This window comes from Intestinimonas sp. UBA1698, assembly GCF_002320075.1.
In the GTDB taxonomy this organism is placed as follows: domain Bacteria; phylum Bacillota; class Clostridia; order Oscillospirales; family Oscillospiraceae; genus Intestinimonas; species Intestinimonas massiliensis.
Genome location: NZ_DCJO01000001.1, coordinates 1 through 93,909, shown reverse-complemented (window position 1 = coordinate 93,909; position 93,909 = coordinate 1). Strand labels below are relative to the sequence as shown.

Here is a 93,909-nt window from a genome sequence, read left to right as displayed (position 1 = left end):
TGCGGGCTGGCGGGGTCGTCCTCCACCTTTTCCCGCAGGCGGCGGATGGCCACGTCCACGGCCCGCACGTCGCCCACATAGCCCTCGTAATTCCACACGTTCTCCATCAGGGCCTCCCGGGAGAACACCTTCCCCGGGTTGGAGGCCAGGAATTTCAGCAGCTCGTACTCCCGCTGGGTCAGCTCCAGGGGCGCTCCGTCTTTGTAGGCCATGAGCAGTTCCGTATCAATGGCGATACGCCCCTGCTCCAGGCGGCTGGCCGCAGAGGGCCGGATCTGGGCCGGGTCCGTGAGCATCCCCACCCGGCGGATATTGGCCTTCACCCGGGCCAGCAGCTCCCGCATGGAAAAGGGCTTGGTGATATAGTCGTCGGCCCCCAGCTCCAGGCCCAGAACCTTGTCGGTCTCTTCCTCCCGGGCGGTGAGCATGATGATCGGGGTGGCCCGGCCGTGCTCCCGGACGGACCGGCACACATCAAAGCCGTTCATCTTAGGCAGCATCAGATCCAGCAGGATCAGGTCCGGGTCCTGCTCCAGCGCCAGTTGGAGCCCCGCCTCCCCGTCATAGGCCTCCAGCGTGGCATATCCCTCCCGCCCCAGATTAAAGCTGAGGATATCCACAATGTTCTTTTCATCCTCGACAATCAAGATCGTCTTTGCCATGACCGCTCCCTTCTTCCCGTTACAGATCCAGCAGAACCTTGGCCTTGAGGACGGCGGCCACCGTCTTGGCGTCCTGGATGGTCCCGTCCATGACCTCCTTCACCAGTTCCCCCAAGGGCACCCGGTCCCGCTCCAGGAACTCGTCCTCGTCTGGATGACACTCGCCCGGCTTCAGCCCTCGGGCCAGGTACATATGGAGCACCTCATCGGTAAAGCCCGGTGAGGAGAGCAGCGCCCCCATATAGGTCAGCGTGGCCGGGGTATAGCCCGTCTCCTCCTCCAGCTCCCGCAGCGCGCACACCCGGTGGTCCTCCCCCCGCTCCAGCTTGCCGGCGGGCAGCTCGGTGATGACCCGGCCGAAGGGGTAGCGGAACTGCCGCACCACCGTCACGGTACCGTCGTCGTGGAGAGGCAGGATGGCCACCCCGCCGGGATGGGACACCACTTCCCGGGTGGCCGGCCGGCCGTTGGGCAGCTCGATCCGGTCCAACCGCACGTCCACGATGACGCCCTTGAATTTTTCCTCGCTGAATACCGTCTTTTCATATAGCTCCATACTGCCAGCTCCTATTCACATCAGTGATTTTAGTATACCACAGTTGGGTCAGCCTGCCAATACCCGGCCGTGCCGGGTACTTTTCACCGTTTTCCCCAATCATTACAGCTATCCATGTCCCGGCGCACCCCTTATAATGGGGACAGTATCCGCCCCGCGGAGCGCAAGGAGGAACCTCACATGACCATCCAGCCCATCGGCGCCGCCAGCGTTGCGCTGTACCTCACCCCCGCCGACCTGAAAGAGCACGGCCTCACCCCCGAAAGCCTGACCCGGGAGCTGGCCCTCACCCTGACCCGGGACGCCTTTCTCCGTGCCGGCCTGCCGGCGGAGGGGCCCCTGGAGATCGAAGCCTATCCCGACGCCTGCGGGGTGCTGGTCTTTGCCCGCCGGAGCGAGCCGCCTCGGATCTGGCTTGCCTTTCCCGACCTGGAGGGGCTGCTGGCCGCCGCCCGCGCCCTCTGGGCCGTCTGCCCCGAGGAGGCCGCCCTGTTCTTCTGGGAGGGGCGCTACTGGCTGTCCCTCCCCGCCGGGGAGGAGCAGACCGCCTGCCGCCTGTCCGAGTTCGGCGCGGAGGCGGAGCAGGCTCCCTTCCTGGACGCCCGGCTGACCGAGCACGCCCGCCTCATCCTCCCCCGTCAGGCCCTGGCCACCCTCCACCGCTATTTTCCCGATTAAAATGCCCGTTTTGGTTTGATCCTCCCCCTTTTGGGGCATCGTTATTGTGCAAGTTTTGTCAAAAAATTTCGCTGTAACATTTGCGTAAAATTTCTTTTGATTTTGCATACTAGTGATGCTATAATATCATTGGATGATAGGGCCGACCGGCGGCGTTTTTCTGGGGCTCTCATCCATGATATGACGATTGGAACGGCTGGGCGGCACGCCCCAGCCGCAGTATACAGGGATCGGGGCCGGATCTGGATCGTCCGGCCCCCGATAGCGCGGGCGGTCTCACCGCCGCCCGGGCGGGAGGATAAAAGAGGGTGCGGACTTGACAAAATATGTGATTCGCGGCGGGAAACCGCTGCATGGTGCGATCGACATCAGCGGCGCCAAAAATGCCGCCGTGGCCATTATCCCGGCAGCTCTGCTGGTAAACGGCACCTGCCGGATCGAGAACATTCCCCAGATCAGCGATGTGACCTCGATTTTGAAAATCTTACAGGAGCTGGGCGCCGACGTCCGCACGGTGGACCGTACCACCGTGGATATCGACTGCACCCGCATCCACAATGAACAGGTGCGGCTGGACATGGCCCGGAAAATCCGGGCCTCCTACTACCTGATCGGGGCCCTGCTGGGCCGCTTCGGCGCGGCGGAGGTCCCGCTGCCCGGCGGCTGCCATCTGGGCGACCGGCCCATCGACCAGCACATCAAGGGCTTTGTGGCCATGGGGGCCGACGTGGAGGTCAAGGGGGGCTATGTCCACGCCTCCTCCGGCGGCCGGCGGCTGACCGGCGCCCAGATCTATCTGGACGTGGTGTCGGTGGGCGCCACCATGAACATCATGCTGGCCGCCACCCTGGCCGAGGGGCTCACCATCATCGAAAACGCCGCCAAGGAGCCCCACATCGTGGATCTGGCCAACTTCCTCAACTCCATGGGAGCCGACATCATGGGAGCCGGTACCGACGTCATCAAGGTCCGGGGCGTCCCCGGCCTGCGGGGGGGCTCCTACTCCATCATCCCCGACCAGATCGAGGCCGGCACCTATATGGCCGCCGTGGCCGCCGCCGGCGGCGAGGTCCGCATCAAAAACGTCATTCCCAAGCACCTGGACTGCATTACCGCCAAGCTGGTGGAGATGGGCGTGGAGGTGGAGGAGGAGGACGACGCGGTGCTGGTGCGCCGGACCGGGCCCCTCTACCGCGCCAACATCAAGACCCTGCCCTACCCCGGCTTCCCCACCGACATGCAGCCCCAGATCTCCGTGGTGCTCTGCCTGGCCCAGGGGACCAGCGTGGTCACCGAGGGCGTGTGGGACAACCGCTACCGCTATGTGGACGAGATCCGCCGCATGGGGGCCCAGATCCAGGTGGACGGCAAGGTGGCCGTCATCGAGGGTGTGGACAAGCTCACCGGCGCGCCCATGCAGGCCTGCGACCTGCGGGCCGGCGCGGCCATGGTCATCGCTGGACTGGCCGCTCAGGGCGTCACCGAGATCGACCACGTCTACTATATTGAGCGGGGCTATGAGGACATCGTCCGCAAGCTCTCCGGCGTGGGGGCCGACATCCGCGTGGTCATCACCCCCGACGCGGACAAGGCCCAGGCCGACGTGGGCTGAGTCCCACCGCATCACGACGATTTTAGGGCGGCGGCAGGTTGCCGCCGCCCTTCCTGTTTGATTTCGATACATAGGAGCGATGATCTTGCTGACACTCACCACCCTGGCCAGCGGCTCCTCCGGCAACTGCCTGCTGCTCTCCGCCGGAGAGACCCACCTGCTCGTGGACGCGGGCATCTCCTGCCGGCGTATCTGCCGGTCCCTCCGGGACCTGGGGGTGGACCCCTCCGCCCTGTCGGGGGTGCTGGTCACCCACGAGCATACCGACCACATCGCCGGTCTGGCCACCCTGACCAAGCAGTTCCGGCTGCCGGTCTACGCCAGCCCCGGCACCGGACGGCATCTGTGCTACCGCATCGCCGCCCTGGAGGATGTGCTCCACACCTGCGCCCCCGGCGGGGCCTTCACCGTGGGCGGTCTGGCGGTGGAGACCTTCCCCACCCTCCACGACGCGGCGGAACCCATGGGCTACGCCGTCTCGGACGGCAGCCGGAAGGCCGCCGTGGTCACCGACCTGGGGGTGGTCACCGAAGCGGTCCTCGCCGGCGTGGCCGGAGCGGATCTTCTGGTGGTGGAATCCAACCACGACGTGGACTGGGTCAAGTCCGGCCCCTACCCCTACTCCCTCAAGCGGCGCATCCTGGGTGACCACGGCCACCTGTCCAACGAGGCGGGGGCCGCCCTGGCCTGCACAGCCGTCCGGGCCGGCGCCCGCACCGTCATTCTGGCCCACCTGTCCGCCGAAAACAACACCCCCGCCCGCGCCCGGAACGCAGTGGCCCTAGCCCTCTCCGCCATGGGGGCAGACCCCGACCGGGACCTGCGGCTGAGCGTGGCCCCCCGGGCCGAGCCCGGGCTGTGCTGCACCGCATAGGAGGTCCGCCATGCTGAATATCACCCTTCTGTGCGTGGGAAAGCTGAAGGAGCCGTTTTATACCCAGGCCGCGGCAGAATACGCCAAGCGGCTGTCGGCCTACTGCAAGCTGTCCCTTGTGGAGCTCCCCGAGGAGCGGCTGCCCAAGGACCCATCCCAGGCCCAGATCGACGCCGCCCTGGCCCGGGAGGCCGACGCCATCCGGGCCAAGCTGCCCCCCCGGTGCGGCCTCGTCGCTCTGTGCGTGGAGGGGAGGATGCGCTCCAGCGAGGAGCTGGCCGGGCTGTTCACCGACTGGATGAACCGGGGCGAGAGCCACCTGGTGTTTCTCATTGGCGGCTCCTTCGGCCTCCATCCCTCCATCAAGGCGGAGGCCGGGCTGCGTCTGTCCATGTCCCCCATGACCTTCCCCCACCACCTGGCCCGGGTCATGCTGCTGGAGCAGGTCTACCGGGCCTTCAAGATCAACGAGGGCTCCAATTATCATAAATGAGGTGACGCTATGGACCGCAAAAATCTGTTTGTCCTGCTGATGCGCATCAGCGCGGCGGCCGGGGCCCTGCTGGGCCTGCTGACCGCCCTGTTCGACGTCAGCATCACCCCCGCCCTGCTGAGTCTGGCCGCCATGCTCCTGTTCCGCTTCCTGGCCATCCGCGCGCTGCGGCGGGAAGCCCGAGAGGCCGGTGAGTGAGATGGGCTACTGTGAACGCTGTGAGAGGGAATGCGACGGCCTGACCTGTCCCGTCTGCGGCGGTGCGCTGCTCCAGGAGGTGGACCCGGAGGCCATGCCCCCCGAGGAGGGCGGCTGGTCCTTCTCCATCCACCATCCGGACGAGGTCCCTTGGCCCCTAGGGCCCGACGGGGAACCGGAGGAGGCCGTCCGCCTGTCCAATCTGGCGGATTTCCCTTCGGTGCAGACCGTGGTGCAGGCCCGGTTCCAGGCGGCCGGCATCCCGGTGCTCACCCGCTACCCCGAGGGAGGCGGCCTGGGCAAGGTCTATCTGGGCTTTTCCGGGTATGGAGTAGACCTCTACGTCCCCAAAAGCCGGGAATCCGAGGCCCGGGCCCTGTTGCTGCACGACGAATAGCGGCGATTTCCGCCGCAGAATCATTCATATAAGGAGGAGATGTCATGTCCTACAAGGAGACTTACCTGAATTGGCTGAACAGCCCCGCCCTCAGCCAGGCCGAGAAGGCTGAGCTCCAGGCCATCGCCGGAGATGAAAAGGAGATCGAAAGCCGCTTTTTTGCCCCTCTGGAGTTCGGCACCGCCGGGCTGCGGGGCACCATGTGCGTGGGCCTGCACCAGATGAACGTCCACGTCATCCGCCACGCCACCCAGGCCTTTGCCGAGGTCATCCTGGCCGAGGGACCGGAGAGCGCCCGGAAGGGCGTGGCCATCTGCTTCGACTGCCGCCACCACTCCGACGAGTTTGCCCGGGAGGCCGCCCGCGTCATGGCGGGCAACGGCATCCCCGTTCGCATCTTCGAATCCCTGCGCCCCACCCCGGAGCTCTCCTTCGCCATCCGGGAATACGGCTGCATCGCCGGCATCAATGTCACCGCCAGCCACAATCCCAAGGAGTACAACGGCTATAAGGTCTACTGGGAGGACGGGGCCCAGCTTCCCCCCCGCCACGCCGACGCCATCGCCAAAAAGATGGCCGAGCTCGACCTGTTCGCCAGCCCGAAGCTGGCCGACTTTGAGCAGGCCATGGCCGAGGGCCGCATCACCCGGATGGGCGCCGAGACCGACGAGGCCTTTCTGGCCCACGTCATGGGGCAGGTCAACGACCAGAGCGCCGTGGAGCGGGTGGCCGACACCTTCAAGATGGTATACACTCCCTTCCACGGCACCGGCTACCGCCTCATCCCCGAGGTGCTGCGCCGCCTGGGCATGAAGCACGTGCTCTGCGTGCCCGAGCAGATGGTCATCGACGGGGACTTCCCCACTGTGGCCTCCCCCAACCCGGAGAATCCCGAGGGCTTCCATCTGGCGGTGGCGCTGGCCGACCGGGAGGGGGCCGATTTCATCCTGGGCTCCGACCCCGACGCCGACCGGGTGGGCCTGATGGTCCGCAACCGGGAGGGCCGGTTCGTCCCTCTGTCCGGCAACCAGACCGGCGTGCTGCTGCTGGACTACCTCATCACCGCCAAGAAGCGGGCGGGCACCCTGCCCGCCAACGCCGCCGCCCTCAAGACCATCGTCACCACCGAGATGGCCCGGAAGGTGGCCGAGGTGAACGGCGTCCAGATGTTCGACACCTTCACCGGCTTCAAGTTTATGGCCGAAAAGAAAAATGCCCTGGAACAAAGCGGCGAAGGCAAGGTTCTCTTCTCCTATGAGGAGTCCTACGGCTATATGATGGGCGACTACGTCCGGGACAAGGACGCCGTCACCGCCGCCCTGGTATGCACCGAGATGGCGGCCTGGTACTATGGCCAGGGCATGACTCTGTACGACGCCATGATGGGCCTCTATGAAAAGTACGGCTGGTACGGGGAAAAGACCCTCAATCTGGTGATGCCCGGCCTGGACGGTCTGAAAAAGATGGCCACGCTGATGCAGGATCTGCGCACCCGTCCCCTCACCGAGATCGCCGGGACGGCGGTGGTCCTCCGGAAGGACTACAGCGACGGCACCCAGACCGACGTGGCCGCCGGTACCGTGAAGGAGATGGAGCTCAAGGGCTCCAACGTGCTCAAGTACAAGCTCGCCGACGGCACCGACCTGGTGGTCCGCCCCTCCGGCACCGAGCCCAAGGTCAAGGTCTATATCCTGGCCCAGGGCGCAAGCAAGGCAGTCTGCGACGCGACGGTGGCCAAGTACGCCGCCTGGGCGGAGACCCTGAAGCGCTGACCTGGCCCGCTCCCCCGGCGAAGCTTTTCGCCGGGGGACATTTTCTTGAAAAAACCTCTTGACTTTAACAGCAAAAAGTGCTAAAGTCGTGAGCCAGAAGGAAGTGTTCTCATGCGTTCGTTCTCCGGTCATGTGTATTACGGCTCCTATTACCGTTACGATTTTTTCGGTAACGGCAATTTCTGTTGCCCATGACCGGACGTCCACGATAGGAGCATTCGTATCCTGCCGCGGCGGCCCAGTGGGCCGCCGCGGTTTCATTTTATCTGAGAAAGGATCTGTCACATTATGGTCGTCATTATGAAACGGGATTTTACCGCCGAACAGCTTCAGGAGGCCGTCCAGACCATGGAGGCCGGCGGGGTCCAGGTGATGGTGTCCAAGGGCGCCGAGACCACCATCCTGGGCGCCGAGGGCAACGCCGCCGGCATCGATCAGGAGAAGATCGCCCTGCTCCCCGGCGTGGAGCGGGTCATGCGGGTTACCGAGCCCTACAAGAAAGCCAACCGTAAGTACCACCCCGACGACACGGTCATCGACCTGGGCAACGGCGCCGCCATCGGCGGCGAAAAGCTGGCCGTCATCGCCGGGCCCTGCTCGGTAGAGTCCGAGGCCCAGATCGTGGAGGTGGCCGAGGCCGTGCAGAAGAGCGGAGCCGCCGCCCTGCGGGGCGGCGCCTTCAAGCCCCGCACCTCCCCCTACTCTTTTCAGGGCATGGGCAACGACGGCATCCGTCTGCTCCAGGAGGCCAAGGCCGTCACCGGCCTGCCCATCGTCACCGAGATCATGTCCACCGACAACATCGAGATGTTTGAGATGTGTGTGGACGTGATCCAGGTGGGGGCCCGGAACATGCAGAACTTCGACCTGCTCAAGCAGCTCGGCCACACCACCAAGCCCATCCTCCTCAAGCGGGGCCTGTCCTCCACCATTGAGGAGTGGCTCATGTCCGCCGAATACATCATGGCTGGCGGCAACCATCAGGTCATCCTGTGTGAGCGCGGCATCCGCACGTTTGAGACCTTTACCCGCAACACCCTGGACCTGTCCGCCGTGCTGGCGGTGAAGAAGCTGTCCCACCTGCCGGTGGTGGTGGACCCCTCCCACGCCTGCGGCCAGGCGTGGATGGTGGAGCGTATGAGCCTGGCGGCCGTGGCGGCCGGGGCCGACGGCCTTATCATCGAGGTCCACAACGACCCCAAAAACGCCCTGTGCGACGGGGCCCAGTCCATCACCCCCGCGGATTTCGGCGGCCTGATGAGCAAGCTGGCTGCGGTGGCGGCCTGCGTGGGCCGGAGCCTGTGAGATGAAAAGACAGATCGCCATCATCGGGCTGGGCCTCATCGGCGGGTCCATGGCCATGGCCCTGAGGGGCTTTGAGGACTATGAGCTGGTGGGGGTGGACCAGGACCCGGACACCTTGGCCTTCGCCGCCGCCCATGGGGTGGCTGACCGGCTGACCGACGACGCCCCGGCCGTGCTGTCCCAGGCCGACGTCGTCTACCTGTGTCTCCACCCCCGGGGCATCGTCCGCTTCCTGGAGGCCAACCGGGACCGCTTCAAGCCCGGGGCCCTGGTCACCGACGTGTGCGGCATCAAGACCGCCATCGTAGAGGGCGCGGCGGTACTGCCGGAGGCTGTGGACTTCATCGGCGGCCACCCCATGGCAGGCAGGGAGACCTCCGGCATCTTCCACGCCGACGGCGCTCTGTTCCGGGGGGCCCACTACATCATCACCCCCGGGCCCCGGAGCTGCCCATCCCATGTGGCCCTGCTGGAGCGCATCGCCAGGCACATCGGCTGCCGGGACGTGGTGAACACCACCACCCAAAAGCACGACGCCATCATCGCCTACACCAGTCAGGTCATGCACATCATGGCCGTGGCGGTATGCGACGACCCGGACCTGTTCGACTGTAAGGGCTTCGAGGGCGGCTCCTTCCGGGACTGCACCCGGGTGGCCGCCCTGGACGTCCCCCTCTGGACCGAGCTCTTTTCCATGAACGCCCCCGCCCTGTGCACCGTCATCCGCACCCTGGAGGACAACCTGCGCGCCTACCGGGAGGTCATCGAAAGCGGCGACACCCAGGCTCTGGCCGCCAAGCTGGCCTGGTCAGCCGACCGCAAACGGCACATGAATCTGGAATAAATCAGAGATTCTTAATCTTCCCTTCATTGACTTGGACCGGCGGGAGATGATATAGTGGTCTTACATCATTGAAATGGGAGTATCTGGATGGATAAAAAGCTTTTTCGAAGCCTTCTGCTGCTCATTACCTTCACCGTGCTGCTCATCCTGGTCATCGTCAAATTTGACGTGCTGTGGGGTGCTGTGGCCAGCGTGCTCACGGTGTGCCGCCCCCTGTTCATCGGCCTGGCCATCGCCTTTGTGCTCACCAAGCCCTGCGCCTTTTTCCGCTGCCACCTGGACCGTCTGCTGGCGGGGACCGCTCTGAAAAAGGCCGTTATCCCGCTGGCGGTGACTCTGTCCTACCTGCTGCTCTTCGGCGTGGTGGCAGCCGTCTTTTCCTTTGTGCTGCCCCAGCTTGTGGGCAGCATCGGGCGCTTTGCCTCCAATCTGGAGGGCTATGTGGGGCAGGCCCAGGTCTGGATCAACGACCTCACGGCCTGGCTCCACCTGGAGGAGCTGGACCTGTCCCGGCTGGACCAGGTGCTCCGGGACCTGTTTAACAGCGCCCTCGCCGCCCTGTCCAACGCCGTGCCGCAGCTCGTCAGTCTCACCAGCAATCTGGTGTCCATCGTGGTCACCGGCGTGCTGGCCCTAGTCTTTTCTATCTACATGCTCTCGGGGAAGGACCGCCTGTTGGCCCAGTGCCGCCGGGTGCTGCGGGCCTATACGCCGCCCAAGGTCTGCCGGATTGTGCTGGAGGTCACCGCCCTGACGGCGGGCACCTTCAGCAAATTCGTCACCGGCCAGATCACCGAGGCCTGTATCCTGGGCGGACTCACCTTCGCGGGCATGGTCCTCCTGCGGCTGGACTACCCCCTTCTGATCGCCGTGCTCATCGGCGTGTCCGCCCTGGTGCCCATTGTGGGCGCTTATGTGGGGGCCTTCACCTCCGCCCTGCTGCTGGCCATGATTGATCCCATGAAGGCCGTCATCTTTCTCCTTTTCCTGGTCTGTCTCCAGCAGTTCGAGGGCAACGTCATCTATCCCCGGGTGGTGGGCACCTCCCTGGGCCTGCCCGGGATCTGGGTGCTGGCCGCCGTCACCATCGGCGGCGGGCTGTTCTCCTTCCTGGGAATGCTCCTCAGCGTCCCGGTGGCCTCCATCCTCTACACCCTGCTGCGGCAGGACGTGCACAGACGGCTGGACGGCATGTGACCGAATGCTCGGGCGCCCGGCGCGGACTCTCTTCCGCGCCGGGCGCCCTTTCTCAAATTCTAAAGTTTTTCTGAATGCGGCAACTTTCTCTTGCCGCCGGGCGTCTAACCTTGTATACTGAGCATTGTTGACATAATTCTTGGGAGTGAACGCTGTGGCAAAGCGCATACAGAAGAAACGAAGGCCCTCCCGCCTGCGCCGGGCGGGCCGGACGCTCTACCGCACGGCGGTGGCCCTTTCGGCCCTGATCGTCGCGGGCTTCGTGGCGTGGCAGGTACTGGTGCGTCCTCCCGCGCAGAGCGCCGCCCCCCCATCCACGGCCCCCCTTCCCACTGCCTCCCAGCCCGCGGGAGAGAGCGCCGCCCCTCAGGAGCCCGCCGAGGAAACGGCTCCGCCGCCGGAGCGCCGGGCGTACACCTACACCTTCCTGCTGGCGGCCAGCGATCAGTCCAGCGGCAACGCCGACACCATCATGGTGGCCACTTACGACGTGCCCAACGCCAAGGTGGGGGTGGTCTCCATCCCCCGGGACACCCTGGTGGACCGGAAGACCCCCAAGATCAACGCGGCCTATCTGGGTAAGGACGGAGCCTCCACCCTGAAAAGCGTGGTGGCCGACCTGGTGGGCTTCCCCATCGACTACTACATCACGGTGGACATCTCGGCCTTCAAGGCTCTGGTCAACGCGGTGGACGGCGTGGACTTCTACATCCCCTGCGACATGGATTACGACGACCCCACCCAGGACCTCTCCATCCACTACCAGGAGGGGATGCGGCACCTGGACGGGGCCCAGGCGCTGGAGGTGGTGCGCTTCCGCCACAACAACGACGGCAGCGGCTACACCGACGTGGGCCGGTCCCAGACCCAGCAGAAGATGCTCGCCGCCATCGCCAAAAAGGTATTTTCCCTCTCCAGCGTGACCAAGTTTAACCGCTTTGTGGATATCTTCACCAGCTATGTCAAAACCGATCTGTCCGCCAGCGACATCGCCTATTTCGCCTCCAATGCCCTATCGGTGGATCTGGCCGCCGGGCTGTCCACCGGAACCCTGCCCGGGGACGGTACCGTCACCTACCGGGGAACCAGGTGGTGCTATCGCCTCTATCCCCAGGAGTGCCTGGATCTGCTCAATCAGACCGTCAACCCCTACACCACCGACCTGACCCTGGATCGGGTCCATTTCTTTCAGGGATGAAACACGCCCCGTGAGCCGCGGCTCACGGGGCGTGTTTGGTTTCCTTACCGCTGGAATACACCGGTGGAGAGATAGCGCTCCCCGGTGTCCGGCAGAACGGCCACGATGGTCTTGTCCCGGTTCTCCGGCCGGGCCGCCAGAAGGGCGGCGGCCCGGGCGGCTGCGCCGGAGGAGATGCCCACCAGCAGCCCTTCCCGGACGGCCAGGTCCCGGGCGGCTGCGCAGGCATCGTCCCCGGGGATGGGCAGGACCTCGTCCACCAGGTCCCGGTCCAGCACAGACGGGACGAAGTTGGCTCCGATGCCCTGGATCTTATGGGCTCCCGGCTTGCCGCCGGAGAGAACCGGGGACTCGGCGGGCTCCACCGCCACCACCCGGACAGCGGGGTTCTGCTCCTTCAGGTAGCGGCCCGCCCCGGTGAGCGTGCCGCCGGTACCCACCCCCGCCACATAGATGTCCACGGTGCCCTCGGTATCCCGCCAGATCTCCGGGCCCGTGGTCTCGTAGTGGGCCCGGGCGTTGGCCGGATTGTCAAACTGGGCGGGCATCCAGGCCCCGGGCAGGGTGGCCAGCAGCTCATTGGCCTTGTCGATGGCCCCCTGCATCCCCGCAGGGCCGGGGGTGAGCACCAGCTCCGCCCCCAGGGCGGACAGCAGGCTCCGCCGCTCCGCCGACATGGTCTCGGGCATGGTAAGGATGACCCGGTAGCCCCGCAGGGCGGCGATGTAGCTCAGGCCCACGCCGGTGTTGCCGCTGGTGGGCTCCACCAGGACGGAGCCGGGCCGCAGCAGGCCCCGCGCCTCGGCGTCCCGGATCATATAGAGGGCCGCCCGGTCCTTGGCCGAGGACAGGGGATTAAAGCACTCCAGCTTGGCCAGGATTCGGGCGCCGGGCGCATAACGCTCCAGGGCCAGAAGGGGCGTATTGCCGATCAGGTCGGTGAGGATGTGGGCGATCTGCATGGTATCTCCTCCAATTCCATCGGATGTTTTCCGGGAGAAAAGCCCGTCCAATCGGCGGACGGGCTTTTTCAACGCGGTTTTTTAGAACACGGGCACCACGGCGCCGGCGTAGGTCTCGTCGATGAAGTCCTTGACCTCCTGGCTGGTCAGGGCCGCGGCCAGGGCCTGGATGGCAGGGCTGTCCTCGTTGCCCTCCTTGACGGCAAGGACGTTGACGTAGGCGGTGGCAGCCTCGCCGTCGGCGGCCTCAATGGCCACGGCGTCGGCCACCTTCAGCCCGGCGTCAATGGCGTAGTTGCCATTGATCACGGCCATGTCCACGTCGGCCAGACGGACGGGAAGCTGGTTGGCTTCCAGCTCCACGATGTCCAGGTTCTTGGGGTTCTCAGCGATGTCGGCCTTGGTGGCGGTGATGCCGGCACCCTCCTTCAGGGTGATGAGCCCCTCCTGCTCCAGCAGCAGCAGCGCCCGGGCCTCGTTGGTGGTGTCGTTGGGCACCGCGATCTGGGCGCCGTCAGCCAGGTCGGCAATGGAAGCGGTCTTGCCGGCATAAAGGCCGAAGGGTTCGTAGTGGACATCGGCGGCGCTGACCAGATGGGTGCTGTCACTGACGTTAAACTCATTCATGTAGGTGACGTGCTGGAAGTAGTTGGCGTCCAGCTCGCCGCTCTCCACGGCCAGGTTGGGCTGGATATAGTCGTTGAACTCCACGATCTCCAGGGTGATGCCCTGCTCGGCCAGGAGACCCTTGACCACCTCCAGGATCTCGGCGTGGGGGGCGGGGGTGGCGCCCACCTTCAGGACAGTACCCTCCAGGGGGTTGGACGCAGCGGGCGCGGAGGGCTCCACGGGGGCGCTGGAGGCGGGCGCGCTGGCGGAGGGGGAGGGACTGGCGGTGTTCCCGCCGCCACAGCCGGCCAGAAGAGCGCAGGCCAGCGCGCCGGTCAGGAGCAGAGAGACAAACTTTTTCATGATACATTCTCCTTTTCCTTCAAACTGAAGTGATTTGAACTATGTGAGCCGCCGGAGCGGGATTCACCAAAAGAAAACGTCCTTGACGTGCCGAAAGACACATCAAGGACGAAAGCAAACGCTTCGTGGTACCACCTTGCTTCGCCCGGACCTCGCGGCCAGGGCCTTAGAGCGTACAGGACAGACCGATACGCCAGCGCGATCACGGGCGCTTCCCGTCGCAGCCTGTGCCTTTCGGCAGTCGGTGCGCAGCTCCAAGACCATGTTCAGCGCGGCCTTCCGTACCCCTTCCCACCAGCCGGGGCTCTCTGCAACGTATCTCCGTGCCTACTCTTCTCTTCCTTGCCTTTGTTGAGCGGTATTCGATTGTTTAATAGTTTAATCCAGGCACCACCCGCTCGTCAAGTGGGAATTTTGCTCACATAGTGCCTGGAATCTTGCGCTCCTTTTGTATATTCTGTCCAGTCTCTTTGCGCCGACGCCTCTTTCCGCCGGGGCCGATCCGGCGGTCGAACCGGACCGCCAGGCAAGTGCCGACGGACTGGAAGATCTGCACCAGGATGACCAGCACCACCACCGAGACCCAGAGGATGATGTTCATGCGGCGCTGGTAGCCCAGATTCAGCGCCATGGAGCCCAGTCCGCCGCCGCCGATGGCGCCGGCCATGGCGCCGTAGCTGAGGATGGTGATAAACGCAGTGGTAAAGCCGGAGATGAGGGAAGGGCGGCTTTCCGGGATCATCACCTTGGCGATGATTTGCAGAGGGGAACAGCCCATGGATTGAGCGGCCTCCACCACCCCCTTGTCCACCTCGCGGATGGACGCCTCCACCAGACGGGCCACGAAGGGGAAGGCGGCCACGATGAGGGGGATAATTGTAGCCACCGTGCCGATGCTGGTACCCAAAATCACCCGGGACAGGGGGATGACCAGCACCATCAGGATCAGAAAGGGCACCGAGCGCAGGATGTTGATGATCACGTTGAGGGCGCTCATGACGGGCCGAGGCAGGGGCCGCACGCCCCCCTCCTCCCCTGCCACCATCAGCACACCCAGGGGCAGGCCGATGACGTAGGCAAAAAAGGTGGCGATGACAGTGACGTAGCAGGTCTCCCAGATGGCGAACAGCAGGCCGTCCTTGCCCAAGGACAGCAGGCGGACCACCTCCGGATTTTGCAGCAGCTCACGCATGGTAGTCGCGCACCTCCTCCACCGTGACATCCTTCTGGGCCCTGAGATAGCTCAGAGCTCTGGCGGCCTCCGCCGCGTCCTGGGGCAAGCCCAGCAGCATGGAGCCAAAGGCCTTGCCGCTCACGTTGCGGGTGTCAGCCCCCAAAATGTTGACTTTAACCCCGCAGTCAATGGCCAGCGAGGCGATGAGCGGCTCATAGGAGGAACCGCCGTTGAAGGCGATGCGCACCACGTTGGCCGCGGGGAACTGGTCGATATGGGCCCCCTCGGGGTAAACCAGCCGCCGGCCCGCCTCGGTCTTGGGGTTGGAAAAGACCTCCTCCACCGTGCCGGTCTCCACCATACGGCCGTGCTCCAGGATGGCCACATGGGTGCAGATCTCTTCCACCACCGCCATCTCATGGGTGATGACGATGACGGTGATGCCCAGGCGCCGGTTGATGTCCTGGATGAGCCGGAGGATGGCCCGGGTGGTGGTGGGGTCCAGGGCGGAGGTGGCCTCGTCGCACAGCAGCACCTTGGGATCGGAGGCCAGGGCCCGGGCGATGGCGATGCGCTGCTTCTGCCCGCCCGAGAGCTGCACCGGATAGGCGTCCGCCTTGTCGGGCAGGCCCACGATGTCCAGCAGCTCCAGAGCCCGCTTGCGGGCCTGGGCCGCCGGGACGCCGGCGATCTCCATGGGGAAGCAGATGTTCTTCAGACAGGTGCGCTGCATCAGCAAATTAAATTGCTGAAAGATCATGCTGATGGAGCGCCGGGCCTGACGGAGCTGGGTGGGCGTCATCTGGCACATGTCCAGCGGGCCGGTCCCTCCGCCGTCCACTAGGCCGTCCACCAGGACCTGACCGGAGGTGGGCTTCTCCAGCAGATTGATGCACCGGACCAGGGTGGACTTGCCCGCGCCGGACATGCCCACGATCCCAAAAATGTCTCCGGTCCGGATGGTCAGGCTGATGTCCTCCAGGGCGTGGAGCTCTCCCTCGCCGGTATGGAAGGTTTTTGACAGGTGTTTGAGCTCGATCACGGAAACGATCTCCTTCTGGGACTGTTTTTCCAAACAATTCCCATTTTTTCTGGGCAAAGCCCGGAATTTCATGCATAGTTCATTCTATGACAAGAGGTCGCGCCTGTCAAGGAGAAAAGCCCGGAACACTCAGTGGCAGGAACAGCAGGAGCCGTGCTCTCCGTCCTCACAGGGCAGTCGGAGGGATTCCGGCACCGGCCTGCCCTGCCGCCGGTAGTAGTCGGCCAGCGCAGCCTTGATGGCCTCCTCCGCCAGCACCGAGCAGTGCATCTTATAGGCGGGCAGGCCGTCCAGCGCCTCGGCCACCGCGGCGTTGGTCAGGGTCATGGCCTCCTCGATGGGCTTGCCCTTGATGAGCTCGGTGGCCATGGAGGAGGTGGCGATGGCCGAGCCGCAGCCGAAGGTCTTGAACTTCACGTCGGTGATGACGCCGTCGTCAATCTTCAGGTACATCTTCATAATATCGCCGCACTTGGGGTTGCCCACCTGGCCCACCCCGTCGGCGTTCTCGATCTCCCCCACATTCCGGGGATGCTCAAAGTGATCCATTACCTTTTCTGTATAAAGCATGAGGAATTCTCCTTTCTGTATTCAAGCTCTCAGGCGGTCAGGTCCCAGGTGGGCCGCTGCGCGGCCTTGTCCCACACGGGGGACATCTCCCGCAGGTAGCTCACCACGGCGGGGACCTCCTTCAGCAGGTAGTCCACATCCGCCTCGGTGTTGTCCGCCCCCAGGCTCAGACGCAGGGAGCCGTGGGCCACCGCATGAGGCAGACCGATGGACAGCAGCACATGGGAGGGGTCCAGGGAGGCGGAGGAGCAGGCCGAACCGGAGGAGGCGCAGATGCCCTTGGCGTCCAGGTGGAGCAGCAGGGCCTCCCCCTCCACCCCTTCAAAGACAAAGGAGGCGGTGCCCGGCAGGCGGTTCACCGGGTCGCCAGTGAGACGGGAGCAGGGGATCTGGGTCAGGCCCTGGATCAGCCGGTCCCGCAGGGCAGTCAGCCGGGCGGACTCGTCCTCCAGCCGGGCCACGGACTCCTTCAGCGCAACGGCCATGCCCGCCGCTCCAGCCACGTTCTCCGTGCCCGACCGGCGGCCCTTCTCCTGGCCGCCGCCATGGATGAGGGGCGGCAGGCGCAGGGGCTTGCGCATATACAGGGCCCCGATGCCTCGGGGACCGCCGAACTTGTGGCCGGACAGGCTGAGCAGGTCGCAGCTCCAGGCCTCCACATCCACGGGGATGTGGCCCACCGCCTGCACCGCGTCAACGTGGAACAGCACCCCGGCGGCCCGGGCAATGGCTCCGATCTCGGCCACGGGCTCAATGGTGCCGATCTCATTGTTGGCAGCCATCACAGAGATCAGGATGGTATCGGGCCGGAGGGCGGCCTGCACCGCCGCCGGGTCCACCCGGCCCTGGGCGTCCACCGGCAGGTAGGTCACCTCATAGCCCTGCTTTTCCAGGTACTGGGCCGTGTGGAGGATGGCGTGGTGCTCGATGGCGGAGGTAATGATGTGCCTGCCCTTCTTCTGACGGAGCTCCGCCACCCCGCGCAGGGCCCAGTTGTCGGCCTCGGTGCCGCAGGAGGTGAAATAGAGCTCCTCCGGCCGGGCGTTCAGACAGGCGGCGATATCCGCCCGGGCGGCTTCCAAATCGGCCTTGGCCTGCTGACCAAAGGAGTAGAGACTGGAGGGATTGCCATAAGCCTCCTGCAGATGGGGCATCATAGCGGCCAGCGCTCCGGGGGAAAGCCGGGTGGTGGCGGCGTGATCGGCATAGAGAAAACGGGACATAGGATCGACTCCTTCCGAAAACTTTTTAATTCCCTTATTCATATCTGTTTACTAGGATTATAGGCCGGAATCGCTGGCTTGTCAAGGGCGTTTTTGAAACTCTGTATCAAAAATGGGCCCGGCATCCAAATGGCCGGGCCCATACACGGTTACGGATTGGCTTGGTCCTGGGTCTTTTGGTGATACTGCTCCACCAGGTCGCGCAGGGTGATGTGGTCCACCACGGAGGACACCGCTTCCTGGATCTGCCGCCAAACGTCCACGGTGACGCAATGGTCCACCCGGTCGCAGCAGTCGCTGCCGTCCACACAGCTCACCGGCGCCAGGCTCCCCTCCAGCGGGCGGAGAATCTCCCCCACCGTATAGCTGCCCGGGTCCCGGGTCAGCAGGTAACCCCCGCCCGCCCCCCGGACGCTCCGCACCAGACCGGCGCGAGAGAGTGAGGTCACAATCTGCTCCAGATATTTGTCCGAAATGCCCTGACGCTTGGCCACGTCCCGCAGCGAGACGGGCTGGCCGTCGTTCGACAGGGCCAGGTCCAGCATCAGCCGCAGGGCATACCGCCCTTTCGTGGAAATTTTCATGGCACGCCCTCCTTCTTTTCTCCTTATAATACCACCGAGAAGGTAGGATTTCAAGCAGGAAAAGCGGTTTTGCGGAAAATCCCAGCCTGGACTTATGGCTCGGTGCGAAAACGGTAGACGGTGCGCTGGCGGTAGGTCTCTCCCGCCCGCAGGACCGGCGATGGAAAGCTCGGTTGGTTGACTGCATCTGGAAAATACTGGGTTTCCAGGCATACGGCATGGCGGGGACCGTAAAGGGCACCACCTTTCCCCCTTCGCTCCCCCAGAAAACCGGCGGTATAGACCTGTACCCCGGGCAGGGTGGTCTCCAGCTCCAGCGCCACGCCGGTCTCCGGGCTGGAAAGGACGGCGGCGGGCCCCGTCGCCGGGCTGCGCAGCACAAAATTGTGGTCAAAGCCCCGGGTCCCGGCCAGAAAGGGGTGGTCCAGCCGGTCTCCCAGCCGGGCGGGGGAGCGCAGGTCCAGGGGGGTCCCCGCCACGGAGGCAAGCGCCCCGGTGGGGATATTGCCCGGCCCACAGGGGGTGTAACGGTCGGCCGCCAGCGTGAGGATCTGGCCGTCCACCGGCCCGCTGTCGTGGCCCGCAAGATTGAAGTAGGTGTGGTTGGTCAGGTTCACCACGGTGGTCTTGTCACTGACCGCCCGGTAGTCGATGGTCAGCGCGGCGTTTTCCAGGGTATAGGTCACCTCCACCCGGAGGTTTCCGGGGAAGCCTTCCTCTCCATCCGGGGACTCCAGGGAAAAAGCCACGCTGTTTCCCCGGCAGGCAAAGCGCCACAGCTTCTGATGGAAGCCTTCCGCGCCGCCGTGGAGGCTGTTCGTCCCCTCGTTGGCCGTCACCTGGTACTCCCGGCCGTCGATGGTGAACCGGGCCCCGCCGATGCGGTTGGCGCACCGGCCAATGGTGGCGCCCAAGCAGGCGTCCAGAGTCCGGTAGCAGTCCAGATCGTCATAACCCAGGCAGATGTCCGTGGGCTGCCCCGCCCGGTCCGGCACCCACAGGCTGCGGACCGCCGCGCCCAGGGGAAGAAGCTCCGCCGTGCACACCCCATCCGACAGGCGGATCACCGGCACATCCTGGCCGTTCACCGCCCCGAATGGCTTTACCTCATACATCCCTCAGCCCTCGTAGCCGTCCGGATGGCTCTGGTGCCAGGCCCAGGCGTCGGCGATGATCTGTTCCAGACCCCGGGTGGGCTTCCAGCCCAGCACCTGGGCGGCCTTGGCATTGGAGGCGATAAGCACCGACGGGTCCCCCGCCCGGCGGGGCTCGATTTTAGCGGGGATGGCCCGGCCGGTGACCTTTTGGGCCGTCTCCACGATCTCCTTCACCGAGAAACCGTCGCCGCTACCCAGGTTGAACACACCGCTCTCTCCGGTCCGTTCCAGGTGCTCCAGGGCCAGCAGGTGGGCCTCCACCAGGTCCCGGACATGGATGTAATCCCGGATGCAGGTGCCGTCGGGGGTGGGGTAGTCGTCGCCGAAGATGCCCACGTGGCTCCGCTTGCCCAGCGCAGCCTGGAGCACGATGGGGATGAGGTGGGTCTCGGGGTGGTGGTCCTCCCCGATGCCGGCGTCGGGGTTGGACCCGGCGGCGTTGAAGTAGCGCAGGGCGGCATAGTGGATGCCGTAGGCCCGGTCGCACCATTTGAGCATCCCCTCGATGGCCAGCTTGCTGGCCCCGTAGGGATTGGTGGGGTCGGTGCGGTCGGTCTCCTCAATGGGCTGCTTCTCCGGCTCGCCGTAGGTGGCGGCGGTGGAGGAAAAGACGATCTTGTCCACGCCGTGGTTCTTCATGGTCTGGAGCATGGTCTGGGCTCCCGCCACATTGTTGCCATAGTACTTGAGGGGATCGGTGACGCTCTCCCCCACCAGGGAATAGGCGGCGAAGTTGATGACCCCGTCGATGTCGAACTCGGTGAACACCCGGTCCAGGAAGGCGGCGTCCCGCACGTCCCCCACCCGGAGTCTGGCCCCCTTCACCGCCTGCCAGTGGCCGGTGCACAGGTTGTCCGCCACCACCACGTCATAGCCCTTCTCCACCAGCAGCGCCACCATGTGGCTGCCGATATAGCCGGCCCCGCCGGCCACCAGAATGGTTTTCATAAGCTGTCTCCTTTTCGCGTCATCTGACGCTGTCAATAAACCGCAGGAAGGCGTCGCGCCCCTGCTGCGTACACTTGTAGACCCCCGCGTGCTCCAGCACGGCGGCAAATACCTGTCCGATCTCCTGCTCCAGAATGCCCGTGACATTCTCCCAGGTGAAGGCGTACCGCGTTTGCAGCTCCTCCGCCCAGTCGGCGTGCTTGGCCAGGGCCTCGTCGGCCCGGAGGTCGCCGCCGCTCACCAGCACGTCGGCCAGCGCCGCCATCTCCCCCTTCAGCCGGGCGGGAAGCACCGCCAGCCCCATCACCTCGATGAGACCGATGTTCTCCTTCTTGATGTGGTGGAGCTCCGGGTGGGGGTGATAGACACCCAGGGGATACTCCGCTGTGGTGATGTTGTTGCGCAGCACCAGATCCAGCTCAAACTGTCCCTCCCGCATCCGGGCGATGGGGGTGATGGTGTTGTGGGGCTCGCCGTCCGTCTCTGCAAAAACAAAGGCGTCGGCGTCGGTGTAGCCCCGCCAGGCGGTCAGCACCCGGTCGGCCAGGTCCACCAGCCGCCCGTCGTCGGCGCAGCGCAGGCGGAGCACCGACATGGGCCACTTGACGATGCCCGCCTCCACATCGGCGTAGCCGGGGAAGGAGACGGCCCGCTCCACCGGGGCCTTCTCCATGGCGAAGGTATACCGCCCGCCCTGGAAGTGGTCGTGGCTGAGGATGGAGCCGCCCACGATGGGCAGGTCGGCGTTGGAGCCCACAAAGTAGTGGGGGAACCGCTTGACGAAGTCCAGCAGCTTCCGGAAGGCGGAGCGGTCGATCTTCATGGGGACATGGCGGCTGTTGAGGGCGATGCAGTGCTCGTTGTAGTAAACATAGGGGGAGTACTGCAAAAACCAGGGCTGGCCGTCGATGGTGATGGGGATGACGCGGTGGTTCTGCCGGGCGGGGTGGTCCATGCGTCCGGCGTAGCCCTCGTTCTCCCGGCAGAGCTGGCACTTGGGGTAGCCCCCTTGGGGGGCCGCCTTGGCGGCGGCGATGGCTCGGGGGTCCTTCTCCGGCTTGGACAGGTTGATGGTGATGTCCAGGTCGCCATAGGAGGTGGGTGTGACCCATTTCCGGTCCCGGGCGATGCGGTAGCGCCGGATATAGTCGGTGTCCTGGCTGAAGCGATAGTACCAGTCGGTGGCCTCCCGGGGCGAGCGGGCATACTTCTCCTCAAAGGTACGGATGACCTGGGAGGGGCGGGGGGTCAGGCGGCCCATCAGCTCGGCGTCGAACAGGTCCCGGCTGGTGACGCCGTCCTCAAGGATCCCCTGGGCCACGGCGTAGTCCAGCAGCTCCCCCAGGATGGCCTCCAGGGGGCGCGCCTCGACCGTCTCCGGCGCTTCAAAGGTCTTTTTGCCCAGAGCATCCAGCAGGCGGTTGACGGCCCAAACCCGGTCGGTCTCCTCGATGAGGCCGGTGCGGACGGCGTAATCGGCCAGAGCGGCCACAGCGTTGTCGATCATCTCTCCGTCCCCCCTTACGCCAGCCGCACACCGCCCGCCGGGCGGATGGACAGGACATGACAGCTCCCGGCGCCCAGCACGGCCTCCGTCCGGGTCTGGAACTCTGCCAACAGGTCCGCCGGCACAAAGGCCTGGACCGTGCCGCCGAAGCCGCCGCCGTGGACCCGGACGGCCCCTTTGCCGTTCAGGATGCGCTCGCACAGGGCGATGGCGAGCAGCAGCTCCTGATGGGTGGTCTGGCCGGTGGGGACCACGTTCTGGAGGTAGAGGGCGGAGGACCGGCCCGAGTCCCGCACCAGGGCCAGGAAGGCGTCGAAGTCACCGTCCTTCAGCGCCTGGGCCTGCGCCCCGGCCCGCCGGTTCTCGGCGTAGCAGTGGAAGGCCCGGAGGACCGCCCGGTCTCCCGCCGCCACACGCACCCGGGGCAGGTCGGCCAGGAAGGCCTCCTCGGGCACCTCCCGCAGGACCTCCTTGCCGAAGCAGCGGCACACCGCCCCCAACTCGGCGGTGATGGCGGCGTATTCCGCCGTCAGGTCGGCGTGGCCCGCCCCCGAGTCCAGGATGCACAGGGCGTGGCCGGTGGCGGCAAAGTCCAGGGGGATCTGCTCCACCTGAGGCCGGGCCGGGTCGGCAAAGTCGATGGCTACCACGCCCCCCACCGAGGAGGCGGTCTGGTCCATCAGGCCGCAGGGCTTGCCGAAGTAGACGTTTTCCGCGTACTGACCGATCTGGGCGATCTCCACGAGGGAGCACCGGCCGGGCCAGAACAGCCCGCTCAGCATGGCGCCCACCAGCACCTCAAAGGCAGCGGAGGAGCTCAGGCCGCTGCCGCCGGGCACATTGGAGACCACATAGGCGTCCAGGCCCGCCCCCTGCAGGGGACAGCCCAGGGCGGCCAGGCGGGCGGCCACGCCCCGGATCAGGGCCGCGGAGGTGTTGGCCTCCTCCGGCCGGGGGGACAGCTCCGCCAGGTCCACCACCAGGAGGGGATACCCCTCGGACTGGACCCGGATCATGCCGCTCTGGTTGGGGGCGGCGGCGGCCAGCACATCCAGGTCCACGGCGGCGGCCAGCACCCGGCCGTGCTGGTGGTCAGTGTGGTTGCCCCCCAGCTCGGTGCGGCCGGGGGCGCTGAACAGGGCCTCCGGCCGGCTGCCGAAGGTCTTGGCATAGCGGTCCAGCACCCCGGCGCAGCGGGCGCGGGCCGCCTCCAGGCGCGGCGCCCCATAGAGCCGGACCAGAGTCCCGTCCAGCTCCCCGGCGGTCAGCCGCGCTTCCAGCGTCCGATGTTCGTTCATTCGGATCTCCTCCTGTCTGTTTGTCTCTATCCTATCAAGTCTAGGCCGGAAATGCCATTCACTCCCGTCGCTTTTCCATGGATTTTAGTTGCATCCTTCCTCCACATCCTGTATGCTGTTGGTAAGAATGCAGCAGGGAGGGATGGCGGATATGGCGCAGGGCTTCAAGCACTCCTTCAAGGCGGCGGACCGGGCGGAGCTGCCGCTGGTGGTCTACAATTCCGGATTTCAAAAGTGTGCGCCGGGCTACGCCTGGGGTCCCGGCGTCCGGGACCACTATCTGATCCACTATGTGGTCTCCGGCCGGGGGACGCTGGAGCTGGAGGGCAGGACTTTCGTCCTGGGGCCGGGGGACGCCTTCCTCATCCGCCCCGACGTGCCGGCCCGCTACGCCGCGGCGGCCTCCGACCCCTGGGAGTATTACTGGGTGGGCTTTGCCGGGGTGAGCGCCGGGCTGTTCCTGGCCCAGACTGGCTTTGCCGGCGGGAGCTCCGTGTGCGCCCTGGCCGAGGGGGACCGCTTCCGGCGCTCCCTGTTGGAGATCTACAAGGCCCGTGGGAGCGGCTACCCCAGCGCCGTGCGCATGGCGGGCTATCTTCAGGCCGCCCTGGGCCTGCTGATGGAGGCCACGCCCCCCAGTGGGGAGGAGGCCCTGGCCCTCTACGCCCGGCATGGGGCGGAGTTCATCCACCAGAACTACTCCCGCGGCCTCACCATAGAAGAGGTGGCCCGTCAGGTGGGCGTGAGCCGGAGCTATCTCTACCGGGCCTTCCGGGCCGAGTTCGCCTGCTCCCCCAGCGACTACCTGGCCCGCTGCCGCATCCGGCGGGCCTGCCAGCTCCTGCGCCACAGCACCCTCAGCGTGGGCGCCGTGGCCAACTCGGTGGGATTCGAAGATCACTTCTATTTTTCCCGGACCTTCCGCCGGATCACCGGAGTCTCCCCCACGGCCTACCGGACCCCGCGCTCTTGAAAAAGGTCCCCCGGAAGCGCGCTTCCGGGGGACCTTTCCGCCCGTTTCAGGGACTCCGGAAGTCCGCAAGGTTGTCCTGGGTGACTGTGGCATAGGACAGCCAGACATATTTGCCGTCGGTCAGCTCCACCGCTCCTTCCGGCTTTTCGCCGCAGGCCAGAGCGCAGGCCAGCTCCACCAGGGCGCGGGCCTGCCCGGCGGCGTCGTTCTGGACGGTGCCCTTCAGGGCCCCCTCCTCCATCGCGTCCAGAGCCGGAGGGGTGGCGTCCACCCCCACGATAAAGGGCAGCTCCTCCGCCGTCAGCCCGGCGTCCAGGCAGGCGTCGATGGCTCCCAGGGCCATGTCGTCGTTGTTGGCAAAGACCGCTTCGATCTGTCCGCCGAACTCCTCCAGCCAGAGCTGCATCCGGGCGGCGGCCTGGCCACGCTGCCAGTTTGCCGTGTCATTGGCCAGCTTCTCCGTGGCCACTCCCGCCTGGGTCAGGGTCTTGACGCTGTACTCCGTGCGCAGCAGGGCGTCCTGGTGGCCGGGCTCCCCCTCCAGCATCACATATTGCAGCACGCCGTCCCCGCTGCGGTCCAGCCCGGCGGGGTCGGCCCTCCAGGCGTCCAGGACGATGCCGCCCTGGAGTTGCCCGGACTGGGCCCCGTCGGAGCCCACATAATAGGCCCCCTCCCACCGGGCCAGGTCCTCCTCCACTGGCTCCCGGTTGAAGAAGAGGACGGGCACCCCCGCGGCCTGGGCCTTGTCAATGATGACGGCCGCCGCCGTCCGGTCCACAATGTTGACGCACATCACGTCATAGCCCTGAGACAGGAAGCGGTCCACCTGCTCGTTCTGGGCCGACTGACTGCCCCGGCCGTCGGCCACGTTCAGATTGAGCTTGATGTCCCGGGCCTGCTCCTCCTCCCGGGCAAACTGCTCCAGATGCTGCACCACAGTGGAGATGAAGGTGTCGTCCTGCTGATAGAGGGCCACCCCGATGCGGACGGTGACGGGCCCCTCCCGGCTGGAGCCGGAGCAGCCCGCCAGCAGGAGCAGAGCCAGCAGGAGCAGGCCGGCGGTCCGCCGACGCCATACGCGGTATTCCATTCGGGCCTCCTTCCGTGTTTGGAAGCCACCTCACCGGGTGACCGGGAAGAGGAGCTTCTGGTTGTCCGGGTCATACATATTCTCCTGGCGGATGAGGGAAAAGTCCAGGGGGGCGATGGCAGCTTGATCCTGGCCGCGGGCGGACCGCACCGCCGCCTCCACCGCCAGGTAGCCGGCAGCAAACTCATTCTGGGCGGCGCTGAGGGTGATGCTGCTGCGCTCCAGATAGGAGGCGATGGTGCTGGTGGCCCCGGTACCGTAGACCAGCGGTGGCTTCTCCTGCCCCTGCGCCAGTTGGGCGGCCTGCTCCAGGGCGGAGGGCTCAAAGGCAACCACCGCGTCCGGCCGCCGGGCCTGGAGGGTGGCGTTCAGGGTCTCCGCCAGGCTGTGTCCGCCGGAGAGGGTGCACAGATACACCGACCGGCCCGCCTCCTCCAGCACCCGGGCGGCCTCGGTCAGCCGCCGGGATACCCCGGCGCTGCCCGGCGCACTGTCCACCAAAACGGCCTCGCCTCCCTCCGGCACGCCGTTGAGGGCGGCCAGCCCCAGCGCCTGGCCCAGCGCGGCGTTGTCCACCGAGATGCACGCCTTCGCCCCGCTGTCCGCCAGGTCCGACTCCATGGTAACCACCGCGGCGTGGGAGGCGGCCGCCTTTACGGCGTCCGCCAGGTCCGCGGGGTCCGCGGGAACCAGCACCACCGCATCGGCGCCGCCCTCCACCTCCCGGGCAAGCAGGCTGCGCTGCTCCTCCGCGCTGTTGGACTGGCTCAGGGTGAGAAAGCGCAGCTCGGCCCCCAGGTCGGCGGCGGCCTGCTCCATGCCCTGTCGGGCCGCCGACCAACCAGTGCTGTCCGCCTCCCGGATGATGACTGAGACCTCCAGCAGCTCGGTGTCCTGACGGCCGGGCTGGTCAAAGGCCACCAGGGAGAAGAGCACCCCCAGGCCCAGGGCCACCAGAATAGACATCTGCAGCATGGTCCTGTGCTTCATGCCTCTCCCTCCCTTCGCACGGCGGCCGCCTCCGGCCCCTCCAGAACCGGGAGGCGGATGCACACCGTGGTGCCCGCGTCGGGTTCGCTGTGGATGGCAAGGCCGTACTCCTCCCCGAAGGTGAGCCGGATGCGCTGGTGCACATTCCGCAGCCCGATGCCCGATCCCTTGGTGCCCGGCGCGGCGGCGTAGCTCTGGTCCAGCAGCCGCTCCACCGTCTCTTCGGGCATACCGGGGCCGTTGTCGGCCACCTCGATGACCACGTCCTCCCCGTCCCGGCGGGCCCGGACGGCAATCTCCCCGTCCCCGTCGGCATAGGCCATGCCGTGGTAGATGGCGTTTTCCAGGATGGGCTGGACAATGAGTTTGATGGTGTAAAGGCCCTCCACCCCGTCCTCTGCCGCAATGACGGCGGAGAACTTGTTCTTGTAGCGCATCTTCTGGATGGTCAGGTAGTGCCGGGCGTGCTCCAGCTCGTCGGCAATGGGGATGATGTTGCTGCCCCGACTCAGGGAGATACGGAAAAACCGGGCCAGGGAGGTCACCATGAGGATGGCCTCGTCGGTGCGGCCGTTCTCGGTCATCCACACCACCGAGTCCAGCGTGTTGTAGAGAAAGTGGGGGTTGATCTGAGACTGGAGCACATCCAGCTCACTGCGCCGCTTCTGGGCCTCCTGCTCAATGATGTCGTCCATCAGGTGGCGCATGGTGGACACCATGGAGCGGATGGAATGGCCCAGGTGCTCGATCTCATAGGGCCCGCTGACGTCGATATCCACCTCCTCCCGGCCGGCCTCCAGCTCCTTCACTGCCCGCTCCAGCGTCTTGATGGGCACGGAGATGCGCTCGGACAGGTGGAGGTTGACAAAGACCAGCAGGAAAATGGAGAAGAGCACCACAAAGAGGAAGAACAGCAGGAGCTGACCGTAGTTGTCCCAGATGTTGTCGGCGGGCACCACGCCCACCAGCTTCCAGCCGGTATAGCCCACGGTCTTGACCGTCACCTGGCGCTTGGCGCCGCCGAAGGTCTCGGCATGGCTGCCGTCCTCATACCATGCGGCCGTCCGGTTGTTCTCCTCCAGCAGTCCGGCATAGATGAGCTGCTGCCGGGGGTGGTAGATGATCTCCCCGTCCCCGTCGATGAGATAGAGGTAGCCGTCGGAGGAGGCCAGCTCCACGTCCTTGCAGATCTGCTCGATCCCGCTGAAGCTCATATCCACCAGCAGCACGCCCCCCTCGATGGAGCCCGCCCGGGTCAGCTCCACCTGCCGGCTGAGGGAGACCACCCAGCGGTAGCGGTAGTCCGGGTCCTCGAACAGATTCTGGACGTGGGGCGTGGAAAAGTGGAGGTTCTCGATCCGGTCCACCGCCGCGGCAAACCAGTCCTGCCGCTGGGGGGAGACGCTCTTTTTCAGCGTCGCCAGAGGCGTGGCCGACACCAGCTCGCCGCTCTGGGCGAACACGGCGATGGACACCAGGGAATCCCGGTTGTTCTCATAGAGCAGGGCCATCTGGGCGTCCAGGCTGTCGCTGTCCAGGTCGGCATTCTTGATGACCCGGTAATACATGGTGTCCGACACCCGCATCATGCCCCGCAGGTAGGCGTCCAGATTCAGATTCACCTGGGCCAGAACCCGCTGGCTGTTCTTGGCGAGCTGGGCGTTGTTGGAGGCGGAGAAGCGCAGGAACAGGGTCAGCCCCAGGAAGATCATGCCCGCCACGGCCACGGCGGTGAAGGAGAGGGACAGGATGACCTGGATACTGGATCTGCGGTAAAACTTGCCCCAGCGCTCCATGATGGAGCTCAGAAATCCGCCCACGGTCCACCTCCCTTCCGCGCCTCACCCCGCCCGAAACTTGGTGGGAGAGACGCCAAAATGCTTTTTGAACACATAGCTGAAATAGTTGGGGTCCAGATAGCCGGTCTGCTCGGCAATCCGGTAGGTCTTGTCCTCGGTACCCCGGAGGAGCTCGGCCGCCTTCTCCATGCGCACCACCGTCACATAGGCGATGAAGCTCATGCCCGTCTCCCGCTTGAACAGCGTGGAAAAATAGGCCGGGCTCAGGTGGAGGTGCTCACACAGCTTCTCCACCGACAGCTCGCTCTCGGCGTAATGCCCGGCGATAAAGGCTTTGGCCTTCTCCACCGTCCGCCAGGCCGAGTCGGTCCGCTGCCGGCCGATGAGCTCCCGGATGCGCAGGCAGCGCGCCAGGCACCAGGTCCCCAGCTCCTCTGGCGAGCTGAAGTCGGTGATCTGCACCGCACCGGTAAAGCCGGCGCCAAAGACGGCCTCCAGCTCCAGATCGGCCTCCCGGGTGAGCTTCAGCAGACAGGTGAGCAGCTCCAGGAAGAAGAGGTGGCACTGGGACAGGGCCAGCCCCGCCCGCCGGAGCTTGTCCGCCAGGCGGTCCACCGCGGCGCGGATATCCTCCTCGCCGCCCAGCTTCACCGCTCCGGTCAGCTCCCGCTCGTCGTTTTCGTCAAAGGCCAGGCGGGCCTCCGCACCGGGCTCCAAATCTCCGATGTAGATGGCCCGGCCCGTACCCACCAGCACCCGGTAATCCAGCGCGCTGCGGGCCCCCGCCGCCGACTGGGACAGCTCCCCCGGCGAGCCGCAGGGGGCGCCTACCCCCACGGTCAGGGTCAAATTCAGATAGCTCTTGGCCAGCTTGCAGGCCCGGTCCAGCTCCTCAATGAGATCGTAGATGGGGGCCTCGGCCTGGGGAAAGCTGGCCAGGATGGCGATGGCGTCGTTGTAGAGGAACACCTTGGCGCAGCAGGTCCCCGCGCCCAGGTTCTCGTCCAAAAGCTGCTGCACCGACAGGGAGAGCAGCTCCCGCTGGGCCTGGGGCACGTCGAAGTGGGTGAGGGCCGCCGCCCAGGAGCTCCCGCTCAGGTCCAGGTCCAGCCGGGCCGCCCGGTCGTAGACCTGCCCGGCAGGGATGCGTCCCTCCAGCAGGTGGGCATAAAACAGCTCCCGCAGGACAGGCAGGCTCTCCTCATAGCGGCTGCGCAGGATCTCCAGATCCTGGCGCTGGGCCCGCTCGGTATCCAACTGGTCCCGCAGCTTGCGCAGTACCTCGGACAGCTCGGGGGCGTTGATGGGCTTGAGGATATACTCCGACACGTTCATGCGGATGGCCTGCTTGGCATATTCAAAGTCGTCAAAGCCGGAGAACACCACGAACTTGGCGGCCGGCAGCCGCTGGGTCAGGATGCGGCACAGCTCCAGGCCGTCCATGAAGGGCATCTTGATATCGGTGAGCACCACGTCGGGCCGGAGCTGCTCGGCCAGCTCCAGCGCGTCCTGGCCGTTTTCCGCCTCCCCCACCAGGGAGAAGCCCAGTCCCGCCCAGTCCATTTTCCGGCTGATGCCCACCCGGATATCCTCCTCGTCGTCCACCAGGAGCACACGATAGGGGTCCATGGGAGATTCCTCCTCTTTCATCTTACATGTAGTATACCACAGGCCGGGAAAAGATACAAAGGGCGCGCGTCCGTCGGATGCGCGCCCTTTTGCAGGTCGGAAGGCTTATTTCTTGACCAGGTATTTGCGCATGTCCAGCGCGCAGGCAAACAGGATGATGCCGCCCTTGATGAGGTACTGTAGGTTGGGGTCCACCTTCATCATACTCAGGCCGATAAAAATCAGCCGCAGCATGAGCACGCCCACCATAACGCCGCGGATCTTGCCGATGCCGCCGACGAAGCTGACGCCGCCGATGACGCAGGCCGCAATGGCGTCCAGCTCGTAGTTGAAGCCGGTGTTTGCGGTGTTGGAGCCAATCCGGGCACCCTCGATGAAGCCGGTGAAGCCATACATGGCGCCGGCCAGGGCAAAGACCAGGATGGTGGTCAGGAATACGTTGACGCCGGAGACACGGGCGGCCTCCTCGTTGGCGCCCAGGGCGAACATGTTCTTGCCGAAGGTGGTCTTATTCCAGATGAACCACATGATGAGCGTCAGGATAACGGCGAAGAGCACATACCGGGGCACCGGGGTGTCGCCCACGCGGAAGAGCTCGCCCTTGACAAAGTCGGTATAGCTGGCGTCCAGATTGGAGATGGCCATGCCCTTGTTGTTGCCCATCTGCACGTAGAGCAGCAGCAGGGTGTAGACGATGAGCTGGGTGCCCAGGGTGACGATGAAGGGATGGAGCTTGAACTTGGCCACAAAGAAGCCGTTGAAGGCTCCGAAGGCCGCGCCGATGAGCATGGCCACAGGGATGACCACCCAGATGGGCAGGGTGCCGATCTCCGGCCACATCTTGTTGGCCAGGTTGGCGGCGCTCTGGAGCAGGGAGGCCGAGATGCAGGCGGTCAGGCCCACGATACGGCCGGCGGACAGGTCGGTGCCGGTGAGCACGATGCAGCCGCCGATCCCCAATGCGGCAGGCAGATAGGCCGCCGTCTGGGACAGAATGTTGATAATGGAGGCGGGTTTCAGAAAGTTCGGGTTTACGACGGCTATGTAGATCACGGCGATGATCATCAGGATGAGCAGGGCGTTGTTCAGCAGCAGGTTGCCCACCCGCTTGGCATCCCACGCCTGCCGCTCCAGGGCCTTGGATTCTTTACTCATTGCGGCTTCCTCCCTCTTAAACATATTTGGCAGCCAGGGTGAGGATTTCCTCCTGGCTGGTATTTTTAGCGTCAACCTCTCCGGCTAGCTGGCCGCCCGACATGACCAGGATGCGGTCGCAGACGCCCAGCAGCTCCGGCATCTCGGAGGACACCATGATAACCCCCTTGCCCTCGTTGGCCAGATCGATGATGAGCTGGTAGATCTCATACTTGGCGCCCACGTCGATGCCGCGGGTGGGTTCGTCCAGCAGCAGCACCTCCGGCTTGGTCAGCAGCCAGCGGCCGATGATGACCTTCTGCTGGTTGCCGCCGGACAGCGAGCGGATCTGGGTCTTCTGGCTGGGGGTTTTGATGTGCATGGCCTCGATGGCCCACTTGGTGTCTTCCTCCATTTTCTTGTCGCTGAGGCAGACGCCGCCCACCAGATAGTTTTTCAGGTTGGAAATGACCGTATTCTCCCGGATGTCCCGGATGCCGAAGATACCGGTGGCCCGGCGCTCCTCAGTGAGCAGGGCAAAGCCGTTTTTAATGGACTCCCGGGGGGTCCGGTTCCGGATGACCCGGCCATGGAGCTTGATGGTGCCGCCCGCCTTGGTCATGGCGCCGAACAGATTCTCCAGCACCTCGGTACGGCCGGAGCCGTCCAGGCCGGCGATGCCCAGAATCTCCCCCTTGCGGAGCTGGAAGGATGCGTCCTTTAGGCGGGTGTACTTACCCGCCAGGTGCTCCACCTCCAGGATGACTTCGCCGGGCACGTTGGTCTTGGGCGGGAAGCGGTTGGTGAGCTCCCGTCCCACCATCAGCTTGATGATCTCCTCCATGGTCAGCTCCTTGGCCGGCCGGGTGGCCACCCAGGTGCCGTCGCGCATGATGGTCACTTCATCGCTGATGCGGAGGATCTCCTCCATTTTGTGACTGATGTAGATGATGCCGCAGCCCTTGGCCTTGAGCATATTGATGATGCGGAACAGGTGCTCCACCTCCACCTCCGTCAGGGAGGAGGTGGGCTCGTCAAAGACAATGACCTTGGCGTCGTAGGAGACGGCCTTGGCGATCTCCACCATCTGCCGCTGCGACACGGGCATGGCAGACATGGTGGTGCTGGGGTTTACCTTGACCTCCAGCTCGTCAAAGATTTCCTTGGTGCGCTTGCGCATGACGGCCTCGCTGACCATGATGCCGCCCACCTTGGGGTAGCGACCCAGCCACAGGTTGTCCTGCACGCTGCGGGTCAGGGCCTGGTTGAGCTCCTGGTGCACCATGGCCACCCCGTTCTCCAGGGCCTCTTTGGAGCTCTTGAAGTTGACTTCCTTGCCATCCAGGACGATGGTGCCGCTGTCCTTGTTATAAATGCCGAACAGGCACTTCATCAGGGTGGACTTGCCTGCGCCGTTCTCTCCCATCAGGGCGTGCACCGTGCCGGGCCGGACCTTCAGGGATACATTGTCCAGAGCTTTGACGCCGGGAAATTCCTTGCTGATGCCTTTCATTTCCAGCAGTGCCGGCTGATCCATATGCTTCCTCCTCTCCATGGCGCTCCCCGGAGGAGCGCTGCTGTGTGGAGCCGCCGCGCCGGGCGCATCCCGTCCGGCAGGCGCCCGGCGCCGGGGCTCCACGGCGTAAGCGGGGCTGCCAGATGGCAGCCCCGCTCGTCCGTTGGTGTGTTCGGTTGGGGCGATGCGTACTGTTTTGTATCCGGGTCTGCCTTATTCGGCGGTGTACACGCCGTAGGGCACACGGATCTTGGCCACGCCCTCGTCCACGTTCAGGTCGCCGGTGTTGTCCATCAGGGCGGCGCCGTCCTTGATGTTGCCCACCAGGGTGGTAATGGTCTCGGCCATGCCGGCGGCGTCCTGCATGATGGTGCCGGTCATCTTGCCCTCGTCGATGGCCTGCTTGGCGGAGGCGATGGCATCCACGCCGAAGACGGGGATGGTCTTGCTGCTGCCGTCGCCCAGGTTGTAGCCGGCGGTCTGCAGGGAGGAGATGGCGCCCAGTGCCATGTCGTCGTTGTTGGCAATGATCAGCTCGACCATGTTGCCGTTGGCCTCAGAGTACTCGGCCAGGATGGTGTCCATGTAAGCCACGGCGGCGGCGGCGGACCAGGCGCCGTTCTGGTCAACCTGATACTTGGTATCCACGTCGCCGGCGTAGTAGGCCAGCGCGGGCTTGCCGGCCTCGGTCAGGACGGTGTCGGCATCCTCCACGCCGAACTGGGTACGGGCCTCGGCCTCGGCGTTGCCCTCCTGGCCCTTGAACATGACATAGGAGATGACGCCGTCGCCGTTCAGATCCACGGCCTCATAGTTCGCCAGCAGGTACTCGCCGATGAGCTTGCCCTGCATGTGGCCGGCCTCGGGGGCGTCGGTGCCCACGAAGGCGCACTTGTCATAGCTGTTCACCACGTCGTCGGAGACCTCGCGGTTGAAGAAGATGATGGGAATGCCGGCGTCCTTGGCGGCGTTCACAGCGTTCTGGGCGGCGTCCGGGGAGGACGTCTCCACGATGTTGACGATCAGCAGGTTGGCGCCATTGGCCAGCGCGGTGTTGATCTGGTCGGTCTGCTGGGACTGGTTGCCGGCGCCGTCAAAGTTGTCGTAGTTGACGCCCAGGGCGGTCAGCATCTCGTCCATATTGTTGCGGACGCTGGAGATGTACACGTCGGAGTAGTTGTAGTAGAACACGGCCACGTTCAGCTCACCGGCCTGAGCGGGCTGGCTCTCCGCAGGAGCAGAGGCGGAGGGGGAGGGAGAGGCGCTGCTGCCGGAGCCGCTGCCGGAGCAGCCGGCGAAGGCGGCAAACATGAGAACGGCTGCAAGAACAAGAGCAAGTTTCTTCTTCATCGTTTTTCCTCCTAAATGATACATATCGTTTTTTGCAGGGTTCCATCCGCTGGGGAACGTCTTTCCCCGGGACGCCTCTATTGTAATCGGCCGGGCGGGAAAAGACGATAGAAAATTCTTTGCTCTTCTAGGAAAAAACTTTGCTTCCATGACAACTACGGTGCATAAGTTTCTTCATTTTTGTCGTTTTTGCCTAATATTGGTGGAATGTAACGAAGGATTCCTCCGCGTGTTCCGCATAGCGCGCCCTCAGAGTGTACCCGTTCGTCCTACCCTGCTGCCGGGCGCGCGGGGAGTGAGGAGGGATGCTTCATGGCAAGCGGACAGACCGCGCATTACGGGCTCTCCCAGTGGGAGCCGGAGGACAGTTTTTTGCGGGAGGAGTTTAACGCGAACTTCTCCAAGATCGACACGGAGGTGTTCAGCAAGGCGGAAGCCGTGACCGGGACCTACACCGGGGACGGGGAGTCGGAGCGGATCATCGAATTGGGCTTCTCGCCCACGGCGGTGCTGCTGCTCCGCAATACCGGCGCCAGCAAGGACAGCAGCAACTATTACGGGGGCCTGGCCCTGCGGGACCACCCCGTCCTCCTGCCCACCGGGGCGACGGTGCTGGCCATCACCGGCAGCGGCTTTTCCGTCCACGTCGGCGGCTCGGCCAGCATCAGCAATTCCAACGGCAGCGGCTCTCTGTTCCACTACCTCGCCTTTCGCTGAGCCAGAGGCGCGCCGAGCAAAAGGCCCGGACCGGCGATGGCCGTCCCGGGCCTTTTTTGTCCCGGCTGGACGGGAAGCTGCCCCGCGTCTGTTCGGAATGACTTGAACGGGGGGCCGAAAATGCATGGTTGACTTTTCCTCTGCCTGCGGTATAATCAAAAGGGTCCCGTCTGAAAAGGCCGGGACCCTTTTTGGATATCTTCAAATTTGATATGCCGCATCATGTCCTCGGGTAGGAGCTGCCGTTCAGGCAGGCCCGGGGATGAGGGAATCCGGTGAAAGTCCGGAGCATTGCCCGTTGCCGTATGCGCTTGAGGCTGTCGTTCGTGACGTGAGTCGGTCATTGGGGAAACCTGAGAAGGCGGAACGACAGACGGGGAGGGTTTCCAGGGTCAGACCTCCGGATGGCGCGAGCCGGAAGACCTATGATGCTCGAAGCCGGAGGCGCGCCGCGCGCCGAGGGACAGGGGCCCACGCGAACAGACGGACGTGGTGAATCAAAGGATTCACCACGTCCGTTTTTTGATGACAGAAGGGGGAGCGATTGGATGAAACGATTCAGTCAGAGAGGGCTCAGCCTGCTGCTGGCCCTGGCGGCAGTCATCTGCCTGGCCAATCCGGTCTGGGCCGCCGGATCGGACGACGCTCTGGAGGCCGCCCTGGCGGACACCGCGCAGTATGTCTGCGCCGCCGTACCCGAGCCCCGGGTGGGCTCCATCGGCGGAGAGTGGGCGGTGCTGGGCCTGGCCCGCAGCGGCTATGCGGTGCCGGAGGGGTACTACCAGAGCTACTATGACGCGGTGGAGGCCTATGTTAAGGCCCGGAACGGCATCCTCCACGACAAGAAGTACACCGAATATGCCCGGGTCATCCTGGCCCTGACCGCCATCGGCCGGGATGCCCGGGATGTGGCGGGCTATGACCTGACGCTGCCCCTGGGCGACTACGACAAGACCGTCTGGCAGGGAATCAACGGTCCCATTTGGGCTCTGATCGCCCTGGATTCCGGGGACTACCCCATGCCGGAAAACCCCGCGGCGGAGACCCAGGCCACCCGCCAGATGTATCTCGACCACATCCTGGACCGCCAGCGCTCCGACGGCGGCTGGAGTCTGGCGGGGGAGGACGGCGCGGGCTCCGACCCGGATGTCACCGCCACGGCGCTCCAGGCCCTGGCCAAATACCAGGACCAGCCGGCCGTGGCCGCGGCCACCCGGGAGGCTCTGGCCTGTCTGTCCGGTCAGCAGGACGGGCAGGGCGGCTTTGCAAGCTGGAGCACCAGCAATTCGGAGAGCGTAGTGCAGGTGCTGGTGGCCCTGTGTGAGCTGGGGCTTCCTCTGGATGACGCCCGCTTTGTCAAAAACGGCTCTACTCTGCTGGACAATCTGCTGCTCTTCTACCGGAGGGGAGCCGGGTTTGTCCACACCGGCGCGGGCACGGGCTCCAGCCAGATGGCCACGGAGCAGGCGCTCTACGGTCTGGCCGCCGCCCAGCGGGCCCGGGAGGGCCGCAGCAGCCTCTACCGCATGGGTGACGCGGCCCCTGCGGCCGGAACGTCGGGCTCTGCGCCGGAGGGCGGCCCGGCGGGCAGGGACCCGGCGGTACGGCCCCAGCCGGTCACCGCCCCCGGCGTCACCTTCCCGGACCTCTCCGGTCATGCCGACCGGGCTGCCGTGGAGGCTCTGGCCGCCCGGGGCATCATCACCGGCGGCGACGACGGTCTGTTCCGCCCCGACGGTGCCATGACCCGGGCGGAGTTTGCCACCATCGTGGTGCGGGCCCTGGGCCTGGCTGCCGGCCCCCTCGGCGGGGAGACCGTCTTTTCCGACGTGGCTCCGGAGGCGTGGTATGCCCCCTACGTGGACGTCGCCTACCGCCGCGGCATCGTAAGCGGCGTGGGCGACGGCAAGTTCCGGCCTGACGGCACCCTCTCCCGGCAGGAGGCCGCCGTCATGGTGGCCCGGGCCGCCGGACTGTGCGGTCTGGATACGGCGCTGGACGCCGCCGCCGTGCGCAGCCTGCTGGCCTCCTTCTCCGACTATGTCACCACGGCGGCGTGGGCGCGGGAGAGCCTGGCCTTCTGTTATCAGGAGAACATTCTGGACCCGTCCGACCTGGCGATCCGCCCCGCGGAGGCCATCCGGCGCTGTGAGGTCGCCCGGATGCTCTTCCGGATGCTGGACCGGGCCGAACTGCTCGTATAGGAGGCACAGCATGTGGTGGAACCGATCTAAGCGGCAGATTCTGATCCTGGTGCTCCTGGCGGCGGTGCTGGCCGGCGCCTTCTGGCTGGGCGGCAACGCGCCGGGCAGCCGGGGCTGGGCACCGGAGGCCGTCCCCTCTCCGGCGGCGCCCTCTGCCAGCGCGGCACAGACGGAGGTCCTCCCAGCGCCGTCTGTCAGCCCCACTCCTGCCCCCTCAGCCGCTCCCGCCGTCACGCCGGAGCCGGCGGAACCCCCGGAAGCCCTCCCCGTGTCCCCGATGCCGGAGGAGATGCCCGCAGCACCTCTACCGATGCAGACACCCGCGCCCCTTACGCCGCCTCCCTCCGCCGGTGCGGGAGCCTCAGTCCTCCAGGGCATGGGGGGTACGGACCCGTCGCTCGCCGCCCCGGCGCCGGAGGGAAAGCCCCAGCCGGTGGACCCCCAGGACGCGGCTTTCTCCGACGTGGCCCACACCTGCACCCTCTCGGTCCGGTGCGACACCATTCTGGACCACCTGGATTGGCTGGACGCGGAGAAGGCCGAGCTGGTGCCGGAGGACGGCGTGATCTTTCCGGAGACCCAGGTCACCTTTTACGAGGGAGAGAGCGTCTTCAACCTGCTCCAGCGTGAGATGAAGCAGGCCAAGATCCACCTGGAGTTTGAAGAGACACCCCTTTATCACTCCGCCTACATCGAGGGCATCCACAACCTCTATGAATTTGACTGCGGCGAGGGGTCCGGCTGGACCTACCGGGTCAACGGCTGGTTCCCCAACTACGGCTGCTCCCGCTACCAGCTTCAGGAGGGGGATGTGGTGGAATGGCTCTACACCTGCGACCTGGGCGCCGACGTAGGTGCCCTCTCCTCCGTCGGAGGGGCGTAACATACCGGGCGGCGCGGCAGACCCCCGCGCCGCCTTTTTGAAATGGACTGATGCGTTTGCAATCCAGAGATGCCTTTTCCAGCTACCACCCGGCGGTGAACTTTCTTTATTTCGGCCTGGTGCTGTTCTTTACCATGTGCTTTCTGCATCCGGCCTGCCTGCTGCTCTCCCTGGCCGCCGCCCTGCGGTACGCCGTCTGCCTCAACGGGCGCCGGGCGGTGCGGCGCAGCCTGCGCTACCTTCTGCCTGCGGCGCTGCTGGCCGCCCTCATCAATCCGGCCTTCAACCACCAGGGGGCCACGATCCTGACCTACCTGCCCTCGGGCAACCCCCTGACGCTGGAGAGCATTGCCTACGGCCTGGCTGCCGCCGCCCTGCTCTCCGCCGTGGTCACCTGGTTTTCCTGCTATACGGCGGTGATGACTTCCGACAAGTTCGTCTATCTCTTCGGGCGGGTCATCCCCGCCCTCTCCCTGGTCCTCTCCATGGCCCTGCGGTTCGTGCCCAGGTTCCAGGTCCAGGCCCGGGCGGTGTCTCAGGCCCAGCGCTGCGTCGGGCGGGACGTGTCGGACGGCAGCCTCCTACAGCGCCTGCGCAATGGGGTGACCATCCTCTCCATCCTGCTCACCTGGTGCCTGGAAAACGCCCTCGAGACGGCGGACAGCATGAAGAGCCGGGGCTACGGTCTGCCGGGGCGGACCGCCTTTTCCATCTATCGTCTGGACGACCGGGACCAGGCCGCCCTCTGGTGGCTGGGGGCTCTGGGCGGCTATATCCTGTCCATGTGGGGGGCGGGCGGCTTTGCCTGCCGCTACTTTCCCACCTTCCGCCTGGCCCCCCGGGACGGCTGGAGCCTCTCCGGGCTGCTGGCGTTCGGGCTTTTGTGCCTGACGCCGGTCATCATAGATCGAAGGGAGGATCGCCAGTGGACACGTTTGCGATCCATGACCTGACCTTCTTTTACCCTGGGCAGGCGGTCCCCGCCCTGGACCGGCTGGACCTGACCGTCCGGTCGGGGGAATTTTGGGTGCTGTGCGGCCCTTCGGGCTGCGGCAAATCCACCCTGCTGCGCCAGCTCAAGACGGTGCTGGCCCCCCATGGCCACCGGCTGGGGGAGATCCGCTTTGAGGGCGTCCCCCTGGACGAGCTGGACCAGCGGGAGCAGGCGGCGCGCATTGGCTTCGTGCTCCAGTCCCCGGAGAACCAGCTCGTCACCGATAAGGTGTGGCATGAGCTGGCCTTCGGCCTGGAGAGCCTGGGCTACGACACCCCCACCATCCGCCGGCGGGTGGCCGAAATGGCCTCCTTTTTCGGTATCCAGACCTGGTTTTACAAAAACGTAGCCGAGCTGTCCGGCGGACAGAAGCAGCTTTTGAACCTGGCCTCGGTCATGGCCATGCAGCCCTCTGTGCTGATTCTCGACGAGCCCACCAGTCAGTTGGACCCCATCGCCGCGGCCGATTTCCTGGCCACTCTGGGCAAGATCAACCGAGAGCTGGGCACCACCATTCTCCTCACCGAGCACCGGCTGGAAGATGCCTTCCCCCTGGCCGGCCGCGTGGCGGTGCTGGACCGGGGCAAGCTCCTGTGCACCGGCACCCCCAGCCAGGTGGGCGCCGCCCTGAAGGACGCCGGCCACGCCATGTTCCAGGCCATGCCCGCACCCATGCGCATCTGGGCGGCGGTGGGGGATTCCTCCCCCTGCCCCGTCACCGTCCGGGAGGGACGGGACTGGCTGGGCCGTTTCGCCGCCGCTCACCCCCTGGGAGCGCTCCCGGAGGAGCAGCGGCACGCCTATCCGCCGGAGGCCGCCATCACCGCCCGGGACCTGTGGTTCAAGTATGAAAAGGACCTGCCCGACGTGGTGAAGGGCCTGTCCCTTACGGTGCGGAGGGGGGAATTCTTGGCCCTGCTGGGGGGGAACGGCACCGGCAAGACCACCAGCCTGAAGCTGCTCTCCGGCCTGCTGCAGCCCTGCCGCGGGGAGCTGGAGACGGTGGGCCGGCTGGGCGTACTGCCCCAGAACCCCCAGGCCCTGTTTGTGAAAAAGACGGTGCGTGAGGACCTTTTCGAGCTTCTGAAGGGCCGACCGCTGCCCAGGGCCGCGCAGGAGGAGCAGGTCGCCCGTGCGGTGACGCTGTGCCGTCTGGAGGAGCTGCTGGACCGGCACCCCTACGACCTCTCCGGCGGCGAGCAGCAGCGGGCCGCTCTGGCCAAGATCCTGCTGCTGGAGCCGGACGTCCTGCTGCTGGACGAGCCCACCAAGGGGCTGGACGCCGGGTTTAAGCAGACTCTGGCCGAGATCCTGCAGCGGCTCCTGCGCCGGGGGGTGCCCGTCCTTATGGTCAGCCACGACATTGAGTTCTGCGCCCGCTACGCCCACCGCTGCGCGCTGTTTTTTGATGGGACGATCGTCACAGAGGGCCCGCCCCGGGCATTTTTCTCCGGCAACAGCTTCTACACCACCGCCGCCAACCGGATGGCCCGGGCCCGCCTGCCGGGGGCGGTCACCGCCGAGGAGGTCATTGCCGCCTGCGGCGGCGCCCTGCCGCCGGAACCGGAGCTGCCGGAGGCGTCCCCGCCCCTTCCTCCCCCCGGCGTACACAGCGCCGACGACCGGCCCGGGCCCCTGCCCTGGTGGCGCCGGCTGATCGCCGCCGTATCCGCCGCCGCTGCACTGCTCCTGCTGTGCAATGCCGTGGGCGCGGCCGATCTGACCGCCCTGATCGGTGCGGCAGGGGCCTCCTCTGCCGGCATGACCCATCTCAAGCTGGACGCCCTTCTCCTGGCCGCTCTGCTGGTCTTTACCCTGGCGGTCAGCCGCCGGGCCCCACCCCCTGTGGTTCCCATCCAGGTCCCGCGGGAGCGGCGCAGGCTCCCCAAGCGCACTGTGGCGGCGGCGGTCATGATCCTGCTGCTGATCCCGGTGACCCTCTTCGTGGGGCTTTTTTATCTGGACAACAAGAAGTATTACTTCATCTCCCTGCTGATCCTGCTGGAGTGTATGGCGCCCTTCTTCCTTCTCTTCGAGGGGAGAAAGCCCCAAGCCCGGGAGCTGGTGGTCATCGCAGTGCTCTGCGCGGTGGCCGTGGCGGGCCGGGCGGCGTTATTCATGCTGCCCCAGTGCAAGCCGGTGATGGCCCTTACGATTCTGGCCGGCGTGGCTTTCGGGGGGGAGGCCGGCTTCCTGGTGGGAGCTATGACCATGCTGCTGTCCAACCTTCTCTTCGCCCAGGGGCCGTGGACTCCCTATCAGATGTTCGCCATGGGCATCATCGGCTTTCTGGCGGGCCTCCTGTTCCGCAGGGGGCTGCTCCGCCGCAGCCGGGTCTCGCTGGCCGTCTTCGGCGCGCTGTCGGCCATCGTGGTCTATGGCGGGATCATGAATCCGGTGTCCGCCCTGTTGTGGTCTCAGGCGCTCAATGGAGCGGTCCTGCTGACCTATTACCTCTCCGGCTTTCCCATGGACCTGATCCAGGCAATCGCCACCTTCCTGTTCCTCTGGTTTGCCGCCGAACCCATGCTGGAAAAGCTGGAGCGCATCAAGGTAAAGTACGGGCTGATGGAGTAGGGCCGGAAAAAGCGGCGGCTGCCGCTCCAAAGGGCCATAAAGCCCCAGGGTCCCCGGAAAGGCAATGCCTTTCCGGGGACCCTGGGGCTTGGCTTTTTCAGACCAGCAGACGGCTTTCCCGGATGTTGTCCAGGGCCAGCTTCATCTCCGCCTCGGTACGCACCAGGGCCAGGCGCACATAGCCCTCTCCCGAGGGGCCGAAGGCGCTGCCCGGCGTCACCAGCAGGCCGGTACGCTGGAGGAGCTGCTCACAAAAGTGCTGGGAATCCCCAAATCCCTCCGGGATCTTGGCCCACACAAACATGGTGGAGGAACACCGGGGGACGTTCCAGCCCAGGGCGGTCAGGCCGTCGCACAGGTAGTTGCGCCGCGCCTCATAGGCCCGCCGGGTGGTCTCCACACAGCTCTGATCTCCGGTAATGGCGGCGATGGCCGCCCGCTGGACGGGCAGGAACATGCCGTAGTCCATATTGGACTTTAGCTTGGCCAACTGCCCCACCATCTCGGCGTTACCCACGCAGAAGCCCACCCGGGCCCCGGCCAGAGCGTAGGTCTTGGAGAGGGAATTGAACTCCACGCCCACGTCGGCAGCCCCCTCAAAACGCAGGAAGCTGCCCCACTGCGCCCCGTCGTAGACTAGCTCACTGTAGGCGTTGTCGTGGAGGACGCCGATCCCGTACTCCCGGGCAAAGGCGATCAGGTCGCGGTAGAAGGCGTCGGGAGCCATGGCCGTAGTGGGGTTATTGGGGTAGGACACCACCATCAGCTTGGCCCGCTTGGCCACCTCCGTGGGGATATCCCGCAGGTCGATGACGAAGTCCTTCTCCGGCTTCATCGGCATATAGTGCAGCTCCGCCCCGGCCAGCTTGGGCCCGTCGGCAAAGACCGGGTAGCAGGGGTCGGGCACCAGCACCACGTCCCCCTCGTCGGCCAGGGTCAGCGCAATATGGGCCAGCCCCTCCTGGGAGCCCAGCAGCGAGGTGATCTGCGCCGCCGGGTCCAGCGTCACCCCGTAGCGCCGCTGATACCAGGCCGCCACCGCCTGATGCAGCTCATTCAGATCCTGAATGGCGTAGATGTAGTTTTTGGGGTCCATGGCTGCGTCGGCCAAGGCCCGCATCACGTGCTCCGCCGGCGCCAGATTGGGCGCGCCGATGCTCATATCCACTACCGTGCCGCCCGCCGCCAGTCGGGCGCTCTTCAGGTCCAGCAGCTTGGAAAAGATGCCGGTCTCGAAGCGCTCCATCCGTTTTGCAAATTCCATTGTCCCCTGCACTCCATATCTCAAAATTTTCCTCCATCTTAGCACTTTTTCCCTGCTTTTGCAATGGCAGTGGTACAAAAAGGCCCCCGCCGCAGCCTGGGGCGCGGTGGGGGCGCTTGTGCTCTGGAAGGCTTACACCAACTGGATGATGGCCATCTCAGCGGCGTCGCCGCGGCGGGGGCCGATCTTGACGATACGGGTGTAGCCGCCGTCACGGTCAGCATACTTGGGGCCGATCTCATCAAACAGCTTCTTGGCCACGTCCTCCTTGGTGATGAAGGCCAGAGCCTGACGGTAGGTGGCCAGGTTATTCTTCTTGGCCAGGGTAATCATCTTCTCGGTCATGGGGGCCACTTCCCTGGCACGGGTAACGGTGGTCTTGATCTGACCGTTCTCCAGCAGGTAGGTCACCATGGCGCGCAGCATCGCCTTCCGCTGATCGGTCGGCTTGCCCAGCTTGCGGTATCCGGACATTTGACTCAACTCCTATAGGCATTTCGCGCGGCGAAATCCATCGTAAATTCGTCCTGAGGGTCCTTCCCTCGGAAGAGCGCCGCCCGGACGGGCGGCATCGGACGGGCCGTGTCCGGGAGGGGACGTTACATGCCCCCGGACTGCTCTTCTGCGCTCCTGGGCGACGGAACCGCCGCCCGGAAGCCTCTGTCAGTTGTTCTCGTCGCTGGCCAGGGACAGGCCCATCATAGCCAGCTTGTTGATGACCTCTTCCAGGCTCTTCCGGCCCAGATTGCGCACCTTCATCATCTCGTCCTCGGTCTTGGAGATCAGGTCCTCCACCGTGTTGATGTTGGCCCGCTTGAGGCAGTTGAAGGACCGGACCGACAGATCCAGCTCTTCGATGGTCAGCTCCAGCACCTTGTCGCGCTGCGCCTCGGCCTTCTCCACCACGGTGGATTTGTTGCCCATGGTCTCGCTCAGGTCGGTGAACAGCATGAAGTGGTCGCACAGGATGCGGGCACCGAGGCTCACGGCGTCCCGGGCCGTGATGGTGCCGTTGGTCCACACCTCCAGCGTCAGCTTGTCAAAGTCGGTCAGGTCGCCCACGCGGGTGTTCTCCACCGTGTAGTTGACCTTCTTGACGGGGGTGTAGATGGAGTCCACCGGGATGAGCCCGATGATGGTCTGGGCGGGCTTGTTCCGGTCAGCGGGGACATAGCCCCGACCGTGGGACAGGGTGAGCTCCATGTTGAGGGTGGCGTCGGGACCCAGGGTGGCGATGTGGTGGGTGGGGTTGAGCACCTCCACCTCTCCGTCCGCCTTGATGTCGCCGGCCGTGACCTCACCCTCGCCGCTCATCTCGATATACACCGTCTTCACGCCCTCGGAGTGCAGCTTGGCGATGATGCCCTTCACGTTGAGGACGATCTCCGTCACGTCTTCCTTTACGCCAGGGATGGTGGAGAACTCATGCTGGATACCGGCGATCTTGATGGAGGTGACCGCGGTACCGGGCAGAGACGAGAGCAGGATGCGGCGCAGGGAGTTGCCCAGAGTCGTGCCATAGCCGCGCTCCAGGGGCTCGACCACGTACTTGCCGTAGGAGCCGTCACCGGGATTCTCCACGCATTCGATGCGCGGCTTTTCGATTTCTACCATGTGATAGTTACCCTCCTTGTTGCGGCGGCGGACGGGTGCATCCGCCGTATCGTCATTCACGGGGCCGCCGGGCCGGTTTTGGACGCCGGCCCGCAGGCGGCGGCCCCTCGCTTCCATGAGTCGAGGGTATTAAGGATTACTTGGAATACAACTCGACGATCAGATGCTCCTCGATGGGCAGGTCGATGTCCTCCCGGGCGGGGAAGGCCACCACCTTGGCCGTGAGCGTATTCTGGTCAAAATCGAGCCACTTGGGAGCGGGACGGGAGCCGTTGGCCTCCAGGGAGCCCTTGAACTTATCCAGACTGCGGCTGGAATCCTTCAGAGCGATGACTTCGCCGGGCTTCACCAGGTAGGAGGGGATATCCACCTTCTTGCCGTTGATGGTGAAGTGGCCGTGACGGACAAGCTGACGGGCCTCGGGCCGGCTCATGGCGAAGCCCAGGCGGTAAATCACGTTGTCCAGGCGGGTCTCCAGAATGGACAGCAGGTTCTCGCCGGTGACGCCTTTCTTGGCGTTGGCCATCTCATAGTACTTGCGGAACTGGCTCTCCAGCACGCCGTAGTAGCGGCGGGCCTTCTGCTTTTCACGAAGCTGCATGCCGTACTCGCTCATCTTCTTGTTCCTCGCGTTGCCATGCTGGCCGGGCGCAAAGGGGCGGCGCTCAACGGCGCACTTGTCGGTATAGCAGCGGTCGCCCTTCAGGAACAGCTTCTGGCCTTCCCGACGGCACTTGCGGCAGACCGCTCCGGTATCTCTTGCCATATTCTTACCTCCTCTAAATCAGACGCGGCGGCGCTTGGGCGGGCGGCAGCCATTGTGGGGGATGGGCGTCACGTCCTTGATGAGGGTGACTTCCAGGCCCACGGCCTGCAGCGCGCGGATCGCGGCCTCACGGCCGGAACCGGGGCCCTTCACGTACACTTCCACGCTCTTGAGTCCATGCTCCATCGCGGCCTTGGCGGCAGTCTCAGCAGCCGTCTGGGCGGCGAAGGGGGTGGATTTCCGGGAGCCGCGGAAGCCCAGGCCGCCGGAGGAGGCCCAGCTCAGGGCGTTGCCCTGGGTGTCGGTCACAGTGACCATGGTGTTATTGAAGGAAGAGCGGATATGCACGGCGCCCTTCTCGATATTCTTACGCTCGCGGCGCTTACGCACCACTTTTTTGCCCTTGGTATTCGCAGCCATTGTTCATATCCCTCCCTTACTTCTTCTTGTTGGCAACCGTGCGCTTCGGACCCTTGCGGGTACGGGCGTTGGTCTTGCTGCGCTGGCCGCGGACCGGCAGGCCCTTGCGGTGACGGATGCCGCGGTAGCAGCCAATCTCGGTCAGGCGCTTAATGTCCATCGCCACGTCGCGGCGCAGGTCGCCCTCCACGGTATAGCTGTTGGCGATGACCTCGCGCAGCTTCGCCTCGTCGGCGTCGGTCAGGTCTTTTACCCGGGTGTCGGGATTGATCCCGGCTTCCTTCAGGATTTTGTTGGCGCTGGTGCGCCCGATGCCGTAGATATAGGTGAGGCCGATCTCGACTCTCTTATCCTTCGGCAGGTCAATGCCGGCAATACGTGCCATATTTCTTCAGCGCCTCCTTTAACCTTGTCTCTGCTTGTGCTTGGGGTTTTCGCAAATGACCATGACTTTGCCCTTGCGCTTGATGATCTTGCACTTCTCGCACATGGGCTTCACGGACGGTCTAACTTTCATGTCATAAACCTCCTGAATGCCTTGATGGCCCCGGCGGTCAGCGGGCAAGGCCCTGTGCCGCCGGTCGTTTTTGGGTCGTCAGCGGTCTTATTTCGACCGCCAGGTGATCCGGCCCCGGGTCAGATCATACGGCGACATCTGCACCGTTACCTTGTCCCCAGGCAGAATTCGAATAAAATTCATGCGGAGTTTTCCAGAGATGTGGGCCAGGATGATGTGCCCGTTTCCGATGTCCACATGGAAGGTGGTGTTGGGCAGAGCCTCGGTGACGACACCTTCCAGCTCGATCATGTCGCTTTTTGCCAAGCCTAATTCCCTCCTTGGTCTCTACCTAACTCGTCCCGGAAGGCGCCCAGCGCCCTCCGCAGCTCCCGGTCGGACACCGGCTGGCCGCTCTTCAGCTTCTGGACGGCCGGATGCCCGGATGCGCCCAGCGGCGACACATGGCCGCACTTTTTGCGCTTGGGCGACGCCACTCTGCGCCGCTTTCCGTCGGCCAGCAGCAGGTGCTCCCCCTGCGCGCCGATCACGCAGAAGAGCCCCTGTTTGTCGTGCCCGGCCAGGGAGCGGACGATCTGCCCCACGTCATACATAAGGGCTGTCTCCGATGGGGGTGAGCAGCTCCGGCTCTCCCTCGGTGATGAGGATGGTGTTCTCGTAATGGGCGGCCAGCGAGCCGTCCACGGTGACGGTGGTCCACTTGTCCTTCAGGACCCGGACCGGCCAGTCGCCGGCATTCACCATGGGCTCCACCGCGATGACCATACCCGGCAGCAGCCTGGCCCCGTGTCCCGCGGGTCCGAAGTTGGGGACCTCCGGGGGCTCGTGGAGCTTGGCGCCCACGCCGTGGCCCACGAAGTCCCGCACCACGGAGTAGCCATGCTTTTCCACATACTGCTGCACCGCGTGGGAAATGTCGGAGACCCGATTGCCCTGCCGCGCCATTTTGAGCCCCTCAAAGAAGCTCTGGCGAGTGACCTGGATCAGGTCCATGGCCGCGTCGCTCACCTTGCCGCAGGGGAAGGTGGCGCAGCAGTCGCCGTGGAAGCCCTCCAGATAGGCGCCCACGTCCACGCTGACGATATCGCCCTCCATCAGCTTCCGGTGGTCCGGAATGCCGTGGATGACCACATCGTTGATGGAGATGCAGGCGGAGCCGGGATAGCCCCCATAATTCAGAAAGGAGGGCTCTGCCCCGTGGGAACGGATAAAGTCCCGGACGGCGTGGTCAATCTCCAGGGTGGTGACACCCGGTTCGACCATGGAGCCGGCCAGCGCACGGGCCTGAGCCGTCAGGGCGCCGGCCCGGCGCATCAGCTCGATCTCGCGGGGGGATTTTAAGGAAATCATGTTCAATGGGCGGCCTCCAGAGCCCTTTCGATGGCCTTCGTCGTCTCCTCAATGGTGCCCAGATCGCCGGGCACGGTGCGGAGCTTGCCGCGCTTCTCATAGAAGTGCTTCAAAGGCTCGGTCTCCTCGTGGTAGACCGTCAGCCGGGCGCGTACCGTCTCCGGCTTGTCGTCGTCGCGCTCGATGAGGGCGCCGCCGCAGGCATCACAGACGCCCTCGGCCTTGGGAGGCTTGGTTTCCACATGGAAGGGGGTACCACAGTGGGTGCAGACCCGGCGGCCGTCCATGCGCTTGACAATGGCCTCGTCGGAGACCTCCAGGGAGATGACAGCGTCAAAGAGGACGCCGGCCTCCTCCAGAGCCTCGGCCTGGGCGATGGTGCGGGGCACCCCGTCCAGGATAAAGCCATTGGCGCAGTCCGCCTCTTCCAGCCGCTCCCGGATGATTCCGATGATGACCGCATCGGGGACCAGCTTGCCCGCGTCCATGAAGGCCTTGGCCTTCCGGCCGATGGGCGTGCCCGCCTTGACGGCGGCCCGGAGGATGTTTCCGGTGGAGATGGTCGGGATGGCCAAATCCTTGGAGAGGATCTCGGCCTGGGTGCCTTTTCCGGCGCCTGGAGGTCCCAGCAGAATCAGTTTCATTCCCCCAGCACCTCCTTACTCCAAAAAGCCCTTGTAGTGGCGCATCAGCATCTGGGCCTCCATGGCCTTCACGGTCTCGAGAGCCACGCCCACGACGATGATGATGGAGGTGCCGCCGATGGCCAGGTTGCTGTAACCGAAGATATTACCGGTCACGATGGGCAGGATGGCGATGACGGACAGATACAACGCCCCGAACAGGGTGATCTTGTTGAGCACCTTTTGAATAAAGTCGGCGGTGGGCTTGCCCGGCCGGAAGCCGGGGATGAAGCCGCCGTTCTTCTTCAGGTTGTTGGCCACCTCGATGGGGTTGAACTGGATGGTGGAATAGAAGTAGCTGAAGCCCAGGATCAGCAGGAAGTAGATAATGATATAGGCCACGCCGCTGGTGTCAAACAGCTTCAGGAAGCCGCCCCAGAAGCCCTCGCTGTCCACGGTCTTACCGGCAAACATGCCGATGGTGGCCGGCAGCGCAGCGATGGACTGGGCGAAGATGATGGGCAGCACGCCGGACATGTTCACCTTCATGGGGATGTGGCTGGCCTGGCCGCCGTACATCTTCCGGCCCACCACGCGCTTGGCGTACTGGACGGGGATGCGGCGCTCGGCATTCTGGATGAAGACGATAAAGACGATCAGGGCCAGCATGCCGATGATGATGACAGGGATAAAGGCGGGGTGCAGCAGGCTCTTCTGATAGGCGGCGATTTGTTCCGCCGTCCAGTTCAGGCTGCTCATCTGCTCGGTGGTCAGAGGGTTGAGCCAGCGGGTGACGCCGGTATACATGCTCATGACCATGGACGGACCGCGGGAGACGATACCGGCGAACAGGATGATGGAGATGCCGTTGCCGATACCGAACTCGGTGATCTGCTCACCCAGCCACATGATAAAGGCGGAGCCGGCCACGAAGGACGCCACGATGACCACACCGGCCCAAACGCCGTTCATGTCGCCCAGGTCCAGCAGGCCGTTGGCCTTGATGAGGGTGTAGTAGCCGAAGCCCTGAAGCAGTGCAATACCCACGGTGGTGTAGCGGGTGATGGCCGCAATCTTCTTCCGGCCCTCCTCGCCGCCGTCCTTCTGGAGACGCTCCAGGGCGGGGATGGCGACGGTGAGGAGCTGGATGATGATGGAGCTGTTGATATAGGGCTGGATGGACAGTGCGAATACCGTTGCCGTACTGAAGCTGCCGCCGCTCATGGCGTTCATCAGGCCGAAAATGGTGCCGCTCATACTATCCAGATAGGTCCCCAGCGCCTGGGTGTCCACGAAGGGCACGGGCACGGCGGAACCCAGCCGGAAAATCAGCAGAGCAAAGACGGTGAAAAGGATCTTCTTGCGCAGCTCTTCAATTTTCCAGGCGTTTTTGATGGTCTGGATCACGTCAGACCACCTCCGCCTTTCCGCCGGCAGCCTCGATCTTCTCCTTGGCGGAGGCGGAGAACGCGGTGGCGCGGACCGTCAGCTTTTTGCTGACGCTGCCGTTGCCCAGGATTTTCACGCCATATTCGCACTTGGAAAGGATACCCTTTTCCAGCAGATCGCAAACATTGACGGTAGCGCCGTCCTCAAATTTATTCAGGGCAGAGACGTTGACGATCTCCAGGGGCTTGGCAAAGATGTTGTGGAAGCCCCGCTTGGGGATACGGCGGGCCAGAGGCATCTGGCCGCCTTCGAACCCGACGCGGACGCCGCCGCCGGAGCGGGCCTTCTGGCCCTTGTGGCCGCGGCCGGCCGTCTTGCCGTTGCCGGAACCGTGGCCCCGGCCCTTCCGGTAGTTGCTCTTCACAGAGCCCTCAGCCGGAGACAGATCATGCAGATTCATGGTGCGCACCTCCTCACTTTTCCTCGGTCACCTGCAGAAGGTAACCGATGTGGGCGATCTTGCCGCGCGTGGCCTCATTGTCGGGCTGCACGGTGGTGTCGCCGATCTTACGAAGCCCAAGAGCCTCGGCAGTCGCCTTATGCTTGGCGATGCGGCCGTTCAGGCTCTTGACCAGCTTAATGTTCAGCTTAGCCATGGTTCAAGCCCTCCTTAACCTACGATTTCTTCCACGCTCTTGCCGCGGATACGGGCGATCTCCTCGGGACCGCGGAGGGCCTTCAGGCCCTCGAAGGTCGCGGAGACCACGTTCTGCGGGTTGTTGGAGCGCAGGCACTTGGCGCGGATGTCCCGGATGCCGGCCGCTTCCATGACGGCGCGGACGGGGCCGCCGGCAATGATGCCGGTACCGGGGGCGGCGGGCTTCAGAAGCACGCGGCCAGCGCCGAACTCACCGATCACCTCGTGGGGGATGGTGGTGCCGGAGCGGGTAATGGTGCACATGTTCTTCTTGGCGTCCTCGATGCCCTTGCGGATGGCCTCGGGCACCTCGGCGGCCTTGCCGGTGCCGAAGCCAACCCGGCCCTTCTCGTCGCCCACTACCATCAGAGCGGCAAACTTCATCACGCGGCCGCCCTTGACGGTCTTGGACACGCGGTTCAGAGAAACGAGCTTCTCGGTGAACTCGCTGGGTTCTCTTTCAAATCTAGCCATGTTCGTTTTCTCCTCCCCTTAAAATTCCAGGCCGCCCTCGCGGGCGCCCTCAGCCAGAGCAGCGACCCGGCCGTGGTAGACATAGCCGCCGCGGTCGAACACCACGGTGGTGATGCCGGCGGCCTTGGCGCGCTCGGCCACCATCTGGCCCACCTGCTTGGCGGCGTCAGACTTGGTGCCGTCGCACGCGAAGCCCTTCTCCAGGGAAGAGGCGGAGACCAGGGTCTTGCCTGCCACATCGTCGATGATCTGGGCATAGATGTTGGTCTCGCTGCGGAACACGTTCAGACGGGGACGCTCGGGCGTGCCGGAAATTTTGGAACGCACGCGCTTATGGCGCTTAAGCCGCTGGGCGTTGGTATTCGGTCTCTTGATCATTTAGGCACACCTCCTTATTTCTTCTTGACGCCGGTCTTGCCTTCCTTGCGGCGGATGACCTCGTCAGTGTATTTGATACCCTTGCCCTTATAAGGCTCGGGGGGACGTTTCTCTCTGACCTCGGCGGCAAACTGGCCCACCTTCTGCTTGTCAGCGCCGGAGATGATGATCTTGTTGGGATTGGGCACGTCGATGGTGATGCCCTCGGGCTCTTCCATGGTGACCTGGTGAGAGAAGCCGATGTTCATGACCAGCTTCTTGCCGTCCTTGGCCACACGGTAGCCGACGCCGTTGACGTCCAGCTCCTTCTTAAAGCCCTCGGTCACGCCCACCACCATGTTGTGCAGCAGGGTGCGGGTCAGGCCGTGGAGGGAGCGGTTCTCCTTCAGGTCGTTGGGCCGGGTCACATGCAGCTCGCCGCCCTCCTGGGTGAGGGTCATGGCGGAGCTGAGCTTCTGGGTGAGGGTGCCCTTGGGGCCCTTCACGGTCACCAGATTGTCGTCGCCGATCTTGACTTCCACGCCGGCGGGGACAGAGATGGGCGTTCTTCCGATTCTAGACATTTCTCTCTCCCTCCCTTACCACACGAAGGCCAGGACTTCACCGCCGACATGGGCTGCACGGGCAGCCTTGTCGGTCATGACGCCCTTGGACGTGGACACGATAGCGATACCCAGACCACGCAGGACGCGGGGGAGCTCTTCGGCTCCGGCGTAGACCCGCAGGCCGGGCTTGGAAACACGGCGAAGGCCGGTGATGACCTTCTCCTTGCCGGGCAGGTACTTCAGGGTGATGCGGATGACGCCCTGCGTACCGTCGTCGATGAGCTGGAAGTTCTTGATATAGCCTTCCTCCAGCAAGATCTGCGCGATGGACTTTTTCATGTTGGACGCGGGAACGTCCACGGTGTCATGCTTCGCGTTGTTGGCGTTGCGGATGCGGGTGAGCATATCCGCAATGGGGTCCGTGATGTGCATGAGTGTTACCTCCTATCAGAGTTACGGGCCTTTGAAAGGGCCCGTTAAGGCGGCAAGGTATCGGAGTCTGCGGCTCCGACCTGTTAACCGTCCTGCCGTGGGATGTTCAAAAACACGGGGGAAGGCGGGCTGGTGTTACCAGCTCGCCTTTTTGACCCCGGGAATCTGACCTTTGTAAGCCAGCTCGCGGAAGCAGATACGGCAGATGCCGTAGTCCCGCAGGTAGGCGTGGGGGCGGCCGCAGATCTTGCACCGGTTGTAGCGCCGGGTGGAGAACTTGGGCTCAGCCTGCTGCTTGAGGATCATGGATTTCTTAGCCATTTTGGGTTCTCCTCCTTACTTCGTGGCGAAGGGCGCGCCGACCAGGGTCAGCAGCTCCTTGGCCTCTTCGTCGGTCCGGGCAGTGGTGGTGATCACGATGTCCATGCCCCGGATCTTGTCGATCTTGTCGTATTCGATCTCGGGGAAGATGAGCTGTTCCTTGATGCCCATGGCGTAGTTGCCGCGGCCGTCAAAGGCGTTGGGGTTGATGCCGCGGAAATCGCGGACACGGGGCAGGGCCACATTGAACAGGCGGTCCAGGAACTCCCACATGCGGTCGCCGCGGAGGGTGACCTTCGCGCCGATGTTCATGCCCTCGCGGAGCTTGAAGTTGGCAACGGACTTCTTGGCCTTGGTAATGATGGCCTTCTGGCCGGTGATGGTGGTCAGGTCGCTGACGACGGCCTCCAGCACCTTGGAGTTGTCCCGGGCCTCGCCGCAGCCGCAGTTGACCACGATCTTGTCCAGGCGGGGGATCTGCATGGGGCTCTTGTAGCCGAACTTCTGCATCAGAGCAGGAGCGACTTCATCCTGATACTTTTTCTTCAGGTTGGGCATTTTCTCAGACATGTTAGATCTCTCCTCCTCTCTCAGATTTCAGCGCCGCACTTCTTGCAGACGCGGACCTTCTTGCCGTCGGCCAGAGTCTTGTGGGCGGGCCGGGTGGGCTTGTCGCACTTGGGACACACCCGCATGACCTTGCAGGCGTAGATGGGGGCCTCGCGCTTGATGATGCCGCCCTCTTCGCCCTGCTTGCGGGGCTTCTGGTGGCGGGAGATGACGTTGACCTTCTCCACGATGACCTTGCCGTCCTTGGGCATGACCGTCAGGACCTTGCCCTTCTTGCCCTTGTCCTTGCCGGACAGGACGATCACGGTGTCATCCTTACGAATGCTCATATTCTTCATTGTTCTCTCCTACCCCCTTACAGCACTTCGGGAGCCAGGGACAGGATCTTCATGTAATCCTTGTCGCGCAGCTCGCGGGCCACGGGCCCAAAGATACGGGTCCCTCTGGGGTTCTTGTCGTCCTTGATGAGCACGGCGGCGTTGTCGTCGAAGCGGACATAGCTGCCGTCGGCGCGGCGGACGCCGCGGGCGGAGCGGACGATGACGGCCTTGACGACCTCGCCCTTCTTCACGGTGCCGCCGGGCTGGGCCTTGCGGACGGAAGCCACGACCACGTCGCCGATGTTGCCGAACTTACGCTTGGAACCACCCAGTACCCGGATGGTCTTAATCTCTTTGGCGCCGGTATTATCGGCCACCTTCAGGTAGGACTCCTGCTGAATCATAACGGCACCTCCTTACTTCGCTTTTTCGATGATCTCGACGACGCGCCACCGCTTGTCCTTGGACAGGGGGCGGGTCTCCATGACCCGCACGCGGTCGCCGATGCCACACTCGTTGTTCTCGTCATGGGCCTTCAGCTTGTAGGTGCTCTTGACGATCTTTTTATACAGGGGGTGGGCCACACGGTCGGCGATGGCCACCACCACGGTCTTATCCATCTTGTCCGAGACAACCAGGCCGACTCTGGTCTTGCGGGAAGAAGTTCTGTTTTCCATGTTCTATTTCCTCCTTCTTATCGGCCTGCGAGCTGCTGCTCACGGATCATGGTTTTGACTCGGGCAATGTCTTTCTTGACCTCCGCAATGCGGACGGGGTTGTCGAGCTGATTGGTGGCGTGCTGGAGCCGGAGCTGGAACAGGTCCTTCTTCAGTTCCACCAGCTTGCTGTCCAGCTCGGCGGCGGACATCTTGCGTACCTCAGTTGCCTTCATCATTATTCACCACCATTCTCGGTCTCGGCGGTCTCTTTCGCCACGATCTTGCACTTGACGGGCAGCTTGTGGGAAGCGAGACGCAGGGCCTCACGGGCGATCTCTTCAGAGACGCCCGCAATCTCGAACATGACGCGGCCGGGCTTGACCACAGCCACCCAATACTCGGGGGAGCCCTTACCGGAACCCATGCGGGTCTCGGCAGGCTTCTCGGTCACCGGCTTGTCAGGAAAGATCTTGATCCAGACCTTACCGCCACGCTTGGTGTAGCGGGTCATGGCGATACGGGCGGCCTCGATCTGGTTGGAGGTGATCCAGGCGGGCTCGGTGGCCTGCAGGCCAAACTCACCATAGGTAACGGTGTTACCGCGGGTGGCCTTACCCTTCATGCGGCCGCGGTGGACGCGGCGGTATTTGACTCTCTTAGGCAGCAGCATTAGTTGGCGCCTCCTTCCTTAGGAGTGGCGGGAGCGGCGGGACGGGGGGCCGCCGGCCGGTTGTTGTTGGGGCGGAAGCCCTGGCCGGCTGGACGCTGGCCACCGAAACCGCCCTGGGGACGCTGGCCGCCGAAGCCGCCCTGGCGCTGACCGCCGAAGCCGGGCTTCCGGTCGCCGAACTTCCGGTCGCCATCGCGGCGGCGGGGACGGTCGGGACGCTCCTTAAAGTTCTTGGTGTCCAAGGTGCGGGGGGTGGTCCGCAGGGCCTGGGAGAGGATCTCGCCCTTGTAGATCCACACCTTCACGCCGATGCGGCCGTAAGTGGTGGCAGCCTCGGCAAAGCCGTAGTCGATGTCGGCGCGGAGGGTCTGCAGGGGGATGGTGCCGTCGTGATAGTGCTCGGTGCGGGCAATCTCGGCGCCGCCCAGACGGCCGGACACCTGGGTCTTGATGCCGCGGGCGCCCATGCGCATGGCGCGGCCCATGGCGTTCTTCATGGCCCGGCGGAAGCCGATGCGCTTTTCCAGTTGCTGGGCGATGTTCTCGGCCACGAGCTGGGCGTTCATATCCGGGCTCTTGACCTCCACGATGTTGAGGGCCACGCTCTTGCCGATCATCTTCTCCACCTGCAGGCGGATGCGCTCGATCTCGGTGCCGCCCTTGCCGATGACCACGCCGGGACGGGCACAGTGCAGATAGATGCGCACCTTGGCGCTGTCCCGCTCGATCTCGATCTTCGGGATGCCGGCGGAATACAGGGTCTTCTTCAGGTAGCTGCGGATCTTGTTGTCCTCGACCAGCAGGTCGCCCACTTTTTCATTGCGGGCATACCAGCGGGAGTCCCAATCCTTGATAACGCCCACGCGCAGGCCGTGGGGATTGACTTTCTGTCCCATTGATTCTGCCTCCTCCCTTAGCGTTCTGCCACCACGATGGTGACGTGGGATGTTCTCTTGTTGATCCGATAGGCGCGGCCCTGAGCCCGGGGCATGATGCGCTTGATGATGGGGCCGGGGTTGGCGAAGGTCTCGGACACATAGAGCTTCTCGGGGTCCATGCCGTGGTTGTTCTCGGCATTGGCCGCGGCGCTCTTGAGGAGCTTGAGCAGAGGCTCGGAGGCGGCCTTGGGGGTGTTCATCAGGATCGCGGTGGCCTGAGCCACGCTCTTCCCACGGATGAGGTCGCACACGATGCCGACCTTGCGGGGAGAGATGCGGACATAATTCAGATGTGCTTTGGCTTCCATGTTTCTCTCTCCTCCTTACTTACCGGACTTGGCGCCCGCATGGCCGCGGAAGGTGCGGGTGGGGGCGAACTCGCCCAGCTTATGGCCCACCATATCCTCGGTGACGTAGACGGGCACATGCTTGCGGCCGTCGTGGACGGCGAAGGTGTGGCCGACGAAGGAGGGGAAAATGGTGGAGGCACGGCTCCAGGTCTTGAGGACCTTCTTCTCGCCGTTCTTGTTCATTTCATCGACCCGCTTGAGCAGCTCGGGGGCGCAAAACGGGCCTTTCTTGATGCTTCTAGACATGTTTTACTACCTCCTTACTTGCTGTTGCGATGCTTGACGATGAACTTCTCGGTACGGCTCTTCGTCTTGCGGGTCTTGTAGCCCAGGGCCGGCTTGCCCCAGGGAGTGACCGGGCCGGGACGGCCGACCGGGCTCTTGCCCTCGCCGCCGCCGTGGGGGTGGTCGTTGGGGTTCATGACGGAGCCGCGGACGGTGGGCCGCCAGCCCATGTGGCGCTTGCGGCCGGCCTTGCCGATCTGGACGTTGCCGTGGTCGGTGTTGCCCACCTGGCCGATGGTGGCCTTGCACTCCTCGCGGACATAGCGGACCTCGCCGGAAGGCAGACGGACCTGAGCCATGCCGTTCTCCTTGGCCATGAGCTGGCCGGCCACGCCGGCAGCCCGGACGAGCTGAGCCCCCTTGCCGGGGTAGAGCTCGATGCAGTGGATCATTTCGCCCACGGGGATGTTGGCGATGGGCAGGCAGTTGCCGGGCAGGATGTCGGCGTCGGGGCCGGTCATGATGATGTGGCCGGCCTTCAGCCCCACAGGAGCCAGGATATAGCGGCGCTCGCCGTCCTCGTACTCGATGAGAGCGATGTTGGCGGAGCGGTTGGGATCGTACTGGAGGTTGATGACGGTGGCCTTCCCCTCCTTGTCCCGCTTGAAGTCGATGATGCGGTACTTCTTCTTGTTTCCGCCGCCGCGGTGGCGGACAGTGATGCGGCCATAGCTGTTGCGGCCGGCATTCTTTTTCAGGTTCTCGGTCAGGCTGCGCTCGGGTTTCGCCTTCTTGTCAATGCCCTCGAAGGCGCTCACCGTCATGTGGCGGCGGGAGGGCGTCGTGGGCTTAAAAGTCTTAATAGCCATTCTTCGTTATCCTCCTTACACCATGCCTTCGAAGAACTCGATGGTCTTGGAATCCTCGGTCAGGGTGACCATGGCCTTCTTCCAGGAGGGACGGCGGCCGGCGGGGTAACGGCCGGTGCGCTTCTCCTTGCCCTGCATGTTCAGGGTGTTCACCTTGGCGACCTTCACGCCGAAGATCTCTTCGACCGCCTTGGCGATCTCGATCTTGTTGGCGTCCTTGGCCACCTCAAAGGTGTAGCGCTTGATGTCGCCCTGCGCCATGGACTTCTCGGTGATGATGGGGCGCTTGATGATATCGTAAGCAGTAGCGGCCATTACTGGAACACCTCCTCGATGACGGCCAGGGCAGCCTTGTCCACGATGAGCTGCTTAGCCTTCAGGATGTCATACACGTTGATGAGCCGAGCGGGGCTGGTCTCCACGCCGGGGATGTTCCGGGCGGACTTGACCACGTTCTCGTTGACCTCGTTGGTCACCATGAGGGCCTTGGAGGCGCCCACCGCGCTCAGGAAAGCGGCGACGTTCTTGGTCTTGACCTCAGGCAGGGTCATGTCGTCCACCACCAGCACGTTGCCCTCGGCAGCCTTGGCGGAGAGGACGGACTTCAACGCCAGGCGCTTCACCTTCTTGTTGAGGGTGTAGCGGTAAGAGCGGGGCTTGGGGGCGAACACGATACCACCGTGGGTCCACTGGGGGGCCCGGGTGGAGCCCTGACGGGCGCGGCCGGTGCCCTTCTGGCGGTAAGGCTTCTTGCCGCCGCCGGAGACCTCGGCGCGGGTGAGGGCGGACTGGGTGCCCTGCCGGCAGTTAGACAGGTGGTTCTTCACCACGTCGTGGACGACGCTCTCATTGGGCTCGATGCCGAAAATGGCGTCGGAGAGGTCGATCTCGCCGACCTGCTTGCCGGCCATGTTGTATACGTTTGCTTTAGGCATTTCGTCTCTCTCCTTTCCTTACTTTCGGGCCGAAGCCTTCTGGGGATTCCGTCCGGATGCCTTCTGCGGGTTGGCGCTGATGCCGGCGGCGCCCTTCTTCTCGATGATGGTCTTGGCGGTGTTGCGCACGAACACCAGGCCGCCCTTGGGTCCGGGGATGGCGCCGCGCACGGCGATGATGCCCAGCTCGCTGTCCACCTTCACCACGTCCAGGTTCATGACGGTGACCTGCTCGGCGCCCATGTGGCCGGCGCCGATCTTGCCTTTGAAGATCCGGCTGGGGTCGGTGCCGGAGCCCATGGAGCCCGCGTGACGGTGGACGGGGCCGGTACCGTGGGACTCCTTCAGGCGGTGGGCGCCGTGGCGCTTCACCACGCCGGCGTAGCCCTTACCCTTGCTGATGCCGGTGACGTCCACATGGTCGCCCTCTGCAAAGGTGTCCACCTTCACCTCGTCGCCCACGTTCAGGTCGGCGGCGTTCTTGAGCTGGAACTCCTTGAGGACCTTCTTGGCGGACACGCCCGCCTTCTTCAGATGGCCCAGTTCAGGCTTGGTGAGCTTCTTCTCCGCCACGTCCTCGTAACCGAGCTGCACGGCTTCGTAGCCGTCTTTCTCCGCGGTCTTCTTCTGCACCACGGTGCAGGGGCCCGCCTCGATGACGGTGACCGGGATCACGTGGCCGGCCTCGTCGAAGATCTGCGTCATGCCGACCTTCTTGCCGATGATGGCCTTTTCCATTTGACTTCCTCCTTAATAAAGGTTATTGGTCGGGCGAGTTGACCATTGGGGGGTCATTGCTCGGCCGACTTGACCCGCCTGCCTCAAAACGCGGCAGGCTGCGGGTACAACGAAAGGATGCGCGGGGCTTACAGCTTGATCTCGATCTCGACGCCGGCGGGGAGCTCCAGGGCCATCAGGGCCTCCACGGTCTTGGGGGAGGGCTTGATGACGTCGATGAGGCGCTTGTGCGTGCGGCGCTCGAACTGCTCACGGGAGTCCTTATACTTGTGTACGGCGCGCAGGATGGTGACGACTTCCTTCTTGGTGGGCAGGGGCACGGGGCCGGACACGGTGGCGCCGGTGCGCTTGGCGGTCTCCACGATCTTCTCGGCGGACTGGTCGATGAGCTGATGATCGTAGGCCTTGAGACGGATGCGGATCATTTCCTTGTGAGCTGCCATGGTTTGTTCCTCCTTAAAAACGTACAAAGTGATGCCGTTCCTCGCTTTGTACGGCGAGAAATCTTTTGAACACTCTCCCGTGCGTATCATTCCGTGGCATGAATAAAACCGGCGCACTCCAAAGCCGGCCGGTCCCATTCAAGCACAGCGATATACGCTGAGCGCCAAGGATTCCTCAGCCGCCCGATTCACGGACATACTCCGCGGAAGTTACCTCATTCCTGAGCAATCTCCCGCATCATCGCAGACTGCGCCCTAAATAGGCGCTTGATTATGATATAACAACCAGGCCCCAAAGTCAAGCACAAATTGAACAAAATTCGCTTGCCTTTTCTGTTTTCCGGCCAGCGCTACGCATACAGCCGCCCCGGCGACACAGGTTCCATGTCGCCGGGGCGGTCCGTTGGCTCATCTTAACGTTTTTGACCATCGCGGGAGCATCGCAGGAAACGCTTCGCCCGGCTCAGCTCCTTCGGGGACCTCTTTGAAAAGGCGCCGCTGTGTCCGGTCAGGCGGGGTCGGCTTCTTTGGCGCCAATCTGGATTGCAGCCTCAAAGGTCTCCACCGCGCCGTTCAGCGCCTCCACGGCGGCGGCCACGTCGGCCTCGCTCGTCGCGGTGTCCCGAGCCTCTTCCGCCGCGCGAATCGCAGTATCCAGCGCTTCCATCGCTGCGAAACTGACAAATTCGGCGCCGCTCTCTACTTCGGTCGCATCCAGGTCGCTGACGGCAATGCCGTTTTGGGCCTCGTTCGCCGAGGCAATGGCTTCGTCGATGGCAGCGGTGTCCGGTTTCGGAGGCGTCGCTTCCTTCGCACCCGTCTGGATTGCGGCCCTAAAGGTCTCCACCGCGCCGTTCAGCGCCTCCGCAGCAGCGGCCACATCGGCCTCGCTCGCGGCGCTGTTCTTGGCCGCTTCTGCTGCGCTGATGGCGGCATCCAGGGCATCCATGGCTTCGGCGCTGACAAACTGGACGCCGCTCTCTACTTCGGTCGCATCCAGATCGCTGATGATAACGTCATCCTTGGCGCGGCCCGCCGCGTCCAGGGCCTCGTCAATGGGAGCAACATCAGGGCCCATCTCCAGCACGGCAGGGCTCTCCCCAAACAGGGCGGCCTTGCTGTCGCGGTATTTCAGCATGTACGCCTTGTCGGTATCGCGGATCAGGCCGGCCTCTACCAGTTTCTCCAGTGCGGCCTCAAACCGTTCCGCATAGTCGGCATAGCCGTCGTAGGCAGCCTTCAGCTCTTCGGAGGTAAAGGGTACCATGGTGCCGGTGGTGGAGAACACACTGCCCAGAGGCTTCTCATAATAGTGCGCAACCGGCACGTCCAGTTGGGGAGAGCGCAGGCCTCCCGTCACTGTGCCGTCTTCGTTCTTGGTAATGTAGGGATCGTCCAGCACGGTGGGGGCAGTGCCCTCTGTCGCCCAAGCATCTAGCTGCAGCAGGAGGGCCTGGACAAACATATTGGAATTGTAGTCGCTGACTTCCTGATCCTGATTGAAGGTGGGGAACAGGTTGCGGGCAGGATATCCCATCTCGGTCAGGATGTCGTTGTACGGGAACACAGGCGCGGCGGGATCGGAGTGCGGGGCGCCGGCGATCTCGTACAGGGCAACCATGCCATCCTCATCCACGTTGCTCTCGCCGGGACGGAAGCCGGCATTGTAGTCCATCTGGGAGGTGACGTAGATCACGGGCACACCCAGATTCTTGCCCACATAGTAGCTTTCGGTGTTTTTGGCAACCGCGGTGGTATCGGACTGGTTGATCTTGTTGGCGGGGTAGGTGCCCACGACGTTCATAAAGCCGTCGTAGGGCAGATCTTCACCCTTCTCCTTCAGGAAGTCCATGAAGCGGAAGTATTCGTTCATCACGAAGCCGCTCTGGCTCTGGCCGTAAAGGTAGACGCCCTCCACGGACTTACCTGTGCCAAACATGTCGTTGGCATTTTCCTGAATGGCATAGCCCGTCTGGCTGAGGATGTCCCATACCAAACCGATGTCGGTGTAGGGGAGCTCGCCGGCGGTGACCCAGAACTTCTCGTAGGCCTCTTCGGCAGTCTGACCGTTGGCCTTGTCGATCTTATAACTGGTATACAGCCAGGAGTTGGGGCTCGCCCAGCTCAGGGCGTCGTAACGGTCGTCAAACCTCTGCAGCGCGGCGACGCACACGGGCTTGGAGGTAATGCCCACATAGGCGGCTCCCTCCTCCATGATCATACCGTAGGCCCTGCGCCACAGGGATTCGTTGTCGTACTTGTCGCTGGCGTTCAGAATGTCCACGTAGACCTTGCCGTTGAAGTCCTCGGGATTTTCGGGGGTCCGGACCAGGATGCGGTTGGTGTACGGCAGACCAGCCTCACGGACCATCAGGCGGTTGTCGGAGGCAATGTCGTACAGGTTGGCGGAGCCGGAGACAAAGTATTCTTTTTCGGTGTATCTTTCGGAGAGAACGTCACTTTCACCGCTCTTGTTCACGTACTGGATGGTGCCGTCGTCATTCAACTGGAGAGAGGGCACCCAGACGGGAGCCTTTTCATTCCATTCAGAATCCATCTGGCCCACGCTCCTGGCGGTGGAGTTAAAGATCTCGTCGCTGGACACGTTCTGCCACTCGATTTCCAGACTGTCGATGTCGGTCTGACCGCCCATGATCACATCGTCCTGCTGACCAAAGGCAGAGGTGCCTTCGCTCCAGGCGATGAGCTTGTCATAGTCGGCCTGCGTGATGTAGCGGCCCTCCAGCGCCGCGTCGGCGCTGGCCTTGAATTCCGCCACATAGTCGGCATACTTCTCGGCCTGGGTGGCACCTTCATAGCGCGCGTCCAACTGTTCCTGGGTGAAGTGGATCATGCTGCCCTCGGTGGAGTACGCGCTGTCATTGATACAGCCAAAATACGTGGCCAGGGGGGCGTCGATCTTGGGGCTGCGCAGCCCGCCCAGTGCGTTGCCGTACGCGTCGCGGGCAACCGCCTTGCCGTTGTCTGCGTCAGCCTGCAGCCAATGGTTGTCGGCCGAAGGAGCCGCGATGCCGTTGCGCGCCCAGTTGTCCAGGTTGACCAGGGCAGCCGTCACAAATTCATTCAGGTGCAGATCGCCCTCCACATGGTTGCCTTTGTAAGACTTGATGTCTCGGGAGGTGCCGTTGGCCTTGGCCTTGGCGATCTCAAAGTTGTTGGGGAGAATGGCCGCAGTCGGGTCGGCATGGGGCGCGCCGGCCGCTTCGTAGAGGCGGAACTTCCAGTCCTCCTCGCTCTTGTCCTCCTGCAGGGGGTAATAGTTGGACGACAGACGCATTTTGGCTTCGCCCTCACCCATGAGCACCAGGTAGGGCTCCTCGGTCTTCGGCCAGCCCACATTTTCCATTTTTACACCAGTGGACAGGGTCGTCGGAGTGGAGCCGACTGCGTTGAAATAGCCGTCATAGATGTCTTTTCCATCCAGGACATTGTTGATGTAGGGATAGAACGCCATCAAATAGGTCTGGAGATAGAAGCCGGACTGGCTCTGCCCCACCAGGTAGGTACGGCCGTTGTCCTTTATCTTTTGGCCCAACTCGGTGCCAAAGATGTCCTCGGGCCGTTCCTTCAGTACGGTGCCCAGTTGAGAGAGCATATCCCAAAACAGGCCGTTCTCGGCGGACTCCGGGTCGTTGTTGTCCACCAGCCAGTCAATAGCGGCGTACCGCTCAGGATCGAAGTCCTTCAGCGCCTGGGCGGTGGTGGTCTTGGATGTGATGCCGATGTAGATGTCGCCGTTGGCCATGAAGTGCTCGTAGCTGCGGCGGAAGATATCCTCCAGGTCATAGCCGGCGGAGGCATTCAGGATATCCACATAGATATTCCCGGAAAACTTTTCCGCATCTTCAGGGTAATGGATCAGCAGGCGGGTGGTATAATCCACGTCCGCAGTCTTGATGACCGGCACGTTGGTCCCCTTGTCAGACAAGCCATATACGTTGGCCTTGCCCGACATGAAGAACTCCATCTCGCCAAAGCCATACTGCTTGGCCAGTTGGTCGATGTCGCCCACGGAGCAGTACATGGAGCTGAAGGGATGGCTGCCCACCGCTTCGCCGTTCTTGTGGTTGGTCGTGCACTCATACGGGACGTTTACGAGCTGAAAGCCATCGGTTTCCGCAATCGCGGTGATGGACTTCTGAATCGCCGCAGCGTCCGGGCTGGTCTGGTCTGCGTCGCCGTCAGCCTTGTACCAGCCGTCGTCGGCGACGTATTCGCTCATTGTGACCTCAGTTTTTTCGCTCTCCTCACTGGCCTGGTAATAGAGTGTGCCGTCCTCGCCGCGGCTGTACTTGGAGAAGAAGTCGTTCCAGATGGCCTCGCTCTCTTCCTGAAGGTAGACATGCGGCGTATTCTTTACCTCGGTAAACTTGACCAGCGGCACGTTGTCGTTATTGGCAAAGGTGCGGGTGACAAAAGCGTCGTCGTACTGCTTGCTGGTGCTCATCTGAGCTTCGTTGGTGCCGTTCTGCTGGTTCCATCCCTGAAGCGCCTTGACGGTCGCGCCGCCTTCCACCAGGGTGGGATCCCCGGCGGAGTCGTACTCGCCCAGGAAGGACCAGGTGGGCAGCATGGTACCGGACTCAATCCCGTCCATCGGCGCCGACATATAGCCCACGGGGGCGATGGCGGCAAAACGGTCGGCAAACTTGGAGCCCATGGCCCAGGTCATCAGGCTGCCGTTGGAATGGCCGGTGGCGTAGACGCGGCTGGTGTCAATGCTGTATTCCTCCTCCAGCTTATCCAGCAGGGTGTCAAGGAACTTCAGATCCGTATCTTTGTCCACACCCGCGCCGGCCAGAGCGGAAAAGGGACCCGCAAGCCACATGGCGGTGGGGATGTTGCCCATCATACCAGCCGGTCGGACCAGGCCCTGGGCAAAGACCACGATAAAGCCGTTCTCCTCGGCCACGTCGTACCAGCGGGACTCCTCGGCGATGGCGTACATGGAGGCGGTATAGCCGTGCATCACCAGTACCAGGGGCACCTCGGCTTCGCCGGTATAGGTGGAGGGCACATAGGTCATCCAGCGGCGGATTTCGCCGTTCACTTCCTCCTCGTGAATGGTAAAGCCCGTCTCGGTAAAGTCCTGGGCCTTGGACACACGGCCGGGAAGCTGCATGGCCATAAAGCGCTTATAGGTCCCCAGGAACTGATTCCAGATGGTCTTGGGGGTCTGAGCCTCGGTGCTGACCCAAATCTCCGCATCGGAGCCCTCCCGGCCCGAAACATAGACCTCACCGGCATAAGGGTTAGCCGTGCCGGCCGCAGCTTGGGCGGCGGTCACATAGTAGTTTAGTACCGTTTTGTTTTCCGCGTCTGCAGCCGAGTTGATCAACCAGACAGGCGTATCCACCGTCTTGGCTGCGATGGCCAATTCCTCAACGCCCCTTCTGCTGTCGCCGGGGAAGGGCAGGACATACTGCTCGCCCAAGACAGCCAGGGAGTCGGCGGGGACCTCTGCGGCATCCACGGCGCAGATGGAGCTGAAATCGCTGGCCCAGCGCGCGCCAAAGAGCAGAGCGGCTGCGCCGCCCTCTTCGTAGCCCACCAGTGCGGTGTGGGACTTATCCATGGAGAAGGCGCCCTTCAGGTTTGTGCCCTTTTTACGCATGGTCTGGTAGAGCTGGTCCAGGAGGGCTGCATCGTCCCGACCGTCCGCACTGAGGGACAGGTTCCAGTTCTCTCCGTCCTGGGGCCCCAAAAAGGCCACGGCGATTTTGTTTTCATCCGCCACAGCCCGCCAGGCAAGGCCCGTTTTGGTACCGGAGAAACTCTTGGCGGTTGTGTTGTCCGGAGTCAACACGATGACGGCGGGCGCCCAGGGGTCCATCCCCCGGGGGAGATAGTAGGTAGCCACGCCGGACGTGTTCTCGTCCACCGTGATGGGGATATTGTGGAACAGGCCGACATTCACCCCGGCGTAGGGATTCTTGGGGTCGTACTCGTTGGTATGGCCCGTCTCCTTCACGCTGGAGCTGCCGCCGCTTCCGCCGCTGCTGCTGCCGCTGTTGCTGCTGTTGCTGCCGCTGCTGTCGCCGCTCTGGGACGGATACGCTTTTCCTTCCACTGTGGCAGTCAGCCCGTCAGCCAGACTGACATTTTCGGGCATAGTCTCAATCACAGCGCCGGACGCCTCAATTTCCACGGAGCCCGCCTTGCATTCGCCCAGCACGGAAACATTTTTGCCCGTGATTACAATCCGATCCACAGAGCAGTCCTTGGACAGCGTCACCACGGCGTTGTCGGCTTTTATATAAAGCGTAGCGAAAGAACTGCCGGTCGCGGTAAAACCGCCGCCCAGAACAAGGGTATCGCCTTGGACCGTCACGTTCCCGAGGGTTGCCGGTTTGCCGACGCCCTGACTCAGGTACAACCAGCCGCTTACCACGGCATTTGAAAATTCCACGCCGCCAGTGTTGACCAACGCGTTGCCCTTAACATCGCCGCTGGCATCATCCTGGACCAGCCGCGCCACGGCATTATCCAGCACCGTCACAGCTTCCGCGCGGGTCGCGTTGGCTTGCGGGTCAAAAAGCCCGTTGTCCTTACCGTTCATCAGGCCGGCATCCACCACAGCGCTCACCGCCTCAGCCGCCCAATCGGAAACCTTGCTTCCGTCGGTAAAGCGGGAGAGCGCCGCGCTTTTCTTTTGGTCCAGACAGAACGCGCGGGCAATGGTCACAGCCATGGCCTCACGGGTGATAAACGCATTGGGATGGATGTTCTTATTCTCATCGCCAATGGTCAGGCCAAGCGTCACCGCACGGGACAGGTCCTTTGCGTACCATGCAGTGGGATCAACATCAGGGAATCCACTGAGGTCTGCCGTTCCCTCGCCTCCCAACGCCCGGCCCAAAATGGCGAAAAACTCCACCCTGGTCAGCTGTTGATTTGGGGCAAAGTGCTGTGCATCCACCCCGTTGACAATTCCGAGTCGGTTCCAGCGGAGCACCTGGTCCTCCGCCCAGTGACCCTCCGTATCCAGGAAGGCCGCAGTGTCAGATGCTGCCGGATAAGCCTGCAGGGGTTGCTCCGGTTCTACCGCCAGGACCGCCGCCCCGGCAAACGTACTCAGAACCAGAGATGCGGTCACCGTCAAAGCTGCCATTCGCTGAAATAGAGATTTCCTTCTTCCATACACTGTCGTTGTCTTTCGTGCCATTTTTTGAATACCTCCTCTTTCAACTCATAGGAACCAATTCTCACTTCGATCCTTTTTGTGGGTGGTCCATAGGTTGAGTATAAGTTACAGTCAAACGGACGGCTCTTATCTTGCCATTTCAACCATGCCCCTTTCAGGTTGATTTTGTTCTGGCGCTTTACACCCTTTGGGGATCGTGATGTTACTGCTTTTCGTGGTATATGCAGTGTACCCCCTTATGCTCCATCATCCCTCCCAAGCATTGCTTGTTGCATCGGATACAGTACCGGATCTTGCTCGTCTCTCCGGCTGCAACTTTATTTACCCATTGGGAATCAGCCACCAACTGCCGGCTCATGGCAGCGCATTGGATACGCCCTTCCTTTAGCTGCTGTTCCACAAATTCCGGATGAACCATGCCTCCCACTCCGCAAATCGGCAGCGATGTAAACTGGCGCACCTGATCACAGAACTTCAGGAAGCAGCCTTCCTCCGAAAAATACGGATGCTTTGCGCCGGGGATCGTATCCTGCAGGTCGGAATGATTTGCCAGAGCCACATGAAAGCTGGTAACACCCGCCTTTTCCAAAAGGGGTACAAACACCTCCAGCTCTTCCTCCAGTACGCCGGCGTTGCCGTAATGGGGATTCTCCTGACGGACTGCCAGCTTATAATCAATGGGGTAATCCGGCAGCTTGGCGCGGATGGCGGAAACCGCTTCTACGGCAAATCGAGCCCTCCTTTCCGCGCTTCCGCCATAGGCGTCTGTACGATGGTTGAAGCTGGCGGAGCTAAAGCTTCCGCACATCCGATCTCCATGCACCTGCACCATATCAAATCCGGCCTTTTGGGCCAGTACGGCTGCATCGCCGAACGCCGCGGTAATTTTTTTGATTTTATGAACGCTCAATTTTGATATGTAAGGTGCGACCTGTGCATTGAGTCGTGAGCGGAGTTCCTGCGGCGTAATTTTTTTGCTGAGAATACCCGGGATATATCGGAGCATGCTCTTTAAGTCGGAGTCGGACTGGTGAAGCTGGGCGCAGATCAGGCAGGCGTGTCTGTGCGCGATCCCAGCCAGTTTTTGATAGTGTGCAAATCCCTTCTTGCTGTAAAGGCTGTATCCAAAGCGGGCGGGCAGCACCGGAACATCTCCCAGGATGATCATGGCGCATCCTCCCGACGCAATCTCTTCGATCCGCTTAAAATATTCCTCCTCTGCGAGCCCCATGGACGTTGGCGCAAAGATAATACGGTTTTTCAGTCTTACATGCCCCAATTCAATGGGGCTGAGCAACGTTTCAAACATAACATTCGTCTCCCTTTGCTCGGCAAATTCATGTCTCGGACCTTACTTTACGATCCACCTGCCAAAAACAGCGGTCGGAAATCTTCTGCTTGTCTTTGATCACGCGCAGGCCTCCTTCTGCCGCCATATTCCGGTGCGTATCCGCATCCGTTGACTGCCGCTCCTTCGGCCGCGCTCCTTTCACTACAAAGTTATTCCTTGTACATCGAAATGGAGCTCTGAAAAACAACCTCGCTTTTCACAAAAATCGTTGTGTCCCCCGTCGGTTGATTGCGAAAGATGTGTTTGAATAGGTACTCTGCCGCCAGCCAGCCCTGCTGATACGGATTTTTAAACATCAGGTTTTGAAAAACGCCTCTTTTTAGGTTTTCGATGTTTTCCCCAAACACATCGCTTCCAATAGCCGGAATCCGGCCCGCCAAGCCCGTGTCCACCAGTGCGCGAGCAAGCTGTACGCTGCCTCGCGCTGTAACGCTGCAGCAGCCAGTGATGCCACGGTCCTTCTCAAACCGCTCCACCAGCCGCCGGTAAAGCCGGTCCATATCATTGCCGTAGTGCAGTGCGTAAATTTCCCGATTGGCATCATGCTCCTCCAGATAATCGTTTAGCCCCCGGGTAGAATCGGCATTCGCCGGCGTGCTTTTCTCTCCCGCGCAAACCAAGATGGGGCCGCCGCGCGGAGTACGCCCCAGCAGGATTTCTCCCATGATGCGGCCCAGCAAATAGTTCTCTGCCTGTATGCAGCAAATCCGGCCCACCTCAGGGGTATCGCTGTTTACCAATACGATGGATACGCCCTGGTCACTCAGATCCCTCAGCGCCCGCCCGGCCTCCGGCTCTATGTCGCCCAGCACGATCAGCCCCGAAAGCTTTCTCTCCCCCCGCGCGCGCCCAACGGCCTCAAGAGGCACCGAAACCGAATCCTGGTTGACATAGGGCAGCTCCACCAGTTCAATATTAAAGTCTTTTGCATCCCTGCAGTAAGCCCGGACCCCACGCCAGATTGGCTCATAGTAGAGAAGATTGTCCTGCGTAAGCGCCGGCAAAATTGCCGCTATTCGAGTTACGCCGCGCTTTAGCGAGGATGCCGCGGAGTTGCACTGATAATTTAGCTCTTTTGCCGTCTGCAGCACACGTCTGCGCGTCTCCTCCTTGGGACCGGCCTTTCCGGCCAACGCCAAATGCACCGTCGCTATAGACAGCCCCGTCTGGGTTGCAATATCCTTGATCGTAATCCTTTTACTTGCGTTGTCCATGCTGCCCTCGTTTTAAAACGTTTTAATTCATATTGTGATATCCTTTGCCCTAAATTTGAAAAAAAGGTCACATTTATTCCAGATTTGTAAGTAACCTTAGTGTAACATAGTTATGCCTTCTTCGTCCACTAGTGTACTAGTAAAATTTACACATCACTTTTTGTGCACTTATCCAAATTTTAATTTTTTATATTGCTGTAATCGTGCATTTTCCCTTTTTTTGACTTTTCGGTTTATAAAAGGAGCCAGATAGAAGAGATTTCTCTTCTATCCGGCTCCTTTTATGCGTCAATGGCAGTTATCGAAAATAGTCTGGGTATTTTTCCCGGATGGCCTTGGCGTCAATCTTATATCGGCTCAGGTGCAATTCCATCAGACTCGTGGCGGCAGCAGCATCCTTTCGGGCGATGGCGTTCACCAGATTTTCATGGTCTTGGACAATCTTCAGGTTTTTCACCGCGCTCAGTGCCATGCTGCGGACCCGGTCAAAATGGATGGAAATGTTATCCATCAGGGCATAAACCTGGTCCTTGTGGGCAATTTCAAAAATCAAAGCATGGAACTGATTGTCCAGGTCCATCAGCGCCTCAGGGTAGTAGTTCTCCAAATAAAAATTTTGCAGCCGCACGTTTTCCTGCAGACGTCGGATATCCTCCGGCGTAGCCATTTCACAGTCCAGCTCCACCACCGCACACTCCAGCACCTTACGCATGAAGCGAGACTCCTCCACCAGGTCGTAGTCGATGAGAGCCACCGCACTCCCCTTCTGGGGATAGATCTCCACGATCTTCACCTTGGATAATTCGATCAGTGCCTCCCGCACCGGGGTGCGGGACAGCCCCATCGCCGCGGCCAGTTCATTTTCACTGACCATGCTGCCTGGGGCCAGCTCCAGGTGGATGATGTTGTCTTTGATGGTACGCAAGGCATAATCCCGCCCGGTCTCTCTGGGTTGCCGCTGAGTCAAGCGCATACTGCCGTCGCCTCCTGTATTCTTTTTTAGCATACAGGACCAAAGCTCGCCCGTCAAGAGCTCGTATACTAGCTTTTCAGATATTTTTTTAAAGTTTCCCGTACGGCACCGGGCCCAGACAGCATCTCGCGGACCATGCCTTCGATTCTTTTCCCCAGTCCCAGCACCGTAAGATCGCAGCCGAACAGCACCGGATTGGAGAGGACAGGCCCGAGCCGGTCCCCCAGACTGGCAGGGTCACCCAACGTCACCCCGGCCAACTGAGTCTGAAGGGCATCCAGCATGGGATCGCTGCTGCACTCCATGGCCCTGCCCTGGTCGTCCACCCCCAGCAGATAGCGCAGCCAGCCGGCAATCGCCAGGGGGATAAAGGTAAGGTGGGTTACCTCCAGATCCTGCCTCCGGGCATAGGCCTTAATGGTCTCGCCAAAGCGGATGGGCACCTTCTGGCTGGTGTCGGTGGCGATACGCTGGGGGGTGTCCGGGATAAAGGGATTGGGCAGCCGCTGCTCCAACACCTCTTGCAGGAAGGCGCGAGGATTGAGGATTCTGGGGTCCACTACCACGGGCATCCCCTCGTCGTAGCCGATGTGCTCAACCAAAGCCTTAAGCTCCAGGTCCCGCATTTCGGCGGCGATGCTGTCGTAACCCAGCAGGCAGCCGTAGACGGCCAGAGCGGTGTGCAAGGGGTTGAGGCAGGTGGTCACCTTCATGCGCTCGGTATCGTTGACGGTCTGTCGGTCGGTTAGATAGACCCCCGCCCGTTCCAACGGCGGGCGGCCATTGGGGAAGCGGTCCTCCACCACCAGGTACTGGGGGACCTCGGCGTTGACGAAGGGGGCAATATACGTGTTCTTGGCGGTGACAACGGGGGCCATGCCCTCAATTCCCGCGGCGGTCAGCGCCTCCTCCACCACCCTGGCGGGGCGGGGCGTGATTTTGTCAATCATGGACCAGGGGAACGAGACCCGGGTCTCGTCGGATACCCAGGCCACAAAGCCTTCATCCACATACTCCCGTTTCCGCCACTGCTCCGCCACGGTCAGGATGCCGGCGCGGAGCTTCTCCCCGTTGTGGGAGCAGTTGTCCATGCTGACCATGGCGACAGGGGCGGCACCGGCACGGTAACGCTCCAGCAGCAGGGCGCACACCAGGCACATGGCGTGGGAGCAGCGGGAGGGGCCGTCCGCGAAGTCGGCCTCCACGGCGGGAAGGAACCGCCCGGCCAGGTCAGCCAGGGCATAGCCCTTTTCCGTAATGGTAAAGCTCACCATCTGAAGGGATGGGGCGCGGAAAATGGTCCGCAGCTTCTCCAGATCCTGCGGATAAGCCCGCCCGGCGCGGAGTCCCTCCGCGATGGAGGCCACCACCTCCCGCTCCATGGAACCGTCGGGCTTCAGGCTGACCATCAGGGTCATCGAGTCGTGGGGGGCATAAATTTGGTCCATGATGTCAAAGTCAAAGGTATCGGCGGCAATGATGCCGCCCTTGACCAGCCCCTGCTCCAGCAGAGGTTGCTGCAGCCGGGCAATGAAGCCGCGAAAAATGTTGCCGGCGCCAAAGTGGACCCAGGTGGGATGCTCCTCCGTCTCGGCACGCATGGCCTTCCAGTCAAAGGATGGCAGCCGGACTCCGGCCTCCTCCCAGGCGCGCCGGTCCTGAATGCCGGCGTAGCTCAATTTCATATTCGTGCCTCCCTTACTTTGTGGACATCCGGTCAATCGCCTCCCAGAGGCCGTTGAGGTAGGTGGCGCCCAAGGCCCGGTCATAGAGGCCGTAGCCGGGGCGGCCGGACTCGTTCCAGATCATGCGGCCGTGATCGGGCCGGATGTAGGTGTCCGGGCAGGTGTCATAGATGGCCTTCATAATGGCGAACATGTCCAGATCTCCGGAAGAGGACAAGTGGGCTGCCTCCCGGAAGCGGTGATGACCCAGGTACTTCACGTTCCGGACGTGCAGACAGCCGATGCGGCCCCTCTCACCGAAGTGGCGGATGATGGCCGGAATATCATTTTCCGGGTTAGAGCCCAGGGACCCGGTGCACAGGCAGATGGCGTTGGAGGGGGAATCGTGGAGCGCCACGATCTGGTCAAAGTCCGCCTGGCTGTGGGCGATGCGTGGCAGGCCGAAGATGGGCCAGGCCGGGTCGTCGGGATGGCAGGCCATAACTACGCCGCATTCCTCGCAGGTGGGAAGGATGGCATCCAGGAAATACTTAAAGTTGGCTCGCAGATCATCGGGGGTAATGAACTTATACCGCTCCAGAGTGGTCTCCAGCTCAGCCAGCCGCTCCGGCTCCCAACCGGGCAGAGAAAAGCCGTTGCAGTTGTCAATGGTATTGCGGACCAGGTCCACGGGCGTCATGGTTCCCAGTTCCTTCTCATCAAAATACAGGCTGTTGGAGCCGTCCTCAGGAATGAGGCGGGCCAAATCGGTGCGCAGCCAGTCAAAGACCGGCATAAAATTGTAGACAACGACCTTCACTCCGTATTTGGCGAGATTGCGGATGGTGGTCTTGTAGCCCTCGATGTAGGCATCCCGGCTGGGCAGCCCCATCTTGATGTCCTCGTGGACGTTGACTGATTCGATGACCTCGCACTCCAGGCCCGCGGCGTGGACCTCATCAATGTAGGCCCGAATCTCTGGTTCCGTCCACACCTCACCGGCAGCCTTGTAGTCGAGTAAACCCATGATCCCGGTCATACCGGGAATTTGTTTGATCTGGCTCAGGGTGATGCTGTCGCTCTGAGAGCCGTACCAGCGGAATGTCATTTTCATATGGTAATACTCCTATGAGTCAAAACTTAGTTTCCAAACAGGTTGGGCAGCAGCATGCTGATCTGGGGCACGTAAGAGACCAGCAGCAGGGTGATAATCATACACAGATAGAAGGGCAGGGTGGCTTTAACCACCTTTTCCATGGGTTGCTTGGACACGGCAGATCCAATAAACAGCACGGCGCCCACAGGGGGAGTCAGCAGGCCGATGCCGCAGTTGAGCACCACCATGATACCAAACTGAATGGGGTCCAGACCGCAGTACTGGGTAGCGATGGGCAGCAGGATGGGGGTGGCGATCAGGATAATGGGGGCCATGTCCATGATGCAGCCCAGCACCAGCAGGATTAAGTTGAGCATAAGGGTCAGGACAATTGGGTTGTCGGTGAGCCCCACCACGGCGCCAGCCACCAGATCGGGCACGTGCAGGGTGGTCAGGCAGTAGCCGAAGACGCTGGAGGTGGAGATCAGGATCAGCACGATGCCCAGAGTATCCACGCAGTTGCCCAACTCGCGCCATACCCCCTTCCAGTCCAGACCCTTATAAACGAAGACGGAGACGAACAAGGAATAGATGACGGCGATGGCGGCGGATTCAGTGGCGGTGAAGACACCAGCCACCACGCCGATGACGACGATGACGACCGCAGCCAAAGCCCAAATCGAAGTGCCGATCTGTTTGATGAAGTTAATTATGCTAAACTTATCACCCTTGGGGTAGTTGCGCTTGGCGGAGATAATATAGGAACCCACCATTAGACTGACTGCCAGCAGGGCGCCGGGCAGATAGCCGGCCAAAAACAGACTGCCAACCGAGATACCGCCGGCCGTGGTTGCATAGATAACCATGTTATGGCTGGGGGGCACCAGCAGGCCCTCGCAGGAGGAGGTAATCGTGACAGCGGTGGAGAAGTCCGCGTCATACCCCTGGTCCACCATCATGGGGATCATAATCGAACCGATCGAGGCTGTGTCGGCAGCGGCGGACCCGGAAATGCCGCCGAAGAAGTAGGAGGCCACGATATTGACCATGGCCAGGCCGCCCCGCATCCAACCCACGCAGGCGTTGGCTAGGGCAATCAGCTTTTCCGAAATGCCCCCGGAGCCCATAAGCACGCCCATGGTGATGAAGAACGGCACCGCCATCAGAGAGAAGGAACTGATGCCCTTGACCATCTGACGGCAGAGGGTGACCAAGTCCTGCCCCTGAGCCAGCAGGCACAGCACAGAGGACAGGGCAACGGCATAGGCAATGGGAAAGCGCAGGAGGATCATGACCAGGAAGCTAATCAGCAGCACCGCAATCGCTAAGGTCTGAGTATCCATTATGCATCCACCCCCTCTTTCACGAAGAATGCTTTGATGTGGTTATAGATGGCTTCCAGTTCAAAAATGACCATGGCTACACCGGCCAGAGGCACGGGGAAGTACATCCAAAAGCGGGACAGCCAGGGCATAGACACATAGGTGCCGCGACCGCCCAGGGTGGAGGTGTACCGCCAGCCCACCACAATCATGATGACGGCCAGGATGCAAACGGCAACGTCCGCCAGGATGTCAAGAAACTTCAGCAGGCCCTTGGGCAGAAAGCCATCCAGAGCGGTCATGCGGATGTGGCTCCCCCGGCGGATGGCCAGCGCGGCGGAAAGGACGGCCATATAGCTCATGAGGGTCAGCACGACCTCCTCGCTCCAGGAGGGGTCCGGGATGAACGGGATATAGCGGCCGGCCACGGCCATGGAGGTAATCAGGATGTCGGCTACCAGCAAGATCTTACACAGGACTAAAACGACCCTATAGGTAATGTCGTAGGCCGGCTTAATCTTGTCAAGGGCGACGAAAATTTGCGGCATATGAGCTCTCCCTTCTTTTGACTATGAGAAGCGAGGGCACAGGGGCACACACCCCCGCGCCCTCGCTTTTCGACCATTATGTATGGTAGCGGCGACTCTTACTTCAGGTCCTTGATCTGCTGATACAGCTCGGCCTGGTCAGCGGTGTTCTCCTCAATCACTTTGGAGCAGGCCTCCTGCCAAGGAGCCAGATCGGTAACCTCGACCACGTTGCAGCCGTCGGCCTTCAGCTCTTCCAGGACCTTGGCCTCGGCATCGGCGGACAGCGTGGCGTTAAATTCCTGGGTATACTTACCGGCCTCCATAATGACCTTCTGCTGATTCTCAGTCAGCTTATTCCAAGCGGCATCGGTGATGACGGCCTGAATGGCGCCCAGGGTGTGGCCGTCCAGGATCAGATTGTTGGCGACCTCCGGGAAGGCGTTGGACTTGTAGTTGGCAATGGGCTGCTCGGCACCGTCCACCACGCCGGTCTGCAGGGCAGAGTACAGTTCGCCGAAGGAGACGACGGTGGGATAGGCGCCCAGGCCCTCAACCAAACCGTTCATAACGGGGTCGTTGGACACACGCAGCTTCATGCCCTTCAGGTCCTCGATGCTGTTGACGGGAGTGCGGGTGAAGAAGTGACGGAAGCCCTCCTCGCCGTAAAAGATGCCGCGCAGGGGCAGACCGAGCTCTTGGGGCTCGTTGAGGAACTCGGCGGCCAAGTCGCTGTTGGCAAAGTTCCAGAAATGCTCGCGGCTCTCGAAGGTAAAGGGGATGGAGAGCAGCTTGGACTTCTGCGCGCCGTAGCTGTTCAGGGCGAAGGCAGAGATACGGGAGATGTCAACGGTGGTCTCGCCGCCCAGCATGCCGTCCAGAACGTCGTTCTCCGAGCCCAGCACACCGCTGGCCTGCACGTCAATGGTGATGGAGCCGCCGGACAGCTCCTCCACCTTCTCCTTAAAGGCCGTGGCGGTCTGGCCCACGATGGTGTCGAGGGGGTTCACCTCGGCGTAAACCAAAGTCACCTTAGGATCGTTGGCCACATCGCCGGCAGAGGCACTCTCCACAGGCGCGGAGGCGCTGGGCGCGGGGGCGCTGGCCGAGGGAGAGGGGCTTGCGGTGCTGCCGCCGCCACAGGCCACCAGCCCAAACATCATGGCGCCGGCCATCAGAGCAGAGATAAGTTTCTTCATGTCATTTCCTCCTTGAAATTGTGATAGCGGAATGGTGTTTGCCTTTGTGTGATTTCAATGTATCATAAACCTCTCTATTTGTCCACTAGTATGCTAGTAGAAAATACGGATGCATTCTTGTGCACATCGCCAAAAGTGCCCTGCCACCCTTGCCAATTCTAGTCTTAAATGCAAAAATAGTATGAAGCCCCTCCTTAGACGCAACCGGAAGGCCAAGTCGGCCGGCCAATACGGTCCGCAGCACAACCCCTTTCAACGGGTGCGCCCGCCCTTGCTCCCACGAAATCTCGGGGGGCTTCGTCCCACAGCCATCCTTTCTGTCCCCCCGTTTCCATGGTGCGGCGGGGGACGGCGGGCATGGACACCGCATTTTCTATTTTTAATTTTATATTTTACAGATTAGGTGGCGATGAATCAAGTGAACGAGCACGAACTCACGGTAATGGTACACATTGACGGAAGGCTATTTCGCAATTTTGCCCTGTTTGATACCTTCCGGCGGCAGCGCAAGTGGGTTTCCCCCGCCCTGTTTGCCGCCATTATGATCGGGTTTTCTTGCGTCTGCTTTGCCCTGCGTGGGCAAGCCGAGCAGGCGGTCTTACTGGGCGGCACGTTGCTGGCCGTTGGGCTGCTTTTGCCAGCGGCCTATTTCCTCAACTTTTTTCTCTCGGTCCGCACCCAAGTCAAAAAGCTCGGCCTAACCACCCCACAGCATGTATACACAGTTGTCTTTCAGGGGCAGAGCGGCGTATCCGTCTCTACCGACCGGGAACAGGCTTTCTATTCCTGGGAGCAGTTATATGCCGCTTATCGGGTCCCGGACGGAATCTATCTGTATGCCGCGCCCCAAAGGGCCTACCTGTTGCCTGCCGACCAGATTGCCGGCGGTGTCGATGGCTTGTGGGAGCTTCTCTGCACAAAGCTGCCCCAAAAGAACCTCCATGCCATGTGACGGGTAATGTCCCGATGCCCCGTCTTAACTAAAATTTTGGAAAACCTATGCGAATCTAATGCAAATTACACAAAAACACGCCGAAAAATTTTCTTGTCTTTCCACTTGCGCTCTAGTATGCAAGTATTATAATAGAAATAGTAATTTCTAAGATCATACAGCGGTTCAACAGTTTTAATCTTGCATGGTAGGAGGAGTATCATCATGAACGAAGTGCTCGCAAAGGTCCAACAGATCGGCGTGATCCCCGTAATCGCCATTGAGGATGCCGCCAAGGCGGTGCCCCTGGCCCGCGCGCTGACGGCGGGCGGCATTCCGGCCGCAGAGGTGACCTTTCGCACGGCGGCGGGGGAAGAGGCCATCCGGCAGATCGCGCAGAACTGCCCGGAGGTGCTGGTGGGCGCCGGCACCGTGCTGAATGAGGAGCAGTGTGACCGGGCCATTGCCGCCGGCGCCAGATTCATCGTCTCGCCCGGCTACAACGAGGCGCTGGTGGCCCACTGCCAGGCCAGAGGCATCCCCGTGCTGCCCGGCTGCGTCAACGCCTCCGACATGACCCGCGCGGTAAACGCTGGCCTGGAGGTGGTGAAGTTCTTCCCCGCCGAGCAGTCCGGCGGCCTGAGCTTTCTCAAGGCTCTGGCTCCCGTGTTTCCCAAGCTGAGCTTTATGCCCACCGGAGGCGTAAGCGCCAAGAATCTGATGGATTATCTGGGCTATGACCGCATCGTGGCCTGCGGCGGCACCTGGATGGTAAAGAAAGACCTGATTGAAGCAGAGCAGTGGGATGAGATTACCCGGGTGTGCAGAGAGGCCGTAAAGACCATGCTGGGCTTTTCTCTCCACCACGTGGGCATCAACTGCGCCGACGAGGCAGAGGCCGACCGCACCGTCCGGACGCTGTGCGCCCTCTTCGGCTTTACCTATCAAATGGGCAACTCCTCCATCGTGGCCATGCCCGCCGTGGAGTGCACCAAACAGCCCTACCTGGGGACTCACGGGCACATCGCCATCGGCGTCAACAGTGTGGATCGGGCGGTGTATTACCTGGGACTCCAGGGCGCTGCCTTCGACGAGGCCACCCGCAAGACCGACGCTAAGGGCCGCACCAAGGCCATCTATCTCCAGGGTGAGTTCGGCGGATTTGCCATTCATCTGGTGCAAAAATAAGAAAGGTGATGTATGATCATGAGTAGAGTCATTACGTTCGGCGAAATTATGCTGCGGCTGGCCCCCAACGGCTACTACCGCTTCTTCCAGAACGATCAGATGCAGGCCACCTTCGGCGGCGGCGAGGCCAACGTGGCCGTTTCGTTGGCCAACTACGGCCTGGATTCCGCCTATGTGACCAAGCTGCCCGCCCACGCCATCGGCCAGGCCGCCGTGGATTCCCTGCGGTATTTCGGCGTGGACACCTCCAGGATCGTCCGGGGCGGCGACCGGGTGGGCATCTACTACCTGGAAAAGGGGGCCTCCCAGCGGGGCAGCGTGTGCATCTACGACCGGGCCCACTCCGCGATCCAAGAGGCCCAGCCCGACGATTTCGACTGGGACCAGATCTTGGACGGCGCGGACTGGTTCCATTTCACCGGCATCACCCCGGCCCTGGGGCCCAACGTGGTGGAGATCTGCAAGGACGCCTGTCAGGCGGCCAAGGCCCACGGCGTGAAGATCTCCTGCGACCTGAACTACCGGGGCAAGCTGTGGACCCGGGCCGAGGCCCGGGCCGCCATGACCGAGCTGTGCCGGTACGTGGACGTGTGCATCTCCAACGAGGAGGACGCTAAGGACGTATTCGGCATCGAGGCCGAGGACACCGACATCACCGGCGGCAAGCTGAACAAGGAGGGCTACAAGTCCGTGGCCAAGCAGCTCATGGACCAGTTCGGTTTTGAGAAGGTTGCCATCACCCTGCGCACCTCCATCTCCGCCAGCGACAACGACTGGGCGGGGATGCTGTACGACGGGAAGGACTTCTGCTTCTCCAAGGAGTATCACCTGCGCATCGTGGACCGGGTGGGCGGCGGCGACAGCTTTGGCGGCGGCCTCATCTATGCCCTGCTGAACGGCAAGTCCACCCAGGACGCCATTGAGTTTGCCGTGGCGGCCTCCGCACTCAAGCACTCCATCGAGGGCGACTTCAACCGGGTCACAGTGGCCGAGGTAGAGAAGCTCTCCGGCGGCGACGGCTCCGGCCGCGTCCAGCGGTAACAGCAGTCAACTTTGCCCTATCTTTGTCTCAGGGAGGTTTCGGATGGTCCATTCCAACCCTTTGTTGCGGGGCGAAAGCCCTCAGAAGTTTATCACCATCGGGGAGATCATGCTGCGTCTGACCCCGCCCAACTATGACAAGATCCGGGTGGCCACCAGCTTTGAGGCCAGCTATGGCGGAAGCGAGGCCAACATCGCCCTGGCTCTGGCCAATCTGGGTATCGACAGCACCTTCTTCAGCGTGGTGCCCAACAACAGTCTGGGCAAAAGCGCAGTGCGGATGCTGCGCAGCAATGACGTTCACTGCACGCCCATGATTCTCAGCTCGCCCCAGGACACCCCCACCCACCGGCTGGGAACCTACTATCTGGAGACCGGCTATGGCATCCGCCCCAGTAAGGTGACGTATGACCGCAAGCACAGCGCCATCACCGAGTATGACTTTTCCCGGGTGGACCTGGACGCTCTGCTGGAGGGCTTCGACTGGCTCCACATGAGCGGTATCACCCCCGCCCTGTCCCCAAGCTGCCGGACCCTTACCCTTGACTGCCTCCGGGCGGCCAGGGCAAAGGGTATGACCATCAGCTTCGACGGCAACTTCCGCAGCGCCCTGTGGAGCTGGGAGGAAGCACGGGACTTTTGTACCCAGTGCCTGCCCTATGTGGATGTCCTGCTCGGTATCGAGCCCTACCACCTCTGGCGGGATGCGGATGACCCCGGCAAGGGCGACTGGAAGGACGGTCTCCCCCTGCAGCCCAGCTATGAGCAGCAGGACGAGATCTTTCAGGTCTTTCTGGAGCGCTACCCCAACCTCAAGTGCATCGCCCGTCATGTTCGGTATGTCCATTCCGGCAGTGAAAACAGCCTGATGGCTTACATGTGGTACCAGGGTCATACCTTTGCAAGCAAGCTGTTTACCTTTCATATCCTGGACCGGGTTGGGGGTGGCGACGCTTTTGCCAGCGGTCTGATCTATGCCATGATGTGCGGTTATCGCCCCATGGACATCGTCAATTTTGCCGTAGCCAGCAGCGTCATCAAGCACACGATTCACGGGGACGGAAACATTACCGATGACGTAGAGAGCATCCGCAACCTGATGAACATGAATTGCGACATCAAGCGGTAAGCCCCGACACAAAATCAACGAAAAGGAGCCTGTGGATGAAAGCGTTTATGGACAAGGACTTCCTTCTGGAAACCGATACCGCCAAGCACCTATTCCACCACTATGCGGAACAGATGCCCCTGGTGGACTACCACTGTCACATTTCTCCGAGGGAGATCTACGAGAACCGCCGTTTCAACGATCTTGTAGAGGTCTGGCTTGGGGGGAAGCAGCCCGATGGCAGCTATTTTGGCGACCACTACAAGTGGCGGGTCATGCGTTCCAACGGGGTAAGCGAGGACTATGTTACCGGTGACAAGCCCCCGGTGGAGCGGCTGAAGAAGTTTGCCGAGGCTCTGGAGCTGGCGATCGGCAACCCCATGTACCACTGGTGTAACTTGGAACTGCGCAAGTTTTTTGGCTATGAGGGCTACCTGTCGCCCGAAACCGTGGACGAGGTATGGGCCATCACCTCTGATCAACTGCAAAACGACCCCAGGCTCACCGTACGGGGGCTGATTGAGCAGTCCAACGTGGCCTTTATCGGCACCACGGACGACCCCGTGGACCCATTGGAGTGGCATGAGAAGATCGCCGCCGACCCCACGATCCGCTTTCAGGTCTGTCCCTCCTACCGCCCGGACAAAGCCATCAACATTACCAAGCCGGGCTTTGCAGATTACATGGCCAAGCTGGCCCAGAGCGTAGGCAGAAAAAGCCTGGACAGCGTTGCGGACGTCTGTGACGCCTTGGTGGAGCGGCTGGAGTTCTTTAAAACGCTGGGCTGCCGGGCCAGCGACCACGGCTTGGACTATGTTCCCTTCCGTCCCGCCACCATGGCCGAGGCCGACGCGGCCTATCGGAAGGCCATGGCGGGAGAGCCCTTGAGCCTGGCGGAGGCCGAGGGCTACCAGACCGTCATCCTCCTCTGCCTGGGCCGGGCCTACCATCGGTTGGGCATTGTCATGCAGCTCCACTACTCCTGTCTGCGCAATGCCAACCGGCGGATGTTTACCGCTCTGGGGCCCGACACCGGCTTTGACATGATTGCCCAGAACACCTGTGGCGGCAATATCGCCTCCCTGCTGTCCGCGCTGGACATGGACGGCCAGTGTCCCAAGACCATTCTCTATTCCCTCAATCCCGCTGACAATGAGCAATTGGACTCCATGCTGGGATGCTTCCAGTCCGATGAGATCCCCGGTAAGATTCAGCATGGCTCCGCCTGGTGGTTCAATGATACCAAGTCCGGTATGGAGGAACAGATGGCTTCCCTGGCCAATCTGGGGCTGCTGGGCAATTTTGTGGGAATGCTCACCGATTCCCGTTCCTTCCTCTCCTATGCCCGGCACGACTACTTCCGCCGCATCCTGTGCAACCTCATCGGCCGCTGGGTGGAGAATGGGGAGTACCCCAACGATGAAAAGGCCCTGAAGAAAATCGTGGAAGGCGTATGCTATACCAATGCCGCCCGGTATTTTGATCTGTAAGGAGTGGTCCGTTTCGTGACTCAGACATCGGAGACTCAGCGGGAGGGCCGGTTGCTTCGCAATGTGCTCTTTACCTTTTTTGTCAGCGGTGCGGCCTCTCAGCCCCTGGGCTCCTTCATCCCCTTCCTGCGGGACACTTATGGCTTCAGCTACGACCTGTCCGGCGTACTGCTGTCCTGCCAGTCCATTGGGAACCTGCTGGCTGTGCTGGCCGCAGGCTTTCTGCCCGTCTACCTGGGCCGCAGGCGGAGCATTCTGACCACTGCGGTATGGATGGCGGCCGGCTATCTGATTTTTGCCAGCGGCATGGGGACCCCCGTCCTGCTGGTCCTGGCCTGCCTCATGACCGGCATCGCCCGCGGCGGCAACTCCAATTTCGCCAACACCATGATCTCCACCCTGCCCGGAGATAAGGCCACCCGCGGCTATAATCTGCTGCACGGCTGCTTTGCCGTGGGGGCCCTGCTCTCTCCTCTGTTGCTTATCTTCTGCGCCGGGCGGTGGCCGGGTCTGGGCTGGCGGATCATGGCCGGCCTGTTGTGTCTGCTGTGCATCAGTCAGCTTGTCGTCTACGCCAAAATGCCCCTTCCGCCGGAGTATGCCAAAAAGAGCATCACGTCGGTGGATCTCCGTTTTTTTAAAGTCAAGCAGTTCTGGCTAGGCGCCGCGATGCTTTTTTTCTACATCTCCACCGAATACGCCATCGTGGGCTGGCTCGTCACCTACTTTCAGGACATCGGCGTTCTGGACCCCAACCAATCCCAGATGATGAACAGTCTTCTGTGGCTGGTCATCTTTCTCGGGCGAATGGTGGGGGCCGTCATTACGGGAAAACTCTCCCGGAGCAAGCTGCTGCTGCTGGACGGGGTGGGCCTTTTTTCCTTCTTTCTTGTTATGTTCTTCAGCCGGACCCCAGCCCCGATCATCCTGGGACTGGTGGGCGTCGGCTTCTTCATGGCCACTATTTACCCCACTGCGTTTGCCTTTGGCAGCGACTGCATCCGGGGCAACGACCTGGGCTGCAGTGTCATGATCTTTACCGGCAGCGCCGGCGGCATCCTCACCCCGGCCATGGTGGGTTTTGTAGCCGAGTGGGCGGGCATCCGGGCGGGGATGGGCCTGATTGTGGTATTTGCGGCCCTGCTGCTGTTTTCCATCCTCCTCAGCGTGTTCAGCGTACGCACAGCCCAGGCTCTACCCGAAAAAGGAGAATGATGCGAATGGAAACACTCTCTTACAAGACTCTGGAAGCACAGGGCTATAGCGGATATCTGCTCAGAGACGCCCCGGAAAAGGTCCTCCAGTTCGGCGAGGGCAACTTCCTGCGGGCTTTCGTGGACTACTGGTTTGACGTCTCCAATGAAAAGGCGGGCTGGAACGGCAAATGCGTCCTGGTCCAGCCCATCCCCCAGGGCCTGGCCAGCCCCATCAACCGCCAGGAAGGGCTCTACACGCTCTATCTCAGGGGCCGCCATAATGGAAAAAAGGTGGATCGGAAGCGGGTCATCTCCTCCGTCAGCCGCTGCCTTAACCCCTATGAGGCGGAGGACTACGCCGCCATGATGGCCCTGGCCGTCTCCGACGACCTGGAATACGTGGTTTCCAATACGACCGAGGCGGGCATCGTCTACGACCCCGCCTGCAAACCGGATGACGCGCCCCCCGCCTCCTTCCCCGCCAAGCTGACTCAGGTCCTCTACGCCCGCTGGAAGGCCGGCAGGCCGGGCTTAGTCATTCTCTCCTGCGAGCTGATCGACAACAACGGCAGGGAATTACTCCGATGCGTGAACCGGTATATCGACCAGTGGGCCCTGGAACCCGAATTCCGCACCTGGGTTATGGGGGAGTGCACCTTCTGCTCCACCCTGGTGGACCGCATCGTCCCCGGTCGGGTGAAGGACCCGATAGAGGCCGCCGCCATGGAAGCCGCCAACGGCTATCGGGATGATCTCATCGACGTGGGGGAAATCTTCGGCGTGTGGAACATCGAAGGTCCGGCATGGCTGGAGGAGAAGCTGCCCTTTAAGCGGGCGGGCCTCAACTGCCCGGTAGTCCCCGACGTGACCCCCTATAAAAAGCGCAAGGTACGCATTCTCAACGGCGCCCACACCGGCTTCGTGCTGGGGGCCTATCTGGCCGGCTTCGACATCGTGCGGGACTGCATGGGGGACGACACCGTCCGGGGCTTCATGAACCGGATGCTCCATGAGGAGGTTATTCCCACCCTTCCCCTGGATAGACAGGATCTGGAGGCGTTTGCCTCCGCTGTCCAGGACCGGTTCAACAACCCCTTCGTGGATCACGAGCTCATGAGCATCTCTCTCAACTCCACCTCCAAGTGGCGGGCCCGGAACCTGCCCAGCCTGCTGGAATATGTGGAGCAGACGGGAGCGCTGCCCGCCTGCCTCGCTATGAGCTTTGCCGCCTATGTGGCCTTTTACTCCAACGATGTCCAGAGGCTCACCGATGCCGGGCTGGTGTGCCGGCGGCCCAAGGGCGACGAGTATACCTGTTCCGACGACCGCTGGGTCCTGGAGTTCTACTGGGCTCACAGGGGCGACCGCCCGGAGGATCTGATCCACGCCGTTATGACCAATGAACGGATGTGGGGCCAGAATCTGACCGCCGTCCCTGGCTTTGAAGCTGCGGCCGTGGCCGATCTGAAGCTGATCCGGGAACAGGGCGCTCTGGCGGCCTATGCCGCCTGTCTGTAAGGAGGCGCACCATGAACCTGATCCGCATTCATCCTCTGGATAACGTGGCGGTGGCCCTGGAGGACATTCCCGCAGGGGAGACCGTCACCGCCGGAGGTAGTACCGTCACCGCCCGCCAGGCCATTCCGCGGGGCCACAAGCTCGCCCTGGCAGCCGTTCCCGCGGGGGCCCGGATCATCAAATACGGCTGCACCATCGGTCTGGCCAAGGCGGACATCGCCCCCGGGGACTGGGTCCACGTCCACAACGTGCGCACCGGCCTCAGCGAGGACGGCGTGTACGCCTACCATCCCCGGGTCGGCGCCCTGCCCCCCGTCCCTCCCCGGACTTTCCAGGGCTACCGCCGCCCCGACGGCAGGGCCGCCATCCGCAATGAGCTGTGGGTCCTCCCCACTGTGGGCTGCGTCAACGCCATCGCCCAGGCCCTGGTACGGGAAAACCAGCATCTGACAGGCGGCACGGTGGAAGGTCTTTATGCCTTTCCGCACCCCTTCGGGTGCAGCCAGATGGGGGAGGACCATGCCCAGACCCGGAAGCTGCTGGCCGCCCTGGCCCGCCACCCCAATGCGGGGGGCGTGCTGGTGCTGGGGCTGGGGTGCGAAAATCTGACGATGGAGCAATTTCAGGCCGAGCTGGGGCCCCATGACAAAAACCGCGTCCGTTTTCTGGTCTGTCAGGACGTGGAGGATGAGCTGGCCGCCGGTGCCGCCCTGCTCAAGGAACTGGCCGATTATGCCGGGACCTTCCGCCGGGAGCCGATTTCTGCCTCCGAGCTGGTGGTTGGTCTGAAATGCGGCGGCTCCGACGGTCTCAGCGGCATCACCGCCAACCCCGCAGTGGGCCGGTTTTCCGACCGGCTCATCGCCTTGGGCGGCTCTACTGTCCTCACCGAGGTACCTGAGATGTTCGGCGCGGAATCCATTCTCTTCGACCGCTGCAAGGATCAGGCCGTTTTTGACAAGGCCGTCCAAATGGTGGAGGCGTTTAAGCGCTACTTTATCCGCCACGGCCAGGTAGTCTATGAAAATCCCAGCCCCGGCAACAAGGCTGGGGGCATCACCACGCTGGAGGACAAGTCCTGCGGCTGTGTGCAAAAGGGTGGAAGCGCCCGGATCGTGGATGTGCTGGGTTACGGCGAGGCCGTGACCCGGCGGGGCCTGAACCTTCTCAGCGGACCGGGCAACGATCTGGTGTCCACCACCGCCCTCACCGCTGCCGGCGCCCACCTCATTCTCTTTACCACCGGCCGCGGCACCCCCTTTGGGGCTCCGGCTCCAACGGTAAAAATCTCCAGTAATACCGCCCTTTTTCAGAAAAAAGGGAGCTGGATCGACTTTAACGCCGGTACGGTGGCGGAAGGCGAGACCCTGGATGCCGTGGGAGACCGCCTGTTGGATCTGGTGCTTGAGGCGGCCAGCGGCAGTCCTACGAAAACCGAGCTCCACGGGGCCCGCGAGATTGCCATCTTTAAGGACGGCGTGGTGCTGTAAGAAAGGAAGCAGGTTTTATGAAAGACCCTCATTGCGGCTACTGCGCAGGCGGAGAGACCCTGGCCGCCTTCGGCATTCCCATCTGTGAGCTGAGCGTCAGCACGCTCATCCTCTTTCAGGAACAGAGCCACCCCGGCCGCTGTATCCTGGCCTATAAGGAGCATATCAGTGAGTTGGTGGACCTGACCGACGCGGAGCGGAACGCCTTCTTCACGGACGTAGCCAGAGCAGCCAGGGCAATCCACGCCGTCTTTCACCCGGATAAGGTGAACTACGGCGCTTACGGAGATACCGGAAGGCACCTTCACTTTCACTTGGTCCCCAAGTATCAGGGCGGCTACGAGTGGGGAGACGTCTTTGGGATGAATCCCGGCCGAACGTTTCTCTCCCAGGAGGAGTATACGCGCATGATCGAGCAGATCAAGCTCCATCTGTAAAAGGAGAATATCTATATGGATATCCGTTATTCCGCCAATCCGCGGGACTTCAAGCGCTATACCACGGAGGAGCTCCGAAAGGAGTTCCTTATCGAAGATCTTTACCGGCCTGACCAGGTGACGGCGTTCTACTCCCATGTCGACCGAATGGTCACCCTGGGCTGCATGCCGGTAACCAAAAGCATACCCATCGAACAGGGCATTGATGTGTGGGCCAATTTTGGAACTCATTTCTTTCTGGAGCGCCGGGAGGTCGGCCTGTTCAATATCGGCGGGCCAGGTCAGGTAACCGTAGACGGCACAGTCTATCCCATGGGCTATAAGGACTGCCTGTATATTACCCGCGGGAGTCGTGAGGTGTTGTTTTCCAGCGACAGCCCCACCGCCCCCGCCAAATTCTACATGGTCTCCGCCCCGGCCCACTGCTCCTATGAGACCCGGCTCATCCGGCTTTCCGACGCCGCCAGAAAGCCCCTGGGCGCTTTGGAAACCTCCAATAAGCGGGTCATCCACCAGTTTATCCACCCCGACGTACTCCCGACCTGCCAGCTATCCATGGGCATGACCGTACTGGAGCCGGGCAGCGTGTGGAACACTATGCCTGCCCACACACACGAACGGCGCATGGAGGTATATACCTACTTCGAGATCCCTGCGGGCAATGTGGTTTTCCATATGATGGGCGAGGGGCAGGAGACCCGCCACATCGTCCTGCAGAACGAGCAGGCCGTGATCTCCCCCTCCTGGTCCATTCATGCCGGAGCCGGCACCGGAAGCTATTCCTTTATCTGGGCGATGGGCGGTGAAAATCAGGCCTTTGACGACATGGATGTGATTCCTGTCACCGCGCTGAGGTGACGGTCATGGATATGTTGGGTCAATTTTCCCTAAAGGGAAAAGTTGCTCTGGTCACCGGGGCCAGCCATGGGATCGGCTTTTCCATGGCCGTCGCTCTGGCCGGCGCGGGCGCCGAAATTGCCTTTAACGGCCACAGTCCGGACCGGCTGAAGGCCGCTGAGGCCGAGTACGCCGCGCGGGGAATCCATGCGCGGGGCTATCTTTGCGACGTCACTGACGAGACCGCCGTCCAGAACATGGTAGCCCGGATCTCTGCCGACTTGGGGCCGGTGGACATTCTGGTCAACAATGCGGGGATGATCCAGCGTACTCCCCTGTTGGATATGTCCGCCCAGGATTTTCGCCGCGTAGTAGACGTCGATCTGACCGCTCCGTTTATTGTGGCCAAAGCCTGTATCCCGGGCATGATCGCAAAGGGACATGGCAAAATCATCAACATCTGCTCCATGATGAGCGAGCTTGGCCGGGAGACGGTCTCTGCCTACGCCGCCGCCAAGGGCGGGCTAAAAATGCTCACCCGAAACATCTGCGCCGAGTTTGGTGGAGCCAACATCCAGTGCAACGGTATCGGCCCCGGCTATATTGCCACTTCCCAAACAGCCCCCCTGCGTGAGCCACAGCCAGACGGCAGCCGTCACCCCTTCGACCAGTTTATCTGCTCCAAAACCCCGGCGGGGCGGTGGGGCAGGCCGGAAGATCTGGCTGGTCCCGCCGTCTTTCTTGCCTCTGATGCCTCCAATTTTGTCAACGGCCACATCCTGTATGTGGACGGCGGCATCTTAGCCTATATTGGCAAGCAGCCCTGATCCGCTGGCTGCTTCCATTGACGTATACGCCTTCAAATACCGAAAAGGGAGTCCCCCGGTCTTGTAGCCGGGGGACTCCCTCTCGTTTTCGGGGCAAAGAGCACGTTTTTCTCCCCATGGAGTCACAGCGCTCTTCAGGGTATGCGCCGCTTACTGGCGCAGGATCAGGGCGGCGTTAAACTCCGCGCCATCGTAGGCTCCGTTCACCTGAAGGTAATCCCCCACCTCCAGCTTCCGCAGGGTCAGGGTTCCGCCGTCCCACTCCAGGAACTTGGTGTCGTCGTCCACATGGACGGTGATGAGCTCCTCGTTGCCGGCGCTGTCCAGGCTGCGCAGATAGATGTACTGATTGCCACGCTCCGTGCTGACATAGACCACGGTGCCGTTGAGCTGGCTGCCGGAGGTGACGGCCTGCTGGACCTCGATGGCGGCGACCTGGTCGCCGTTGACCACCAGGCCGATCTTGTAGCCCGGCTTCAGGGCGGACAGTGCGATGGTCTTGCCGCTCTGGGTAATGGAGGTGGCCGAGGTAACCGTATAGGACGCTTCCTCCCCATCGGAGAGGGTCACCTCCAGAGTGCTGCCGCCCACCTCCTGAATGATGCGGTTGATGGTACCGGTCATATTGGCGCTCTGGGGGGTGGCCTCGATGCGGGTAACCACGTGGTAACGGACGGTGACCTCCACCTCGTCACCCAGCCGCAGCTTGTCAATGGCGCTCTTCTCCTCGTTGCGGTAGATGGCGGGGGGATCGGACAGGTCGATGGCAAAGCTCACTACGGTGTCGTCACTCTCGGTGACCTCCAGGGTGACGGTGGAGCCGCTGGAGGTGAACACCCGGTTGGTAAGAACGCCCTCGGTCACCGCCGAGCCGGGGTAGCAGTCCAGCCGCACCAGCTTCTCTCCAGAGAAGCGGGCGGTGGCGAACCACTCCTTCTCCAGCTCCTTGAGCTTGATGGCCGAGCCGTTATAGGTGAATACGCAGCTATCGGCCACGTCATAGCTGGTGGATTTACCGGTGGCCGGGTCGGTGAGGGTAACGGTGTTGGTGCTGCTGGCCCAGGTAAAGGCCTTGATACCGCCCTGCACATATTTCGTGACGGAATCCACCGAGACGGACAGGGCGGAGCCATCCTCGTTGGATACCCGCAGAGAGACGTAGCACCCCTCGTAACCGGAGGACAGGGTCCCCTCCAGGCCGTTGACGGTGACGGCGGAGCCGCCGGGCACGGCATACTGGTGGGTGACGCCGTCAAACCCGCTGACCCGCAGGGTACAGCCGCTGCCGGACTTCTCCACGCTGGAGAGAATGCCCGTCTCCTCCCGGGTGCCGCCGGTGAGGCGGACAGCCACCAGACGGCCCTGGTCGTCGGTCATGCAGACGGCGGTGGCGTAGCCCGCGTCGGGGTCCACCACCGAGCGGTCCCCGATGGTCTTGGAGCCCACCTGCACCTGGGTGAAGCGGTTCATGGTGACCACCCGACCGGCACCGCCTACCGTCAGGGCAATACTGTTGTCCTCGATGCCGTTGACCGAGCCGGTGAACTCCTTCAGGGCGGCGCTGAGGTAGACGTCCTCCGCCACGCCCTTGCTGGTCAGGGCAATGCGGACGTGCTTGCCCGCCTTGAGGCTGCTGCTGGTGGTCTCCATATTGTTCTCATAGATGACGGCGTCGGCGGGCAGGGAGATGCTGCTGGTGGCGCCGGTCAGATCGCCGGTGAGGGTCAGGACCACCACGCCGCTGTCCCCCTTGGTGACGGCGGCAATGGTGCCCTGGATAAAGTCATAGTCGTCGTACTCGCTCAGGTCGGTGATGGTGCCCCGCTCCTCCATGAACGTCAGGGCGCGGGAGAGCATGGTGGCCATGATGGCCCGGGTGACCTCGCCTTTGGGGCCATAGGCGTTGTTGGTGTCGCCCTGGACGATGCCGTAGACGTTGAGCAGATAAACATAGGGCTTGGCCGACTCGCGGATGGAGGCGGTGTCGCGGAAGGTCATGGAATAGGAGTCCAGTCCCTCGGCCATGGGACCGAGCTGCATGGCCCGCACCAGGTAGACCGACAGGTCCTCCTTCTCGATGGGCTTGGAGAGACTCCCATTCTGCACCAGACCCTTGAGCTCGGGGTAGGAGAGGATGCCGGTCTCCAGGCAGATGGCGAACTCCCGGTAGAACCAGGACTGGGCCCCGTTCAGCAGGCCGTCTACATCCTTCTTGCGGTCGGAGGCAATCCGGTCGGCGATCCCCTGTTTGACGGGTACGGCCCGGGCGCAGAGGGCCAGGGCCTCCGCCGTAGTCAGCTTGTTTTCCGGCTTGAAGGTGCCGTCCTCATAGCCCTTGAACATGCCCGCGTCGGTCATTTCCTCGATGTAGCTCTTGGCCCAGTGGCTGGCAATGTCCGGGAAGGTGGCCGCCGAAGCCGGAAGCGCCGTCATGGTCAGCGTCAGGGCGAAGGCCAGCAGGCAAGTGAGCAGTCGTTTGGATTTCATATCGCACCTCCATGCAGTTGTCGCGCGCAGGGTAACATAACCATACTTCTTTTAAAATTATAACGTTCTCCCGGCAAAAAAGCAACCGGCAGTTGTCGGAATCGTCAAAAACCTGGACAAGCGAGGCCCCGGACCCTCCGGCGCGGTTGGCGGGCAGTCTCCAAACGGAGACTGCCCGTTTTAAAGGCCCGGCTACAGAAAATCATCCGCGTAAAACGCGAATAAAGAATGTTTTATTTTTACTTAAAAGTAAAATAATGTTTCTTGAGATTTTTATTTTTTGCAATTTTGCCTTCTCTCTGGCCGTTTATCGTGTCTCTATTTGGATACATTCGGTGCCATGCGGAGACGATTTTGCCCAACCGCTTCTACTTTTTTGAGGCCCCCCTACAAAAAGTCCAGCGTTTTTTTGCGCTAGGCGTCCAAGGGATTCCGGATCTGGTCGCACCAATTGGCACAGACTTTGCTAGAATTTTTGGGACAAGAGACAACGCTCACGCGGCCGGCCGGCGCGGGGAGCTGCGGATCTGGCAAATTGGTTTGGATTGGAATTTTTGCAAGGAGGCTGTCAACCATGAGCGAAGCAATCAAGAAGCTGGCGGAAAGCCTGGAAAATACAAAGGTGGAGCAGGACGGGGCCATCGTCGTGATCACCATGAACCGTCCCAAAGCGCTCAACGCGCTCAACGACCAGACTCTAGGCGAGCTGGACCGGATCTTTAGCTGCATCGAGACCGAGGCGGAGGTGCTGGGCGTCATCATCACCGGCGAGGGCAAGGGCTTTGTGGCCGGCGCCGACATCAGCCAGATGAACGGCTACGGCGCCGAAGAAGGCCGCAACTACGCCAACCGCGCCCAGACCCTGTTCAATAAGATCGAGGGGCTGGAAAAGCCCGTGATCGCGGCGGTCAACGGCTATGCGCTGGGCGGCGGCTGCGAGCTGAGCATGAGCTGCGATATCCGTATCGCCTCCGAGAAGGCTGTGTTCGGCCAGCCCGAGGTCAACCTGGGTCTGGTCCCCTGCTTCGGCGGCACCCAGCGTCTCAGCCGCCTGGTGGGCACTGGCATCGCCAAGGAGATGATCTTCACCGCCCGCCAGATCAAGGCCGACGAGGCCAAGGCCATCGGCCTGGTCAACAAGGTCGTGGCGCCCGAGGCCCTGCTGGACGAGGCCAAGGCCATGATGGGCGGCATCATCAGCAAGGCCCCCATGGCCGTGCGCTATGCCAAGGTGGCCATCAACAAGGGCGTTAATATGGATCTGATGAACGGTCTGGAGCTGGAGAAGGACGTCGCCGCCCTGGCCTTTGCCTCCGAGGACGCCAAGGAAGGCACCGCCGCGTTCCTGGCCAAGCGTCCCGCCGTGTTTCAAAACAAGTGATTCTCCCCCGCAAGAGAAAGAAAGAGAATTGAATTGATTAAGGAGGAGCTTCTATGACCGTTCTTGGTATCATCGGCATCATTGCGGCTTTCTGTTTACTGATGTATATGATCATGAAGGGCTTCAACATCTATCTGACCGTGTTTGTCTGCACCCTGGTGGTGGCGCTGACCAGCCAGATGAATGTGTACGAGGCGTACAAGGTCCACTTCATGACCGGCTTTACCAACTTCTTTAAGAACTACTACCTGGTCTTCCTGACCGGCACCCTGATGGCCAAAGCCATGGATATCACCGGCGGCGCCAAGGCCATCGCCAAGGCCATCATCAAAATCATGGGCACGGAGTGGGCCTTTATTTCCGTGCCTCTGGCCTGCGGCGTGCTGTGCTACGGCGGCGTGTCCGCCTTCGTATGCTCCTTCTGCGTGTTCCCCATCGCCCTGCAGGTCTTCCGGGCCGCCGACCTGCCCCGCCGCGGCATCCCCGGCGCGCTGTGCTTCGGCTGCTCCACCTTCGCCATGATCGCCCCCGGCGCCGTGCAGATCCACAACGCCGTGCCCTCCACCAACCTGGGCACCACCTATATGGCCGGTGCGGTCAACGGCTTCCTGGCCTGCGGCTTCATGCTGGTGGTCGGCATCATCTACCTGCACTTCTGGCTGAAAAAGGCCAAGAACAACGGCGAGCACTTTGTGGCCAAGGCCAGCGACGACTTCGGCGACGACGCCAACGAGAGCCTGCCCAACCCCATCGTGGCCCTGCTGCCCCTGATCATCACCATCTGCCTGGTCAACATCAAGGTAGGCGGCGTGGTCATCGCCCCCGTTGAGGTTGGCGTGCTGGCCGGTGCTGTGTCCGCCGTCGTCCTGATGATCAAGTACATCGACGTCAAGCAGTTGCCCAAGCACTTTGCCGACGGCGCCGCCATGGCTCTGATCTCCATCACCAACACCTGCGCCGTCAACGGCTTCGGCGGCGTAGCCTCCAACAGCCCTGTGTTCTCCACCATCACCGACGCCATGGTGAACATCCCCGGCCCCAAGCTGCTGGGCCTGGTCATCGGCACCACCGTCATCGCCGGCATCTGCGGCTCTGCCTCCGGCGGTCTGGGCATCGCAGTGCCCATCCTGGGGCCGGTTTACACTCAGTTGGGTATCGCCCCCTCCATCGTCCACCGCGTCATGGCCCTGTCCTCCTCCGCGCTGGACTCCCTGCCCCATAACGGCTACATCGTCACCGTCACCAACGGTCTGTGCAACGAGACCCACAAGGACTCCTACGGCCTGACCTTCGCTCTGACCGTGGTCATCCCCTTCCTGGGCTCGCTGGTGGGCGTACTGCTCTTTACCATCTTCCCCAACCTGCCCTGACCGGGCGGTCCATTCCTCTGCTTTCTCCCTTACCATACGATGCTTCTCTCCCATCCTGTCCGGAGGCCGGCGCGGCGTTCCCTCCATCCGCCGCGCCGCCTCTCTCCGGACCCTGCGGGGGGAACGATTGAAAGGAGTTTTCTGTTATGTTTAAGCCTTTGGAAGGCGTAAAAGTCATTGACCTGACCTACTTCGTCGCCGGCCCCGGCGCGGCCCGCATCCTGGCCGACTGGGGTGCCGACGTCATCAAGGTGGAGCCCAGCTTCGGCGACCCCGGACGCGGCACCGGCGCCACCATGTCCTGCCCCACCAACAAGGACTGCAACCCCTTCTACACCGCCTACAACGCCAACAAGCGGGGCCTGTCCCTCAATCTGAAGAGCGAGGACGGCAAGGCCATTCTGGACAAGATGCTGGAAACCGCCGACGTGTTTGTGTCCAGCTACCGTACCGGCGCCCTGAAGCGCCTGGGCCTGGACTACGATTCTCTGAGCAAGAAGTTCCCCCACCTCATCTGGGCCCAGATCAACGGCTTCGGCGACTTCGGCCCCGCCAAGGACAACGCCGGCTTTGACACCGTGGCCTTCTGGGCCCGCTCCGGCGCCATGATCGACATCACCGAGAAGGACACCTCCCCCGTCAACCCCCTCATCGGCTTCGGCGACGCCACCACCTCCTGCTCCCTGTCCGGCGGCATCTGCGCGGCCCTCTATCAGAAGGCCAAGACCGGCAAGGGCTGCAAGGTCATGGTCTCCCTGTTCGCCCAGGCCATCTGGAGCGAAAGCGCCGGCATGGTCTCCACCCAGTATGGCGACGAGTACCCCAAAACCCGCCTGAATCCCGGGTCTCCCGTCATGGACACCTTCAAGAGCTCCGACGGCAAGTGGTTCTACATGAGCATCCTGGAGCCCGACCGCTACAACGACGCCCTCTTCAAGGAGCTGGGCCTGAACGAGCTCATTGGCAATCCCGACTACTCCACCGCCGTGGGCAGCAAGGCTCACACCGCGGAGCTGGTCGCCATCCTGAGCAAGGCCTTCGCCCAGCACACCATGGATGACATCTCCGGCATGTTTGCCCGGGCCGATATCGCCTATGACCGGGTCCAGCACATTAAGGAAGTCCTGGACGATCCCCAGGCCCTGGAGAACATGTACATCGTCCCCATGGCGAACAAGGACGGCACTGTCACCAAGCAGCCCGCCACGCCCATTCGCTTCGCCCTGACCGAGCCCACCTGCATCGAGGACATCGCCCCCACCATGGACCGTCAGGCCCCCATGGTCGGCGAGCACTCCGCCGAGATCCTCCGGGAGTACGGCTATTCCGACGCCGACATCGAAAGATTCCTGGCCGACAAGGTCATCACCATCGAAAAGCTGTAAATTCCCCCTGTTGTGCAGCGCGGGGTTCCATGGTACAATAACTTAACCTGTGCTCCGCGCCCCATCCGCCTTATGTGAAAGGAAGGGTTTCCCTATGCTATTTACCGAAGATCAACAGATGAT

Annotated in this window: 94 protein-coding genes and 1 riboswitch; of the genes, 31 read left to right on the top strand and 63 right to left on the bottom strand. The window is 62.6% G+C overall.

All coding sequences use genetic code 11. The features are described 5' to 3' along the window. The coding region (locus B3H64_RS00470) for a response regulator (RefSeq protein ID WP_286732066.1) at positions 1-662 on the bottom strand (662 nt) is incomplete at its 3' end. Between the two features lie 19 nt (positions 663-681). Then, entirely contained in the window at positions 682-1,218 is a 537-nt protein-coding gene (locus tag B3H64_RS00465) for an NUDIX domain-containing protein (RefSeq protein WP_278894256.1), read from the bottom strand. Positions 1,219-1,398: 180 nt separating this feature from the next. Here B3H64_RS00465 and B3H64_RS00460 point away from each other — a divergent pair, with 180 nt between their 5' ends. From B3H64_RS00460 to B3H64_RS00410, 11 genes are all read left to right on the top strand, one after another. Continuing rightward, the gene (locus B3H64_RS00460) at positions 1,399-1,896 is read left to right on the top strand and encodes an adaptor protein MecA (RefSeq protein ID WP_050617142.1); all 498 of its coding nucleotides are present in this window, start codon (positions 1,399-1,401) and stop codon (positions 1,894-1,896) included. A 316-nt stretch (positions 1,897-2,212) separates the two neighbouring features. Next, positions 2,213-3,508 (top strand): UDP-N-acetylglucosamine 1-carboxyvinyltransferase, encoded by a 1,296-nt coding sequence (locus B3H64_RS00455; RefSeq protein WP_050617143.1) that lies wholly within the window; start codon positions 2,213-2,215, stop codon positions 3,506-3,508. 85 nt (positions 3,509-3,593) lie between these two features. After that, the gene (locus B3H64_RS00450) at positions 3,594-4,382 is read left to right on the top strand and encodes an MBL fold metallo-hydrolase (RefSeq protein ID WP_050617589.1); all 789 of its coding nucleotides are present in this window, start codon (positions 3,594-3,596) and stop codon (positions 4,380-4,382) included. A 10-nt stretch (positions 4,383-4,392) separates the two neighbouring features. Continuing rightward, the gene (gene rlmH, locus B3H64_RS00445; RefSeq protein ID WP_238074152.1) at positions 4,393-4,875 is read left to right on the top strand and encodes a 23S rRNA (pseudouridine(1915)-N(3))-methyltransferase RlmH; all 483 of its coding nucleotides are present in this window, start codon (positions 4,393-4,395) and stop codon (positions 4,873-4,875) included. Between the two features lie 9 nt (positions 4,876-4,884). Beyond that, complete coding sequence (locus B3H64_RS00440; RefSeq protein WP_050617145.1) at positions 4,885-5,073, top strand: hypothetical protein; 189 nt, start codon at positions 4,885-4,887, stop codon at positions 5,071-5,073. 1 nt (position 5,074) lies between these two features. Next, positions 5,075-5,470, top strand: coding sequence for a hypothetical protein (locus B3H64_RS00435; protein WP_286732065.1), 396 nt, complete (start codon positions 5,075-5,077; stop codon positions 5,468-5,470). Positions 5,471-5,514: 44 nt separating this feature from the next. After that, complete coding sequence (locus B3H64_RS00430) at positions 5,515-7,242, top strand: phospho-sugar mutase (RefSeq protein ID WP_286732064.1); 1,728 nt, start codon at positions 5,515-5,517, stop codon at positions 7,240-7,242. A gap of 288 nt (positions 7,243-7,530) precedes the next feature. Further along, positions 7,531-8,547, top strand: coding sequence for a 3-deoxy-7-phosphoheptulonate synthase (aroF, locus tag B3H64_RS00425; RefSeq protein ID WP_286732063.1), 1,017 nt, complete (start codon positions 7,531-7,533; stop codon positions 8,545-8,547). 1 nt (position 8,548) lies between these two features. Continuing rightward, positions 8,549-9,391 (top strand): prephenate dehydrogenase, encoded by an 843-nt coding sequence (locus B3H64_RS00420; protein ID WP_050617149.1) that lies wholly within the window; start codon positions 8,549-8,551, stop codon positions 9,389-9,391. A gap of 87 nt (positions 9,392-9,478) precedes the next feature. Continuing rightward, the gene (locus B3H64_RS00415; protein WP_286732062.1) at positions 9,479-10,588 is read left to right on the top strand and encodes an AI-2E family transporter; all 1,110 of its coding nucleotides are present in this window, start codon (positions 9,479-9,481) and stop codon (positions 10,586-10,588) included. 154 nt (positions 10,589-10,742) lie between these two features. Continuing rightward, positions 10,743-11,786 (top strand): LCP family protein, encoded by a 1,044-nt coding sequence (locus B3H64_RS00410; protein ID WP_286732061.1) that lies wholly within the window; start codon positions 10,743-10,745, stop codon positions 11,784-11,786. 44 nt (positions 11,787-11,830) lie between these two features. Here B3H64_RS00410 and cysK read toward each other — a convergent pair whose 3' ends face one another. The 11 genes from cysK to B3H64_RS00355 all read right to left on the bottom strand — a co-directional run bounded on the left by cysK (position 11,831) and on the right by B3H64_RS00355 (position 23,223). Next, a complete protein-coding gene (cysK, locus tag B3H64_RS00405; RefSeq protein ID WP_286732060.1) occupies positions 11,831-12,748 on the bottom strand; it encodes a cysteine synthase A in 918 nt (305 codons plus the stop codon). A gap of 81 nt (positions 12,749-12,829) precedes the next feature. Then, the gene (locus B3H64_RS00400; protein WP_050617153.1) at positions 12,830-13,720 is read right to left on the bottom strand and encodes a MetQ/NlpA family ABC transporter substrate-binding protein; all 891 of its coding nucleotides are present in this window, start codon (positions 13,718-13,720) and stop codon (positions 12,830-12,832) included. 418 nt (positions 13,721-14,138) lie between these two features. Continuing rightward, positions 14,139-14,912 (bottom strand): methionine ABC transporter permease, encoded by a 774-nt coding sequence (locus tag B3H64_RS00395; RefSeq protein WP_050617154.1) that lies wholly within the window; start codon positions 14,910-14,912, stop codon positions 14,139-14,141. Then, positions 14,905-15,936: a methionine ABC transporter ATP-binding protein gene (locus tag B3H64_RS00390; protein ID WP_050617590.1), complete on the bottom strand. Its 1,032-nt coding sequence runs from the start codon at positions 15,934-15,936 to the stop codon at positions 14,905-14,907. The genes B3H64_RS00395 and B3H64_RS00390 overlap by 8 nt, the downstream gene beginning before the upstream one ends. 129 nt (positions 15,937-16,065) lie before the next feature. Then, complete coding sequence (gene nifU / locus B3H64_RS00385; RefSeq protein WP_050617155.1) at positions 16,066-16,506, bottom strand: Fe-S cluster assembly scaffold protein NifU; 441 nt, start codon at positions 16,504-16,506, stop codon at positions 16,066-16,068. Between the two features lie 29 nt (positions 16,507-16,535). Next, positions 16,536-17,729, bottom strand: coding sequence for a cysteine desulfurase NifS (gene nifS, locus B3H64_RS00380; protein ID WP_050617156.1), 1,194 nt, complete (start codon positions 17,727-17,729; stop codon positions 16,536-16,538). 149 nt (positions 17,730-17,878) lie between these two features. Then, positions 17,879-18,313, bottom strand: coding sequence for an RrF2 family transcriptional regulator (locus tag B3H64_RS00375; RefSeq protein ID WP_050617157.1), 435 nt, complete (start codon positions 18,311-18,313; stop codon positions 17,879-17,881). A gap of 92 nt (positions 18,314-18,405) precedes the next feature. Continuing rightward, positions 18,406-19,428: an aldose epimerase family protein gene (locus B3H64_RS00370; protein ID WP_286732059.1), complete on the bottom strand. Its 1,023-nt coding sequence runs from the start codon at positions 19,426-19,428 to the stop codon at positions 18,406-18,408. Positions 19,429-19,431: 3 nt separating this feature from the next. Further along, positions 19,432-20,418 (bottom strand): UDP-glucose 4-epimerase GalE, encoded by a 987-nt coding sequence (gene galE, locus B3H64_RS00365; RefSeq protein ID WP_238074162.1) that lies wholly within the window; start codon positions 20,416-20,418, stop codon positions 19,432-19,434. A 19-nt stretch (positions 20,419-20,437) separates the two neighbouring features. Then, positions 20,438-21,925: a UDP-glucose--hexose-1-phosphate uridylyltransferase gene (gene galT / locus B3H64_RS00360; protein WP_286732058.1), complete on the bottom strand. Its 1,488-nt coding sequence runs from the start codon at positions 21,923-21,925 to the stop codon at positions 20,438-20,440. Between the two features lie 14 nt (positions 21,926-21,939). After that, positions 21,940-23,223 (bottom strand): galactokinase, encoded by a 1,284-nt coding sequence (locus B3H64_RS00355; RefSeq protein ID WP_286732057.1) that lies wholly within the window; start codon positions 23,221-23,223, stop codon positions 21,940-21,942. A gap of 151 nt (positions 23,224-23,374) precedes the next feature. On the opposite strand from B3H64_RS00355, the gene B3H64_RS00350 reads away from it, so the two are divergent. Beyond that, a complete protein-coding gene (locus B3H64_RS00350) occupies positions 23,375-24,196 on the top strand; it encodes an AraC family transcriptional regulator (RefSeq protein ID WP_286732056.1) in 822 nt (273 codons plus the stop codon). 46 nt (positions 24,197-24,242) lie between these two features. Here B3H64_RS00350 and B3H64_RS00345 read toward each other — a convergent pair whose 3' ends face one another. The 7 genes from B3H64_RS00345 to B3H64_RS00315 all read right to left on the bottom strand — a co-directional run bounded on the left by B3H64_RS00345 (position 24,243) and on the right by B3H64_RS00315 (position 33,707). Continuing rightward, positions 24,243-25,289, bottom strand: coding sequence for a galactose ABC transporter substrate-binding protein (locus B3H64_RS00345; RefSeq protein ID WP_286732055.1), 1,047 nt, complete (start codon positions 25,287-25,289; stop codon positions 24,243-24,245). Positions 25,290-25,319: 30 nt separating this feature from the next. Then, complete coding sequence (locus B3H64_RS00340; protein WP_286732054.1) at positions 25,320-26,279, bottom strand: sugar ABC transporter substrate-binding protein; 960 nt, start codon at positions 26,277-26,279, stop codon at positions 25,320-25,322. Beyond that, positions 26,276-28,075: a sensor histidine kinase gene (locus B3H64_RS00335; RefSeq protein WP_286732068.1), complete on the bottom strand. Its 1,800-nt coding sequence runs from the start codon at positions 28,073-28,075 to the stop codon at positions 26,276-26,278. The genes B3H64_RS00340 and B3H64_RS00335 overlap by 4 nt, the downstream gene beginning before the upstream one ends. Positions 28,076-28,120: 45 nt before the next feature. Beyond that, positions 28,121-29,707, bottom strand: a complete 1,587-nt coding sequence (locus tag B3H64_RS00330; protein ID WP_050617164.1) for a response regulator — start codon at positions 29,705-29,707, stop codon at positions 28,121-28,123. A 105-nt stretch (positions 29,708-29,812) separates the two neighbouring features. Further along, positions 29,813-30,862, bottom strand: coding sequence for a galactose/methyl galactoside ABC transporter permease MglC (locus B3H64_RS00325; RefSeq protein WP_094762309.1), 1,050 nt, complete (start codon positions 30,860-30,862; stop codon positions 29,813-29,815). Positions 30,863-30,878: 16 nt separating this feature from the next. Beyond that, positions 30,879-32,378 carry a sugar ABC transporter ATP-binding protein gene (locus B3H64_RS00320; protein ID WP_050617165.1) on the bottom strand — a complete coding sequence of 500 codons (1,500 nt, stop codon included), beginning with the start codon at positions 32,376-32,378 and terminating at the stop codon, positions 30,879-30,881. A 192-nt stretch (positions 32,379-32,570) separates the two neighbouring features. Further along, on the bottom strand, positions 32,571-33,707 hold the full coding sequence (locus tag B3H64_RS00315; RefSeq protein ID WP_050617166.1) for a galactose ABC transporter substrate-binding protein: 1,137 nt from the start codon (positions 33,705-33,707) through the stop codon (positions 32,571-32,573). Between the two features lie 312 nt (positions 33,708-34,019). On the opposite strand from B3H64_RS00315, the gene B3H64_RS00310 reads away from it, so the two are divergent. The 5 genes from B3H64_RS00310 to B3H64_RS00290 all read left to right on the top strand — a co-directional run bounded on the left by B3H64_RS00310 (position 34,020) and on the right by B3H64_RS00290 (position 41,082). After that, positions 34,020-34,424 carry a hypothetical protein gene (locus tag B3H64_RS00310; RefSeq protein WP_050617167.1) on the top strand — a complete coding sequence of 135 codons (405 nt, stop codon included), beginning with the start codon at positions 34,020-34,022 and terminating at the stop codon, positions 34,422-34,424. Between the two features lie 205 nt (positions 34,425-34,629). After that, positions 34,630-34,867: riboswitch (cobalamin riboswitch) on the top strand. 105 nt (positions 34,868-34,972) lie between these two features. Then, positions 34,973-36,628 (top strand): S-layer homology domain-containing protein, encoded by a 1,656-nt coding sequence (locus B3H64_RS00305; protein ID WP_050617168.1) that lies wholly within the window; start codon positions 34,973-34,975, stop codon positions 36,626-36,628. A gap of 10 nt (positions 36,629-36,638) precedes the next feature. Then, a complete protein-coding gene (locus tag B3H64_RS00300) occupies positions 36,639-37,511 on the top strand; it encodes a DUF4430 domain-containing protein (protein WP_286732053.1) in 873 nt (290 codons plus the stop codon). Positions 37,512-37,561: 50 nt separating this feature from the next. Beyond that, positions 37,562-38,464 (top strand): energy-coupling factor transporter transmembrane component T, encoded by a 903-nt coding sequence (locus B3H64_RS00295; protein WP_050617170.1) that lies wholly within the window; start codon positions 37,562-37,564, stop codon positions 38,462-38,464. Then, positions 38,437-41,082, top strand: coding sequence for an ECF transporter S component (locus tag B3H64_RS00290; protein ID WP_286732052.1), 2,646 nt, complete (start codon positions 38,437-38,439; stop codon positions 41,080-41,082). The genes B3H64_RS00295 and B3H64_RS00290 overlap by 28 nt, the downstream gene beginning before the upstream one ends. Before the next feature lie 97 nt (positions 41,083-41,179). Here B3H64_RS00290 and B3H64_RS00285 read toward each other — a convergent pair whose 3' ends face one another. The 42 genes from B3H64_RS00285 to B3H64_RS00080 form a co-directional block, all read right to left on the bottom strand. Then, positions 41,180-42,346, bottom strand: a complete 1,167-nt coding sequence (locus B3H64_RS00285; RefSeq protein ID WP_050617172.1) for an aminotransferase class I/II-fold pyridoxal phosphate-dependent enzyme — start codon at positions 42,344-42,346, stop codon at positions 41,180-41,182. Positions 42,347-42,478: 132 nt separating this feature from the next. After that, complete coding sequence (gene rplQ / locus B3H64_RS00280) at positions 42,479-42,820, bottom strand: 50S ribosomal protein L17 (RefSeq protein ID WP_050617173.1); 342 nt, start codon at positions 42,818-42,820, stop codon at positions 42,479-42,481. A 189-nt stretch (positions 42,821-43,009) separates the two neighbouring features. Then, complete coding sequence (locus B3H64_RS00275) at positions 43,010-43,960, bottom strand: DNA-directed RNA polymerase subunit alpha (protein WP_050617174.1); 951 nt, start codon at positions 43,958-43,960, stop codon at positions 43,010-43,012. 136 nt (positions 43,961-44,096) lie between these two features. Continuing rightward, positions 44,097-44,726, bottom strand: coding sequence for a 30S ribosomal protein S4 (gene rpsD, locus B3H64_RS00270; RefSeq protein ID WP_050617175.1), 630 nt, complete (start codon positions 44,724-44,726; stop codon positions 44,097-44,099). 18 nt (positions 44,727-44,744) lie between these two features. Then, positions 44,745-45,146 (bottom strand): 30S ribosomal protein S11, encoded by a 402-nt coding sequence (gene rpsK / locus B3H64_RS00265; RefSeq protein WP_050617176.1) that lies wholly within the window; start codon positions 45,144-45,146, stop codon positions 44,745-44,747. Positions 45,147-45,162: 16 nt separating this feature from the next. Further along, positions 45,163-45,531: a 30S ribosomal protein S13 gene (gene rpsM / locus B3H64_RS00260; RefSeq protein WP_050617177.1), complete on the bottom strand. Its 369-nt coding sequence runs from the start codon at positions 45,529-45,531 to the stop codon at positions 45,163-45,165. Positions 45,532-45,549: 18 nt separating this feature from the next. Beyond that, on the bottom strand, positions 45,550-45,663 hold the full coding sequence (rpmJ, locus tag B3H64_RS00255) for a 50S ribosomal protein L36 (RefSeq protein WP_006573428.1): 114 nt from the start codon (positions 45,661-45,663) through the stop codon (positions 45,550-45,552). An 87-nt stretch (positions 45,664-45,750) separates the two neighbouring features. Further along, complete coding sequence (infA, locus tag B3H64_RS00250) at positions 45,751-45,969, bottom strand: translation initiation factor IF-1 (protein ID WP_050617178.1); 219 nt, start codon at positions 45,967-45,969, stop codon at positions 45,751-45,753. Between the two features lie 2 nt (positions 45,970-45,971). Next, positions 45,972-46,256, bottom strand: coding sequence for a KOW domain-containing RNA-binding protein (locus B3H64_RS00245; RefSeq protein ID WP_050617179.1), 285 nt, complete (start codon positions 46,254-46,256; stop codon positions 45,972-45,974). Continuing rightward, entirely contained in the window at positions 46,249-47,013 is a 765-nt protein-coding gene (gene map / locus B3H64_RS00240) for a type I methionyl aminopeptidase (protein ID WP_050617594.1), read from the bottom strand. The genes B3H64_RS00245 and map overlap by 8 nt, the downstream gene beginning before the upstream one ends. Before the next feature lie 2 nt (positions 47,014-47,015). Continuing rightward, on the bottom strand, positions 47,016-47,657 hold the full coding sequence (locus tag B3H64_RS00235; RefSeq protein ID WP_050617180.1) for an adenylate kinase: 642 nt from the start codon (positions 47,655-47,657) through the stop codon (positions 47,016-47,018). A gap of 15 nt (positions 47,658-47,672) precedes the next feature. Beyond that, on the bottom strand, positions 47,673-49,043 hold the full coding sequence (secY, locus tag B3H64_RS00230; protein ID WP_050617181.1) for a preprotein translocase subunit SecY: 1,371 nt from the start codon (positions 49,041-49,043) through the stop codon (positions 47,673-47,675). 1 nt (position 49,044) lies between these two features. Beyond that, positions 49,045-49,485, bottom strand: a complete 441-nt coding sequence (rplO, locus tag B3H64_RS00225) for a 50S ribosomal protein L15 (RefSeq protein WP_050617182.1) — start codon at positions 49,483-49,485, stop codon at positions 49,045-49,047. Between the two features lie 13 nt (positions 49,486-49,498). Beyond that, on the bottom strand, positions 49,499-49,681 hold the full coding sequence (rpmD, locus tag B3H64_RS00220; protein ID WP_050617183.1) for a 50S ribosomal protein L30: 183 nt from the start codon (positions 49,679-49,681) through the stop codon (positions 49,499-49,501). A 14-nt stretch (positions 49,682-49,695) separates the two neighbouring features. Next, positions 49,696-50,196: a 30S ribosomal protein S5 gene (rpsE, locus tag B3H64_RS00215; RefSeq protein WP_050617184.1), complete on the bottom strand. Its 501-nt coding sequence runs from the start codon at positions 50,194-50,196 to the stop codon at positions 49,696-49,698. Between the two features lie 18 nt (positions 50,197-50,214). Further along, positions 50,215-50,574 (bottom strand): 50S ribosomal protein L18, encoded by a 360-nt coding sequence (gene rplR, locus B3H64_RS00210; protein WP_050617185.1) that lies wholly within the window; start codon positions 50,572-50,574, stop codon positions 50,215-50,217. A gap of 14 nt (positions 50,575-50,588) precedes the next feature. After that, a complete protein-coding gene (gene rplF / locus B3H64_RS00205) occupies positions 50,589-51,137 on the bottom strand; it encodes a 50S ribosomal protein L6 (RefSeq protein WP_050617186.1) in 549 nt (182 codons plus the stop codon). Positions 51,138-51,152: 15 nt separating this feature from the next. After that, the gene (gene rpsH / locus B3H64_RS00200; RefSeq protein WP_050617187.1) at positions 51,153-51,551 is read right to left on the bottom strand and encodes a 30S ribosomal protein S8; all 399 of its coding nucleotides are present in this window, start codon (positions 51,549-51,551) and stop codon (positions 51,153-51,155) included. A gap of 135 nt (positions 51,552-51,686) precedes the next feature. Then, positions 51,687-51,872: a type Z 30S ribosomal protein S14 gene (locus tag B3H64_RS00195; protein ID WP_006573415.1), complete on the bottom strand. Its 186-nt coding sequence runs from the start codon at positions 51,870-51,872 to the stop codon at positions 51,687-51,689. 15 nt (positions 51,873-51,887) lie between these two features. Then, complete coding sequence (gene rplE, locus B3H64_RS00190) at positions 51,888-52,430, bottom strand: 50S ribosomal protein L5 (protein WP_050617595.1); 543 nt, start codon at positions 52,428-52,430, stop codon at positions 51,888-51,890. Positions 52,431-52,462: 32 nt separating this feature from the next. Further along, positions 52,463-52,780 (bottom strand): 50S ribosomal protein L24, encoded by a 318-nt coding sequence (gene rplX / locus B3H64_RS00185; RefSeq protein WP_050617188.1) that lies wholly within the window; start codon positions 52,778-52,780, stop codon positions 52,463-52,465. Between the two features lie 17 nt (positions 52,781-52,797). Further along, the gene (rplN, locus tag B3H64_RS00180; protein ID WP_050617189.1) at positions 52,798-53,166 is read right to left on the bottom strand and encodes a 50S ribosomal protein L14; all 369 of its coding nucleotides are present in this window, start codon (positions 53,164-53,166) and stop codon (positions 52,798-52,800) included. 12 nt (positions 53,167-53,178) lie between these two features. Then, positions 53,179-53,439: a 30S ribosomal protein S17 gene (rpsQ, locus tag B3H64_RS00175; RefSeq protein WP_050617190.1), complete on the bottom strand. Its 261-nt coding sequence runs from the start codon at positions 53,437-53,439 to the stop codon at positions 53,179-53,181. A gap of 17 nt (positions 53,440-53,456) precedes the next feature. Next, positions 53,457-53,654, bottom strand: a complete 198-nt coding sequence (gene rpmC, locus B3H64_RS00170) for a 50S ribosomal protein L29 (RefSeq protein ID WP_050617191.1) — start codon at positions 53,652-53,654, stop codon at positions 53,457-53,459. 2 nt (positions 53,655-53,656) lie between these two features. Then, on the bottom strand, positions 53,657-54,091 hold the full coding sequence (gene rplP / locus B3H64_RS00165) for a 50S ribosomal protein L16 (RefSeq protein ID WP_050617192.1): 435 nt from the start codon (positions 54,089-54,091) through the stop codon (positions 53,657-53,659). Continuing rightward, positions 54,091-54,987: a 30S ribosomal protein S3 gene (gene rpsC, locus B3H64_RS00160; RefSeq protein WP_050617193.1), complete on the bottom strand. Its 897-nt coding sequence runs from the start codon at positions 54,985-54,987 to the stop codon at positions 54,091-54,093. The genes rplP and rpsC overlap by 1 nt, the downstream gene beginning before the upstream one ends. A 17-nt stretch (positions 54,988-55,004) precedes the next feature. Then, positions 55,005-55,337 carry a 50S ribosomal protein L22 gene (gene rplV / locus B3H64_RS00155; protein WP_050617194.1) on the bottom strand — a complete coding sequence of 111 codons (333 nt, stop codon included), beginning with the start codon at positions 55,335-55,337 and terminating at the stop codon, positions 55,005-55,007. A gap of 15 nt (positions 55,338-55,352) precedes the next feature. Beyond that, positions 55,353-55,625, bottom strand: coding sequence for a 30S ribosomal protein S19 (gene rpsS / locus B3H64_RS00150; RefSeq protein ID WP_050617195.1), 273 nt, complete (start codon positions 55,623-55,625; stop codon positions 55,353-55,355). Between the two features lie 14 nt (positions 55,626-55,639). Next, complete coding sequence (gene rplB, locus B3H64_RS00145; RefSeq protein WP_050617196.1) at positions 55,640-56,473, bottom strand: 50S ribosomal protein L2; 834 nt, start codon at positions 56,471-56,473, stop codon at positions 55,640-55,642. Positions 56,474-56,488: 15 nt separating this feature from the next. Further along, positions 56,489-56,788, bottom strand: coding sequence for a 50S ribosomal protein L23 (rplW, locus tag B3H64_RS00140; protein WP_050617197.1), 300 nt, complete (start codon positions 56,786-56,788; stop codon positions 56,489-56,491). Further along, a complete protein-coding gene (rplD, locus tag B3H64_RS00135) occupies positions 56,788-57,408 on the bottom strand; it encodes a 50S ribosomal protein L4 (RefSeq protein WP_050617198.1) in 621 nt (206 codons plus the stop codon). Before rplD ends, rplW begins: the two co-directional genes overlap by 1 nt. 18 nt (positions 57,409-57,426) lie before the next feature. Further along, entirely contained in the window at positions 57,427-58,146 is a 720-nt protein-coding gene (gene rplC / locus B3H64_RS00130) for a 50S ribosomal protein L3 (protein WP_050617199.1), read from the bottom strand. 128 nt (positions 58,147-58,274) lie between these two features. Then, positions 58,275-58,589, bottom strand: coding sequence for a 30S ribosomal protein S10 (rpsJ, locus tag B3H64_RS00125; RefSeq protein ID WP_050617200.1), 315 nt, complete (start codon positions 58,587-58,589; stop codon positions 58,275-58,277). A gap of 508 nt (positions 58,590-59,097) precedes the next feature. Beyond that, positions 59,098-65,706, bottom strand: a complete 6,609-nt coding sequence (locus tag B3H64_RS00120; RefSeq protein ID WP_286732051.1) for an alpha/beta hydrolase domain-containing protein — start codon at positions 65,704-65,706, stop codon at positions 59,098-59,100. A 250-nt stretch (positions 65,707-65,956) separates the two neighbouring features. Next, on the bottom strand, positions 65,957-67,063 hold the full coding sequence (gene bilR / locus B3H64_RS00115; protein ID WP_256303554.1) for a bilirubin reductase: 1,107 nt from the start codon (positions 67,061-67,063) through the stop codon (positions 65,957-65,959). A gap of 191 nt (positions 67,064-67,254) precedes the next feature. Beyond that, positions 67,255-68,319 carry a substrate-binding domain-containing protein gene (locus B3H64_RS00110; protein WP_286732050.1) on the bottom strand — a complete coding sequence of 355 codons (1,065 nt, stop codon included), beginning with the start codon at positions 68,317-68,319 and terminating at the stop codon, positions 67,255-67,257. A 298-nt stretch (positions 68,320-68,617) separates the two neighbouring features. Continuing rightward, entirely contained in the window at positions 68,618-69,292 is a 675-nt protein-coding gene (locus tag B3H64_RS00105) for a GntR family transcriptional regulator (RefSeq protein ID WP_050617204.1), read from the bottom strand. Positions 69,293-69,360: 68 nt separating this feature from the next. After that, positions 69,361-70,977, bottom strand: coding sequence for a mannitol dehydrogenase family protein (locus tag B3H64_RS00100; RefSeq protein ID WP_286732049.1), 1,617 nt, complete (start codon positions 70,975-70,977; stop codon positions 69,361-69,363). Positions 70,978-70,990: 13 nt separating this feature from the next. Next, positions 70,991-72,070, bottom strand: coding sequence for a mannonate dehydratase (gene uxuA / locus B3H64_RS00095; protein ID WP_050617206.1), 1,080 nt, complete (start codon positions 72,068-72,070; stop codon positions 70,991-70,993). A gap of 26 nt (positions 72,071-72,096) precedes the next feature. Next, entirely contained in the window at positions 72,097-73,395 is a 1,299-nt protein-coding gene (locus B3H64_RS00090) for a TRAP transporter large permease (protein WP_050617207.1), read from the bottom strand. Then, positions 73,395-73,922: a TRAP transporter small permease gene (locus B3H64_RS00085; RefSeq protein ID WP_050617208.1), complete on the bottom strand. Its 528-nt coding sequence runs from the start codon at positions 73,920-73,922 to the stop codon at positions 73,395-73,397. Before B3H64_RS00085 ends, B3H64_RS00090 begins: the two co-directional genes overlap by 1 nt. Before the next feature lie 98 nt (positions 73,923-74,020). After that, positions 74,021-75,100, bottom strand: a complete 1,080-nt coding sequence (locus B3H64_RS00080) for a TRAP transporter substrate-binding protein (protein ID WP_050617209.1) — start codon at positions 75,098-75,100, stop codon at positions 74,021-74,023. Between the two features lie 418 nt (positions 75,101-75,518). On the opposite strand from B3H64_RS00080, the gene B3H64_RS00075 reads away from it, so the two are divergent. The 11 genes from B3H64_RS00075 to B3H64_RS00025 all read left to right on the top strand — a co-directional run bounded on the left by B3H64_RS00075 (position 75,519) and on the right by B3H64_RS00025 (position 87,163). Further along, positions 75,519-76,052, top strand: coding sequence for a YcxB family protein (locus tag B3H64_RS00075; RefSeq protein WP_286732048.1), 534 nt, complete (start codon positions 75,519-75,521; stop codon positions 76,050-76,052). Between the two features lie 204 nt (positions 76,053-76,256). Then, positions 76,257-77,219, top strand: a complete 963-nt coding sequence (gene eda, locus B3H64_RS00070) for a bifunctional 4-hydroxy-2-oxoglutarate aldolase/2-dehydro-3-deoxy-phosphogluconate aldolase (RefSeq protein WP_286732047.1) — start codon at positions 76,257-76,259, stop codon at positions 77,217-77,219. 18 nt (positions 77,220-77,237) lie between these two features. Next, on the top strand, positions 77,238-78,260 hold the full coding sequence (locus B3H64_RS00065) for a sugar kinase (protein WP_050617596.1): 1,023 nt from the start codon (positions 77,238-77,240) through the stop codon (positions 78,258-78,260). Between the two features lie 43 nt (positions 78,261-78,303). Further along, complete coding sequence (locus B3H64_RS00060) at positions 78,304-79,389, top strand: sugar kinase (RefSeq protein ID WP_256319342.1); 1,086 nt, start codon at positions 78,304-78,306, stop codon at positions 79,387-79,389. 35 nt (positions 79,390-79,424) lie between these two features. Beyond that, a complete protein-coding gene (gene uxaC / locus B3H64_RS00055; RefSeq protein ID WP_286732046.1) occupies positions 79,425-80,858 on the top strand; it encodes a glucuronate isomerase in 1,434 nt (477 codons plus the stop codon). A 15-nt stretch (positions 80,859-80,873) separates the two neighbouring features. Further along, positions 80,874-82,073 (top strand): MFS transporter, encoded by a 1,200-nt coding sequence (locus tag B3H64_RS00050; protein ID WP_286732045.1) that lies wholly within the window; start codon positions 80,874-80,876, stop codon positions 82,071-82,073. Between the two features lie 5 nt (positions 82,074-82,078). Beyond that, positions 82,079-83,572: a tagaturonate reductase gene (locus tag B3H64_RS00045; RefSeq protein ID WP_286732044.1), complete on the top strand. Its 1,494-nt coding sequence runs from the start codon at positions 82,079-82,081 to the stop codon at positions 83,570-83,572. Between the two features lie 11 nt (positions 83,573-83,583). Next, positions 83,584-85,062, top strand: a complete 1,479-nt coding sequence (locus B3H64_RS00040) for a UxaA family hydrolase (protein ID WP_286732043.1) — start codon at positions 83,584-83,586, stop codon at positions 85,060-85,062. A gap of 17 nt (positions 85,063-85,079) precedes the next feature. After that, positions 85,080-85,499: an HIT family protein gene (locus B3H64_RS00035; protein ID WP_286732042.1), complete on the top strand. Its 420-nt coding sequence runs from the start codon at positions 85,080-85,082 to the stop codon at positions 85,497-85,499. 15 nt (positions 85,500-85,514) lie between these two features. Continuing rightward, entirely contained in the window at positions 85,515-86,357 is an 843-nt protein-coding gene (gene kduI, locus B3H64_RS00030; RefSeq protein WP_286732041.1) for a 5-dehydro-4-deoxy-D-glucuronate isomerase, read from the top strand. Between the two features lie 5 nt (positions 86,358-86,362). Then, positions 86,363-87,163, top strand: a complete 801-nt coding sequence (locus B3H64_RS00025) for a gluconate 5-dehydrogenase (protein ID WP_050617219.1) — start codon at positions 86,363-86,365, stop codon at positions 87,161-87,163. Between the two features lie 150 nt (positions 87,164-87,313). Here B3H64_RS00025 and B3H64_RS00020 read toward each other — a convergent pair whose 3' ends face one another. Beyond that, entirely contained in the window at positions 87,314-89,650 is a 2,337-nt protein-coding gene (locus B3H64_RS00020) for an S-layer homology domain-containing protein (RefSeq protein ID WP_286732040.1), read from the bottom strand. A 574-nt stretch (positions 89,651-90,224) separates the two neighbouring features. Here B3H64_RS00020 and B3H64_RS00015 point away from each other — a divergent pair. The 3 genes from B3H64_RS00015 to B3H64_RS00005 all read left to right on the top strand — a co-directional run bounded on the left by B3H64_RS00015 (position 90,225) and on the right by B3H64_RS00005 (position 93,786). After that, positions 90,225-91,031, top strand: coding sequence for an enoyl-CoA hydratase-related protein (locus B3H64_RS00015; RefSeq protein ID WP_238074183.1), 807 nt, complete (start codon positions 90,225-90,227; stop codon positions 91,029-91,031). A gap of 53 nt (positions 91,032-91,084) precedes the next feature. Beyond that, positions 91,085-92,401, top strand: a complete 1,317-nt coding sequence (locus tag B3H64_RS00010) for a GntP family permease (protein ID WP_286732039.1) — start codon at positions 91,085-91,087, stop codon at positions 92,399-92,401. Between the two features lie 146 nt (positions 92,402-92,547). Further along, entirely contained in the window at positions 92,548-93,786 is a 1,239-nt protein-coding gene (locus B3H64_RS00005) for a CaiB/BaiF CoA transferase family protein (protein WP_050617223.1), read from the top strand. Positions 93,787-93,909 lie beyond the last annotated feature (123 nt).

What these genes read in the sequence shown, in the direction of transcription:
- B3H64_RS00440 (WP_050617145.1), top strand. Translation starts at nt 4,885, where the DNA reads ATGGACCGCAAAAATCTGTTTGTCCTGCTGATGCGCATCAGCGCGGCG.
- B3H64_RS00460 (WP_050617142.1), top strand. Translation starts at nt 1,399, where the DNA reads ATGACCATCCAGCCCATCGGCGCCGCCAGCGTTGCGCTGTACCTCACC.
- rplV (WP_050617194.1), bottom strand. Translation starts at nt 55,337, where the DNA reads ATGGAAGCCAAAGCACATCTGAATTATGTCCGCATCTCTCCCCGCAAG.
- B3H64_RS00305 (WP_050617168.1), top strand. Translation starts at nt 34,973, where the DNA reads ATGAAACGATTCAGTCAGAGAGGGCTCAGCCTGCTGCTGGCCCTGGCG.
- rpsM (WP_050617177.1), bottom strand. Translation starts at nt 45,531, where the DNA reads ATGGCACGTATTGCCGGCATTGACCTGCCGAAGGATAAGAGAGTCGAG.
- B3H64_RS00065 (WP_050617596.1), top strand. Translation starts at nt 77,238, where the DNA reads ATGAGTAGAGTCATTACGTTCGGCGAAATTATGCTGCGGCTGGCCCCC.
- rpsC (WP_050617193.1), bottom strand. Translation starts at nt 54,987, where the DNA reads ATGGGACAGAAAGTCAATCCCCACGGCCTGCGCGTGGGCGTTATCAAG.
- B3H64_RS00015 (WP_238074183.1), top strand. Translation starts at nt 90,225, where the DNA reads ATGAGCGAAGCAATCAAGAAGCTGGCGGAAAGCCTGGAAAATACAAAG.
- rlmH (WP_238074152.1), top strand. Translation starts at nt 4,393, where the DNA reads ATGCTGAATATCACCCTTCTGTGCGTGGGAAAGCTGAAGGAGCCGTTT.
- B3H64_RS00310 (WP_050617167.1), top strand. Translation starts at nt 34,020, where the DNA reads ATGGCAAGCGGACAGACCGCGCATTACGGGCTCTCCCAGTGGGAGCCG.
- B3H64_RS00045 (WP_286732044.1), top strand. Translation starts at nt 82,079, where the DNA reads ATGGAAACACTCTCTTACAAGACTCTGGAAGCACAGGGCTATAGCGGA.
- B3H64_RS00435 (WP_286732065.1), top strand. Translation starts at nt 5,075, where the DNA reads ATGGGCTACTGTGAACGCTGTGAGAGGGAATGCGACGGCCTGACCTGT.
- rplO (WP_050617182.1), bottom strand. Translation starts at nt 49,485, where the DNA reads ATGAATCTGCATGATCTGTCTCCGGCTGAGGGCTCTGTGAAGAGCAAC.
- rplN (WP_050617189.1), bottom strand. Translation starts at nt 53,166, where the DNA reads ATGATTCAGCAGGAGTCCTACCTGAAGGTGGCCGATAATACCGGCGCC.
- B3H64_RS00375 (WP_050617157.1), bottom strand. Translation starts at nt 18,313, where the DNA reads ATGAAAATTTCCACGAAAGGGCGGTATGCCCTGCGGCTGATGCTGGAC.
- rpsQ (WP_050617190.1), bottom strand. Translation starts at nt 53,439, where the DNA reads ATGGAAAACAGAACTTCTTCCCGCAAGACCAGAGTCGGCCTGGTTGTC.
- B3H64_RS00010 (WP_286732039.1), top strand. Translation starts at nt 91,085, where the DNA reads ATGACCGTTCTTGGTATCATCGGCATCATTGCGGCTTTCTGTTTACTG.
- cysK (WP_286732060.1), bottom strand. Translation starts at nt 12,748, where the DNA reads ATGCAGATCGCCCACATCCTCACCGACCTGATCGGCAATACGCCCCTT.
- rpsD (WP_050617175.1), bottom strand. Translation starts at nt 44,726, where the DNA reads ATGGCAAGAGATACCGGAGCGGTCTGCCGCAAGTGCCGTCGGGAAGGC.
- rpmC (WP_050617191.1), bottom strand. Translation starts at nt 53,654, where the DNA reads ATGAAGGCAACTGAGGTACGCAAGATGTCCGCCGCCGAGCTGGACAGC.
- rpsJ (WP_050617200.1), bottom strand. Translation starts at nt 58,589, where the DNA reads ATGGCAGCTCACAAGGAAATGATCCGCATCCGTCTCAAGGCCTACGAT.
- B3H64_RS00105 (WP_050617204.1), bottom strand. Translation starts at nt 69,292, where the DNA reads ATGCGCTTGACTCAGCGGCAACCCAGAGAGACCGGGCGGGATTATGCC.
- B3H64_RS00420 (WP_050617149.1), top strand. Translation starts at nt 8,549, where the DNA reads ATGAAAAGACAGATCGCCATCATCGGGCTGGGCCTCATCGGCGGGTCC.
- aroF (WP_286732063.1), top strand. Translation starts at nt 7,531, where the DNA reads ATGGTCGTCATTATGAAACGGGATTTTACCGCCGAACAGCTTCAGGAG.
- B3H64_RS00005 (WP_050617223.1), top strand. Translation starts at nt 92,548, where the DNA reads ATGTTTAAGCCTTTGGAAGGCGTAAAAGTCATTGACCTGACCTACTTC.
- eda (WP_286732047.1), top strand. Translation starts at nt 76,257, where the DNA reads ATGAACGAAGTGCTCGCAAAGGTCCAACAGATCGGCGTGATCCCCGTA.
- B3H64_RS00395 (WP_050617154.1), bottom strand. Translation starts at nt 14,912, where the DNA reads ATGCGTGAGCTGCTGCAAAATCCGGAGGTGGTCCGCCTGCTGTCCTTG.
- B3H64_RS00035 (WP_286732042.1), top strand. Translation starts at nt 85,080, where the DNA reads ATGAAAGACCCTCATTGCGGCTACTGCGCAGGCGGAGAGACCCTGGCC.
- B3H64_RS00245 (WP_050617179.1), bottom strand. Translation starts at nt 46,256, where the DNA reads ATGTATGACGTGGGGCAGATCGTCCGCTCCCTGGCCGGGCACGACAAA.
- rplD (WP_050617198.1), bottom strand. Translation starts at nt 57,408, where the DNA reads ATGCCTAAAGCAAACGTATACAACATGGCCGGCAAGCAGGTCGGCGAG.
- B3H64_RS00430 (WP_286732064.1), top strand. Translation starts at nt 5,515, where the DNA reads ATGTCCTACAAGGAGACTTACCTGAATTGGCTGAACAGCCCCGCCCTC.
- rplW (WP_050617197.1), bottom strand. Translation starts at nt 56,788, where the DNA reads ATGGCCGCTACTGCTTACGATATCATCAAGCGCCCCATCATCACCGAG.
- rplC (WP_050617199.1), bottom strand. Translation starts at nt 58,146, where the DNA reads ATGGAAAAGGCCATCATCGGCAAGAAGGTCGGCATGACGCAGATCTTC.
- rpsE (WP_050617184.1), bottom strand. Translation starts at nt 50,196, where the DNA reads ATGGCTAGATTTGAAAGAGAACCCAGCGAGTTCACCGAGAAGCTCGTT.
- B3H64_RS00080 (WP_050617209.1), bottom strand. Translation starts at nt 75,100, where the DNA reads ATGAAGAAACTTATCTCTGCTCTGATGGCCGGCGCCATGATGTTTGGG.
- B3H64_RS00285 (WP_050617172.1), bottom strand. Translation starts at nt 42,346, where the DNA reads ATGGAATTTGCAAAACGGATGGAGCGCTTCGAGACCGGCATCTTTTCC.
- B3H64_RS00415 (WP_286732062.1), top strand. Translation starts at nt 9,479, where the DNA reads ATGGATAAAAAGCTTTTTCGAAGCCTTCTGCTGCTCATTACCTTCACC.
- nifS (WP_050617156.1), bottom strand. Translation starts at nt 17,729, where the DNA reads ATGTCCCGTTTTCTCTATGCCGATCACGCCGCCACCACCCGGCTTTCC.
- rpsH (WP_050617187.1), bottom strand. Translation starts at nt 51,551, where the DNA reads ATGCACATCACGGACCCCATTGCGGATATGCTCACCCGCATCCGCAAC.
- B3H64_RS00040 (WP_286732043.1), top strand. Translation starts at nt 83,584, where the DNA reads ATGAACCTGATCCGCATTCATCCTCTGGATAACGTGGCGGTGGCCCTG.
- B3H64_RS00345 (WP_286732055.1), bottom strand. Translation starts at nt 25,289, where the DNA reads ATGGAATACCGCGTATGGCGTCGGCGGACCGCCGGCCTGCTCCTGCTG.
- rpmD (WP_050617183.1), bottom strand. Translation starts at nt 49,681, where the DNA reads ATGGCTAAGCTGAACATTAAGCTGGTCAAGAGCCTGAACGGCCGCATC.
- rplP (WP_050617192.1), bottom strand. Translation starts at nt 54,091, where the DNA reads ATGCTGCTGCCTAAGAGAGTCAAATACCGCCGCGTCCACCGCGGCCGC.
- B3H64_RS00100 (WP_286732049.1), bottom strand. Translation starts at nt 70,977, where the DNA reads ATGAAATTGAGCTACGCCGGCATTCAGGACCGGCGCGCCTGGGAGGAG.
- rplB (WP_050617196.1), bottom strand. Translation starts at nt 56,473, where the DNA reads ATGGCTATTAAGACTTTTAAGCCCACGACGCCCTCCCGCCGCCACATG.
- B3H64_RS00350 (WP_286732056.1), top strand. Translation starts at nt 23,375, where the DNA reads ATGGCGCAGGGCTTCAAGCACTCCTTCAAGGCGGCGGACCGGGCGGAG.
- B3H64_RS00110 (WP_286732050.1), bottom strand. Translation starts at nt 68,319, where the DNA reads ATGGACAACGCAAGTAAAAGGATTACGATCAAGGATATTGCAACCCAG.
- B3H64_RS00085 (WP_050617208.1), bottom strand. Translation starts at nt 73,922, where the DNA reads ATGCCGCAAATTTTCGTCGCCCTTGACAAGATTAAGCCGGCCTACGAC.
- B3H64_RS00370 (WP_286732059.1), bottom strand. Translation starts at nt 19,428, where the DNA reads ATGTATGAGGTAAAGCCATTCGGGGCGGTGAACGGCCAGGATGTGCCG.
- B3H64_RS00340 (WP_286732054.1), bottom strand. Translation starts at nt 26,279, where the DNA reads ATGAAGCACAGGACCATGCTGCAGATGTCTATTCTGGTGGCCCTGGGC.
- B3H64_RS00090 (WP_050617207.1), bottom strand. Translation starts at nt 73,395, where the DNA reads ATGGATACTCAGACCTTAGCGATTGCGGTGCTGCTGATTAGCTTCCTG.
- galE (WP_238074162.1), bottom strand. Translation starts at nt 20,418, where the DNA reads ATGAAAACCATTCTGGTGGCCGGCGGGGCCGGCTATATCGGCAGCCAC.
- rplQ (WP_050617173.1), bottom strand. Translation starts at nt 42,820, where the DNA reads ATGTCCGGATACCGCAAGCTGGGCAAGCCGACCGATCAGCGGAAGGCG.
- B3H64_RS00195 (WP_006573415.1), bottom strand. Translation starts at nt 51,872, where the DNA reads ATGGCTAAGAAATCCATGATCCTCAAGCAGCAGGCTGAGCCCAAGTTC.
- B3H64_RS00020 (WP_286732040.1), bottom strand. Translation starts at nt 89,650, where the DNA reads ATGAAATCCAAACGACTGCTCACTTGCCTGCTGGCCTTCGCCCTGACG.
- B3H64_RS00060 (WP_256319342.1), top strand. Translation starts at nt 78,304, where the DNA reads ATGGTCCATTCCAACCCTTTGTTGCGGGGCGAAAGCCCTCAGAAGTTT.
- rplX (WP_050617188.1), bottom strand. Translation starts at nt 52,780, where the DNA reads ATGAAGAATATGAGCATTCGTAAGGATGACACCGTGATCGTCCTGTCC.
- B3H64_RS00275 (WP_050617174.1), bottom strand. Translation starts at nt 43,960, where the DNA reads ATGGTAGAAATCGAAAAGCCGCGCATCGAATGCGTGGAGAATCCCGGT.
- B3H64_RS00025 (WP_050617219.1), top strand. Translation starts at nt 86,363, where the DNA reads ATGGATATGTTGGGTCAATTTTCCCTAAAGGGAAAAGTTGCTCTGGTC.
- B3H64_RS00465 (WP_278894256.1), bottom strand. Translation starts at nt 1,218, where the DNA reads ATGGAGCTATATGAAAAGACGGTATTCAGCGAGGAAAAATTCAAGGGC.
- bilR (WP_256303554.1), bottom strand. Translation starts at nt 67,063, where the DNA reads ATGTTTGAAACGTTGCTCAGCCCCATTGAATTGGGGCATGTAAGACTG.
- nifU (WP_050617155.1), bottom strand. Translation starts at nt 16,506, where the DNA reads ATGCTTTATACAGAAAAGGTAATGGATCACTTTGAGCATCCCCGGAAT.
- map (WP_050617594.1), bottom strand. Translation starts at nt 47,013, where the DNA reads ATGATTTCCTTAAAATCCCCCCGCGAGATCGAGCTGATGCGCCGGGCC.
- B3H64_RS00330 (WP_050617164.1), bottom strand. Translation starts at nt 29,707, where the DNA reads ATGGACCCCTATCGTGTGCTCCTGGTGGACGACGAGGAGGATATCCGG.
- rplE (WP_050617595.1), bottom strand. Translation starts at nt 52,430, where the DNA reads ATGCCCAACCTGAAGAAAAAGTATCAGGATGAAGTCGCTCCTGCTCTG.
- B3H64_RS00355 (WP_286732057.1), bottom strand. Translation starts at nt 23,223, where the DNA reads ATGAACGAACATCGGACGCTGGAAGCGCGGCTGACCGCCGGGGAGCTG.
- rpsK (WP_050617176.1), bottom strand. Translation starts at nt 45,146, where the DNA reads ATGGCTGCGAATACCAAGGGCAAAAAAGTGGTGCGTAAGCGCCGCGAG.
- rplF (WP_050617186.1), bottom strand. Translation starts at nt 51,137, where the DNA reads ATGTCTAGAATCGGAAGAACGCCCATCTCTGTCCCCGCCGGCGTGGAA.
- galT (WP_286732058.1), bottom strand. Translation starts at nt 21,925, where the DNA reads ATGATCGACAACGCTGTGGCCGCTCTGGCCGATTACGCCGTCCGCACC.
- B3H64_RS00325 (WP_094762309.1), bottom strand. Translation starts at nt 30,862, where the DNA reads ATGAGTAAAGAATCCAAGGCCCTGGAGCGGCAGGCGTGGGATGCCAAG.
- rplR (WP_050617185.1), bottom strand. Translation starts at nt 50,574, where the DNA reads ATGATCAAGAGACCGAATACCAACGCCCAGCGGCTTAAGCGCCATAAG.
- B3H64_RS00300 (WP_286732053.1), top strand. Translation starts at nt 36,639, where the DNA reads ATGTGGTGGAACCGATCTAAGCGGCAGATTCTGATCCTGGTGCTCCTG.
- B3H64_RS00400 (WP_050617153.1), bottom strand. Translation starts at nt 13,720, where the DNA reads ATGAAAAAGTTTGTCTCTCTGCTCCTGACCGGCGCGCTGGCCTGCGCT.
- rpsS (WP_050617195.1), bottom strand. Translation starts at nt 55,625, where the DNA reads ATGTCTAGAAGCATCAAGAAAGGCCCGTTTTGCGCCCCCGAGCTGCTC.
- uxaC (WP_286732046.1), top strand. Translation starts at nt 79,425, where the DNA reads ATGAAAGCGTTTATGGACAAGGACTTCCTTCTGGAAACCGATACCGCC.
- uxuA (WP_050617206.1), bottom strand. Translation starts at nt 72,070, where the DNA reads ATGAAAATGACATTCCGCTGGTACGGCTCTCAGAGCGACAGCATCACC.
- B3H64_RS00235 (WP_050617180.1), bottom strand. Translation starts at nt 47,657, where the DNA reads ATGAAACTGATTCTGCTGGGACCTCCAGGCGCCGGAAAAGGCACCCAG.
- B3H64_RS00320 (WP_050617165.1), bottom strand. Translation starts at nt 32,378, where the DNA reads ATGGATCAGCCGGCACTGCTGGAAATGAAAGGCATCAGCAAGGAATTT.
- kduI (WP_286732041.1), top strand. Translation starts at nt 85,515, where the DNA reads ATGGATATCCGTTATTCCGCCAATCCGCGGGACTTCAAGCGCTATACC.
- B3H64_RS00315 (WP_050617166.1), bottom strand. Translation starts at nt 33,707, where the DNA reads ATGAAGAAGAAACTTGCTCTTGTTCTTGCAGCCGTTCTCATGTTTGCC.
- rpmJ (WP_006573428.1), bottom strand. Translation starts at nt 45,663, where the DNA reads ATGAAAGTTAGACCGTCCGTGAAGCCCATGTGCGAGAAGTGCAAGATC.
- B3H64_RS00295 (WP_050617170.1), top strand. Translation starts at nt 37,562, where the DNA reads ATGCGTTTGCAATCCAGAGATGCCTTTTCCAGCTACCACCCGGCGGTG.
- B3H64_RS00335 (WP_286732068.1), bottom strand. Translation starts at nt 28,075, where the DNA reads ATGGAGCGCTGGGGCAAGTTTTACCGCAGATCCAGTATCCAGGTCATC.